Here is a 115343-nt window from a genome sequence, read left to right as displayed (position 1 = left end):
AAAAAATCATTTGCCTGATCGAATGTAAAGAAGTTTAAAGATTTGCCGGACAAAAAGAAAGCGGGCCGAAGCCCGCTCTGTGAGTTGATGACGTTACGAGACTTCAGCCGGTCCCGGCAGCGCATCGGCTGGCGGGGCGGCAAAGCCGCGCAGGCCAACCACATGCACATGCTCATGGTTCTGGAAGACTTTACGCACCAGCTTGTAGGTTGTGCCTTTTTCCGGGCTGATGTTCTCCGGTGCCGCGATGATGAGCTGCATCTGCAGGCGTTCGCACAGTTCAAACAGCGTGGCGATAGAACGAGCATCCAGACGCGCCGCTTCGTCGAGGAACAGCAGACGGCATGGCGAAATGTCTTTGCCGCGCAGGCGACTGGATTCATCTTCCCAGCTCTGCACGACCATCACCAGGATAGACATCCCCGTACCTATCGCCTCACCGGTAGAAAGCGCGCCGCTTTCTGCGCGCAGCCAGCCGTCGGAGCCACGGTTAACCTCAACTTCCATCTCAAGATAATTACGGTAGTCGAGCAGCTCTTCGCCGATGGTCTGCGCGGTACGCTGGCCCATGTCGATTTGCGGATTCAGGCGCTGCCAGAGTTTCGCCAGCGCTTCTGAGAACGTCAGGCGGTTGCTGTTAAACAGATCCTGATGCTGCTCGTGCTGCTCGGCAAGCACTTCCAGCAGTGTGGCATGGCTTTCACGCACGTTGACGTTCAGACGCACGCTGTTGACCTGGCCGAACGACACGCTCTGCAGGCCCTGGTTGAGCATACGAATGCGGTTCTGCTCGCGCTGGATCGTCTTGCGAATAATATTCGCCACGCTGCGGGAGCTGATGGCGAGCTTCTGTTCGCGTGAGGTAAGCTCTTCCGTCAGGCGGCCCAGCTCAATTTCCATCTGTTCAATCGCCTCGACCGGATCGTCGGTGCGGATAATATCCTGGCGGATACGCTCGCGCAGATGCTGATACACGGCCACGAAGAACTGGATTTTACGCTCAGGGCGTTTGGGGTCTTCAGACAAGCGCAGCACGTCGCGCAGGTGTTCGTTATCCGCCACCGCCAGGCGCAGCGCACCGAGGGCTTTATCCGACATCGAGCGAAGATCGTCACCGGAGTGGTACGCCAGCTCGCGGCGGTGCAGACGGCGTTCAACGCCATTGTCTTTCACCATACGCATCACCGCGCACCAGCCCGCTTTGGCACTGACCACCTGCTCACGCATCTCGTGGTAGTTACGCTCCAGACGCTTCAGGCTGCGGGTCAGGTTGTCCATCTCCGCTTCGCACAGCGTCAGCTGTTTCTCCAGTTGATTACGGCGCGAACGGTTGTTGCTAAGACGTGTATGCAGTTCGTCGCGACGCTGGCGTGCGCGCTCTTCGGCTCCGGCATCGGCGCGCACGCCGATATCCTGCAGTTCACGTTGCAGATCGCCCAGCAGCTCTTTTTTGGTATCGAAGGAGCTTTTCAGCGACGCCAGCACCTGATGATACTGGCTGAGCTTCGCGGCGTGGGTACGCAGCGCTTCGCGGGCGCGGGTACGCTCGGCTTCCGCCTGCTCCAGACGCTGGCGCAGTTTCTCGTTGAGATCGGTGTTGCCATTGAGCATTTGCGCCGAATCGCTGTAGCTAAAGTGCGCGCGACGCTGCACCACTTCGCTCAGCGCAAAGGCCTGCTGTCGAGCGTCGCGCTGCGTCTGGCGCGCCTGTTCATAATCCTGTTTGAGCTGGTCGAACTGCTCCGGGTCGCTCTGCAGTACCGACGCTACCGGCTCCAGTTTCGCCAGCGCATTGCCGTGCTGTGACAGGAAACGGGCGGCGTCCTGGGCTTCCGCCAGGCGCTCCTGAATTTCCTCCACGCGGTCGGCCAGGCTGTCGTCTGCCAGCAGGCTCAGGCGCGGCAGCAGGCGGTTAAGCTGGGCCACACCCTCCTTCGCCTGTTCAAACTGCACGCGCTGCTGCTGGTTGTCGTTTTCGTGCTGGCTGATGGCGCGCTCGATTTCGCTGCGGCGCGTGTTGAGCTTACGGATTTCCGCTTCCGGGTCCGCCTCAAACGCCACGGCGAGATGCTGGCCGACAAACCGGCTGAACGCCTGATGCAGGCGCTGCGTTTTCTGTACGTCGAAAGAGAGCGTCGCGTAGCGTTCAGACAGCGCCTCGCGCTCGGCATGCAGGCTCTCGATACGGCTTTCGCGCGCGGCGCGGCCAAACAGCGGCACCGACGGGAAGCGGGAGTAACGCCACTGGCGCTCGGCCACTTTCACCACTACCGCTTTTTCCAGCTCTTCAACGCTGAAGACGCTGTCATCGAAGGACTGCGGATCGCCTTCGATCAGGTAGAGATCTTCCGGGCAATCCTCAAGGCCGTCGAGCAGATCGCGCACGCGCGACAAATCCGGCACCACTATCGCATGGCGCGACGGGCCGTAGAGCGCGGAGAAGTACGGCGCGTCGTCAAACGATACGTCGTCGTAAATTTCAGAGAGCAGTACGCCGCCGAAGCGCTCCGCCAGCGCATTGAGGCGTGCGTCTTCGGCACCGCCCGGCTGGCTTAAGCGTTCAATCTCTTCGTCCACGGCCCGCTTACGCGCGCCCACTTCGTCACGTTCAACGATGGCTTCTCGCTCACGCTCCAGCAGTTGCTGAAGGTATTCGGTGACCTGCTGGCCGGACTCAAACGTCTCGCCGCTCTGTTCGCTAATCTGGTTGAGGCTGTTTTGCGCCGCAAGCCAGGCCGGCGCATGGCTGGTGAGCGTCTTAACGCGGCTCTGGATCTGCTCAAGCTCCTGGCGCAGCGTCATGCGCTGTTCACCGGCCTGCGAAACGCTGTCGGAGAGCGCCGCGATGCGGGCTTCCAGCTCATCGTTCAGCGCTTCGAGATCTTCCGGGTCATAGTCTTTGCCCTGGCGTTTGCAGAACTCGGCCAGCAGGCGCTCGGCATCCTGCTGTTCGCGCAGGCGCTGTTCCAGCTCGGAAAGGCGCATACGCAGCGGCTGCACCTGTTCGGCCAGATGGCGCTGCTGGCTGGCGTCGCGCAACAGTTCGCGCGCCACGTCCCAGGCTTCCGCGCGGCTCACCGGGCCATTAATGCTGGCGACCAGCTGATAAGCCTGTTCAAACTGGCTATGCGCGGTCTGCGCGACGCTCATTTTCTGCTCAAGCGACAGCAACCGTTCGGTGGCCTCCTGCTCTTTGGCCTGGAAGGTATCCAGCCATTCATCGGCGCTGTCGGCGCTCAGATCCGGCAGATGGCACAGCTCGCGGGCGCGCTCCAGCGCGGTGAGCGCCTGCTGGTACTGAATGGCGCGGGTCTGCTGCACGTCAAGCGCCTGCTGATAGTCGGCAAGCTGGCTTTTGAGTTCGTCGACTTCAAGCTCGGCGGCTTCCGCGCGGGCTTCGTTCTCTTCCTGCTGCTCGGCCGCTTCCGCCACCACTTCGCTCTGCTCTTCCAGGCGAATCTGCAGTTCTTCGAGGTCAGCCTCGTAGCGCTCGATTTTCTCCTGCTGGCGCAGCGCGGTTTGCACCAGATTCAGGTGATCGCTCGCCGCCTGATAATCGGTTTCGAGATCGCCTTCAGCCCCCGCGTGCTCGGAGAGCTCGCGCGCCATATCGACATGCTTATACTGCTCGGCGGCAAGCTGCTTGCGGCTGCTGAACAGCTCGCGGCGCAGCTCCAGCGCCTGATCAAGATGAATACGCCGCTCATTGGCGTGGCGCATGTAATCCGCCGCCACATAGTTAGTGGCTTCGGAAATCAGGTGTTTGAAGAGATCGCGGTCCGACTGGGTGACGCGGATAGCTTCCAGCGTCATGCGGTTTTCGCGCAGCGCCGCTTCCATATCCTGGAACGCTTTACGCACGCCGCCGTTTTCCGGCAGCAGGTAATCACGAAGCGAGCGGGTGATAGCGCTGGAGATCCCGCCGTAGAGCGAGGCCTCAATCAGACGGTAATATTTGCTGCGATCGGACGCTGAACGCAGACGGCGCGCCACTACGCCCAGATCGAACATTAATGAGTGATAATCGGTGATGGAGTTGAACTGCTTAAGCTGCACGCCTTCCATCGTGTCGATTTTATCTTTCAGCTCGTTGAGGCTCAGCACGCGCGCCTGACGATCGTTCAGCGTTTCCGTCAGCAGTTGTGTGGGCAGAATCGCGCTCGGCAGGCCCTGAATGGCGAACGGTTTGATATCCACTTTACGGTCGCGTCCGGCGACCTGTTGCAGACGCACGCCCACCAGCACGCGCTGATGACGGGAGTTGACAACATCCAGCACCGAATAACAGACGCCCGCTTTCAGTTTGCCGTGTAGCCCCTTATCGCGCGAGCCGCTGGTCGCGCCCGCCTCGGTGGTGTTACGGAAGTGCAGCAGTGTGAGATCCGGAATCAGCGCTGTGACGAACGCCGCCATCGTCGTTGATTTCCCGGCGCCGTTACCGCCGGAAAGCGTGGTGACCAGCTCGTCGAGATCAAACGTACGGGCAAAAAAGCCGTTCCAGTTGATAAGCGTTAGCGAGCGAAACTTACCGCGTTCAATCATTGTCCTCCTCCGCGTTATCCTGCTGGGTATCGTAGTTCTCATCATTGAGCTGCAGATGGCTTTCCACCGGCATCGCTTCGCCGTCGCGGATCATGCGCAGTTGCGCCTCGCGCGGATCGTCGCCGGCGCGCACGTCCGCACCGAAACGAAACACCGACTCGGTGATACGGAATTTGCTGCTGTCATGGCCCATAAACCAGACCATGCCCAGGCGGCGCAGGCGGCTTAACGATGAGCGCACTTTTTCCTGCAGTTTCTGGCGATCGAGGTCGGAGCCGGTTGAGCGGTTGTTCACAAGCTTCAGCAGCTTGGTTTCGTCGGCCAGCGCCATCAGCTCGTCATAGAGTTCCTGCTGGGTGAAGATACCTTCGTTCGCCAGACGCTCCGGGCTCAGGTAGAGATAACAGAGGATTTTGCCCACCATCATATCCAGCTCGGAGAGCACCGAGCGCGGGATAAGCGTCGTGGAGCGTGGACGCAGATAGAAAAAGCCTTCCGGCGCGCGGATAAGCTCGACGTTATAGCGGCTGTAGAACTCTTCCAGCTCACTCTGGTAATCCATCAGAAAAGCGTGATTATCCAGCTCGTCCAGGCCAATGTGACGCCCGGCGCGCAACTGACTGTCGAGCGCCGGAAACAGCGGATTCGCGAGCGCCAGCGCCAGCTTCACTGGCATCACGTGTTCAATATTTGTCGATGACATTCGCCTGTACCTTGGCTCCATAATCATTAATGGGCTGCCACTTAGCTGGCAGGCCGGTAAAGTCCGCTTCAGCGACGCCCAGGCGCACCGCCTGGTCTACCACGATGCGCGCCACGTCAAAGTGGCGGGCTCGCGGGAACTGAGTCAGGTAATCGCGCATCACGACGCTCAGGTCGAGCGGCTGCTGACGCTCCCGGTAGACGTTGAGCTGGGCCTCAATCATCGCCGCCAGTTGTTCGCGGATCTCGTTAAACTCTTCAAATTCCAGATCCGGCGGCAGTTCGCCGGTCACTTCTTCATCGCGCAGCGTCATCTCTTCATCGCGCATATCGAGCAGGCGATCGGCGCTGGCGTAAGTGAGCGCCCAGGGCGCATCAAAGTAGTTCTGCACCGACTGGCGCAGACGCTGGGCAAAGACGCGGTTTTTATCCATATCGATGGCGGTACGGATAAATTTATGGACGTGGCGGTCATAGCCAATCCACAGGTCAATCGCCTGCTGACCCCAGCTGATAATACGGTCGAGCTTGCTTTGCAGGTCATACGTCAGGCGGTCGACGAAATGAAGATCGTCGCGCCCAAGCGTCGCTTCCTGGATTTGCAGGAGGTTGGCCTGCAGCTTATCGCCCGCCGCCTCCAGCGTATCCTGTAACTCGCGCAGCGTGCCGGAGGTCTCTGAAAGCAGCAGTTCGCAGCTGGAGATCGCCGCGCGCCAGTCTTTATTCAGCAACTGGGCGATATCGTCTTTCACCAGCTGTTGCTGCTCATCCATGATGCGCTGGGTGAGATCGATACTGTCGAAAATTTCCGCAACGGAGTATTTCAGCGGCGCGTAAACGTTGCGGTGCCAGTGGAACTCGTCGCCGCCTTCCTGCGCGGCGTCCGCGGCGCGCTTGAGCTCGCTTGCCACGATGGAGAGCTGCATCGACAGACGCAGCGTGGAGAACTCGCGCTGGCGGATGTAATAATCGGTGATGCCGATGCCAAGGGGCGTCAGGCGGTAGATCGCGTTGCCCTCCGCCTGCTCGCTGGTAAAGCGGTTAAGCAGGCGCTGGCGCACCATATCGTTGATGGCGTTGTTGGCGCGCTGGGCGACGGTTTCTGTGGATTGCTCGAAGGCGTCGCTGACGTGGCGAAACGCGTCCACCAGCTCCCCTTCGCTCATTTCGCCATCCAGCCTTTCGCCGTTCAGCGTGGCGATAGCCAGCAAAAAAGCCAGCCTGTCTACCGGAAGCTGGATCGAAAAATCGTTTTTCCTGGCCCAGGCAACCAGTTCAGGGACTGTCTGGGAAAAAGTACTCATAATTTATCCTTGGATCTCCGGCTTAAACGCAGTGACATGGATGTATCGGCCCAGGCTCACCCAGGGCTCCTGTCGGCAGTAACGCGTTTCAAGCTCAAGCAGCGTCTCATACTCGTCGCGCTGCTGATGTTTTTCACGCAGATAGTCATGAAACACCCGCACGCCGGTTTTGCTGTGGATCTGCCAGCCCATCTCTTCAAGCCAGCGATAAACCTGCTGCGGCTCGCGCGGATAATCCGGCGAAAGAGTGCGTTTTTTCTTTTTGGGCATGCCCTGCTGCACATACGCGAAGTTGCCTGCCACCATGTTATGCATCAGAAGGCCGTTGGCGTTGTAGAACATCAGCGAGAGCGCGCCGCCCGGCGCCAGACATTCCCATAAATGACGCAGCGCCGCCTGCGGATCGGCCACCCATTCCAGCACAGCGTGAAACAATATCAGATCAACCGGGCTTTCCAAATGCTGACCCGCCTCCTGCGCGGCGCATTGTACAAAATGCATGTTGCCGCTCACACCTTTCTCCTGCGCCGCCTTTTGAGCACGAGCTATCATTTCCGCGGAGAGATCGCACAGCACCACCTGATGACCCCGCTGCGCAATGCGACACGCGGTTTGCCCTTCGCCACCGCCTGCATCCAGTACGCGCAGTGGACGGTCAGGCAACAGGCCTAACAACGCGTCGAGATCCTGCCAGAGGATAGCCTGACGCAACTGGCCTTTTGTTGTACCGTAAATGTTGCGCGCAAACTTTTCGGCGATGTCATCAAAATTGCGATCCCGCATGGGCACACTCTCCAGGTGATAAGCGCATCCGGCAAAACCGCTATTTTGTCACAGCCGGAGGGAGAATGAACCCATCTCGCGTAAGATAGGCCACGTTTACCTGCCGTATGGTTAAAAAAGGACCCATAACCGATGCTTTTTATTCTGAAAAAACTCACCGGCACGCTGCTGCTGCCGCTGCCGTTTCTGCTGCTGATGATGGGCATCGCGCTTGCGCTGCTATGGTTCACGCGATTTAAGCAAAGCGGCAAGATTTTGATGACGGCAAGCTGGGTTATTTTGCTGCTGTTAAGCCTGCAGCCGGTAGCGGATGGGCTGCTGAAACCCGTGGAAGATGACTACCCGACCTGGAACGGTCAGAAAGCGGATTACATCGTGGTGCTGGGCGGCGGTTATACCTGGAATGACAAATGGGCGCCGAGCTCTAATCTCGTCAATAACAGCCTGCCGCGCGTAACCGAAGGCGTGCGTCTGTGGCTTGCAAACCCCGGCGCGAAAATGGTCTTTACCGGCGCGCGCGCCACCACGAATCCGGTCAGCACCGCCGAAGCAGGTGCCCGCGTGGCAGAAAGCTTAGGCATACCGCGAAGCGATATCATTACGCTTGATTCCCCAAAAGATACCGAAGAAGAAGCCGCAGCGGTCGCCGGTGCGCTCGGCAAGCAGCCGTTTTTACTGGTGACGTCGGCGTCGCATCTGCCGCGGGCGATGATTTTCTTTAAACGCCAGGGACTGAACCCGATCCCGGCACCCGCCAACCAGATGGCAATCGACTCGCCGCTCAACCCGTGGGAGCGCGTCTATCCGTCTTCACTGTGGCTGATGCACAGCGAACGCGCCGGTTATGAAATTCTCGGGCGCGTCTGGCAATGGGTAAAAGGCGTGGGCTCAGGCGACCCAGGGCAGAAGTGATTCCGACGCCTTACTGAACGCGGCGCGGTTCATTTTTCCGGTTTGCAGTAACTGCGCCACTTCATCCCACAGGACATAAAGCCAGCGGCGCCAGAGGAACGATTCCGCCACCGGCGCGCGCTGGAGATAGCGCCAGAAAAGGCTTTCAGCCAGCGGCGTGTCGAACAGGCGAAAAAGCTCATATTCGCGGGGTGCCCAGAGCACCACGCCCGGATTCACCATTGCCAGAAGCTGATCGCTACGCGCATCTTTGAGCATACTGCGCAGGTTAAAGTTGCCGTGAATCAGCACGCAGTTGTCGTTGAACCCGGCGAACATCGCGTCCAGACATTCACGGGTGCGAAACAGCATCCGCTTATCCTGCATCGTCAGCCCGGTATTCTGATATTGATTGAGCGTACTCCAGAGCACTTCAACGCGCTGGCGATACCAGTGCGGCCAGAGATTCTCCTGGGTACTGTCGACGCTGCCCACGCAGCCGTGGCTGTCAACGCGGTGCCAGCTCAGCAGTGCCTCAATAATCTGATCCTGAAGCTGCTCCCAGCGCTGCGGCGTGCGCGCCGGTGCTTCCACCGGTACGCCGCGCAGGCGCTCCATCAGCAATACGTCCGGCCCCGGATGCTCCTCATGCGTCATTACGCCATAAACCACCGGCATGCGCACCGTGCCGTAACGCGCGAGAATCGACATTTTCCCGGCCTGCTGCTGCGCCAGCCCCGGCGAGGTAAAACTCCGCGCCAGCAACGGCAGCGGGTTGCCGTGGCTGTCGTAAAGCGACCAGAGTGCGGTGTCTGCTTTCTCGCTGATGCATTCAAGCCGGCTGAGTTTTTCACCTAACAGGTGACTGAGTTCTGCACGCAGTTGCTCCATTTGCCGTTACCCTTATAAACGCTACTGTTTTTATAATGAGCGTCCTTGCGGCAGATGTCATCTGTTGAGATCAATTCCAGGCCAGTTAGCTTAACGGTAAAGCGGCAGGTTGCCCGTCAATCGGGCTATCTGTTTTTTCGGGCCGACCAGCCCCAGCGCCGCCAGCTCGATCTCCGCGCTGCCAGCGCCCGCCAGCCGCCGTTCATACTCCTCCCAGGTTTTGCATGACTGCGCCAGCGCGCTGAAGGGCAGCACCAGGATCTGCGGATCGCTCTGCGCGGCGTTAAACAGGCTTAACAGCGTGTTGCCCTCGCCAAGCAGGACCGGCAGCGGCGCGCGGATCACGCCCGGATAAGTCACCCCATCCAGGCTTAACAGATCGGGGCCGACTAATCCCTCGACCTGTCTGCCAAGACACACGCCCAGAACGCTTGCGGCGTTCATGGCAAGCCCTGGCGTGAGCGCGCGGTCGACGACGATAGTGCATTTATGCAGGCGGGTATCGAATTGCATGTTTTTCTCCCTGTCAGTTGATGTAATAAGTCTGCCCGACAACCGCGGAAAAAAATGACCTTTATTGCACCGCAATGCGCTCTGAAAGGGTAAAATCACCCTTTAAAAAGAGAAACGGGAAAAATTATGTCTGACGATATCCTGACGTCCACCGATATCACCCTGCTGACACTCTTGCAGCAGGATGCACGCACCACCAATCAGACGCTGGCCGATGCCGTCAACCTTTCGCCCTCGCCCTGCTGGCGTAAGGTGAAAAAACTGGAAGAAGACAAGGTGATTCTCGGCTATCACGCCGCGCTGGATCGCCGCAAAATCGGGCTTGGCGTGATGGTATTCGTGCGTGTCAGCATCGACAGCCACAGCGAGGCGCAGGCGCGGCGTTTTGAACAGGAAGTCATGGAGCTGGAAAACGTGGTGGCCTGTTACAGCATTGGTGGAGATGCCGACTTCCTGTTGCAGGTGGTGTCGCGCGATCTCGACGCCTACGCGGAGTTCGCCATGTCGGTGCTGCGCCGTCTGCCGGGCATAAAAGAGATGCAGAGTATGTTCGTGCTAAAAGAGATCAAACCGTTCCAGACGCTGCCGGTCGGCGCGACTGTGTGACGCCGTAAAAAAACCGGCCGGGGCCGGTTTTCTGTTAACGCATTTCGGCGCGCACGCGCTCAAGATCTTCAGGCGTATCCACGCCGGTGCCGGGCACCACGGCGGCAACCGCCACGTGGATTTTCTCGCCGTGCCACAGGACGCGCAGTTGCTCCAGCATTTCAATCTGCTCAAGCGGGCTGGCAGGCCAGGTGACATAGCGGCGGATAAACCCGGCGCGATAGCCGTAAATACCGATATGACGCAGAAAGCTGTCGCCGATGGTATCGCGCGACTGCGCGAAACGGTCGCGATCCCACGGAATGGTGGCGCGTGAGAAATAGAGCGCGTAACCCTGCGCATCCATCACCACTTTGACCGCGTTGGGGTTGAACGCTTCCTGGGCATCATGGACCGGCACTGCGAGCGTCGCCATGCCTGCCTGCGCACTCGCCAGATTTTCCGCGACCTGGCGAATAATCGCTGGCGGGATCATCGGCTCGTCGCCCTGAACGTTGACAATAACCGTATCGTCAGCGAAACCGCATTTCTCCACGACTTCCGCCAGACGTTCCGTGCCGGACTGATGATCGGCGCGGGTCATACAGACTTCGCCGCCTGCCGCTTCAATCGCACGTGCCACATCCGGGTGATCGGTCGCCACAATAATGCGCGCCGCGCCTGACTCACGCGCGCGCTCAAGCACATGTACGATCATCGGCTTGCCGTTGATATCGACCAGCGGTTTGCCCGGCAGACGCGTCGACGCGTAGCGGGCAGGAATAATCACCACAAAACTCATGGGTTGGTCTCTTCGGCTGTAAGCGCGCGCGCTTCATTTTCCAGCAGGACCGGAATACCGTCGCGCAGCGGGAAAGCCAGACGGTCCGCCTTGCAGATAAGTTCCTGCTTTTCCTGATTGAAGTAGAGTTTGCCGTTGCAAACCGGACAGGCGATGATTTCGAGTAAACGATGATCCATGGTTCCTCCTGATGGACCGGTGGTATTAATCTTTTGAGGATATCACATGCGTTTCAGGCGCGGGGTCAATTTCCCAGCCCTCGCCCCACGCGTGCGCAAGCGGGCCGGGCAACTGGCGGAAAACGACCCTGGTTGCGCCCTGCCAGGCGGCGAAATCGCCAATAGCCTGCCGCAATCCGGCGATAACGCCTGCCGTGAACGATATGCCCTCTTCGCCATAAAGCGCGATGACTTCAAGCGAGCATTGCTGGCGGTGCATTTTGGCATCCATCCGCCCTACCAGCGCGCCTTTGTGCAGCAATGGTAAAACGAAATAGCCATATTTGCGCTTTGGCGCAGGCGTATAACATTCGAGGCGGTAAGAGAAGTTAAAGAATTCCTCCGCGCGGCGGCGGTCCCAGACAACCGGATCGAATGGTGAGAGCACCGCGCTGTGGGTGGCGGTGAGTTTGCCCGCCACAGCTCGCTCAAGCAGCGGCAGAAGCTCATGATGCAACCACATTGGTCCGAGCGTCTCGACGTCAACCGGCACCACAACTCCCTCATCCTGCCACGCCTGCAATAGCGGGCCGATGGCTACATGGCGCAAGCGGTAGTAATCAGCAAGCCAGGCGCTACGGAAAATGCCGAGGCTCCGGGCGCTGTTAGCGAGCATCTGCGCCTCGGCCTGCGCTTTATCAATCAGATGCAGGCTGTCGTCCCAGTCGGGCAAGACTCTGGTGGTGAGATCGTAGACGCGCTGAAAATTGCGCCGCTCTACCACCATCACCTGCCCTGCGGTAAACAGCCCTTCGAGATGCTTTTTATGCGGTTTCCACTCCCACCAGCCGCTGGCACCTTTACGCGGATGCTCAAAATCTGCCGAGCGTACCGGGCCGTTGCGCTCGATAAACGCCATCAGCTCGCCGATTTCCTGCGCGTGTTCTTCCATCCATGCGGCGCGGTATTTCCAGCCCATGTTTTCCGGCTTCAACATACGGTGACGAAATAACGGGAAATCGCTGCGCGGCAGAAAGCAGGCTTCGTGCGCCCAGTACTCCATCAGCTCGCCGCGCGCCAGCGCCTCATCCAGCCAGCGCCCCGGATAGCTGCCGAGACGGCTGAAAAGCACCAGATACGGGCTGCGGGCCACAATATTGATCGTGTCGATTTGCAGCAGAGACATGCGGGTGATGGTGGCGAGGATGTCAGCAGGGCGTGCGCGGCGAACCGGCTTTTTCAGCAGCCCCTGCGCGGCAAGATGCAGGTGCCGCGCCGCGCGCAAAGAAAGATGCACTCCAGACATATCTGCTCCCGTACGCTATGGCTGGCGCCCCTGCTTAACGCACCAGCGTGAGAATGTCCTTCAGTAATTGATCGGCTTGCGGCTGCGCAAGCGTCGCGTCGACTGGCAGATACCACCAGTTATCATGGGCGAAGGCGCGACATTTCACCGCGTCTTTTTCAGTCATCAGCAGGCTCTGGCCTTCGCTGAGCAACGCCAGCACGTCGGTTTCGCGCAGCGCCTGATGGTCAGCGAGGCTCACGGTTTTAACAGGTGTCAGACCGCATTTTTCAAGCGTGGCGAAAAAGCGCGGTGGATGACCGATGCCTGCCATCGCCACCACATTTTCCAGCGTATTGACCGGACGCCTTTCACCGCTGCGTAAATTAACCGCGAGCCCGGGTTCAAGCTGCATGGCGATTTCGCCGGGACGTGCTTCTCCACCATTGGTAATGACCGCATCCACCTGCTTAAGCCTGGATGCGCGCTCACGCATCGGGCCTGCCGGAAGCCACCAGCCATTGCCGAAACGGCGCACGCCATCAACCACCACGATTTCTTTATCGCGCGCCAGTGCATAGTGTTGAAGACCATCATCGGTAATGATGATTTGCGGCCCGGCGTTATCGATAAGCGCCTGCACCGCTTGCGCGCGATTGGCGGATACCGCCACGGGCGCGCCGGTGCGCTGGTAGATAAGCACCGGCTCGTCGCCTGCTTGCGCAGGCGTGGTAGCTGCGCTAAGCACTAACGGATAATGCGCAGCCTTCCCGCCGTAACCGCGCGACACTACGCCTGCGCGTATACCTCGCTGCTGCAGTTGCTCGACCAGCCAGACCACGACCGGCGTTTTACCGTTGCCGCCTGCGGTAAGATTCCCCACCACGACCACCGGCACCGGCGCGCGCCAGGCCTTACGTAAGCCCAGCTGATAGCTCAGGCGAATAGCGCCGCTAATGAGGCCATACAGCCAGGAGAGCGGCAGCAGGAGTACCCATAACAGCGAACGGCCAGACCAGATGCGTTCAATCATTGCCCGAACTGCATTTTATGAAGCTGCGCATAAACGCCATGCTGTTCCAGAAGCTCGGTATGATTGCCTCGCTCGACAATGCGTCCGTCTTCGATAACCACGATTTCATCCGCCTGCTCGATAGTTGAAAGACGATGCGCGATAACCAACGAGGTGCGGTTCTTTTGCAGTTCATCCAGCGCGGCCTGAATAGCACGTTCTGATTCGGTATCCAGCGCAGACGTCGCTTCATCGAGGATAAGGATCGGGCTGTCTCGCAGCAGCGCGCGGGCAATCGCGATACGCTGACGCTGACCACCGGAAAGCAGAACGCCGTTTTCGCCGATGACCGTATCCAGACCGTTATCCATCTTATTGATGAAATCCATCGCATAAGCCATACGGGCGGCATTCTCAATGGCTTCACGGCTGTAAACATCGGTGCGCGCGTAAGCAATGTTATTCGCGATGGTGTCATTAAAGAGATGTACGTTCTGCGATACCAGCGCAACCTGATTACGCAAAGACGATAGCGTGTAGTCGCGCAGGTCGTGGCCATCCATCAGGATTTCGCCGCTGTCGATGTCATAAAAACGCGTGATGAGGCTTGCGAGTGTCGATTTACCAGAGCCTGAACGCCCCACCAGCGCGACCGTCTTCCCGGCAGGGATAGACAGGTTGATATCACGCAGTGCCGGAATTTCACGTCCCGGGTAGGTAAAGGTGACATTGCGGAATTCGAGATTCCCCTGCGCACGTTCGATGACACGCGTGCCTTCGTCTTTTTCCTGTTCGCTGTCGAGAATAGCGAACAGCGTCTGACAGGCTGCCATCCCGCGCTGGAACTGAGCGTTCACGTTAGTCAGCGATTTCAGCGGGCGCATCAGGGCAATCATGGAGGAGAACACAACGGTGATGGTACCTGCCGTCAGGGTTTCCATGACGCTCGGGAAGCTTGCCGCATAGAGCACAAACGCCAGCGCCAGGGACGCTATCAGCTGAATAATCGGGTCAGAAATTGACGAGGCCGAGACCATTTTCATGCCCTGCAGACGCATCTTGTTGCTGACCTTAGCAAAACGCTCGCCTTCAACCTGCTGGCCACCGAAAATCAGTACTTCTTTATGGCCTTTAAGCATTTGCTCCGCGCTGGTCGTCACCTGCCCCATGGTGTTCTGCATGTTTTTACTGATGCTGCGAAAGCGTTTCGACACGACACGAATCGCCAGTGACACAATCGGTGCCAGTACGATAAGGATCAGCGAAAGCTGCCAGCTGTAGTAGAACATCATGATGAACAGACCAATGATTGACGCCCCTTCACGCACGACGGTAATCAGCGCGCTGGATGAAGAAGACGCCACCTGCTCAGAATCGTAGGTGATACGGGAGAGCAAGGTACCGGTAGATTGTTTATCAAAGAAAGAGACAGGCATGCCCATCATATGATTAAACAAACGGCGGCGCATCGTCATGACGACTTTCCCGGAAACCCAGGAGATGCAATAACTGGAAACATAGCTGGTGATACCGCGCAGGATCATCAGCCCAATGACCACCAGTGGCATCCATAGCAGCACTGAGCGATCGGTTTTACCGAAACCATCATCCAGTAATGGTTTAAGTAGCGATAGCATATAGGTATCGCTGGCTGCGTTGAGTATTAACGCTACCCCAGCCACAATCAGACCCGTTTTAAAGGGCGCTATCACCGGCCAGAGTCGGCGGAAGGTCTGCCACGTGGAGAGATCTTTATCGTTATGCATTCAAAAAACCAGCTTTCGTTGAAATAGCCGCATATTCTACCTGTATTCAGCAGGTGAGCCAAACCACTCATGATACCAGCGGGGTGAAATCTGTTCTCTTAACCCCTCGATTTTCCATTGCCCTGATGAAAAAGAGACTGAAAGCTGCCCGGCATGTGCCGTATCAAACCACTGATAACGGTGCTGCTGATAGCGTTTCACCACTTTTGCTGAAGGTAACCGCCAGGCGTTATATCGTGATGCCGACGCCAGCGCCGCTTTGCCATTAACTACCGATAACAGCGTAGGCGTCGATGAAGTACGGCTGCCGTGGTGAGGCACCTGAAGAATATCCGCCTGCAACGGTTGCCACTGGTTTTTGAGCATAGCCAACTCTGCGGAAGCTTCAATATCGCCTGTTAGCAGGATGCTGTGCTCGCCGTCATCCACTTTAACGACACAGGAGCGGTTATTGCCTCGCTCCTGATACCCTTCAGGAGGCCAGTGAACCGTAAACACCAGCCCCTGCCAGCGCCAGTGCGCGCCTTTGGCACAGGGGATATGACCAGCCCAGTGGAGCGAACTGCGTATCCACATCGTCGGCCACGTACTGGTAAGGCTCTCCAGTCCGCCACGGTGATCCAGATGCTCATGGCTGATGATGACGCCCTCAGGCTTGAGATGATGCCACCGTAGCCAGGGAATAATGATTTGCTGCGCGCTGTCGCCGCCCGGCCAGGCGTTGCCGCTGTCATAGAGTATCGCTCTGCCGTGGCGCTCAATGACGATGGCAAGCCCATGTCCGATATCCAGCATGTGCAGCCGCCAGACATCATCTGCCGTTTTTTGCCAGAAGGACCATGTCAACAGCCCCAGTGAGATACCACACGTGGCGGGCGAAATGCGGTGCCAGCCCACTCTCAACGCAATGATAATCAGCCACGGGGCGAGTGTTATCCACTGATAGCGCTGGTCAAGGCTTAGCCATCCGGGGGGAAGCTCTCGCAACAGCCAGAAAAGCAACGCGAGCGATCTATCGGCCAGCAAACCCGCGTAATGTTCCAGCCATGCCAGATGCGCCAGATCCAGCACCATGCTCAACAGCACCAGTGGAACAACGACGAAAGTAATGCCCGGCACCGCAATTAGATTTGCCAGTAGCGATGTCAGGCTGAGTCCGTGGAACAACAGCAACTGAAGTGGCAGCAGAAGGAGCGTCATACCACATTGCAGATGCAGCAAGCTTTTTAACGGTCGCCATTTCCCTTCCGCGCGCAGCGGCACCCACTGATACCAGAAAATCAGCGCTGCCACGGCAAAGGCCGAGAGCCAGAGGCTTTCCGATAATATCGACACAGGATCAAAAAACAGGATGGCCGCGACGCAGCACATCCATACCTGCCAGGGCGTCCATTGCCTGCCGCAAAGCCGCAGCGCGCACCACACGGACAGAGCGATAAGCGTTCTGATGGCAGGCGGATTACTCCCGCTAAGCCAGGTATAGAGCGCCGCCGCAATAAGCATCGCCAGCAAAGGAAACCGGTAGCCTAAACGACGCGCAGGCAGTAATAGTTGCAGTAAGCGCGCCAGCGCCCATCCAAGCGTCCCCGCAAAGCCGATGTGCAACCCTGAGATAGCCATCAAATGCGCGGTGCCGGTTTCATGAAGCAAGCGTTTGACATCATCCGTCAATGCCATGCGTTCGCCGAAACCGAGCGCCAGTATCACTGGCTGCCAGTTAAAAGCCGCCATATGGTGACTGAAAGAAGCCAGATAACGAGCCCGAAAGCTGCAGCTATCTTCAAGGAGTTGCGCAGATACAACACGCCCTGTCATCGGTAAATGTTGCGACAAGGCATAACGCTGGCTGTCAAAACCGCCCTCGTTGAGCTGCCCGTGAACTGGCCGCAGGCGCAACGTCATCAACCAGCGCTGACCGGCGCAGGCCTTTTTCGGTAAATAGCTGTCTCGCAGTACCACGCCAGGCGCAGGAAACCACCGCTTGCCGTCTGCCCGGTAAATTTTAATATGATGTTCCGTCGCGCCATCAGTCCCGGTAATAACGGCTTCAACCTGGTGCGTTTTTGTCGTTAACAAATCATATGGCAGCGTAACCTGTCGGGCAGCGAGCAGCCCCCAACAAAAGAAAAGCAGCGTCAGCGCCAGAAACCGCACAGCGGAATGTCGCAAAAACAGCATTAACGTCGATGCAATTGTGATGACGGCTATCTGCGCGACAGTCGGTAGCGAAGGTAAGAACAGCAGTGGCGACAGACCAGCCATAACGCACAGGCTCAACGCGGGCAGTGAGATCACAGACTCCTCCTTGTTGCCCCGGAGTGTGCGGCCTAAAAGGAGTGTTGTCAGGCTGTAACTGGCGGATTTACGAGATGTGCAGAGAAAAATTTATGGTATTGCAGATGTTGCAGGCAATGCGTCGAGAAAGCTCGCAAAGTCATGTGACGGGCACAAAAAACGGCACCCGTAAGTACCGTTTTCTGCTAGGTTAAGCGATAAACCTTAACCGTAAATATTGGCGCGGTCGCGTAGTTCTTTGCCCGGTTTAAAGTGCGGAACGTATTTACCTTCCAGCTCGACTTTATCACCTGTTTTGGGGTTACGCCCGGTGCGTGGTGCGCGATAGTGTAAGGAGAAACTGCCGAAACCCCGGATTTCAATACGCTCGCCCTGGGCAAGGGTAGAGGCCATATGTTCCAGCATCTCTTTAACCGCATCTTCCACCGCTTTCGCCGGGATATGGGAGTGCTGGCTTGCAAGTCTTTCGATTAATTCTGACTTGGTCATGTTTCCTCCGGTTTCCATTCAGGAAAATTGTCTTACAGCTATCATCGAACAAGGGCGGCCAAAGCCGCCCTTAGTGTCTGATTACAGGCCGGAACCTGTAATCTGTCAAGGCAATTACTCGCCTTTAGCTGCTTTGAATGCTTCAGCCATTGCGTTAGAGAAGTTGCCTTCTTCCTGTTTGTTGTTAACAGAAGCGATTGCATCTTTCTCGTCAGCTTCGTCTTTCGCACGAACAGACAGGCTCACAACGCGGTTCTTACGATCAACGCCAGTGAATTTAGCTTCAACGTCGTCACCAACGCTCAGAACCAGAGTCGCGTCTTCTACGCGGTCACGGGAAGCTTCAGAAGCGCGCAGGTAACCTTCAACGCCGTCTGCTAATTCAACTGTAGCACCTTTCGCGTCAACTGCGGTTACTTTACCAGTAACGATTGCACCTTTCTTGTTCAGTGCAACGTAGTTGTTGAACGGATCTTCTGCGAGCTGTTTAACGCCCAGAGAGATACGCTCACGCTCTGCGTCAACCTGCAGTACAACGGCAGCGATTTCGTCGCCTTTTTTGTACTCGCGAACGGCTTCTTCGCCAGCCACGTTCCAGGAGATGTCAGACAGGTGAACCAGACCGTCGATGCCGCCGTCCAGGCCGATGAAGATACCGAAGTCAGTGATAGACTTGATTTTACCTTCAACGCGATCGCCTTTGTTGTGGGTCTCAGCGAACTGCTGCCACGGGTTGGCTTTGCACTGTTTCAGGCCCAGGGAGATACGACGACGTTCTTCGTCGATATCCAGAACCATCACTTCTACCACGTCACCAACGTTAACGACTTTGGACGGGTGGATGTTTTTGTTGGTCCAGTCCATTTCGGAAACGTGTACCAGGCCTTCAACGCCTTCTTCGATTTCAACGAAGCAGCCGTAGTCGGTCAGGTTGGTTACGCGACCAGTCAGGCGGGTGCCTTCCGGGTAACGTTTAGCGATAGCAACCCACGGATCTTCGCCCAGCTGTTTCAGGCCCAGGGAGACACGGGTACGCTCGCGGTCGAACTTCAGCACTTTAACAGTGATTTCGTCGCCAACGTTCACGATTTCGCTCGGATGCTTAACGCGTTTCCAGGCCATATCAGTGATGTGCAGCAGGCCGTCTACGCCGCCCAGATCAACGAATGCACCGTAGTCAGTGAGGTTCTTAACGATACCTTTAACTTCCATGCCTTCCTGCAGGTTTTCCAGCAGCTGATCGCGCTCTGCGCTGTTTTCAGATTCGATAACGGCACGACGAGAAACAACAACGTTGTTGCGCTTCTGATCCAGCTTGATTACTTTGAATTCAAGCTCTTTGCCTTCGAGGTGCAGGGTGTCACGAACCGGACGCACGTCTACCAGGGAACCCGGCAGGAACGCACGAATACCGTTCAGCTCAACAGTGAAGCCGCCCTTGACTTTGCCATTGATAACACCAGTAACGGTTGCAGCTTCTTCGTAAGCTTTTTCCAGCATCAGCCACGCTTCGTGACGTTTAGCTTTCTCACGAGACAGCAGGGTTTCACCGAAACCGTCTTCTACTGCATCCAGAGCAACGTCAACTTCGTCACCAACCTGGATTTCAATTTCGCCCTGGGCGTTTTTGAACTGCTCTGCCGGAATGGCGGACTCAGATTTCAGACCGGCGTCAACCAGTACTACGTCTTTGTCGATAGCAACAACAACGCCACGAACGATAGAACCCGGGCGGGTTTCGATTTCTTTCAGGGATTCTTCAAAGAGTTGAGCAAAAGATTCAGTCATGTTTAATCTTCAGGTTTTAAATTAACGTCCACCTGGCATCATGCTGGGTGGGGTTGTTTCACATACCCGCTGTCACTCCATTGCAACGGGGGTACTGCAAATTCGGTCGCGTTACTTCGCGAGCGCCAGTTTTTCACGGGCGTATTCAAGCGCCTTTTCGATAACTTCTTCAATGCTAAGGCTGGTGGAATCCAGCACCAGAGCATCTTGCGCGGGCACTAACGGCGCTACTGGCCGGTTACGATCGCGGTCATCGCGCTCTTTTATCTCGGCCAAAAGGCGTTCAAAGTTAACACTAAAGCCCTTTTCCTGCAACTGTAGCATACGGCGATGAGCACGTTCCTCGGAGGAAGCGTCAAGGAAAATTTTCACAGGCGCATCAGGGAAAACCACCGTTCCCATGTCACGCCCGTCGGCAATCAGGCCAGGTGCTTCACGAAATGCGCGCTGACGGCGCAGCAGTGCTTCGCGCACACGCGGGAACGCGGCAATCTGCGAGGCGGCGTTGGCCACCTCCTGCGTGCGAATCTCGGCACTGACGTCTTCACCTTCCAGAATGACTTCCAGTTCGCCCTGCTGCGCGACGAAGCGCACATCCAGGTGCGCAGCCAGCGGAACGAGCGCTTCTTCGGAAGCGACATCAACATGATGATGCAGGGCGGCCAGCGCGAGAACCCGATAGATGGCGCCGGAATCCAGCAAATGCCATTGCAGGGTTTCAGCCATCGCTTTACAGAGCGTGCCTTTCCCTGCGCCGCTTGGGCCATCGATTGTGATTACCGGGACGGATGCCGTCATCTTTTTCTCCTTCAATAACAAATGGCAGGCCTGCAACGTGAACGCGGCGCATTATACGCTTCATCACCGCAGACTGTTATCTTTCCGGCAAAATATCGCCGCCATTGTGGCTGAGTGTAGAAGAAGTGGGCGCAGATGCCCGGAACGGCGCGCTGCCGTTCCGGAAAAACTACGTATTTAAGCAGAGTGGCTGATACGCGCGAGCTGCGCGAAATAATTCGGGAAGGTTTTCGCGGTGCATTTCGGGTCGAGAATCGTAACCGGCGTGTCGGAAAGCGCCACCAGCGAGAAACACATCGCCATGCGATGATCGTTATAGGTGCCGATATCCGCAAACTGTAACTGCGCAGGCGGCGTAACGGTAATGAAGTCATGCCCCTCTTCAACCGTAGCGCCGACTTTGCGCAGCTCGGTGGCCATCGCCGCCAGGCGGTCTGTTTCCTTCACACGCCAGTTATAGATATTACGAAGCGTGGTGGTGCCTTTAGCAAACAACGCGGTAGTGGCGATGGTCATCGCCGCGTCGGGAATATGGTTCATATCCATATCAATCGCGTTCAGCTCACCGCGGGTGCAGCTGATGAAATCGTCGCCCCAGGTGATGTGTGCGCCCATTTTTTCCAGCACGTCAGCAAAGCGAATATCGCCCTGCACACTATTGCGCCCAATACCGGTGACTTTGACAGTGCCGCCTTTAATGGCTGCCGCCGCGAGGAAATAAGACGCGGAAGACGCATCGCCTTCTACCAGATAATGTCCTGGCGACTGGTACTGCTGGCCGCCCTGAATGACAAAACGCTGGTAGTTTTGGTTTTCCACCTCAACCCCAAAGGTTTTCATCAGGTGCAGCGTGATATCAATGTAGGGCTTTGATACCAGCTCGCCTTTAATGTCGATAGCGGTGTTGCCCGGTGCCAGCGGAGCGGCCATTAACAGCGCGGTCAGGAACTGGCTTGAAACGCTGCCGTCAACGGTTACGTTGCCACCGGTGAATCCGCCTTTCAGATGCAGCGGCGGATAGTTTTCCTGCTCCAGATACGTGACATCTGCGCCGCCCTGACGCAGCGCGTCGACCAGATGTCCAATCGGGCGCTCTTTCATGCGCGGCTCGCCAGTCAGCACCACATTATTAGTGCCAAGGCACAGCGCCGCTGCCAGCGGACGCATTGCGGTTCCGGCGTTACCTAAAAACAGTTCCAGCTCCACGAGCGTATTGAACGGCCCGCCCTGCCCCTGAATTTCACAGCGGGTGCGATCGTCTGAAAGCGAATAATGAACGCCAAGCGCGTTGAGCGCGTTCAGCATATGGCGCACGTCGTCGCTATCCAGGAGGTTGGTGAGCGTCGTAGTGCCTTTTGCCAGTGCGGCGAGCAGCAGCGCCCGGTTGGAAACGCTCTTGGAGCCAGGAAGATTAATGGTGCCATCCACACGCGCGATGGGTTGTAAGGTCAGGGATTCCTGCATGGAAAAAGTCTCAATAAAACAGAATAAAAACCCCGCGGCCAGCCGCGGGGCGAATCATAACGGAAGGATTAACCGTGACGGCGTTCGAAATCCACCATGAAGTCGGTCAGGGCTTTTACCCCTTCGAGCGGCATCGCGTTATAAATAGAGGCACGCATGCCGCCGACCACGCGGTGGCCTTTCAGCGCGTGCAGGCCCGCAGCAAAGGACTCTTCAAGGAACAGCTTATCCAGACTGCTGTCGGCGAGCTGGAACGGTACGTTCATGCGTGAACGGTTAGCCGTTGCAACATCGTTGCGATAGAAATCACTGTTATCAATCACGCCGTAGAGCAGATCGGCTTTTTGCTGGTTGATCTTGTCCATCGCCGCCACGCCGCCGTTGGTTTTGAGCCATTTAAACACCAGGCCCGCGAGATACCAGGCAAACGTCGGCGGCGTGTTGAACATGGAGTCGTTTTCGCTCAGCACGCTGTAATCCAGCACCGACGGGCAAGAGACATGCGCCTTGCCAAGCAGATCCTCACGCACAATGACCAGCGTCAGGCCCGCCGGGCCAATGTTTTTCTGCGCGCCCGCGTAGATGACGCCGTAACGGCTGACATCAATCGGATGAGAAAGAATGGTGGAGGAGAAATCGGCGGTAACGATAGCGTCGCCAAAATCAGGCGTATCGTTAATCGCGATGCCGTCGATGGTTTCATTCGGGCAGTAGTGGACGTAAGCGGCATCCGCCGAGAGCTGCCATTCGCTCATCGGCTTAATGGCGCGTTTGCCATCAACGGTGATTTTCGCGTCAATCACATTCGGCGTCAGGTATTTTTTGGCTTCTTTAACCGCGCTTGCCGCCCAGTAGCCGCCATCAACATAATCGGCAGTCGTTTTGTTGCCGAGCAGATTCAGCGGAAGCGCGGAGAATTGCCCGCGTCCGCCGCCGTGGCAGAATAACACTTTGTAATTTGAGGGGATCTCCAGCAGATCGCGAAAATCCTGTTCCGCCTGTTCCGCCACCTGAATAAACTCTTTGCTGCGGTGGCTGATTTCCATCACAGAGGTGCCTAACCCCTGCCAGTCACGCAACTCTTCCTGAGCCACTCGTAACACATCCGCCGGCAGCATCGCCGGGCCAGAACTAAAATTGTAGACCTGAGCCATTTCCCCTCACCACGCTAAAAGCAATAAGTTTTTCCTGTGGCTATCGGTTTTATCATTCCGTTGACAGGGCTGCAACGGCTAATCCTGGCGCCAGGGGGAATGTGCGCCAAATCACACAACACAATCCGCCAGCACAGCGCCCGCTGACGGTGGAATTTGCTGTCAGGTTACGCGGGTCGCGGTGCTTGCCTTCACCCATATATGGTTTTTGCAGCGCGGACAGGACGGTTTCACACCGGCATCAAACGTCACCACTTCGCTACAGCGGATACAGGCGTAATCGCCGGTTTCAGGGATATGTTCAAAACGCTCGCTGCAATACTCCGGCAGAATCGACAGTCCCGGTCGTACCAGTTTGTCGGGATAGTAATAAACGCTGATTTGACCATTAGCCTCAAGGATAGCGAGTCGCACCTGCCCCAGATGCTCCACGCCTTTGGTACGCAGCTCCATAAAAAACTCAAATTCGGTCATGTTCTCCCGGTTGAGCTTTTCCCAGGCCAGCTCGCCGTCTTCAATAATGATGCGCGGTTTGCCCTCCAGTAGATCCTCAAGCTTTTCGCTACAGGACATCAGCCACATCACCAGACGATAGAGCACGCCGAGCGTAACAAACACTACCAGCACGGGCAGCAGCGGCACGTCGTCATAAAACGCCACGTCCCCCGCCGCTGATCCGAGCGTCAGAATGATTAGTACTTCAAAGAGCGACATCTGACGTACGCCACGTCGCCCGGTAATTTTGAGAAACAGAAACACCAGGATAAAGGTGTAAAGGCTGCGCAGCGCGACTTCACCCAGAAATTCTAATGGAAACTTGTCAAGCGCCATCCGTTGCAAATCGAAAGCTTTCATATTTTTCTTACGCCATAACAGGGAGTTATCTTGATTAAGGATAGTCGTAAGATTTATTTTTGCCGCATCGGGCGGGACGATGGCGCAGAAGGGCTAAAATCCGTATCATTGCGCGCTTTGCGTACGATAAAAGTGGATCCCATGACTCAAACCTTCATCCCCGGCAAAGATGCCGCTCTGGAAGACTCCATCGCTCGCTTCCAGCAGAAACTCACCGATCTGGGCTTTAACATCGAAGAAGCCTCCTGGCTAAACCCGGTGCCGAACGTCTGGTCTGTGCATATTCGCGACAAAGAGTGCGCGCTGTGCTTTACCAACGGTAAAGGTGCTACCAAAAAAGCTGCGCTGGCTTCCGCGCTGGGCGAATACTTTGAGCGTCTGTCCACCAACTATTTCTTCGCCGATTTCTGGCTGGGCGATACGATCGCAAACGGCCCGTTCGTGCACTATCCGAACGAAAAATGGTTTCCGATCCCGCAAAGCGATGAACTGCCGGAAGGCATTCTTGATGCCCGCCTGCGCGCGTTTTACGATCCGGAGAACGAACTGACCGCCAGTATGCTGGTTGACCTGCAGTCTGGTAATGAAGAGCGCGGCATCTGCGCCCTGCCGTTCACCCGCCAGTCAGATGAACAGACCGTTTACATTCCGATGAACATCGTCGGCAACCTGTATGTATCCAATGGCATGTCCGCGGGCAATACCCGCAACGAAGCCCGTGTTCAGGGGCTGTCTGAAGTGTTTGAGCGTCATATCAAGAATCGCATTATTGCCGAAAGCATCAGCCTGCCGGAGATCCCGCAGGAGGTGCTGGCGCGCTATCCTGGCGTGGTCGAAGCTATCAATACACTTGAAGCGGAAGGCTTTCCGATTTTCGCTTACGACGGCTCTCTCGGCGGAAAATATCCGGTTATCTGCGTTGTACTGTTTAACCCGGCCAACGGCACCTGCTTTGCCTCCTTCGGCGCGCATCCCGATTTCGGTGTGGCGCTGGAGCGTACCGTCACCGAGCTGCTGCAGGGCCGCGGCCTGAAAGATCTCGACGTGTTTACGCCACCGACGTTCGATGATGAAGAAGTGGCCGAACATGCGAACCTTGAGACGCACTTCATCGACTCCAGCGGTCTTATCTCCTGGGATATGTTCAAGCAGGACGCGGATTATCCGTTTGTAGACTGGAGCTTCGCCGGTACGACGGAAGAAGAGTTCGCTACCCTGATGGCGATTTTTAAGGCTGAAGATAAAGAAGTCTACATCGCCGATTACGAGCATCTGGGCGTTTACGCCTGCCGTATCATTGTGCCGGGCATGTCTGACATCTATCCGGCAGAAGATCTGCTGCTCGCGAATAACAATATGGGTAGCCATCTGCGCGAAACGCTGCTGGCGCTGCCGGGCAGCGAGTGGGAGAAAGAAGATTATCTGAACCTGATCGCTCAACTGGACGAAGAAGGCCATGACGACTTCACTCGCGTGCGCGAACTGCTGGGCCTGGCAACGGGTAAAGACAACGGCTGGTATACCCTGCGCATCGGCGAGCTGAAAGCGATGCTGGCGCTGGCTGGCGGCGATCTGGATCAGGCGCTGATCTGGACCGAGTGGACCATGGAATTTAACGCATCGGTATTCAGCGCCGGGCGCGCCAATTATTATCGTTGCCTGCAGACGCTTCTGCTGCTGGCGCAGGAAGAGGAACGCGAGCCGCTACAGTACCTGAATGCCTTCGTTCGTATGTATGGCGCAGATGCGGTGGAAGCCGCGAGCGCGGCTATCAGCGGCGAAGCGCCCTTCTATGGCCTGCAGCCCGTCGACGGCGATCTGAAAGCTTTCCCGGCGCATCAGTCGCTGCTGGCTGCCTATGAAAAACTTCAACGGGCTAAAGCCAGGTTTTGGCAAGGAAATTGATATAACGCATATCAATTGACCTGCTTCACACTTATGTTTAGCAAATATGACGGGGCACGTTTACGGCCCCGTTTTTATTTGTCTGGTTAAAAGTTTGAATGTAAATATCAAGTTAATTACTGGTGAATATTAAATATATCCGCCCGGCTTGATTGTTACCTTTTTTAGCCAATAATTCATAATGATTAACACTTTATGAGGAGAGGCAAACCGCTTTTTTTCAACACTTTTAATAATATTTAAAATTTATTTTTTATTGGATAATCATAAAGTTAAGCTGAAATTGCGTAAAAAACAGACGCCTTTCAGTCCTGCAAACCTGGCGAGATATGATCCATATCAACTTTTACTGCATCATGCTTTGTTAGTATCAACTCGCCGAATAAATAAAGAGAGAGTTAGTGTGAAAGCTGACAACCCTTTTGACTCCTTACTCCCTGCTGCGATGGCGAAAGTTGCCGAGGAAGCGGGCGTTTATAAAGCCACGAAACATCCGTTAAAGACGTTTTATCTGGCAATTACGGCTGGCGTATTTATTTCCATTGCGTTTGTTTTCTATATCACCGCCACCACCGGCGCTGCCGCGATGCCTTTTGGCATTACCAAACTGATTGGCGGTATCTGTTTCTCACTCGGTCTGATTCTTTGCGTCATTTGCGGCGCCGATCTTTTTACTTCAACGGTGCTGATTGTGGTCGCTAAAGCCAGCGGGCGTATCACCTGGGGTCAGCTGACGCGCAACTGGGTCAATGTTTATATCGGCAACCTGATTGGCGCCCTGCTCTTTGTCTTACTGATGTGGCTTTCTGGCGAGTATATGACCGCCAACGGCGGCTGGGGGCTTAATGTCCTGCAAACGGCGTCGCATAAAGTTGAACACACGTTTATTGAGGCAGTTTGCCTTGGCATCCTGGCTAACCTGATGGTCTGTCTGGCCGTCTGGATGAGTTATTCAGGACGCAGCCTGATTGATAAGGCCTTTATTATGATTCTGCCGGTCGGCATGTTTGTGGCCAGCGGATTCGAACATAGCATCGCCAACATGTTTATGATCCCGATGGGGATAGTGATTCGTCACTTTGGCAGCCCGGAGTTCTGGAGCGCGATCCACGCTTCGCCAGACCAATTTTCTCATCTGACCGTGATGAATTTCATCGTCGATAACCTGATACCGGTAACGATTGGTAATATTATCGGTGGAGGGTTGCTTGTCGGATTGACGTACTGGGTCATTTACCTGCGTGGCGATGACCATCGCTGATAGTTGTTCCAGGCAGTAAATAAAAAATCCACTTAAGAAGGTAGGTGTTACATGTCCGAGCTTAATGAAAAGTTAGCCACAGCCTGGGAAGGTTTTGCGAAAGGCGACTGGCAGAATGAAGTCAACGTCCGCGACTTTATCCAGAAAAACTACACGCCATACGAGGGTGACGAGTCCTTCCTGGCTGGCGCAACTGAAGCCACCACTACCCTGTGGGACAAAGTTATGGAAGGCGTCAAACTGGAAAACCGCACTCATGCGCCAGTAGACTTCGACACTTCCGTGGCGTCCACCATCACTTCGCATGACGCAGGCTATATTAACAAGTCTCTTGAGAAAATTGTTGGTCTGCAGACTGAAGCTCCGCTGAAACGCGCCATTATCCCATTTGGCGGCATCAAAATGGTTGAAGGTTCCTGCAAAGCGTATAACCGCGAGCTGGATCCGCAACTGAAAAAAATCTTCACCGAATACCGTAAAACCCACAACCAGGGCGTATTCGACGTTTACACCAAAGACATCCTGAACTGCCGTAAATCCGGCGTGCTGACCGGTCTGCCGGATGCTTACGGCCGTGGCCGTATCATTGGTGACTACCGCCGCGTTGCGCTGTACGGTATCGACTTCCTGATGAAAGACAAATATGCACAGTTTGTCTCTCTGCAGCAGGACCTCGAAAACGGCGTAAACCTGGAAGCGACTATCCGTCTGCGTGAAGAAATTGCTGAACAGCATCGCGCGCTGGGTCAGATCAAAGAGATGGCAGCGAAATATGGCTGTGATATCTCCGGTCCGGCGACCAACGCTCAGGAAGCCGTACAGTGGACTTACTTCGGCTACCTGGCTGCGGTGAAATCCCAGAACGGTGCCGCAATGTCCTTTGGCCGCGTCTCCACCTTCCTTGACGTGTACATCGAACGCGACCTGAAAGCAGGCAAACTCACCGAGCAGGAAGCCCAGGAACTGATCGACCACCTGGTGATGAAACTGCGTATGGTGCGCTTCCTGCGTACACCGGAATATGATGAGCTGTTCTCCGGCGACCCGATCTGGGCGACCGAATCCGTTGGTGGTATGGGCGTTGACGGCCGTACGCTGGTAACCAAAAACAGCTTCCGTTTCCTGAACACTCTCTACACCATGGGGCCGTCTCCGGAGCCTAACATCACGATTCTGTGGTCCGAAAAACTGCCGCTGAACTTCAAAAAATTCGCGGCGAAAGTTTCCATCGACACCTCTTCTCTGCAGTACGAGAACGATGACCTGATGCGTCCGGACTTCAACAACGACGACTACGCTATCGCATGCTGCGTAAGCCCGATGGTGGTTGGTAAGCAAATGCAGTTCTTCGGTGCTCGCGCTAACCTCGCGAAAACCATGCTGTACGCTATCAACGGCGGCGTTGATGAAAAACTGAAAATGCAGGTAGGCCCGAAATCTGAACCGATCAAAGGCGATCTGCTGAACTTCGACGAAGTCATGGAACGTATGGATCACTTCATGGACTGGCTGGCGAAACAGTACGTCACCGCCCTGAACATCATCCACTACATGCATGACAAATACAGCTACGAAGCTTCGCTGATGGCGCTGCACGATCGCGACGTTATCCGCACTATGGCGTGTGGTATCGCAGGTCTGTCTGTTGCGGCTGACTCCCTGTCTGCCATCAAATACGCGAAAGTTAAACCGATTCGCGATGAAGACGGTCTGGCTATCGACTTCGAAATCGAAGGCGAATACCCGCAGTTCGGTAACAACGACGCTCGCGTGGATGACCTGGCGGTTGACCTGGTTGAACGTTTCATGAAGAAAATTCAGAAACTGAAAACCTACCGCAACGCAATCCCGACCCAGTCCGTGCTGACCATTACCTCTAACGTGGTTTATGGTAAGAAAACCGGTAACACCCCGGATGGCCGCCGCGCTGGCGCACCGTTCGGCCCAGGTGCTAACCCGATGCACGGCCGTGACCAGAAAGGCGCTGTCGCTTCTCTGACCTCGGTTGCTAAACTGCCGTTCGCCTATGCGAAAGATGGTATCTCTTATACCTTCTCTATCGTGCCGAACGCGCTGGGTAAAGACGACGAAGTGCGCAAAACCAACCTGGCGGGCCTGATGGACGGTTACTTCCATCATGAAGCGTCTATCGAAGGCGGTCAGCACCTGAACGTGAACGTCATGAACCGCGAAATGCTGCTGGATGCGATGGAGCATCCTGAGAAATACCCGCAGCTGACCATTCGTGTGTCTGGTTACGCGGTGCGTTTCAACTCGCTGACGAAAGAACAGCAGCAGGACGTCATCACCCGTACTTTCACTCAGACAATGTAATACCCGCTCTGGCTGAAAATGCGTAAAATGAAGGCTCCACGTTTGTGGGGCCTTTCTTATAACCCACCCCGGTATGAGCCTTTTCTGCAAGGCGACTGACTATACTTCAGTTATCTCGCAAAAAAGACTCGACGCGGCACAGACCGCGCTCACCCGGCCCTGTTGCATCGGGCCTGAACTGGAGATAACACCGCAATGTCAGTTACTGGTCGCATTCACTCCTACGAATCCTGTGGCACCGTTGACGGACCAGGGATCCGCTTTATCACCTTCTTTCAGGGCTGCCTGATGCGTTGCCTCTATTGCCACAACCGCGACACCTGGGACACACACGGCGGCAAAGAGATAACGGTTGAAGAACTGATGAAAGAGGTGGTGACCTACCGGCATTTCATGAACGCGTCCGGTGGCGGCGTCACGGCATCCGGCGGCGAGGCGATACTGCAGGCGGAATTCGTCCGCGACTGGTTCCGCGCCTGTAAGAAAGAAGGCATTCATACCTGTCTTGATACCAACGGTTTCGTACGTCGCTACGATCCGGTTATCGATGAACTGCTGGAAGTGACCGATCTGGTGATGCTCGATCTCAAGCAGATGAACGATGAAATCCACCAGAATCTGGTCGGCGTCTCTAATCACCGCACGCTGGAGTTCGCCAAATATATTTCAGCCAAAGGCATCAAAACCTGGATCCGCTATGTCGTCGTTCCTGGCTGGTCTGATGATGATGATTCCGCACATCGCCTGGGCGAATTTACCCGCGATATGGGCAACGTCGAGAAAATCGAACTGCTGCCCTACCACGAGCTGGGTAAGCATAAATGGGTGGCGATGGGCGAAGAGTATAAGCTTGACGGCGTGAAACCACCGAAAAAGGAAACGATGGAGCGCGTCAAAGGGATTCTTGAGCAGTACGGCCACAAAGTGATGTACTAAAAACAACGCCCGCATCATGCGGGCGTTTTGTTATCAGGCGTGTGCCACCGGCGTAGGATGATGCCCGGCTTTGCGCATCAGCATCATCAGATAAACAAACGATACGCTGGCAATCATCACAAACAGTAAGCTGTCTGAATAGCTCTGCATCAGCATGGCGGTAAAAGTCGGCCCTAACAGACTGCCGATGGTATAGCTCAGCAGCAGCGCCTGATTCATCGCCACCAGTTGGTGATGCTCAACCTTTTCACACGCCCAGGCCATCGCAACCGGGTAAAGCGTAAAACCGGCGGCACCAAGAACAAACAGCGCTGGTGCCATCGCAGCCTGTGCCAGCATCGCCATGCAGCCCACAATCACGACAAATACCTGCACACGCAACACCAGCAGACGCCCGAAACGGTCAGCCAGTTTACCGATAGGCCACTGGCCTATAATCCCGGCGCTCACCATCACCGCCATCCAGAAGCCAATCCCGGAGTCGCTCACGCCCTGATGGTTAAGGTACAGCGGCATCAGACCATACAGCGAGCCCAGCACAATACCGGAGATAATGCAGCCGTTAACGCCGAGACGCGCCTGACGCAGCTTAAACATTGGCCAGACGTGCGTTTTTTCCTGATGTTCGCTGCTGCTGTTCACGATACGGGTAAAGAGCAGTGGCAGAATGGCCGCCATCACCATGCCAGTGACCCACGGCAGGACGCTCATCAGGTCGGTCGGCAGCTTGCTGACCATCAGTTGTCCGGCGACCGTGCCCAGATAATAAACCATCATATACGCCGCCAGCAGACGCCCGCGATTACGTGCCGTGCCGCTGCACATCAGCGCGCTTTCCACGACCACCCAAATCATCGCGCAGCCGACACCCGCGATAAAACGCCACGCAAGCCAGCTCCAGAAACCGAGCGTCATACCGAGCCCGGCACAGCCAGCAGCAAAAATCAGCGAGGCGAGATAGTAGCTGCGGTTAAATCCATAGCGCTTGATAAGCGCGCCGGTGATCAGCGTGCCCAGCAGGTTGCCGGTAAAATAAGACGAGCCGACCATACCAACCTGCCAGGTCGGCAAATTGTCATGGGCCAGCCACAGCGGTACGAGCGTATTTAACACCGCTATCGCAAGGGTCAACAGCAGCAGGCCACAGAGCAAAAGCAGCACTGGCCGGGTATAGATAGACATGGATAAAACCGTGAGGAAGGTAAGAATTCGTGCGCATCATGCCACCAGCAACGCCAAAGTCAATCTGCCAGAAATCGCCTTTAATGGTCGAAACAGGCTGTCGATGAACAGTGTTCATTTATCCGTTACGGTACTGATGATTTTCGTCTGGCATAATTCATTAAAAATAATAAGTTAGCTGAATAATGCCGGGGGGATATCGATGAAAAAATTTATCAATAATTCTTATAAAAGAGGCGGGTCTAAAAATGAAAAAAGCGCCCGCAGGCGCTTTTAAAAGAATGGGCGATTCACCTTAGCCGATGAATTCAAGACCTTTCATATACGGACGCAGCACTTCAGGAATTTCGATGCGGCCATCCGCCTGCTGATAGTTCTCCAGCACAGCGACCAGCGTACGTCCAACCGCCAGACCAGAACCGTTCAGGGTGTGAACCAGGCGGGTCTTTTTATCAGACTTGCTGCGGCAGCGTGCCTGCATGCGACGCGCCTGGAAATCCCACATATTGGAGCAGGAAGAGATTTCGCGGTACGTATCCTGCGCCGGAAGCCAGACTTCCAGGTCATAGGTTTTACGCGCGCCGAAGCCCATATCGCCAGAGCACAGCAGCACTTTACGGTACGGAAGACCGAGCAGTTGCAGCACTTTCTCCGCGTGGCCGGTCATTTCTTCCAGCGCCTGCATGGAATCTTCCGGACGTACAACCTGCACCATTTCCACTTTATCGAACTGGTGCATACGAATAAGACCACGGGTATCGCGGCCGTAAGAACCCGCTTCAGAGCGGAAGCACGGCGTATGCGCGGTCATTTTGATCGGCAGCGACTCTTCGTCGATGATCTCATCGCGCACGAGGTTCGTCAGCGGCACTTCTGCGGTCGGGATCAGCGCATAGTTGCTACTGTCGGCTTCTTCTTCCAGCGGACGCGTGTGGAACAGATCGCCTGCGAATTTCGGCAACTGACCCGTACCGTAGAGCGTGTCGTGGTTCACCAGATACGGCACATAGTTTTCGCTATAGCCATGCTCTTCGGTATGCAGATCCAGCATAAACTGCGACAGCGCGCGGTGCAGGCGGGCAATCTGCCCTTTCATAACCACAAAACGTGAGCCAGTCAGCTTCACGGCGCTCGCAAAATCCAGACCGCCCAGCGTTTCACCCAGCGTCACGTGATCGCGGATTTCGAAATCGAATTTACGCGGCGTGCCCCAACGGCTCACTTCTACGTTTTCGCTGTCATCTTTACCCAGCGGCACTTCATCATCCGGCAGGTTAGGCAGGGTCAGCGCGATATCGCGGATTTCCGCAAGCAGCGCATCCAGCTCATTTTTCGCCGCATCAAGCTCTTCGCCGAGTTTGTTCACTTCCAGACGAAGCGGCTCAATATCCTCCCCACGCGCTTTCGCCTGGCCGATGGATTTCGATCGCGAGTTACGTTCAGCCTGCAGATTTTCAGTTTTTACCTGCAGAACTTTACGACGCTCTTCAAGAGCGACCAGCTTATCTACATCCAGCTTAAAGCCCCGGCGTGCCAGTTTTTCTGCGACTGCGTCTGGCTCGGTACGCAGCAGATTGGGATCGAGCATGCTTATCCTGTGCTTATCGAAAAAAGAAAAGGGAAAGGCGACCGCAGCCTGCGGTCGCACTGATATTCAACGATTAACCTTACCGCAACGATCGCGTTAGCGGTAGCGTTTTGTGGGGCTTTTCTGATCCTGCTCAGCAAGCCAGGCTAGCTTTTCGCCAATCTTGCCTTCAAGACCTCTGTTGGTGGGATGATAGTAGCGCGTTTGTGCCATTTCGGCGGGGAAATAGTCTTCGCCAGCGGCATAGGCGTTGGGCTCATCATGCGCATAACGATACTCCTGCCCGTAGCCCATCTCTTTCATAAGCTTCGTCGGGGCGTTACGCAGATGTTCCGGCACATCGTAATCCGGGCGCTCACGGGCATCTTTCAGCGCCGCCTTGAAAGCGGTATAAACCGCGTTGCTCTTCGGCGCGCAGGCAAGATAGACAATCGCCTGCGCAATCGCCCTTTCGCCTTCTGCAGGACCGACGCGCGTAAAGCAGTCCCACGCGGAAATCGCCACCTGCATGGCGCGCGGATCGGCGTTACCGACATCTTCAGAGGCGATGGCCAGACAGCGCCGCGCGACATACAGCGGATCGCCGCCCGCGCTGATAATACGCGCATACCAGTAGAGTGCTGCATCGGGCGCTGAGCCGCGCACTGATTTATGCAGCGCGGAGATCAGATCGTAAAAACGGTCGCCTTTATTATCAAAGCGAGCGCTGCGCTCACCGGCGATTTCCGTCAGCAGTTCGGGCCTGAGCACCCGTTTGCCGTTGTCGTCGGTGGGTGCCATATCGGCCATCATTTCCAGCGTATTTAGCGCGCGGCGCGCGTCACCGTTGACCAGCTCGGCAATCGCGAGGCGGGTTTCATCCGGTAAGACGATATCCTGTCCGCCGTAGCCGCGCTCACGGTCGGTCATCGCCTGGGTCAATACCTGTTCGATGTCCTCCACCGTCAGCGATTTCAGGAGATAGACACGCGCGCGTGAAAGCAGCGCGGAATTCAACTCAAACGACGGGTTTTCCGTTGTCGCGCCAATAAACGTAATGGTGCCGTCTTCGATATGCGGCAGGAAAGCGTCCTGCTGGCTTTTGTTAAACCGATGCACCTCGTCAACGAACAAAATCGTGCGGCGGCCCGCGTTGCGGTTCTGGCGGGCGCGCTCGATAGCCTCACGGATCTCTTTCACGCCGGATGTCACCGCCGAAATACGCTCCACATCAGCGTTCGCGTAGCGACCAATCACTTCGGCCAGTGTCGTTTTACCGGTGCCAGGCGGCCCCCAAAGGATCATCGAGTGGAGATGCCCGGCTTCGATGGCGCGGGGGAGTGGCTTACCGGGCGCCAGCAGATGCTGCTGCCCGATGTACTGCGCCAGATTTTCTGGCCGCATACGCGCGGCCAGTGGCTGAAAGGTGTTATCGGAAAAATCGAGCGAAAGATTGCCCACCCGGACCTCGGCTTACTTATTACGCTGGTCATCCACCGTTACGCCCTGCGGCGGCGTAAAGGTAAATTTGCTCATATCCACAGCGCCATTCTGCTGAGATTTCAGCTGATAGCTGCTGCGCTGGTCGTCCTGTTCGACGGCGCTGAATTGATTGATGGTGCCGTCGCGGCTCACGTTAATGGTGAACTGCTTCAGGTTGCCGCTGGCTGATTTTGGCGTCAGCACAAAATCATCGCCGTTTTGCTTAATGTTGTACTGCTGCCAGTCACTGCTCTGGTTACGCGCAATCAGCATAAAAGGCGTATTGCTGGTCGCGTCTTTCAGCCAGGTCGCGCTCGCCTGTTCAACAAACGGGTTATAGAACCACAGCGTCTTGCCATCGGAGATCAGCACGCTTTCATCCGGCTGCGTCATATGCCAGTTGAAAAGATTCGGACGTTTGACCCACAGATCGCCCTGGCCTTCCTGAACGGCGGCACCGCTGCCATCGGTTACTTTCTGGGTGAAGCTGGCGTGGAAGCTGCTGACTTTATCAAGGCGGCTTTTCAAATCGCCTGCGGCATCCGCCCACACGGACGATACGGCAAACGCAGAAAGCAAAGCACAGGTAACGGCGATTTTTTTCATTATTATCCCTCAGAATACGACCGACCCCAGTACGGGATCGCTTACTGTCCCTAACTGTAGCCATAAGGCTGACATTTTCGACAGAAGAAAAAGCTGATTTTTTGGTAATTTACCCATCTTTTCAGAATCGTGATGAGCGTGAAGCCCTGCGCGCACGGCCGCATGCCGCACGCGCAGGGAAAAGAACGGTTACTCAAACGGCGGCGGTGCCAGCACTTCGCGGTTGCCGTTATGGCCCTGCTCGCTGACGATGCCCTGCATTTCCATCTGTTCGATAATGCGCGCCGCGCGGTTGTAGCCGATGCGGAACTGACGCTGTACGCCAGAAATCGACGCTTTACGTTTTTCCACCACAAACGACACGGCCTGATCGAACAGCGGATCCAGCTCTTCGCCGCCGTCGAAGCCGCCGCCACCGCCCTCGCTTTCGCTATCGGAAGTGATGCCGTCGACATACTGTGGACGCCCGCGCGCTTTCCAGTCCTGCACGACGGCATGAACTTCTTCATCACGCACGAAGGCACCGTGAACGCGAACCGGCATGGAGGAGTTCGGGCCGGAGTAGAGCATATCACCCATCCCCAACAGCGATTCCGCGCCGCCCTGATCAAGAATGGTGCGGGAGTCGATTTTGCTGGACACGGTAAATGCGATACGCGTCGGAATGTTGGCTTTAATCAGACCGGTGATGACATCCACGGAAGGACGCTGCGTCGCCAGCACCAGATGAATGCCCGCCGCACGCGCCTTCTGCGCGAGACGCGCGATCAGCTCTTCGACTTTTTTACCGACCGTCATCATCAGATCGGCAAATTCATCCACCAGCACCACGATATACGGCAGTTTTTCCAGCACCGGATGGGTGGCATCCATGCTGTCACCTGGTTTCCAGTACGGATCCGGGATCGGGCGGCCCATGCGTTTCGCTTCGGCGATCTTCTCGTTATAACCGGCAAGGTTACGCACGCCGAGCGCCGACATGAGCTTGTAACGGCGCTCCATTTCATTCACGCTCCAGCGCAGCGCGTTGGCGGCGTCTTTCATGTCGGTGACCACTTCGGTCAGAAGATGTGGAATGCCTTCATAGACAGAAAGTTCCAGCATTTTCGGGTCGATCATGATAAAGCGCACATCTTCCGGCGTCGCTTTGTAGAGCATGCTCAGGATCATGGCGTTAACGCCCACCGACTTACCGGAACCGGTGGTACCCGCCACCAGCAGGTGCGGCATTTTCGCAAGATCGGCCACGACCGGCTCACCAGCGATATCTTTCCCCAGCACCACGCTCAGCGGTGAAGGGTTCTCGCGGAATTTCGCGCAGTCCAGCACTTCGCGCAGATAGACGGTCTGACGTTTTTTGTTTGGCAGCTCAAGGCCGACATACGGCTTACCGGGGATCACTTCCACCACGCGCACCGCAACGGTGGAGAGCGAACGCGCCAGGTCGCGCGACAGGTTAGAAATACGCGCAGCCTTAACGCCCGGTGCCAGATTCAGCTCGAAGCGGGTAATAACCGGGCCTGGCGAGTAGTTAACCACATCCGCTTTAATGCGGAAATCGGCGAGACGCGCCTCCACCAGACGCGCCATTTGCTCCAGAGCAAAGGTATCCACCGGCTCCACTTCCGCTGGCGGCGACGTCAGCAGATCCAGCGACGGCAGCGGCGTAGACGGCTTATGCTTCGGCAGCTCTTCGCCATTACGCATCAGCAGCGGATGGATCAGGCTGTCACGCGGTGATGATGCCGGTGCCGCTGGCTGTTGAGGCTGCACAGGCGCAACCGGAGGCTGAGCCTGATAGCCCTGAGCGGGCGCGGAAGGCGCCTGATAACCCTGAGTCGGTACCACAGACTGCGGTTGCATCTGAGGCCGATGCGTGGCAGCAGGTTGGGCATAGCCCTGCGGTGCCTGAGGCTGCGGCACATAACCTTGCGGCTGCACGTAGCTTTGCGCGGGCGCTGCGGGCTGCGCAACGTGCGTATGCGGCTGTTGCGGCTGCTGATAATGTTGCTGCGGTTGATGTGCGGGGCGATACGGCTCAGGCTCGACAGGCTCTGGCATAAACAGCGGCTCGCTCGGGCCGTCATTAACCAGCGCTTTCATCGGCGAAAGCGCAATGTCATCAGGCATAAACGGTGTAGCGCCAGACGGTTGCGGCGCAGAATAGCGCTGCTGCTGAGACGCGGCAAACTGACGTGCCAGCTCAGCCTGTTCAGCGGCGTCTTCCTCTTCCGGGCTCATCTCTGCCTGATACGTTTCGCCGTAACGTTGCTGCTGGGACGCGGCAAACTGGCGCGCCAGCTCGTCCTGATACATCGCATCGGCTTCTTCTTCAGAAACGCCCTGCTGCTGTTGCGCCATACGACGCTCCGCTTCTTCACGGGCGCGCTCTTCGGCCATTCGCTGGGAAGGCAGTTTGATGCCATAAGAGGCAAGCTCACGACGCGTCGGCACACGAACGCGGTTCGGGCGCGGCAGCTGCGGGCCAATGCCCTCTTTCACCTGAGGACGCGGTGCTTCGCTGGCCGCCGGGGTAAAGGCGAGGCCGGCGGTTTGCGCTGCTGCAGAGGTTGCCTGCGATGCAGCCTGAGCAGCCGCCGCAGCGACAGTCGCCTGTGCGGCTACGTTCAGACCAGACGCGGCGGCACCAGTGGTATCAGAAACCGATGCTGAAGGCGCGGCAGGCGCGGGGTCTGGTGCGCGGACTGGCTCTGGTTTACGGGTAAGCTCTTCCGGCTCAGGAATCGGCTGATACCACGCGGCCAGTTGTTCGCGTTCACGAGCGCGCTGGGCTTCCACTTCTTCGAAATGATACAGCGGCGGACGCGCGGGTTTGACCTCTTCCGGCGGTGCAACGGGCTCTGGCTCGTGCACCGGCGCAGTTTCATGAGCCGGGGCATACGGGTCTGGCGCAGCGTAAGGCGTTTGCGATGCCGGCGCATAAGGCTCCTGCGCAGGTACATAAGGCTCTGGCGTGTACTGGCCACCCTGCGGCTGTGCATAAGGATCATGCGGTGGTTGCTGATATGCCTGCGTAGGAGAGGGCTGCGCCTGATACGGCTGCGGCTGATGAGGCTGTTGCGCAGGTTGATAAGCAGGCGTTACCGGCGCGCTGTGCTGCGCGGGCTGCCAGTACTCTTCTTCCTGTACTGATGGTTGTGCGACAGGTGGCTGTGACGGCGCATAGTAATCCGGCTCCGGGGCAATCCCCGGATGCGATTGCGGCGCAGAAGGCGCGGAATGCCATTCAATTTCAGGCGCGACGTCCGGTGCCTGAACGCTTACCGCTTCAGACGGCATTGCCGTTTGCGCAGATGCCCAGACCGGCGCAACCGGTGTGGCAGCCGCTGCAACGGCGGCCGGGTCGGCAATCGAATGGCCATTCAGCAGCGGGTCGTTTTCATCATAAAACGCGTCCGGCTCGGTCACTTTATGGCCGGAGAACAGCACATCGTCGGCATCAGCCGGCGTGCCGCGCACACTGTATTGTACCTCGTCGGCGTCATCCATCCGCTTGCCCGAAAAGAGCGCGGCGTCGGTTTTACGGGCGACAGGGTTGCTGAATTTGTCTGCCAGCCGCTGACGGCGGGCTAAAGCGCCACGAAGAATACGCGCGCGACGGGATTCTCCTTTCGCTGGCTTCAGCTCACGCTCATCCTCTTCATATTCGTCGTGCTCTTCATCGTCTTCGTAATCGTCTTCATCCTGCCAGGTGTCGTCACGGCGGGTACGGTTGCTGGCGAACGTCAGTACGGTAAGCACGGCGCTGCCGATTTTCTCTGCGATGCTGACCCAGGACCAGCCGGTAAAGAGCGTCAGCCCTGCTGCCCAGACGCAGAGCAGCGCGATGGTGCCGCCGCTGCTGTTGAGCATCGGCTGAAGCGCGGTGCTGAGCAGGCTGCCAATCACGCCGCCGGAGGCGAAATACCAGATATCGTCGGCGTTAATCGCCGCCAGTCCGCAGGAAGTCAGGATGAGCGCCAGTACGCCTATCAAGCGCAGCGCCACGGCGAAATAGTCGATGTAATCTTCGTTGCCGCGCTGACGCCAGGCAAACCAGCAGCCGCCCACCATGATCACAGGAATGGTGTAGGCCATCACGCCGAAAATAAAGAACAGCGTGTCCGCAAGCCACGCGCCAGGCGCGCCGCCCAGATTATGGATAGGCTCATGCCAGGCCGTTTGTGACCAGCTCGGATCGGAAGGATTAAAGCTTAACAGGGCGGCCATCAGCCAGACGGCAAACAGCACTACAAGGATCAGAAGCGCCTCGAGCAGTCGTCGCCCGCTGCTTAATTTAGTGAGTGTGACTTCTTTGTCTTCGGTGTATTCCTGGCTCAAGACAGGCTCTCCAGGTCCATGAGGTAAAACGGACAGCAGTGGCGAGAAACCCCGCCACTGCTGCTGTATGGATTAACAGGAGTGTAATCAAACTACGCCCGGTTTGCACCTGTTCTGTGTTAGCGGGTTTTAATGACCAGACGATTACTCTGCTTCACTTCTTCCATGACGACGTAAGTACGGGTGTCGTTCACGCCCGGCAGACGTAGCAGGGTCTCGCCCAACAGCTTACGGTACGCGGACATATCTGGCACACGGGTTTTCAACAGGTAGTCGAAATCGCCCGAAACCAGATGGCACTCCTGAATTTCTTCCAGCTTTTGTACAGCAGCATTGAACTGCTCAAACACATCCGGCGCGCCACGATTCAGAGTAATCTCAACAAATACCAGAAGTGAGGCATCCAGATAATGCGGGTTCAGCAGAGCCGTATAGCCCTGAATAAAACCCTGTCGTTCCAGGCGACGAACGCGCTCTAAGCACGGCGTCGGTGAAAGACCCACTCTTTTTGAAAGCTCGACGTTAGAAATGCGCCCATCCTTTTGCAGCTCATTAAGAATGTTACGATCGATACGGTCGAGATCTTTGCCAGGGCGCTTCTTGCTATCTACCATTATTATTGTCTCTCTGTATTCCTTCCCTACACCTGCCATTACCCGTTGCACTTCACTGTTCAGGGCGTCAGTTAGAAGACCGTTGCCCACTGGCAGCTATCGACATTACGTATGGCGTCTGTCCACGCCATGCGTGAATTTCAATAGCCCGGAAATTGGCACAAGCTTGCGCCAGAATGCGCTGCAACCAAAGCCAACCCTTTTTTCTTCCTCGAATGTTTTCGCAAAAGCGCAGGGGATTGTCAAAGCAAAACATCGATTTTTAGTAGAACGTGCCAGAGACTGGTTGCGAGCGGCGATTATTCCTCATTTTACTGCCTTATATGCCGCGCTTTTTAATCAGTAAAAATAATGACGCTATCGGCCGCAGCTATTGCATGAATCGTTAACAAAATTGCCACACTCTTTTTTTAGCCCCGTAAATTCCCTACAATCCAGCCCATTGTCTGCCAACAACAATGAGGATCTCATGGGCACGGCTAAACACAGTAAGCTGTTAATTCTTGGCTCCGGCCCGGCGGGATACACCGCTGCGGTCTACGCGGCGCGCGCCAACCTGAAGCCGGTTCTGATTACCGGGATGGAAAAAGGCGGTCAGTTGACCACCACCACTGAAGTGGAAAACTGGCCGGGCGACCCGCACGATCTGACCGGTCCGCTGTTGATGGAACGCATGCACGAGCATGCCGCGAAGTTTGAAACAGAAATTCTTTTCGACCATATCAACAAGGTCGATCTGCAAAACCGTCCGTTCCGTCTTATCGGCGACAGCGGCGAATACACCTGTGACGCGCTTATCATCGCCACCGGCGCCTCCGCGCGTTATCTGGGCCTGCCGTCTGAAGAAGCCTATAAAGGCCGCGGCGTCTCCGCCTGCGCCACCTGTGACGGGTTCTTCTACCGCAACCAGAAAGTCGCAGTTATCGGCGGCGGCAACACTGCGGTGGAAGAAGCGCTGTATCTGGCGAATATCGCCTCTGAAGTACACCTGATCCACCGCCGCGATACTTTCCGCGCCGAGAAAATCCTGGTGAAACGCCTGATGGATAAAGTGGAAAGCGGCAACATCGTGCTGCACACCCACCGCACGCTGGAAGAAGTGACCGGCGACCAGATGGGCGTCAGCGGTCTGCGTCTGCGCGACACCGTAAACCCGGAAAACGTCGAGACGCTGGATGTCGCAGGCCTGTTCGTCGCGATCGGCCACAGCCCGAACACCGCGATTTTTGAAGGCCAGCTGGAGCTTGAGAACGGCTACATCAAAGTGCAGTCCGGTATTCACGGTAACGCAACCCAGACCAGCATTCCGGGCGTCTTCGCCGCAGGCGACGTGATGGACCATATTTACCGTCAGGCTATTACCTCTGCCGGTACCGGCTGTATGGCCGCGCTGGATGCCGAACGCTATCTTGACGGTCTTGCTGAAAAGCAGAGCTAATTCCGCACGTTAAACAAGGCGACGAATCAGTCGCCTTTCTTTTATCCCCGTTGTAACATTGCCTGCTCTCTCGCCTTGCGGCGAGCACTCTGGATTTTACTGCTCAGTGCATGCAATGAATAAAACCCGTCAACAAGAACTGACCCGCTGGCTTAAACAGCAAAGTGTTATCTCCCGCCGCTGGCTCAGCCTGTCGCGCCTGCTTGGCGTGGTGAGCGGTTTGCTTATCGTCGCGCAGGCCTGGCTGCTGGCCGATCTCCTTAACGATCTGATAATCAAAGGCATCCCGCGCGAGGCGCTGCTGCTGCCGTTTGTGCTGTTGATTCTGGTCTTCGTATTACGGGCCTGGGTGGTGTGGCTGCGCGAAAAAGTTGGGTTTCACGCCGGGCAACATATCCGCGCCCGCATTCGCCAGCAGGTGATGAACCGCCTTCAGGAGGCAGGGCCTGCCTGGATCCAGGGGAAACCCGCCGGTAGCTGGGCGACGCTTATCCTTGAGCAGATTGACGATATGCACGATTTTTACGCCCGCTACCTGCCGCAAATGGCGCTGGCGGCGAGCGTGCCGCTGCTGATTGTGCTTGCTATTTTCCCTTACAACTGGGCGGCGGCGCTGATCCTGCTTGGCACCGCGCCGCTGATCCCGCTGTTTATGGCGATGGTCGGCATGGGTGCCGCCGATGCCAACCGGCGCAATTTCCAGGCGCTGGCGCGCCTGAGCGGCAACTTCCTTGACCGCCTGCGCGGTATGGAAACCCTGCGTCTTTTCAACCGCGGCGCAGCGGAAACGCACAACATTCAGGCCGCCTCGCAGGATTTTCGCAAGCGAACCATGGAAGTATTGCGCCTCGCGTTCCTCTCCTCCGGCGTGCTGGAGTTTTTCACCTCGCTTTCCATTGCACTGGTGGCGGTCTATTTCGGCTTCTCTTATCTGGGCGAGCTGAATTTCGGCCATTACGGCACCGGCGTGACGCTGTTCGCCGGTTTCCTGGCGCTGATTCTGGCACCGGAATTTTTCCAGCCGCTGCGCGATCTCGGCACCTTTTATCATGCCAAAGCGCAGGCTGTCGGCGCGGCGGATAGCCTGAAAACGTTCCTTGAAACCCCGATTCAGCATGCTGAGAAAGGCACACTGGAGCTTCCCGGCTGCGAGCCGATTTCGCTTGAGGCACAGGGCCTGACCATTCTTTCGCCGCAAGGGAAACGTCTCGCCGGGCCACTGAATTTCACGCTGCCCGCGGGCAAACGCGTGGCGCTGGTGGGGCAAAGCGGCGCGGGGAAAAGCTCGCTTTTAAACCTGCTGGCCGGGTTTCTGCCCTATGAAGGCTCGCTGCGCGTTAACGGTGTTGAACTGCGCGAGCTGGAGCCGGAAAGCTGGCGGCGTCAGTTGAGCTGGGTGGGACAAAACCCGCAGCTGCCTGCCGGAACGCTTAAAGAAAATGTTTTACTGGCCGATCCCGAGGCGAGCGACACGCAGCTCTATGCGGCGCTGGATAAAGCCTGGGTGAGCGAATTCTTACCGCTACTGGCGCAGGGCGTTGACACGCCGATTGGCGATCAGTCCTCCGGCCTCTCTGTGGGCCAGGCGCAGCGCGTGGCGGTTGCCCGTGCGCTGTTAACGCCGTGCCGTTTGCTGCTGCTGGATGAGCCTTCCGCAAGCCTTGATGCCGGTAGCGAGCGCCGCGTGATGCAGGCGCTGGAGAGCGCGTCGCTGGCGCAGACCACATTGATGGTCACACACCAGATTGATGATATCGCCGCCTGGGATGAAGTCTGGGTAATGCGCGACGGGCGCATCGTGGAGCGCGGCGACGTCGCCACGCTCAGCGAGGCCGATGGTTATTTCGCGGCGCTGCTGGCGCACCGTCAGGAGGAGATTTAAATGCGCGCGTTACTTCCCTATCTGGCGCTCTACAAACGCCATAAATGGCTGCTGTCGCTCGGCGTCGTACTGGCTATCGTGACGCTGCTCGCCAGCATCGGCCTGCTGACACTCTCCGGCTGGTTCCTCTCCGCCTCTGCGGTCGTAGGCATGGCTGGCCTGTACAGTTTTAACTATATGCTGCCTGCCGCTGGCGTGCGCGGAGCGGCGATTATCCGCACCGCCGGGCGTTATTTCGAGCGTCTGGTGAGCCACGAAGGCACGTTCCGCGTGCTGGAGCACTTACGCGTCTATACCTTCAGTCGCCTGCTGCCGCTTTCTCCGTCCGGGCTCGCGCGTTTTCGTCAGGGCGAACTGTTGAACCGCCTGGTGGCGGATGTCGATACGCTGGATCACCTCTATCTGCGCGTGATTTCACCGCTCATCGGCGCGCTTGCGGTTATCGCGGTCGTGACGCTTGGCTTAAGCCTGCTGGATGTGACGCTGGCGCTGACGCTCGGCGGGATCATGCTGGCGACGCTGCTGCTGCTCCCTCCCCTCTTCTATCGCGCCGGTCGACCGGTGGGCGAAGCGCTGACGATGCTTCGCGCCAGCTATCGCCAGCAGCTGACCGGCTGGTTGCAGGGTCAGGCGGAACTGTCGATTTTCGGCGCGGCCGGGCGTTATCGTGAACAACTGGATACAACCGAACAAGTCTGGCACGAGGCGCAGCGCCGCCAGGCCGGGCTGACAGCGCTTTCGCAGGCGATGATGACGCTGATTAGCGGCATGACGGTCGTACTGATCCTCTGGATGGCCGCAGGCGGCGTTGGTGGCAACAGCACGCCGGGTTCGCTTATCGCGCTGTTTGTCTTCTGCGCGCTGGCCGCCTTTGAAGCGCTCGCGCCGGTCGGCGGCGCGTTCCAGCATCTTGGTCAGGTTATCGCCTCCGCGCGTCGCGTGAGCGACGTCATTGATCAGCCGGCTGACATCACCTTTGCAGAGTCGGGCAAAGATGCGCCGCGCGAGGCCTCGTTGTCGCTGCGTAACGTGAGCTTCAGTTACCCCGGCCAGCCGCAGCCTGCGCTGCGCAATATTACGCTTGACGTCGCACCGGGCGAGCATATCGCGATTCTCGGGCGCACCGGCTGTGGTAAATCGACGCTGTTGCAGCTTATCACCCGCGCCTGGGACCCGACTTCCGGCGGCGTGATGCTTGATGGCGTCTCCATCACCGGTTACCGCGAAGCCGCGCTGCGCGCCACCATGAGCGTCGTACCGCAGCGCGTGCATCTCTTTAGCGCCACGCTTCGCGACAACCTCCTCCTCGCCGCGCCGCAGGCCGATGACGCCGCACTCGGCGCAGTACTCGCCCGCGTGGGGCTTGAAAAACTTCTGGATGATGAGGGGCTGAACGCCTGGCTTGGCGAAGGCGGACGCCAGCTCTCCGGCGGCGAGCTGCGCCGTCTCGGCATCGCACGCGCGCTGCTGCACGACGCGCCAATGCTCTTACTGGATGAACCGACAGAAGGGCTGGATGCCGAAACCGAGCGTCAGATACTCGCTCTGGTAAAAGAAGTCGCCGCACAAAAAACGCTGCTGATGGTGACCCACCGCCTGCAGGGGCTGACGGCGTTCGATCGCATCATTGTCATGGACAACGGGCAGATTACTGAGCAAGGTAGTCACAAGGAATTACTGGCGCAGCAGGGACGTTATTATCAGTTTCGTGCGCGTTCAGTACACTATCATTGATTGATATTTGACACTGTTGTCATGGAGCGCCGTTGTGATGCGTCTGGTGCAGCTTTCTCGTCATTCGATTGCTTTTCCCTCGCCTGAGGGGGCGTTACGTGAACCCAACGGCTTACTGGCATTAGGCGGGGATCTCAGCCCCGCTCGTCTGATGATGGCCTATCAGCAGGGCATTTTTCCGTGGTTCTCGCCGGGAGACCCGATCTTATGGTGGTCTCCGGATCCACGCGCGGTGATTTGGCCTGAGCGGTTGCACATCAGCCGCAGCATGAAGCGCTTCCACCGCCGTTCGCCCTATCGCGTGACGCTGAATCACGCGTTTAACGCTGTGATTCAGGGCTGCGCCAGCGACCGTGACGACGGCACCTGGATAACCAACGATGTGGTGATCGCCTGGCAGCGCCTGCATGAACTGGGCCATGCGCACTCTGTTGAAGTCTGGCAGGACGATACGCTCGTGGGCGGTATGTATGGCGTGGCGCAGGGCGCGCTGTTTTGCGGCGAATCGATGTTCAGCCGCCGTGAGAACGCCTCGAAAACCGCGTTGGTGGTGTTTTGCGACTACTTTGTCGCGCAGGGCGGCAGGCTGATTGATTGTCAGGTGCTCAACCCGCACACCGCGTCGCTGGGCGCGGTCGAAATCCCGCGCCGTGATTATTTACAACAACTGGCTGAGCTTCGCCCGTTGCCGCTCGAAAAACGTTGCTGGGTGCCGCAAACCCTTTTTACGCCCGCAGGATAGCAGAATGTTTTCGGCACATTTTTTGTCAGGGTGTTATACTTACGCACGCAGAAAATGACTGCCATTACCCTGCCGCCGTTTTGGGACCCTCCGTTAACGCAACGCTTTGGATCTCACGCTCCCCGTTACGCTTGCGCTGCCCGCGCGGTTTTGTCGTGGGAGCGGGAAGGCGCAGCGGTACAACGGGCATTTCGCCCGCAAAACTTTACTTAATGGGTGAACTTGGGCATTATCTTGCCGGTTCAAACTATGGTAGTGATACCCCAGAGGATTAGATGGCCAAAGAAGACAATATTGAAATGCAGGGTACCGTTCTTGAAACGTTACCTAACACTATGTTCCGCGTAGAACTGGAAAACGGTCACGTGGTAACTGCCCATATCTCCGGTAAAATGCGCAAAAACTACATCCGCATTCTGACGGGCGACAAAGTGACTGTTGAGCTGACCCCGTACGACCTGAGCAAAGGCCGCATTGTCTTCCGTAGTCGCTAAGTTTGTACAGGCTTCTTAAGCGAAGCCAGGCCGCGCCGCCGTTTGCCGCGCCAGCCTGAAAAAAAGCGCCTTTTTGCGGCGCTTTTTTTATGCGTGTCTTGCCTGAAAAAGCGATAAAAAAACGCCGGATATCGCTATCCGGCGTTGTGTCTTATATACGCATGGCGTTAGTGCGCGGCTTCAGGCTTATGCTTCTGCGCGCTCTGGAAGCTGTACGTCAGTTTATCGCCTTCTTTATCCAGCGCGACGGAGACCTGGCCGCCATCCACCAGCGAACCAAAGAGCAGCTCGTTGGCCAGCGGTTTTTTCAGGTTGTCCTGAATCACGCGGGTCATCGGGCGTGCGCCCATCGCACGGTCGTAGCCTTTCTCCGCCAGCCAGTCACGCGCTTCCTGGCTAACTTCCAGGGAGACGCCTTTCTGGTCAAGCTGCGCCTGCAGTTCAACGATGAACTTGTCGACAACCTGATGAATCACCTCGGTAGAGAGATGGTTGAACCAGATGATATTGTCGAGACGGTTACGGAACTCTGGCGTAAAGATCTTTTTGATCTCTTCCATCGCGTCGGTGCTGTTGTCCTGACGGATAAGCCCAATCGATTTACGCTCGGTTTCACGCACACCGGCGTTGGTGGTCATTACCAGAATCACGTTGCGGAAATCCGCTTTACGCCCGTTGTTATCGGTCAGCGTGCCGTTGTCCATCACCTGCAGCAGCAGGTTAAAGACATCCGGGTGCGCTTTTTCGATTTCATCAAGCAGCAGTACCGCATGCGGATGTTTGATGACCGCGTCAGTCAGCAGACCGCCCTGATCAAACCCAACGTAGCCCGGAGGCGCGCCAATCAGACGGCTGACGGTATGACGTTCCATATATTCGGACATATCAAAGCGCAGCAGTTCAATACCCAGCGCTTTGGACAGCTGCACCGTCACCTCGGTTTTCCCGACGCCGGTCGGGCCTGCGAAGAGGAAAGAACCTACCGGTTTACGGTCATGCCCCAGCCCCGCACGGCTCATTTTGATGGCTTCGGTTAAGGCCTCAATGGCTTTATCCTGACCAAACACCAGCATTTTCAGGCGATCGCCCAGGTTTTTGAGCGTATCGCGATCGCTTTGCGACACGCTCTTCTCCGGGATACGCGCGATGCGAGCCACCACGGTTTCGATATCCGCCACATTGACGGTTTTCTTACGCTTGCTGACTGGCATCAGACGCGCACGCGCGCCCGCTTCGTCGATAACGTCGATGGCCTTATCCGGCAGATGACGGTCATTGATATATTTAACCGCCAGCTCCACCGCCGCGCGTACCGCTTTCGCGGTGTAACGGACGTCGTGGTGCGCTTCATATTTCGGCTTCAGGCCGTTAATGATCTGTACGGTTTCCTCAACGCTCGGCTCGGTGATGTCGATTTTCTGGAAGCGACGCGCCAGCGCGCGGTCTTTTTCGAAAATGTTGCTGAACTCCTGATACGTCGTGGAGCCCATGACCCGGATTTTGCCGCTGGAGAGCAGCGGTTTAATCAGGTTTGCCGCATCGACCTGGCCGCCTGAGGCTGCGCCCGCGCCGATGATGGTATGGATTTCGTCGATAAACAGGATGCTGTTGTTATCCTGCTCAAGTTGTTTAAGCAGCGCCTTGAAGCGTTTTTCAAAATCGCCGCGGTATTTAGTGCCCGCCAGCAGCGAGCCGATATCCAGCGCGTAGATAGTGCAGTCGGCCATCACTTCCGGCACGTCGCCCTGCACGATACGCCAGGCGAGCCCTTCGGCGATGGCGGTTTTCCCGACGCCCGATTCACCCACCAGCAGCGGGTTGTTTTTCCGGCGACGGCAGAGCACCTGAATGGCGCGCTCCAGCTCTTTGTCGCGGCCAATCAGCGGATCGATGCCGCCAACGCGGGCAAGCTGATTGAGATTGGTGGTGAAGTTTTCCATACGCTCCTCCCCGCCTGCCTGCTCTTCGTTGACCGGATTGTCATTGCCCGGCGCCTGGCCCGGCTCGTCTTTACGGGTACCGTGGGAGATGAAATTCACCACATCAAGGCGACTGACTTCATGTTTACGCAACAGATAAGCCGCCTGAGACTCCTGTTCGCTGAAGATAGCCACTAAGACATTGGCGCCAGTCACTTCGCTACGGCCGGAGGACTGGACGTGGAACACGGCGCGCTGCAACACGCGCTGGAAGCTGAGCGTCGGCTGAGTGTCGCGCTCCTCTTCGCTCGCGGGCAGTACGGGTGTGGTTTGTTCAATGAAGGCTTCGAGTTCCTGACGCAGCGCCACCAGATCCACGGAACAGGCTTCAAGCGCCTCCCGTGCCGATGGGTTACTGAGCAGAGCCAGTAACAGATGCTCGACGGTCATAAACTCATGTCGGTGCTCGCGCGCTCTGGCGAAAGCCATGTTTAAACTGAGTTCCAGTTCCTGGTTGAGCATAGGGCACCCCCTCAATAGTTTGCCTTAATCAGGCTTTTTCCAGCGTACACAACAACGGATGGTCGTTCTCCCTCGCATATTTGTTCACCAGCGCCACTTTGGTTTCCGCCACTTCCGCGGTGAAAACGCCACAGATGGCTTTCCCCTGATAGTGAACCGTGAGCATCAGTTGCGTTGCACGTTCTACATCATAAGAAAAGAACTTTTGTAGCACGTCAATAACAAATTCCATTGGCGTGTAATCGTCGTTCATTAATATAACTTTATACATAGATGGCGGCTTTAGCGCTTCGCGCAGATCATCTTCCGCCAAATGGTCAAAATCCAGCCAACTTTTGTCTTTACTCATTGCCAGTCGTCATCATGGTTAAACAGTACAGCCAGCGTGTTTTCCGGCGCTCTGGTTGAGTGTAATACGCATCCTGAATCTACCCTAATGTTCAGCAAGCAACCAGCTATCACTGGTATTCGCGAGCTCTGTCACATTAATGAAAATAGCGTTAACTGCTTCAAAATTTTGACTCAATCCCACCTGCCAGACCCCGGTGAACGCTTGACGCACAGTGCGATTTCTCTAAATTGTACAAGCGTGAGTTGGCGAGGTTTTGAACAGCCCCCCTCACCCACCGGTTCAATCCATCTTACTCAATAAGACTTATGAAGGATGTCGAAGCATGGAGACGGGTACTGTTAAATGGTTCAATAACGCCAAAGGGTTTGGGTTCATCTGCCCTGAAGGCGGCGGCGAAGATATCTTTGCGCACTACTCTACAATCCAGATGGACGGCTACAGAACGCTGAAAGCCGGACAAGTCGTGAGGTTCGATGTGCATCAGGGTCCCAAAGGCAACCATGCCAGCGTCATTGTCCCTCTTGAAGCAGAAGCCGCATCCGCAGTTGCGTAACTCTTCTGTTTCATTGTGTACATCCTGCTCCTGAAATGCCAGTCCCGTGGACTGGCATTTTTATTTATTCACGGGCAAGTGCATCCACAGGATTGAGTCTGGCGGCGTTGCGGGCGGGCAGCCAGCCAAACAACACCCCCGTCGCGCTGGAGCACAAAAATGCGGTCAGCAGCGCCACGGGCGAAAAGCCAATCTCCCAGCCAGGTAAAATAAGCTGTAGCGCAAACGCGATCAGCAGTGAAAGGCCAATTCCAAGCGCGCCGCCCACCAGACAGACCAGCACCGCCTCAATCAAAAACTGCTGTAGCACGTCACTTTTGCGCGCGCCGACCGCCATACGAATGCCGATCTCCCTGGTGCGCTCGGTCACTGACACCAGCATGATATTCATCACCCCGATGCCGCCCACGACCAGCGAAATCACCGCTACCAGCGTCAGAAACAGTTGAAGAGTACGTGTGGTCTTTTCAGCAGTTTTCAATACACCGTCCATATTCCAGGTGAAAAAATCTTTTTTACCGTGACGCAGCGTTAGCAGGCGCGTCAGTTGCTGTTCCGCCTCGCCGCTGTCGTAGCCCTCTTTCACCCGCACGGTAATAGAGTTCAGCCACGACTGGCCCATAATCCGCCCGGACATCGTGCTGTAAGGCATCCATACCCGCAGAATTTTGCTGCTGCCAAACATCGACTGCTTCTCTTCCGCCACGCCAATGACGGTCGCGGGCATATTGCCGACCAGCACCACTTCGCCTACCACGTTTGCCTTATTCGGGAAAAGCTGGCGGCGCGCGTTGCTGTCGATCACCACCACCTGCGCGCGGCCGCGCAGTTGTTCGTCGTTAAAGGTGTTGCCCTCGCTGAAGGTCATGCCGTAGACGTTAAAATATTGCCCGCTCACGCCGTTAGCGCTGGCTGCGACATCCACATTGCCATAGCGCAGGCGCAGGTTTTGCGACACCGTCGGCGTGGCGGAACTCACCCACGGCTGACGCTGTATCGCCTGCAGGTCGTCATACTGCAACGCCTGCTGGTATTGCGGATCGTCATCGCCAAAATCCTTACCAGGGTAAACATCAATCGTGTTCGTCCCGATGGAACGGATATCCTCCAGCACCATCTGTTTGGCGGCGTCGCCCACTACCACAATAGAGACCACCGACGCGATGCCGATGATAATCCCGAGCATCGTCAGCAGCGTGCGCATCTTGTTGGCAGCCATCGCAAGCCAGGCCATTGTCAGCGCCTCACGGAAGCTGTTAATAAACTGCCCGAGCGCTGGCGCGTCCTGCGGTTGCGCAGGTAGCCGGGCTGCATCGCGTTTCCCGACCGGCGGCGGGTTGCTGATTATCTCCCCGTCGCGAATTTCAATAATGCGTTCCGCCTGCGCGGCGACGTCAGGATCGTGGGTCACGATAATCACCGTATGCCCGCGGTCGCGTAGCTGTTTCAGGGTGGCTATTACCTCTTCGCCGGAGTGGCTGTCGAGCGCGCCGGTCGGTTCGTCGGCAAGAATCACCTGTCCGCCGTTCATCAACGCGCGGGCGATACTCACGCGCTGCTGTTGACCGCCGGAAAGCTGCGAGGGCTGATACCCGACGCGCGCTTCAAGGCCCAGCCGCGCCAGTAATTCGCGCGCCCGCGCCTGACGCGCGGCGCGCCCGGTGCCGGCATAAATGGCGGGCACTTCGACATTCTGCGCGGCGGTCAGGTGTGAAAGCAGATGGTAGCGCTGAAAAATAAAACCGAAATGCTCGCGCCGCAGGCGAGCAAGCGCGTCGTCATTAAGCGTTGCCACATCCACACCTGCGACTTTATAGCTGCCGCTGCTGGGCTTATCGAGACAGCCGAGAATATTCATCAGCGTCGATTTACCAGAGCCGGACGCGCCAACAATCGCCACCATTTCACCGGCGTTAATCGTTAGCGTGACGCCTTTTAGCACTTCGACGTCCGTTTCGCCCGACGGATAGCTACGACGAATATTGCGCAGCTCAAGCAGTGCCGTCATTGATCGCTCCCGCTCGCGCGGCCAATTACCACTTCATCGCCCTCTTCGAGCCCCTTGACCACTTCTACCTGCGTGTCGTTACGCGCACCGATGGTCACTTCGCGCTCGCGCGTCTCACCGTTGCGCAGCAGCGTGACGTTATAGCGGTTATCGCCAACCGGCTCGCCCAGCGCCGCCAGCGGAATGGTCAGCACATCGTCGACGCCGCCGAGCTGAATATGCACCTGCGCGGTCATATCGAGGCGCAGCACGCCCTGCGGGTTCGGCACCTCAAAACGCGCATAGTAAAAAATGGCGTCGTTGATTTTCTCGGGTGTGGGAAGAATATCTTTCAGCCGGCCTTCGTAGCGGGTCAGCGGATCGCCAAGCACCGTAAACCAGGCTTTCAGCCCCGGCTTGAGATGAATCACGTCGGCTTCAGAGACCTGCGCTTTTACCAGCATCGTGCTGAGATCGGCAAGCGTGAGAATATTCGGTGCCTGCTGCGCGGCGATGACCGTCTGGCCCTGCAGCGTAGTTATCTGCGTCACCTCACCGGCAATCGGCGCGGTAATACGGGTGTAATCCAGGTTGGTTTTGGCCGTGCTGAGCGAGGCCTGATTACGCTTAATTTGCGCGTCGATCGTGCCAAGCTGCGCCTCTTTAACGGCAAGTTCGGTGGCGGCCGTATCGAGATCCTGACGCGACACAGCCTGCGTGCGGGCAAGCTGCTGCTGGCGGGAGAGCGTAACGCGGGCGAGCTTCATCTCCGCCTCGGCCTGGCGGCGCTGGGCGCGCAGCTCCATCAGCGTCGCTTCCACTTCTTTGATCTGGTTTTCAGCCTGCTCAGGATCGATAATACCAAGCAGCTGATCTTTTTTCACTTTATCGCCGATATTGACCGACAGCGTTTTCAACTGGCCACTCACCTGCGCGCCGACGTCGACTTTACGCAGCGCGTCAAGCTTACCGGTCGCAAGCACGCTCTGCTGCAGATCCCCTTTACGCACCAGCATGGTCTGATAACGGGGCAGCGGCGCGTTCAGTGTCTTCCACAGCCATACCGCGCCGATGATGATAACCAGAGCCAGCACCACGTAGCGCTTCTTAATCCTTCCCTTAAGCTTCATATCTTTCCTGACGTTTCGGACGAATAAACAGAGTGTGCTCTCCCATTCTAAACGCAATCTCAACCAAACCCTATGCAGCTCGTAAATAAACCACGGCGTTGATATTGCGTTGAGTGATGATTTGTTTCCATAACCTCAGACTTCATTACGAGACCAGGTTATGTCCGCACTTGCCGAAATTTCCATACAGCCGCCAGCCCATAGCGCCTGGCAACTCTTTCGCCTGCTTGCGACAGGCCAGAAAACGCCGGGGCTCGCATGGGAAAACCCCGCCTATCGGCGGAAATTCATGCTGCGCTCGCTGGCAACGCCCTTCGCCACCCGACGCTGGCTTTCAGTGCTCGCCCGTCAGCCGATGCTTGACGCCTTGCTGCATGCCCAGCCGGGCCTGCCGTGCCGTCTGCACAGGCCCTGGCTGTCGGTCAATGTGTCGCGAAAAGCGGCGCTGGCCGCGCTGGAATATCATTACCAGCATATCGAGCGTCTTTTGCCCGACACGCTGATGCAAGGGCACCTGACGCGACAGGGGAGCACGCTTGCCACGCTTAGCGGAAAAAACGACGCGCAGTATCGTCTCGACCTTGCCGCCATCGCCGACCTCGACAAAGAAGGCGAAACGACGGTGATTTTCCGTGACGCTAACGGCATCGTACTTGCCGAAATGACCTTTACGCTTTGCGAAGTCGACGGCCAATCTGCGCTGTTTATTGGCGGCTTACAGGGTGCCAAAGCCTGGGTTGAACACGATCAGATCCAGCTGGCGACCAAAGCCTGCCACGGCCTGTTTCCTAAACGCCTGCTGCTTGAGGCGGTCTGCCTGCTGGCGCAGCATTTTGGTGTAAGCCAGATACTCGCGGTCAGTAACGAGACACATATCTACCGCAGCTGGCGCTATGCGAAGAAGAAAAAGGATAAACTGCACGCCGATTATGACAGCTTCTGGGAATCGCTCGGCGGTGAAAAGGACGCCCGGGGGCTTTACCACATGCCGTTGCAGATAACCCGTAAATCGCTTGAGGAGATAGCCAGCAAAAAACGCGCGGAATACCGGCGTCGTTATGAGTTGCTGGAGAGTATGACGGCGCAAATCGCCGCGCGGTTTAACGAGCGGTAATCGGCGGGCGGGTGCGCGCGTTTACCTGCCTTACAATGTTATTCGTCACCTCACGCGGCGGGTGCGCTTCGCTTACCCGCACTACAACTTTTTTTATTGGCTAATCCAACTGGCGGGTACGCTTCGCTTACCCGCCCTACCAGATGTACTCATTGCCAAAAAGCTAATCCGCGCGACCGCGGGCGAGCCACAGCACGCGCGAGAACATTTTGCGCAGCAGCGGCGGCACCGCATCCATCCCGCGGCGGGCGGCCTCCATCGCCACTTCAATCGCCAGATCGGGTTTAGACGAGCGGTGAATCGCTTTAACAATCACCCGCCGCATATTCATATGCACCGTTTCCGGCACCTGCGCGACGCGGTAAAACACGGCGTCAAACCCTTCGCGATACATAAAATGTTCCATATCCGGCGCGGGAAGCTCGGTCAGATGCTGACGCACCTGTTCGCCGTCGTTATTCACGATGCTTTTTACCGTCGCAGAATATTTGCGCCCGGCATCGTCGCCATCCACCAGTACATGCCACTCAATGCCCATACGGCGGGCAAATTTGATAAGTGGTTTTAAGCCCGACTGGGCGAACTCAATAACTTTGATGCCTTCGGCCTCGAAGTGGTAACCGCACTGGCGCGCCAGCTCGTTCATCATCCAGACTTCCGTTTCCCCTTCCACCAGCAGCCAGCAGCGCGCGAACAGCGCTGATGGCCGGTTAAAGCGGATATGAAACGCGATGCGGCGGCTATCTTCGGCATTCATGCCGCCAGGCCCCAGCCGCCACGCCGCCACCTTGCCCGATGCACGCACCAGCCGACAGACATGTTCAACCGGTGTCATCGACAGCAGCTCGCCGGAGTTGGTGGTGGTGAGCTTTTGCAGCGGCAGCAGGTTCAGCAACTGCCAGGCCACGGAGAGCATAATGGGGTGTAGCCGTGTTTCAGGATCTTCCACCAGCAGCAGCGGCCGGGCGTATTTATCGAGCCGAACGTTGCCTTTGGCCTGCAACAACGTGGCGAACAGCCCCAGCAGGATAACCCGGTAAGCCCGCCCGCCAGGTTTATCAATCATGCGGTTGATGATGTCGAGATAACGCCAGCTGCGCTGTTCGTCGTGTGAATGACGACGCATCAGGCGGTAGCGCGGGCCTGCGGTGCCCTGCTCGGAAAAGTAGTGCTCCAGCAGTTGCACCATCGCCGACAGCCCCTGGCGAATCTGTTCATCTGTGAGGTTTTGCGGGCGGGAGACCAGCTCGCGTGTGAGAAATTCCAACTCGCGCGCCGTCACTTCCACCTGGGGCGTATGGGCAATGGTGCTGTCGTGCAGACGACGCATAAAACGGGCGTCACGCAACCGCAGTACCGGATTCAGACGGATAAGCTGCCGCGCCAGCGCATCGATATCGTCCAGCGCGAGCGGTTCACCCTCGGCGTTAAGAAAGCTACGCAGCGTGAGCACGCTGTTATCGTCGTTAAGCTCGCCTTCCAGCCGGTAGAAAATCCGCTCAAAGCCATCGCCGCCCGGCGTCATTAATGGGCGTAAACCGCGAAAACGGCGGCGCTGAAAATCCCCCGGCTCGGTTTCGCGAAAAATAAGAATGACATGCAGATGTCGCTCGCGTCCGTGAATATCTCCCGGTGGAAACCAGAAGTCATTGCGCGTAAAGGAGTAGAGCGTTTCACCCGGATTCAGCAGCAGCGTCAGCGCATCCAGCAGGCTTGATTTCCCCCACGCGTTTTCGCCAATCAGCACATTATTATGTTCAAGCGTTAACGATAAGCGGTTAATTCCGCGAAACCCGGCGATTTCCACGCGTTCAAGAAACATCTCTCCTCCGGCTGCATCTGCATGGCTGCGTGTCGGCAGTATAGCTATTCAATCAGTGCCTTAACAGAGAAAGACGGGGCGTAAACGCCGCATTGCGAGGCGTCTCGAAATAATAAAAGCGTGATAATCAAGCCGGTAATAAATAGCTTTCATCATGCGCTAACGCAATGAAATAGGGCTAATAACCGCCGCTTTACTCGCCTGGATGAATTCTGTAGGGTGTGGCGGCACGCTTATTCCCGCACTTACGTTATCTCAGGGACCGCTCACCTCATGTTGTCAGGACTGTTAATTATCTTAGTGCCGCTGATTCTCGGCTACCTTATTCCCCTGCGTAAAGCAGGCGCGCTGCGGCTTATCAATCAGCTGTTAAGCTGGCTTGTGTACATTATTCTGTTCTTTATGGGCATCAGCCTGGCCTTTCTCGATAATCTGTCGGCGAATCTGCTGGCGATCCTGCATTATTCTGCCGTCAGCATTACCGTCATCATGCTGTGTAATATCGCAGCCCTCCTGTGGCTGGAGCGGGCCATTCCGTGGCGTCATCAACACCGCCAGGAAAAGCTGCCGTCGCGCCTCGCGATGGCGCTGGAATCTCTGAAACTGTGCGGCGTGGTTGTGCTTGGTTTCCTGCTGGGGCTGACCGGCCTTGCGTTTCTTAAACACGCCACTGAAGCCAGCGAATACACCTTAATTTTTCTGCTGTTCCTGATTGGTATTCAGCTTCGCAACAACGGCATGACGCTAAAACAGATTGTGCTGAACCGCCGCGGCATGATGGTCGCCATTGTGGTGCTGGGCAGCTCGCTTATTGCAGGTGCCGTGAATGCGCTGCTGCTCGATTTACCGCTGCGCGCGGGATTTGCAATGGCGTCCGGTTTTGGCTGGTATTCGCTCTCCGGCATTCTGATGACGGAATCCTTCGGCCCGGTGATTGGCAGCGCCGCCTTCTTTAACGATCTGGGCCGTGAGCTCATCGCGATTATGCTGATCCCGGCGCTGGTGCGCCGCAGCCGCTCTGCCGCGCTTGGCATCTGCGGGGCGACGTCGATGGATTTCACGCTGCCGGTGCTGCAACGCAGCGGTGGCCTGGAGCTGGTGCCTGCCGCTATCGTCCACGGGTTTATTCTGAGCCTGTTAGTGCCGTTACTGATGGCGTTTTTCGCTGCCTGATACTCCTTTGGCGGTAGTCCTCTGCCGCCAAAATTGCGTTAAATCAATCTCTCTTCAGGTTCCTCAAAAATCCCTTTTCACCCTGCGCGCCGAAGCCTAACCTTAAACATGCATATTAAATATAACTTTAAGGTGTCATCATGTTTTGCGTGCAATGTGAACAAACGATTCGTACTCCGTCAGGTAACGGCTGCGCGTATGCGCAAGGGATGTGCGGGAAAACCGCTGAAACCTCCGACCTTCAGGATCTGCTGATTGCGGCTTTGCAGGGGCTTTCCGCCTGGGCGGTGAAAGCACGCGAGCTTGGCATCATCGATCATCAGGTAGATAGCTTCGCGCCCCGCGCGTTTTTTTCTACCCTCACTAACGTCAATTTCGACTCACCGCGTATTGTGGGTTACGCCCGTGAGGCTATCGCCCTGCGCGAGGCGCTGAAAACCCAATGCCAGGCCGTTGATAAAAGCGCGCAGGTGGATAACCCGATGGCCTCGCTGACGCTTTCAAGCGACGATCTGGGCGATTTACAGCGTCAGGCCGCCGCGTTCGCGCCGAATATGGATAAGGCCGTGATTGGCGAGAATATTCTCGGTCTTCGCCTGCTTTGCCTCTACGGCCTGAAAGGCGCGGCGGCCTATATGGAGCACGCGCATGTGCTCGGGCAGTATGACAACGCCATTTATGGTCAATATCACAAGATGATGGCGTGGCTCGGCACCTGGCCTGCGGACATGAACGCGCTGCTGGAGTGCGCGATGGAAATCGGCCAGATGAACTTTAACGTCATGCGTATTCTGGACGCGGGCGAAACCAGCAAATATGGCCACCCGACGCCGACGCAGGTTAACGTCAAAGCGGTGGCGGGCAAATGCATTCTGATTTCCGGCCACGATCTGAACGATCTTTATAACCTGCTGGAACAGACGGAAGGCACCGGCGTGAATGTTTACACCCACGGCGAAATGCTGCCTGCGCACGGCTACCCGGAACTGCGTAAATTTAAGCATCTGGTCGGCAACTACGGCAGCGGCTGGCAGAACCAGCAGGTTGAATTCGCCCGCTTCCCCGGCCCGATTGTGATGACCTCCAACTGCATTATCGACCCGACCGTCGGCAGTTACGACGATCGCATCTGGACCCGCAGCATCGTCGGCTGGCCGGGCGTCAGCCACCTTGAAGGCGACGACTTCGGGCCGGTGATCGCCCAGGCGCAGCAGATGTCGGGCTTCCCGTATAGCGAAATCGAACACCTCATCACCGTCGGCTTCGGGCGTCAGACGCTGCTTGGCGCTGCCGACACACTGATCGATCTGGTGAGCCGCGAAAAACTGCGCCACATCTTCCTGGTCGGCGGCTGCGATGGCGCGCGCGGTGAGCGCAGTTATTTCACCGATTTCGCCACCCAGGTGCCGAGCGATTGCCTGATCCTGACGCTCGCCTGCGGCAAGTACCGCTTTAACAAGCTCGATTTCGGCGCGATCGAAGGCCTGCCGCGTCTGGTGGACGCAGGCCAGTGTAACGACGCTTACTCCGCCATTATTCTCGCCGTGACGCTGGCTGAAAAACTGGGCTGCGGCGTCAATGACCTGCCGCTGTCGCTGGTGCTGTCGTGGTTTGAACAAAAAGCGATTGTGATCCTGCTGACGCTGCTGTCGCTCGGCGTGACCAATATCGTCACCGGACCGACCGCGCCGGGGTTCCTGACGCCGGATCTGCTGGCGGTGCTGAATGAGAAATTTGGTCTGCGCCAGGTGACTACCGTTGAGCAGGATATGCGCGCGCTGTTAGGCGCGTAAGGAGGAAAGAATGACAATGCCGACCCCACAATGTCCGTGGCGAATGCAGGTCCACCATATCCGGCAGGAGACGCCGGATGTCTGGACGCTCTCGCTGCTGTGCCACGATTTCTACCCGTATCAGGCCGGGCAGTATGCGCTGGTGAGCATTCGCAACAGCGCCGATACCCTGCGCGCGTATACGATTTCTTCAACGCCCGGCGTAAGCCCGTTGATTACGCTGACGGTGCGCCGCATCGCCAATGGCGAGGGCTCCGGCTGGCTGACGCGCGAGGTTAAACGCGGCGATTATCTGTGGCTGTCTGACGCGCAGGGCGATTTTACCTGCGCCGACAAAACCGAAGATCGCTTCCTGCTGCTGGCGGGCGGCTGCGGCGTAACGCCGATCATGTCGATGCGCCGCTGGCTTGCGGCATATCGCCCGCAGGCGGATGTTCAGGTGATTTATAACGTGCGCACGCCGCAGGATGTGATTTTCGCCGACGAGTGGCGCGATTACCCGGTGACGCTGATGGCGGAAAACGGCGATGCGCCGGGTTTTGTTCACGGGCGTCTCACTCGCGAGATGCTGATGGCGGTGCCGGATCTTACCCGCCGTACCGTAATGGTGTGCGGCCCCGCGCCGTATATGGATTTCGTGGAGCAGGAAGTGAAAGCGCTCGGCGTGGCGCGTTTTTATAAAGAGCAGTTTTTCACGCCGGTGTCCGAGGCCGCGACCAGCGGGATTAAGTTCACCACGCTTACGCCCGCCCGTGAGTTTTATGGGGCGGTCGGCACCACGCTGTTGGCGGCGCTTGAGAGCAATCACGTGCCGGTGAATGCCGCATGCCGTGCGGGCGTATGCGGCTGCTGTAAAACGCGGGTGCTGTCTGGCGAGTACAGCGTGACGAGCACCATGACGCTGACGGAGCAGGAGATCGTCGACGGCTACGTGCTGGCGTGTTCGTGTCATCCGGCAGGCGATCTGGTTCTGGCGTGATGTGATTTTTGCGTAGCGGGTTTGTGATGTGTAATGGCGGGTGCGCGTTGCTTACCCGCCCTACGTGAAATCAACGCGATAAATTCTGTAGGGTGGGTAAGCGAAGCGCACCCACCATAACCATAAAACCAATCCAACGCCCCCTGTAGGGTGGTTAAGCGTAGCGCACCCACCATGCCCATAACACCAATCCACCATGCCCGTAAAACCCACCCAACTCACGGCTACGTCCCTTCCTGCCTGCAATTTTGAACTACGCTTGTAACCGTTATCACTACTTTTCACTAAGGAGGGAGCATGAAACAGACCGTCGCGTCATATATCGCCAAAACTCTGGAACAGGCGGGCGTGAAACGCATCTGGGGCGTAACGGGTGATTCGCTCAATGGCCTCAGCGACAGCTTAAACCGCATGGGCACTATCGAGTGGATGTCCACCCGCCATGAAGAGGTCGCGGCGTTCGCGGCGGGTGCCGAAGCGCAACTGACCGGCGAGCTGGCGGTCTGCGCGGGCTCCTGCGGGCCTGGCAACCTGCACCTTATTAACGGCCTGTTTGACTGCCACCGCAACAACGTGCCGGTACTGGCCATCGCCGCGCATATTCCCTCCAGTGAAATCGGCAGCGGCTATTTCCAGGAGACGCACCCGCAGGAACTGTTTCGCGAATGCAGCCACTATTGCGAGCTGGTCTCAAGCCCGGAGCAGATCCCGCAGGTGTTGGCTATCGCGCTGCGTAAAGCGGTGCTGGAGCGCGGCGTCTCGGTGATTGTTCTGCCTGGCGACGTGGCGCTGAAACCTGCGCCGGAAGAGACCAGCCCCGGCTGGTATCACGCGCCGCAGCCGGTCATCGTGCCGCCGCATGACGAACTCAAAAAACTCGCCCAGCTGCTGCGCTACTCCGATAACATCGCGCTGATGTGCGGCAGCGGCTGCGCGGGCGCGCATCAGGAGCTGCTGGAATTCGCCCGCACGCTGAAAGCGCCCATCGTCCACGCCCTGCGCGGCAAAGAGCATGTCGAGTATGACAACCCGTATGACGTGGGTATGACCGGGCTTATCGGCTTCTCGTCCGGCTATCACACTATGATGAACGCCGACACGCTGATCCTCCTCGGCACCCGCTTCCCCTACCGCGCGTTCTACCCCACCCACGCCAAAATCATTCAGATTGATATCAACCCCGGCAGCATCGGCGCGCACAGCAAAGTGGACATGGCGCTGGTGGGCGATGTGAAAGCGACGCTCGCCGCCCTTCTGCCGCTGCTGGAAGAGAAAACCGACCGGCACTTCCTGGATAAAGCGCTGGAAGATTACCGCGACGCGCGCAAGGGGCTGGATGACCTGGCGCAGCCGAGCGAGAAAGCGCTGCATCCGCAATATCTGGCCCGCCAGATAAGCCATTTCGCCGCGCCGGACGCCATTTTCACCTGCGATGTCGGCACGCCGACGGTATGGGCCGCGCGTTATCTGGAGATGAACGGCCAACGCCGCCTGCTCGGTTCGTTTAACCACGGTTCGATGGCGAACGCGATGCCGCAGGCGATAGGCGCTCAGGCGAGCGCACCGGGGCGTCAGGTGGTGGCGATGTGCGGCGACGGCGGTTTCAGTATGCTCATGGGCGATCTGCTCTCGCTGGTGCAGCTAAATCTGCCGGTGAAAGTCATCGTCTTTAATAACAGCGTGCTGGGCTTTGTGGCGATGGAGATGAAAGCGGGCGGCTATCTGACCGACGGCACCGATCTGCACGCCACCAACTATGCGCGCATCGCCGAAGCCTGCGGCATTCCGGGCATTCGCGTCGAGAAAGCGAGCGAACTGGACGACGCCCTTTCGCGCGCCTTCAGCACCGACGGCCCGGTGGTGGTGGATGTTAGCGTCGCCAAAGAAGAGCTGGCGATGCCGCCGCAAATCAAAATGGAGCAGGCCAAAGGCTTCAGTCTCTATATGCTGCGCGCCATCATTAACGGCCGCGGGGATGAGGTTATCGATCTGGCGAAAACCAACTGGTTCCGGTAAAAGAGTCTTTTCTGTTCACTGAAAAGGATATGCCGTGATCGATTTACGCAGCGATACCGTCACGCGCACCGGCAAAGCGATGCTGGAGCGCATGATGGCAGCCCCCACCGGGGATGATGTTTATGGCGACGACCCAACCGTCAACGCGCTTCAGGACTATGCCGCGCGTTTAAGCGGTAAAGAGGCGGCGCTGTTTCTGCCAACAGGCACCCAGGCCAACCTGGTGGCGCTGCTGAGCCACTGCGAGCGCGGCGAGGAGTATATCGTCGGCCAGCTCGCGCATAATTATCTGTATGAAGCCGGCGGCGCGGCGGTGCTCGGCAGCATTCAGCCGCAGCCGATTGAGGCCGACGTTGACGGTACGCTGCCGGTGGACAAAGTGGCGGCCAAAATCAAACCCGACGACATTCATTTCGCCCGCACCCGTCTGCTGAGCCTGGAGAATACCCATAACGGCAAAGTGCTGCCGCGTGACTATCTCCAGCAGGCGTGGGACTTCACCCGCGAGCGCGGTCTCGCGCTGCACGTGGATGGCGCGCGCATCTTTAACGCGGTGGTGGCGTATGGCTGCGAGCTGAAAGAGATCGCGCAGTATTGCGACACCTTCACGATCTGCCTCTCAAAAGGGCTTGGCGCGCCGGTGGGCTCGCTGCTGGTCGGCAGCCATGACTATATTAAGCGCGCGACACGCTGGCGGAAAATGACCGGCGGCGGTATGCGTCAGGCAGGTATTCTCGCCGCAGCCGGCCTGTATGCGCTGGAGCATAACGTCGCGCGTCTGAAAGAGGACCACGACAACGCGGCCTGGCTTGCGGCGGCGCTGCGCGACGCGGGTGCAGAAGTGCGCCGTCACGACACTAATATGCTGTTTGTCAGCGTGCCACAGGCGCAGGTCGCCGCGCTGGGCGCGTTTATGAAATCGCGCAATGTGCTGATTAGCGCCGCGCCGGTGACGCGTCTGGTGACGCACCTGGATGTCAACCGCGAACAGCTTGAAACCGTTGTGGCGTACTGGCGGGAATTTTTACAGCAGGCGGCATAACGCGTTTACAGCGCTGCGGCGAGGGGAATATTCAGCTGCGCTAAAGCGCATTGTTACGTTGTTCCCATTGCATCAGCGCTGATTTCACGGAAGAATGCGCGGCTAAACGTTACAGCACAGTGGATCGATATGAAGGTACTGGTCACGGGCGCCACCAGCGGTTTAGGCCGAAACGCGGTCGAATATTTACGTCATCAGGGCGTCCAGGTCAGAGCCACCGGGCGCAACGAGGCGATGGGCAGACTGCTTGAGAAAATGGGCGCGGAGTTTATTCACGCCGATTTAACCGAGCTGGTTTCGTCGCAGGCGAAAGCGATGCTGGCCGGTATCGATACGCTCTGGCACTGTTCCAGCTTTACCTCTCCCTGGGGCCCGCAGGAGGCGTTCGATCTCGCGAACGTGCGCGCCACCCGCCGCCTCGGCGAATGGGCCGTCGCCTGGGGCGTACGCAATTTCGTGCATATCTCCTCGCCCGCGCTCTATTTCGATTACCACCACCATCGCGATATCCGCGAAGATTTTCGCCCGCACCGGCTGGCTAACGCCTTTGCACGCAGCAAAGCCGCCAGCGAAGAGGTCATTCAACTGCTGGCGCAGGCGAACCCGCAGACGCGCTTTACCATTCTGCGTCCGCAAAGCCTGTTCGGGCCGCACGATAAAGTCTTTTTCCCGCGCCTGGTGCAGATGATGCGCCACTATGGCAGCGTGTTGCTGCCGCGCGGCGGCGAGGCGATGGTCGATATGACCTATCACGAAAACGCGGTTCATGCGATGTGGCTTGCGAGCAGCAGCGCCTGCGACGCCCTGCCGTCAGGCCGCGCTTATAACATCACCAACGGCGAAGCGCGCCCGCTGAAAAGCATTGTGCAGAAGCTGATTGATGAACTGGGGATGTCGTGCCGCATTCGCTCGGTGCCCTACCCGATGCTGGATATGATGGCGAGAAGTCTGGAGCGGCTCGGCAAGCATTCCCATAAAGAGCCAGCGCTGACGCATTACGGCGTCTCCAAGCTGAACTTCGATTTCACGCTGGATATCAGCCGCGCTGAAAATGAACTCGGCTATAAGCCGGTGGTGTCGCTGGATGAAGGCATCGAGCGCACCGCGTACTGGCTACGCGACCACGGCACGCTGCACCGCGGATAACGCGCATCACCGATAAAAAACGCCGCATTGCGCGGCGTTTTTCATTTCGGGCGCTGAAATCTCACCCCTGGCCATATTTCTCCAGCAGCGCCTCGGCGATGGCTTCGCTTTGCGCGTCCGGCAGGCCGTCGTAGCGCGCGGGACGAAAGTGCATCTGGAACGCCTGAATCACGCGTTTGCGCTGCGCCTCGCTCATCTGCGGCGTCACTTCATAGCCGTAGCGTGCGAGCAGATCCAGCAGCGTTGCTTCATCCACCGGCGTATACGGGTTACGCCCGGCGAGATAAAACGCCACGCGCGATTCATCCGGCCATGCCCCGATCCCTTGTGCCGCCAGCGCCTGCCACGGAAAGAGCGGCCCCGGATCGTCTTTACGCTGCGGCGCGATATCCGCATGCGCCACGACGTTTTGCGGGGCAATCTGGTAGCGCTGAATGATGTCGCGCGCAAGCTTGCTCAGCACGGCTATCTGCGGCGGGCTGAACGGGAAGTACTGCTTCTGACCGTCGATTTTCCGGTAGCCGTAGTTTTCCAGCTCAATGCCCACGGAGGTGTCGTTCAGGCGCGTGGCCCCGCGCCAGAAACTGATGCCCGCATGCCACGCCAGCTCGCGCTCCGGCACCAGCTGCCAGATAACCGGTTTGCCGCCTTTTTGCGGCGGGTTCGCCGGGATCAGATAGTGCGAGCTGACGTGCCGGTCGGTCAGCGTGGCAAGCGAGGTGTCAAAATCATCGGCGGTGTAGTGAATAACTAGCACTTTGATGCGCGGATACGCCGCCTGCGCCGCGCGGCGCGTATCCACTTTATAGTCGCCGCGATCGACAATCCCTTTTTCGCCCGCGCAGCCCGCGAGCAATGCCGCCAGTAACAGCGGCCAGCCACGCAGCTTCATCGACGGGTTTTCACCGCCGTACCGGAAACGCTCACCATCAGCATGCTGCCGTCTTTGCCGACGGTTTCATAATCGATATCGATCCCGACAACCGCATCGGCCCCCAGCGACGCCGCCTGGTCGCCCAGCTCGCGAAACGCGATTTCACGCGCCTTGCGCAGCTCTTTTTCATACGCGCCGGAGCGGCCGCCGACGATGTCGCGGATGCCCGCGAAGAAGTCGCGAAAGATATTCGCGCCGAGGATCGCCTCGCCGGTCACGACGCCGCAATACTCAACAATGACTTGTCCTTCCAGGGTTGGGGTGGTGGAAAACTGCATGGTTCTCTCCTTTTGGCTATCAATGCGTTAGCTGACGATACCAGACGCAATTCGGTCGCGATACGCTATGCTAAAAAAGTCCTGTGACAAGAAACGTAGTCCTGCTTACCGGAATAAGGAAATAAAAAATGCGCCATTCAGTTCTGACTCTGGCTCTTCCGTGCGCCCTGCTGCTGAGCGCCTGTACGACCGTGACGCCCGCCTTTAAGGATATCGGCTCGCGAAGCGGTCCGTGTGTGGAAGGCGGCCCTGATACCGTGGCGGAACAGTTCTACCAGCATCGCATCGAACAGCGCAGCCAGGGGCTGACGAACCTGACGTCTCTGCGTCCCTATTTAAGCGATTCGCTCTATCAGCTGCTGGATAAATCGAACCGCGAGAACCACGCCGGTAACGGCTTCTTGCGCACCGACCCGTTCTCCAGCCGCACCGAAACGCCTGAGCGCGTGCGCGTCGCCAGCGCCTCGCGTATCCCGAACACCGACGCGCGCAATATTCCGCTGCGTGTCGAGCAGCAGCGCGGCGAGACAAAATGGCTTGATGAAGTGCTGATGGTGCGCGAAGGCCAGTGCTGGACGGTGGACGATGTGCGCTATCTGGGCGGCACCGTACACGCGCCAGCGGGCACGCTGCGCCAGTCGCTGGAGCGTCGCTAAGCGCGCTGGGGGTGGCGTGCGATAAACCGTCTGGCTTAGCGCCATCTGGCCGACATTTATTCTTGCCCCACCCCCACCCCGCTATTTCGTGCTGGTTTTGTACCGTAAATGTGGAGAATATTAAGTTTTAACGCACTAATATTGCATAACTATTCTGCCAACGGTACTATTCGCGGTCTCAATTGCTATTCAACTGCTACGCATGAGTATTCAACTAAACGGCATAAACTGCTTCTACGGCGCGCATCAGGCGCTGTTTGACATCACGCTCAGCTGCCCCGAGGGCGAAACGCTGGTGTTGCTTGGCCCAAGCGGCGCGGGTAAAAGCTCGCTGCTGCGGGTACTCAATTTGCTGGAGATGCCGCGTTCCGGGCAGCTCAGCATTGCGGGCAACCAGTTTGATTTCGCGAAGGCGCCGGGCGACAAAGCGATTCGCGAACTGCGCCGTAACGTCGGCATGGTGTTCCAGCAGTACAATCTGTGGCCGCACCTGACGGTGCTGGATAATCTTATCGAGGCCCCGTGCCGGGTGCTCGGGCTCAGCAAAGAGGCCGCGCGTAAGCGTGCCGATAAACTGCTGGAACGCCTGCGCCTGACGCCGTATGTCGATCGTTATCCGCTGCACCTTTCCGGTGGTCAGCAGCAGCGCGTGGCGATTGCGCGCGCGCTGATGATGGAGCCGCAGGTGCTGCTGTTCGACGAACCGACGGCCGCGCTGGACCCGGAAATCACCGCGCAGATAGTCAGCATCATCCGCGAGCTCTCCCAGACCGGGATCACGCAGGTGATTGTGACGCATGAAGTGGAAGTGGCGCGTAAAACCGCCAGCCGGGTAGTCTATATGGAAAATGGACACATTATCGAGCAGGGCGACGCGAGCTGCTTTAGCGCCCCTGCGACCGAGGCGTTTAAAAACTATCTTTCCCACTGAAGATGACCGGAATAATGACAATGAAAAACGTATTGATTGCCGCGCTTCTTGCAAGCGTTAGCCTTTCCGCCGCCGCAGCACAAACTATTCGTTTCGCAACCGAAGCCTCTTACCCTCCGTTTGAGTCCATGGATGCGGGCAACAAAATCGTCGGTTTCGACGTCGATCTGGCCAATGCGCTGTGTAAAGAGATCGATGCGACTTGCACCTTCACCAACCAGGCGTTCGACAGCCTGATCCCGGCGCTGAAATTCAAGCGTGTGGACGCGGTCATGGCCGGCATGGATATCACGCCTGAGCGCGAAAAACAGGTGCTGTTTACTACGCCGTACTACGACAACTCCGCACTGTTCGTAGGTTTACAGGGTAAAAACAGCAGCATCGAACAGCTGAAAGGCAAGCGCGTGGGCGTGCAGAACGGCACCACTCACCAGAAATACATCACCGACAAACACCCGGAAATCACTACGGTACCGTATGACAGCTACCAGACCGCGCGCCTGGATCTGCAGAACGGTCGTATCGACGCCGTGTTCGGCGACACTGCCGTTGTGACCGAGTGGCTGAAAACCAACCCGAAACTGGCCGCCGTTGGCGATAAAGTGACGGACAAAGACTACTTCGGCACCGGCCTTGGCATCGCGGTTCGTCAGGGCAACACTGAACTTCAGCAGAAATTCAACACTGCGCTGGAGAAAGTGAAGAAAGACGGCACTTACAAGGCCATCTACGACAAATGGTTCCAGAAGTAATCGCCTGAATGAACGATATGTTACCTTTAGCAAGCGCCGCCGGGATGACCGTCGGCCTTGCCGTTTGCGCGCTTGGCCTGGGGCTGGTGCTGGCGATGCTCTTCGCCGTACTGGAATCGGCGAAGTGGCGGCCGGTCGGCTGGCTTGCCACGGCGCTGGTTACCCTTCTGCGCGGCCTGCCGGAAATCCTGGTGGTGCTGTTTATCTATTTCGGCTCCTCGCAACTGCTGCTCACCCTCTCGGACGGCTTTACGATCCCGCTTGGTTTCACGTCCATTCCGGTGCAAATGCAGATCGATAATTTCGACGTCAGCCCGTTCCTGTGCGGCGTGATTGCGCTCGCCCTGCTCTATTCCGCCTATGCCTCGCAGACGCTGCGCGGCGCGCTGAAAGCGGTGCCGCACGGCCAGTGGGAATCGGGCCAGGCGCTGGGCCTGTCGAAATCGGCGATTTTCTTTCGTCTCGTGATGCCGCAGATGTGGCGCCACGCGCTGCCGGGGCTGGGCAACCAGTGGCTGGTGCTGCTGAAAGACACCGCGCTGGTGTCGCTGATTAGCGTGAACGATTTGATGCTGCAAACCAAAAGCATCGCCACCCGCACCCAGGAGCCGTTTACCTGGTACATTATCGCGGCGGCGATTTATCTGGTGATCACCCTGATAAGCCAGTACATCCTTAAGCGTATCGACCTGCGCGCCACGCGCTTTGAGCGGAGGCCTGGCTGATGCTGGATTACTTGCCGGAGCTGTTAAAAGGGCTGCATACCAGCCTGACGCTCACCGCGGCGTCAATCGCCGTAGCGCTGGTGCTGTCGGTGATCTTCACGATTATCCTGACGCTGAAAACGCCGGTGCTGGTCTGGATTGTGCGCGGCTACATTACGCTGTTTACCGGTACGCCGCTGCTGGTGCAGATCTTCCTGATTTACTACGGGCCGGGGCAGTTCCCGTCATTGCAGAATTATCCGTGGCTGTGGCATGTGCTCTCCGAGCCGTGGCTGTGCGCGCTGGTGGCGCTGTCGCTGAACTCAGCGGCGTATACCACGCAGCTTTTTTACGGTGCTATCCGGGCGATCCCGGAGGGTCAGTGGCAGTCCTGCGGGGCGCTGGGCATGAGCCGCAAAGATACGCTGGCGATTCTGCTGCCATATGCGTTTAAGCGCGCGCTGTCGTCTTATTCCAACGAAGTGGTGCTGGTGTTCAAGAGTACGTCGCTTGCGTACACCATTACGCTGATGGAAGTGATGGGCTACGGACAACTGCTGTATGGCCGCACCTATGATGTGATGGTGTTTGGCGCGGCGGGCGTGATTTATCTTATCGTCAACGGCCTGCTGACGCTTCTGATGCGTTTGATCGAGCGCCGCGCACTGGCGTTTGAGCGCCGCAGTTAGTTCTCTCTGCCCTCTCCCTTTGTGGGAGAGGGTTTTCTGTTTTATGGCGGGTGCGCTTCGCTTACCCGCCCTACCTGAATCGCACTAATCTTCTTTTGTAGGGCGGGTAAGCGAAGCGCACCCGCCAGCCTGAATCGAACTAATCTTCTTTTGTAGGGCGGGTAAGCGCAGCGCACCCGCCATCTCCCCCACCTACACAAACCAAATAAAATACTTATACGTTTTTATTGCATATAAATTCACATAATGGCATGGTGTTAACACGCCGGGTAAACGGTGACATAAAACAAGATTGACAGACGGGAGCTTCACGCATGAAAAAAATCATTCTGGCCGCCATGCTCGCTGGCGTCGCATTCCACGCCGCGGCAGCGGATAAAATCAGCTTCGGTTCTTCGGCAACCTACCCACCTTTTGAGTCGCTCGACGCCAGCAATCAGATCGTCGGTTTCGACATCGATCTCGCCAAAGCGTTATGCAAACAAATGCAGGCGGAATGCACCTTCACCAACCATGCGTTCGACAGCCTGATCCCGGCGCTGAAATTTAAAAAATATGACGCCGTTATCTCTGGCATGGATATCACGCCGGAGCGTCAAAAACAGGTCGCCTTTACCGCGCCGTATTACGCCAACTCTGCCATCGTTATCGCCAAAAAAGGCGCGTATAAATCTTTCGATGATCTGAAAGGCAAACGTATCGGCATGGAAAACGGCACCACGCACCAGAAATATCTCCAGGATAAACACCCGGAAGTGAAAACCGTGGCGTATGACAGCTACCAGAACGCGATTATCGATCTGAAAAATGGCCGTATCGACGGCGTCTTCGGCGATACCGCCGTGGTGAACGAATGGCTGAAGAACAATCCGCAGCTTGGCACCGCGACGGAAAAAGTCACCGATCCGCAATATTTCGGCACCGGCCTTGGCATTGCGGTACGCCCGGATAACGTTGCGCTGCTGAAAAAACTTAACGACGCGCTGGCGGCCATTAAGGCCGATGGCACTTATCAGAAAATCAGCGACCAGTGGTTCCCGCAATAAACATCGTTTTGCCCTTTCAAGGCCCGCCACGCGGGCCTTAATTTTTTATATGGCGCGTAAATAATGTGAAGATAAGTGGCGGGTGTTATGCAGGCCCAGGCGGCGGGTGCGCTTTGCTTACCCGCCCTACAACCCCAATGAGCCTTATCATCTTGCGTAGGGTGGGTAAGCGTCAGCGCACCCACCTTTGCGTTCTGGCGGGTGCGCTTCGCTTACCCGCCCTACAACCCCGAATAAGCCTTACCATCTTGCGTAGGGTGGGTAAGCGTTAGCGCACCCACCACTCAAAAAAACGGTGTTTACTCCCGCACCAGCAGCGTCAACACCTCGTAATGCGCCGTATGCGGAAACATATCAAACAGCTGCACGCGCGCGATGCGATAACCCGGCAACTCGCCGATGTCTTTCGCCATCGTCTGCGCGTTACAGCTGGAATAGATAATATAGCGCGGGGCCATATGGCTCAGATATTCACATAACGCCTTGCCGATACCGCGCCGCGGCGGGTTCACGAGAACGAGGTCAGGCACCGCCTGCTGGCCGGTCGCGAAATCGGTCGAATCCAGCGCCTGAAAATGCACGTTGCGCAGCCCCAGTGCCTGCGCCGACGCGCGAGCGCTCGCAATCGCTTCCGGCGCGATTTCGATGCCGGTCAGCGTCATCTCCGGCGTGGCGCAGTGCAGCCCGAAGCCCCCGACGCCGCAAAACAGATCCCACATATGATTCACCGGCAGCGCGCGCACCCAGTCGCGCGCCGTGGCGTACAGGGCGCTCGCGACCGTCGGGTTGGTCTGGAAAAAGCTCTGCGGACGGATCCACAGCGGCACGCCGTTGAAGTTTTCCGCGAGCGCCTGCTGTTGCGTCAGCCAAATCTCCTCGTCGCCTTCCATAATCGCCATATGCACCGGCTGAATATTGGCGGTCACGACCTTAAGCTGCGGCAATTCCGCCAGCAGCCCAGGCAGCGTGGCGCGCAGTTGCTCAAGTTTCTCCTTCGAGCGCAGCACAAAACGCAGCATCAGCCCGCTGTCGAGCGTACTTTGCGTCAGCAACAGATATTTCAGCTCGCCGCGTTTGCGGGCGACGTTGTACGGCGTCAGCCCCGCGCGGGCGATAAAGGGCTTCAGCGCCGCAAACACGGCATAAAACGACGCCGGATAGAGCGGGCATGCGGTCAAATCCACCGGCGTGCCGTCGCGATGCAGCATGCCGAGCAGCGGTTTTTCCACGCTCCCGCTCACCACCATTTTCGCTTTATTGCGAAACGCCCGCTCCGGCCCGCTTACCGGCGCGCCCCACTCGCCCACGGGCAGCCCTGCCAGCAGCGTTCGCAGGTCGGTCATTTTGGCGGCAAGTTGGGTGTCGAGGGGCTGTTCAATCCACTGACAGGAGCGGCAGCGCCCGGCGTCATAGAGTGCGCAGTGCATAGCTAAAAACCTTAAGAAAAACGCGGACCGGCGATTCTATCACGCCGCAGGGTTACTGTAGCCGGAAAAAACGTCGGCTGCGGGCGGGAATAAACAGCAGCGCCAGCACCAGCAGATCCGGCAGCTTTTGCATCACCAGCGAATGGAAAATTTCGCGCCGCGAGCCGCCTGCGATACTGAACAGCTCTGGGTATCCCCAGCCGAGCGAGGCCGCCCACAGATAGCCGGTCGCGATAATCTGGGTAAGCAGAAAGACCCAGCGGCCCCAGGCGCGGCCCTTGAGGATCACAAACGCGCAGCGGAATTCGATACAGAGTAAAACGAGGCTTGCGAAGAAAATCAGCGTCAGGCTCCAGGTCTGTACGCTGCGGTGGATAAAATCCATCACGCCGCGCACGCCCAGCAGATTGAAAATCATCAGCAGATCCAGACAGCGCGTAGAAATAATGCCTATCGCCGCCACCTGTACCAGCGTAGGAGCGTTCATTCGGGCGTGTGATTGTCGCGCTTTGCTGAAAATGTCCAAATCTCGCCTTCCCTGTGAAACAGCGCCGCGTCGTGCGCGGCGCCGGGTGCACATGATTGCAGATTTTAGGCGGTTCAGCTACGCCTTGCACGCTGGACATCGCGCAGTCGCTGCTTTTCTGCCCGCGCCATAAAAAACCAGGCGATCAGACCGATAATGCCGACCACGCCAAGGATAATCGACGCCAGCGCGTTGATCTCCGGGTTGACGCCCATACGAACGCTGGAGAAGACCAGCATCGGCAGCGTCGTGGCCCCCGGGCCCGACACAAAGCTTGCGATAACAAGGTCATCGAGCGAGAGCGTAAAGGCGAGCAGCCAGCCGGAAACCACGGCAGGCATGATCATCGGCAGTGTTATGACAAAAAACACTTTCAGCGGCGTTGCCCCGAGATCCATCGCCGCCTCTTCTATCGAGCGGTCCAGTTCACGCAGCCGCGAGCTTATCACCACCGACACGTACGCAGTACAGAACGTGACGTGCGCCAGCCAGATGGTGAGCATCCCACGATCGGACGGCCAGCCGATCGCATGGCCGAGCGCCACAAAAAGCAGCAGCAGCGACAGCCCGGTTATCACATCCGGCATCACCAGCGGCGCGGTCAGCATAAACGCGAAACCGTTCGAGCCGCGAAAGCGCCCGAAACGCACCATCACCACCGCCGCGATGGTGCCCAGCACCACTGCCATCGTCGCCGCGCAGGCGGCAATCGTCAGGCTCAGCCCCACGGCGTTGATCATCGCCGAATCGTGAAACAGCTCGCCGTACCAGCGGGTCGACCAGCCCGCCCACACCGTCACCAGTTTCGAACTGTTAAACGAATAGACCACCAGCATCAGCATCGGCGCGTAGAGAAACGTAAAACCGAGAATCAAAATCAGAATGCGCCACGGGGAGCGCACCACAGGCAGATTATTCATGCATGGTCTCCCATCGTTTTGTTCTGGTATTTGTGGAACCACATGATGGGCACAATCAGCACCACCAGCATGGTGATCGCCACCGCCGAGGCCACCGGCCAGTCGCGGTTATTAAAGAACTCCTGCCAGAGCACGCGGCCTATCATGATGCTGTCCGGCCCGCCGAGCAGTTCCGGGATAACGAACTCCCCTACCGCCGGGATAAACACCAGCATCGAGCCCGCGATAATCCCGCCTTTGGTCAGCGGCACGATGATGCTGAAGAAGGTTTTCAGCGGACGCGCGCCCAGATCGAGCGACGCCTCGACCAGCGAGTAGTCGATGCGGGTCAGCGCGGTGTAGATTGGCAGCACCATAAACGGCAGATACGCGTACACAATCCCGATGTAAACCGCGAGATTGGTGTGCAGGATGGTGAGCGGCTGATCGATAACCCCGAGCCACAACAGCACGTTATTCAGCACGCCGTTCTCTTTAAGGATGCCCATCCAGGCGTAAACGCGGATAAGAAACGACGTCCACGATGGCAGGATCACCAGCAGCAGCAGGATGTTGCGCGTCGACGGCTTGCTGTGCGCCACCGCCCAGGCGAGCGGATAGCCGAGCAGCAGACAGAACAGCGTGGAGACAGCCGCCACCTGTAACGACTGCAAATACGCCTCGAAATAGAGCGGATCGTCGGTCAGTTGCAGGAAGTTGCCGATATTCAGCGTCACCGATAATTGATCGTCCGCCCAGCTCACCAGATCGGTATACGGCGGGATCGCGCGCGCCATCTCTGCAAGGCTAATCTTGAAGACGATCAAAAACGGCAGCATAAACAGCAGGATCAGCCACAGATATGGCAGCGCGACCACAAGCTTACGGCCATGCGCCATTTGCAGGCGCGCGAGCCAGAGCCGGAAACCGCCGGGCGCGGCGGACGGCGGCTCGCTTTGACGTTCAATAGTGCTCATCTGTCGCTCCTTACACCGTCAGCACAACGCAGCTGTCCGCGTCCCAGCACAGGCGGACTTCGTCACCCCAGGTGGGCGCGCCTTTGCGGTAGCGGTGCGCGTTCTGCAACTGCGCGCTGATCATCTGCCCGCTGTGCAGCCGCACGTGGTAGATAGAGAGATCGCCAAGATAGGCGATATGCACCACTTCACCCACGCCAAAGTTAAAGCCATCGGCGGGCGGCTCGTCGCAGAGCATTACTTTCTCCGGGCGCAGCGCGACGTGAACCGGTACGCCGTCCACCACTGAGGCGTCCGGATCCACTTTCAGCGGATGCACCAGCCCCGGCGCGTCGATGATTAATCCGTCGTCGCGACGCTCGCGCAGCAGCCCGTCGAAGACGTTCACCGAGCCGATAAACTCCGCGCTGTAGCGGGTGGTTGGATGCTCGTAAATCTCTTCCGGCTCACCGATTTGCACAAACTTGCCGCGATTCATGATGGCGATGCGGCCTGCCATGGTCATCGCCTCTTCCTGATCGTGCGTCACCATCACGCAGGTCACGCCGACGCGCTCAAGAATATCGACGACTTCAAGCTGCATGCGGTCGCGCAGCTTTTTATCGAGCGCGCCCATCGGCTCGTCGAGCAGCAGCAGTTTCGGGCGTTTGGCGAGGCTTCGGGCCAGCGCCACGCGCTGCCGCTGGCCGCCGGAAAGCTGGTGCGGCTTACGCTTCGCGAACTCCTGCATATGCACCAGGCCGAGCATCTCTTCGACGCGGCCTGCTATCTCCGCCTTCGGCAGTTTGTCCTGTTTCAGGCCGAAAGCGATATTCTGCTCAACCGTCATATGCGGAAAGAGCGCGTAAGACTGGAACATCATATTGATGGGGCGCTGGTACGGCGGCACGTGAGAGAGATCCACGCCGTCCAGCACAATCTGCCCGGCGGTGGGAATTTCAAAGCCCGCGAGCATACGCAGAAGCGTTGATTTTCCGCACCCGGAGGCACCGAGCAGCGCGAAAATTTCGCCTTTATAGATGGTCAGGCTGACGTCATCGACGGCGTGCTGGCCGTCGAACGATTTGGTCAGGTTACGGATTTCCAGCAGCGGGGTCAGCGCCTTGCGGGGTTTCGCCTGTGGGCGGGGAATAGCGTCGTTCACTACATTGCTCTCCGGCAAAAAGCAAAAGTACCTGTGCGGCCCGGTTGCCGCACAAATGGCAGAACAGAGGCGCGTGTCCTCTGTTCTGTTATGGGGCAGTTGCACCGCCCCGATGCACACCATTTACGGCAAAACGGCCTTATTTACCGCTTTTCACTTTGGTCCAGGCGCGGGTTCTGACGCGATCCAGCTTCGGCTCCTGCACTTTGAGCGTGAAGAGTTTGGCCATCACGTCCGGCGGCGGATAGATACCCGGATTGTCGCGCACCTCTTTGCTCACCAGCGGCGTGGAAGCTTTGTTGCCGCTCGCGTAGTAGACGTGATCGCTGATGTGCGCCATGACGTCCGGGCGCATCAGGTAGTTGAGGAACTGATACGCCTCGTCTTTGTTTTTGGCGTCTGCCGGCATCGCGAACACATCAAAGAACGCCAGCGCGCCCTCTTTCGGGATAGTGTAAGAGATGTTGACGCCGTTCTTCGCCTCTTTCGCGCGGTTCGCCGCCTGCCACACATCGCCCGCCCAGCCGATGGCCACACAGATGTCGCCGTTCGCCAGATCGTTGATGTACTGGGAGGAGTGGAAGTAACGAATATTCGGACGCAGCTTCAGCAGCAGATCGGTCGCCGCACCGCTGTAGTCATCCGCTTTGCTGCTGTTCGGATCTTTGCCGAGGTAATTCAGCACGGTCGCGAAAATTTCTTCCGGGGCATCCAGGAAGGAGACGCCGCAGCTTTTCAGTTTTTCGAGATTTTCCGGTTTCAGCACCAGATCCCAGCTGTTCAGCGGGGCATCGGTGCCGAGCGCGGCTTTCACTTTGTCCACGTTATAGCCGATGCCGGTGGTCGCCCACAGGTAAGGCATCGCGTATTTGTTATCAGGGTCGTGCTTCGCCACCAGCTTGAGGATTTCCGGATCGAGATTTTTCCAGTTCGGTAGTTTGCTCTTATCAAGCGGCTGGAACACGCCGGCGGTGAGCTGGCGCTCAAGGAAGCTTGCGGACGGTACGACGAGATCAAAACCGGTGCTGCCCGCCATCAGTTTGCCTTCCAGCACTTCGTTGGAATCGAACACGTCATAGACGACTTTAATGCCGGTCTCTTTAGTGAAATTCGCGATCGTGTCCGGGGCAATATAGTCTGACCAGTTATACACATGCAGCGTTTTCTGTTCAGCCGCCAGGGTCGTCGCAGAAACGGCCATCAACGCACCGGCAACCACACCCGATAACCATTTTTTACTCTGGGTGGACATATCTGTTTTCCTTCTGAATAAAGGGTAAAAGTTCGCGTCGGCGCGAACTAAATTTACGCAATTAAACATATGCAAGATTCATGCATAGATGGTCATTCTGCACAGAAAAAAGAGCGCGGCTCTCCGGCAGACATTGCACGCTGTATGCAGCTTCGCAAGGATAACTGTAGCCTGACCCCGAGGCTATAGCCCGGAATAAAAAACGCCATTTAACAATTTTTTAGCCAGATTTGGTCTATGTGATAAGCCAAAATAGCGATGTGAGCGGTGATTTATGCTATCGCAACAGTTTATTTACAGGATAAAAACGGGAAATACGCAGCCGCCCTGGTGGCGACTGCGCTAAAAGCAGGCGGGATCAGTGAAGAAAATGGTTATTCACTTCGGGTTCCCCTTTTTCATCCTCTTCGGGGGTATAAATCAGGTGATGCGCGCGCGCTTCCATAAGCACCATCGAGGTCTGCTGTTCGCTCTGGCGGTAAAACGCTTCGAACTGTGCCACCGTCACGCCCATTTCCACGAGCAGCGTCTGACAGACGACCAGCTTCGGCAGGTTATCATCCTGAATATCGAGAAAAGCCTTTAAGGTCAACGAACCGGCATTAATGGCTGAGAGATCGGCGGCGACCGTCAGCAGCGCCGAGGGCTTGATTTCCGCCATCGCGGAAAACATCACCACGTTGTCCACCAGATCTATCTTGGCGTCGAATACGCCTTCGAAATTCTGCATATGGGGAAGATGGAGCGCCTGGCAGGTATCACACTCGAAAAAGCTTACGCCGAGGTTATCGAGCCAGCGGCGCAGGGTGTCCAGCGTCGGGACGACGAGTGAATCCATAAAACCTGTAGCCTCTTAGTCAACAAACATGTCAATCGGATAGCTTACGCAAAAAACGGGCGTTATACCATGATGCCGGGTTAACCACCGGTTTTGAGGCAGTAGTCTGGGCGCGCGTGGCGTTCGATCCAGCTGATCATCTGCCCGGCGATATCCATACCGGTGGTTTTCTCAATGCCTTCCAGGCCCGGCGAGGCGTTGACTTCCATCACCAGCGGGCCGCGGTCGGCGCGCAGAATATCGACGCCTGCGACATCGAGCCCGAGCGTGGCGGCGGCTTTAATCGCGATGTCGCGCTCGCGCTCGCTAATCTCCGCAATACGTGCCACACCGCCGCGGTGCAGATTCGAGCGGAAATCGCCCTCTTTCGCCTGGCGCTCAATAGCGGCAACCACGCGGTCACCCACCACCAGACAGCGGATATCGCGCCCTCTGGCTTCTTTAATATATTCCTGCACGAGGATATGGGCGTTGAGCCCGCGAAAGGCGTCAATCACGCTTTCGGCCGCCTGGCGGGTTTCGGCCAGCACCACGCCGATGCCCTGCGTGCCTTCCACCAGTTTCACCACCAGCGGCGCGCCGCCCACCATATCGATAAGATCGCTGGTGTCGTCCGGCGAATGGGCGATGCCGGTGATGGGCAAATCGATGCCCTGACGCGCCAGCAGCTGCAGCGAGCGCAGCTTATCGCGCGCGCGGGTAATGGCGACCGATTCATTCAGCGGATAACTGCCAAGCATTTCGAACTGGCGCAGCGCGGCGGTGCCGTAAAAGGTGATGGCGGAGCCAATGCGCGGGATCACCGCATCGAAATGCGGCAGCTGACGGCCTTTATAATGCACGCAGGACGCCGCAGGGTTGATGGTCATATAACAGGAAAGCGGATCGAGAATTTCCACCTGATGGCCGCGCCGCGTGGCGGCTTCGCGCAGGCGTTTACAAGAATAGAGCGTACCGTCCCGGGACAAAATGGCGATTTTCACCCTGCACCTCTCTGAACACGTCGTGAAAACCGGCCTATCATACACGCCCCCGCGCGGGCGGGGGAGTGTAAAAAGGCTTAGCGTGTCGCCCAGCCCTGCTTATGCAGATAGTCGAGAATAAACGGGCGGTTCTCTTTAATGATGGTGCGGCGGATCTGATCGCTCCAGGTGTCGCGGCGGGCGTTGCTGTCGCGATGCAGATAGTAGTCGGCTATCTCTTCGTCATATTCAGCAAGCAGTTCACGGTCGACCGGCTGGTAGCGGTTTTCGTGCACCATCAGGCCCGCAGGCATACGCGGTTTCACCTGCGGATTGTCCGCCGGCCAGCCGAGGCACAGACCAAACAGCGGCAGCACATGTTTCGGCAGGCCCAGCAGTTCTGTGACCGCTTCAATGCTGTTACGAATACCGCCGATGTAAACCCCGCCGAGACCAAGCGATTCCGCCGCGACCAGCGCGTTTTGTCCGAGCATCGCGGTATCTACTACGCCGAGCAGCAGCTGTTCAGCCAGCCCCAGTTGCGCATCCGGGCAGATTTGCAGATGGCGGTTGAAATCGGCGCAGAAAACCCAGAACTCGGCCGCTTTCGCGACGTGCGGCTGGCCGCCGGTCAGCGTCACCAGTTGCTCACGCATCGCGCGGTCGGTTACACGAATAATGGAGCTGCATTGCAGGAAACTGGAGCTGGAGGCGGACTGCGCCGCGTGGATAATCGCTTCACGCTGGGCGTCGCTGATGGGCTCATCGGTATAATGGCGAATGGAACGGTGCGAGCAAAGCAGCTCAATCGTTGGCGTCATCACGTTTTCCTTATTCCTGGTGTGTTGAAAAGCAAGCGAAAGCTTGCCCAAAACACATCAGTATAATCGTAATGCGCCGGATGGCGGTTAACGGAACGTTGCGTTAAGAAACGAAAATGAAACCGGCCGTTACAGCCGGCGTCTGCTATCCCCGCGATGGCGCAGCGTAAGCAGGAACAGCCAACAGAGCGAGCCGATAGAGCACCAGAACAGCGCGCTGAAAATCCACGCCAGTTCCTGCCAGAAGGAGCGCGCTTCCCCGCCCCACAGATGCAAAAGCACCAGGCAGAGCGGCGCGGCGATAAGCGCGCCTGCCAGCGGCTTAAGTTCACGGCCCCGTCTGGCGCAAACACCCGCCACCGCGCCGGGCAGCATAAAAGATAAAATCCCCAGATCCATCGATCCGGCACCTGGCGCGAACGTACCCGGTACCATTTTTTGTGCCATGAATACCGCCAGAAACAGAATAAAACAGCAGGCGGTCGCAGCCCGGCTATGACGTCGCATCAACAAATATCCCCCTGATAGTGCCTGTATCAACCTGATCTCCTCTCCGCCGGTGCGGATGTTTAGTCAGATAAAGCATGGCGGCAGTCCGTGCCTCATAATTAACTGCGGGTAATAGAATATTCTTGCTGGCCGATACTATTCATAACGATTAAACTAGCGGCGGCTAAAAGCTTATGCAGACGAAATAATGGCTCCGGAAAAAGCGCACTTCCGGTAAAACATAAGCAAAATCCTAGCCCAGAAGCCTCTCCTTTTCAACAACTTACTGGTAAACAAGAAGTTAGCCTCCGTGAATATAAACGTCGCAGATTTGTTAAACGGGAATTACATCCTGTTATTATTTGTGGTGCTGGCGCTCGGCCTGTGTCTTGGTAAATTACGCCTGGGTTCTGTGCAACTGGGTAATTCCATTGGCGTTTTAGTCGTTTCATTATTATTAGGCCAGCAGCATTTTTCGATTAACACCGACGCGCTTAACCTCGGCTTTATGCTGTTTATTTTTTGCGTCGGTGTCGAAGCCGGCCCTAACTTTTTTTCTATTTTCTTTCGCGACGGTAAGAATTATCTGATGCTGGCGCTGGTCATGGTCGGCAGCGCTCTGCTCATTGCGCTCGGGCTTGGCCGCGCGTTCGGCTGGGATATCGGCCTGACCGCCGGGATGCTGGCGGGTTCAATGACCTCCACCCCCGTGCTGGTGGGCGCGGGCGACACATTACGCCACGCTGGTATGGAAGGCGCACAGCTTGCCCAGGCGCTGGATCACCTGAGCCTCGGCTATGCGCTGACGTACCTTATCGGGCTGGTAAGCCTGATTTTCGGGGCGCGCTACCTGCCGAAACTCCAGCATCAGGATCTGCAAACCAGCGCCCAGCAGATTGCGCGCGAGCGCGGTCTCGACACCGACGCCAACCGCAAAGTCTATCTGCCGGTTATCCGCGCCTATCGCGTGGGGCCGGAGCTGGTCGCCTGGGCCGATGGCAAAAATTTGCGTGAACTCGGCATCTACCGCCAGACCGGCTGTTACATCGAGCGTATTCGCCGCAACGGCATTCTCGCGAGCCCGGACGGCGACGCGGTCTTGCAGATGGGCGATGAGATTGCGCTGGTAGGTTACCCGGATGCCCACGCGCGCCTCGACCCGAGCTTTCGCAACGGTAAAGAGGTGTTCGACCGCGATCTGCTCGACATGCGCATCGTCACTGAAGAAATCGTGGTCAAAAACCACAACGTGGTGGGCCGCCGTCTCGGCCAGCTCAAGCTCACCGACCACGGCTGCTTCTTAAACCGCGTCATCCGTAGCCAGATTGAGATGCCGATTGACGACAACATCGTCCTTAACAAAGGCGACGTCTTACAGGTGAGCGGCGACGCCCGGCGCGTGAAAACCATCGCCGACCGCATCGGGTTTATCTCCATTCACAGCCAGGTGACTGATCTTCTCGCCTTCTGCGCCTTCTTTATTGTCGGCCTGATGATCGGGATGATCACTTTCCAGTTCAGCTCGTTCAGCTTCGGTATCGGTAACGCCGCCGGTCTGCTGTTCGCCGGGATCATGCTCGGCTTCCTGCGCGCCAACCACCCGACGTTCGGCTATATCCCGCAGGGCGCGCTGATGATGGTGAAAGAGTTTGGCCTGATGGTGTTTATGGCAGGCGTGGGCCTGAGCGCGGGCAGCGGCATCGGCCACGGCCTCGGCGCTGTGGGCGGCCAGATGCTGTTTGCGGGTTTGATAGTGAGCCTGCTGCCGGTGGTGATTTGCTTCCTGTTCGGCGCGTATGTGCTGCGCATGAACCGCGCGTTGCTGTTCGGTGCGATGATGGGCGCGCGCACCTGCGCACCGGCGATGGAGATCATCAGCGATACCGCGCGCAGCAATATCCCGGCGCTCGGCTACGCGGGCACCTATGCGATAGCCAACGTGCTGCTGACGCTTGCCGGTACGCTTATCGTCATCATCTGGCCCGGCACATAAAAAAACGAGAAATTTTGCAGATGGCGCGAACTTTTCGAAAAAGCATCAGTCTCAATTAGTGCCACTGCTTTTCTTTGATGTCCCCATTTTGTGGAGCCCATCAACCCCGCCATCTTGGTTCAAGGTTGATGGGTTTTTTGTTGGGTGAAATTCCTGACAGCGCGGTATTTGAGTTTTACGAAGCCCCATCCCAGACTCCAGCCACACTTTGGTTCTATCAACGGGCTAACTGGATGTAAGGCAGCACACATGCCGACAACCTTGTCATGCATCCCATTCTCCCTATCCTGAGACCAAAGGTTACCAAAGCGGTTGCTGACCAGCTGCAGCTTGCCCCGACATCAACTCTTTTAGCGATATTAATTCATTCCTACTTTTTAAGTGGGCAGGCACATAATTAGCAGATTTTATTTTCTCCTCTTTCACTCTTATTAATTCGATGACGAAGAAAAGACATCGCTTCATCATTATGCCACAAAGGCATGCACTCGTTTTCTGGTATAATTTCACATATATCATAATCTCATCAAGTTATAGCCCAACATACAAATAATAACGCCAATGTATTCTTCACAACTATTGCAAATCATGTCATACCTGTTAAAAATAAGATAATAAAAAACAGCAAGCACGCACAGGATTCAGAAAAATGCATTCGATTACAGAGATGATAAGCACAGAGTTTACCAATGCGCCGGTTGCGACAATTATCACGCTGGTAACAGCCATCGGGACAGTATTTAAACTCCTAATTAATATAAAAAGCAAGCTTGTAAAACCGCGTGAAGGAGAAGCTAAAACTCTCGAAAATGCAGGTATACCTTCTTCCTTATTACGTTTTTTTATGATCCCACTTTCGACAAAAAAGATACCTGAAATCAAAAGACTTGATAAGTTCCTACCTTGTGTCTTTGCTTTATTCTTTATCGGTTCCTTTTGCTTTTCTGCTCCGGTAGTTATCCGCACTGCTAAGACTCCCGGTGAGCACACCCTCCTTATCTGGAAGCCTACCGGAGAATATTTTTATATTTCTCGCGATTCAGCCTGGCAGGCAAACATTATTGCCAGAAGCAAGTGGAGTATGCGTAAAGCCGAATGTACCTCGAACATTACCCGAGTTGCCACTCAAAGTATCTTACCATCACCAGAAGTAAAGAAAGGGATTTGCGATCTCTTTCTTACGCAAGAAGGCCAGCGTTACCTGACTAATTCGATAAAAGTTTATCCGAAGGAAAAAACATTTGTATATGTCATGCTGCCTTTCACTGAGCTTATTTTGCTATGGATAACCTTAGGCACCATACTACATGTCCACTTCACAAAAAAGTTAAGAAAATATATTGTCGGCGAGCATGATAAAGCGCTGAGCTATGTATAGTGACAAGCCGATCAATAACGTCCCATTTCTATTTTCGCCTGTTTGTTACCCAAAATGTTATTATGTAAAGGCACATAAGACTTTCCCTTTTGACTCACTTAATTTTTGAAGCGGATTTAATCGACTCCGGCGAGTCTCAACACTATTACCCGGATCTCCGCCTCCTTCAGCGGCTCACGGTCAACGACGTAGTGCAGCGTCATCCCTTCGACAAACGCATCAAGCGCGCGGGCGGTCGCCGGGTCGAACCAGGTTTCGAGCGTCTGCTGGCTGCGGCGCATCCAGTCCTGCATGATGATTTTGAGTTGCGGCTGGCGGCTCGCGTAGGCGTAGAGCTGGTACATCAGCTCCATATTTTCAGGCGTTGTCACCTGCGCGCCACAAATCAGCGCCGTTAATGCCTCGCAGGCTTCCTCGCGGCTCTGCGCCTGTGCCATCAGTGCCTGGTACTGGCGCGACATGCTCTCGGCGAAACGCGTAAACGCCTCGGCCAGCAATGCCTCCAGCGAAGTGAAATAGTAGGTGACGGAGCCCAGCGGCACGCCTGCCTCAAGGGCGATTTTGCGGTGCGTAATATGATGAAAGCCGTGCGTGGCGATGCAGGCGAGCGTCGCTTCCAGAATGCGCTCGCGGCGCTGCGGGTCGTTTTGTCGTGTCGCCATGGGTGTCGAATTCTCAACCGGAAAAGCATTTTCTGTATGTGTACAAATGTACACAACCTTGCTACGTTTTAAAGGTTTCTTTTTCACTCCAGGCGAATGGGCTATGTCATCCGACGTGAATCACTCTTCCGCGCTGCGTCACCGGACGTGGGCGCTCTTTCTGTTTTTCTTTCTGCCAGGATTGCTGATGGCCTCCTGGGCGACCCGCACGCCGTCCATTCGTGACGTGCTGGCGGTCTCCACCGCCGGCATGGGCATCGTGCTGTTCGGGCTTTCGGTTGGTTCCATGAGCGGCATTCTCTGCTCCGGCTGGCTGGTGAAGCGCCTCGGCACACATACGGTTATCCGCAACGGCATGGCGCTTGGGGTTATCGGCATGTTGCTGATGGCGCTCGCGCTGTGGCTCGCCTCGCCGCTGCTGTTTGCCTGCGGGCTGGCGGTGCTGGGCGCGGGGATGGGCTCCGCCGAAGTGGCGCTCAATGTGGAAGGCGCGACGGTCGAGCAGCTACAGAACAAAACCGTGCTGCCGATGATGCACGGCTTTTACAGCCTCGGCACGCTGATTGGCGCAGGCATCGGCCTGAGCCTGACGGCGTTCCATTTTCGCGCCGATCTGCATTTGACCATCGCCACGCTGGTCACCATTATCCCGATTATTATCGGGCTGCGGGCTATTCCCTACGGCGTCGGTAAAGAGGCGAAAGAGGCGCGCCAGCAGCGCCCTGCCGGTCATATCCCGTTCTGGAAAGATACCCAGTTGCTGCTGATTGGCCTGATTGTCCTGGCGATGGCGTTTGCCGAAGGCTCCGCCAACGACTGGCTGCCGTTATTGATGGTGGATGGTCACGGTTTTAGCCCCACTTCCGGCTCGCTGATCTACGCCGGTTTCACGCTCGGCATGACGCTTGGGCGCTTCTTTGGCGGCTGGTTTATCGACCGCTACAGTCGCGTGAATGTGGTGCGCGCCAGCGCCATGATGGGCGCACTCGGCATCGGGCTGATTATCTTTGTTGATAACCCGATTATCGCGAGCGTGTCGGTGCTGCTGTGGGGTCTGGGCGCGTCGCTCGGCTTCCCGCTGACCATTTCGGCGGCGAGCGATACCGGGCCGGATGCGCCGGTGCGCGTGAGCGTGGTGGCAACGGCAGGCTATGTCGCCTTCCTGGTGGGCCCGCCGTTACTCGGCTTCCTGGGGGAACATTACGGATTACGCAGCGCGATGCTGGTGGTATTAACGCTGGTGGCGCTGGCGGCGGTGGTGGCGCGTGCGGTGGCGAAACCTGCGACACCGGATGAGTCAGCCTCCGGGCAGGCGCGTGACGTTATTTAAGAAGCGAGAGCACGTTCTGCGCCTGCTGGTTCGCCTGCGCCAGCACGGCGTCCCCGGCCTGTTGCAGGATCTGCGTCCGGCTGAGGTTGCTCGCCTCCTGCGCGAAATCCGCGTCTTCGATGCGGCTGCGCGCGGCGGTCGTGGCGGCGGTATCCTGCGCCAGCCCGGCCTTCGCCGAATCGAACGTATTCACCAGACTCCCGTAAGTGCCGCGATACGCGCTTACGGTATCGATCGCATGATCGATGGCGTCTATCGCCTGCGACGCGCTCTGCTGATTATCAAGCCGCGCGGTATCAAGGCCGAGCGTTTTGGTGTCCGAAGGCGTGCCGGGAATGGTTTTATACTGCACCGCCTCGCCGTAGTCGGCGCTCATCACGATATCCGTATCGGTGCTGACCGGCCCGTTATCCGGCGGATCGGTTGGTTTCGGCAGTTTGGTCCAGGTCATCTGGCCGTAAAACGAGCCGTTGCCCACCACCATGATGATCACATCTTCCGTCACCTTATCAATGGACAAACGCTCCAGATAATCACCCGGCGACACCGTGCCGTTGTTGGCCCATCCTGTCGCGGGCGTCTCGTAGCGGTCGCCGTCACCACTGTAGGTGATGGTCATGCCATTGTACTGCTTCACCGCGCCGCCGTTCACGTTGTAAGTGGGCGGCCCCTGTGTCAGGTTCGCGTCGCTGTAGCTGGCACCCGGCAAAAAACCGTTATCGGTGGAGATGATTTTGGTATTCGCCGTCGCGGTGCTGTTCACGCCGTTATTCGTCCAGGTGAAGTCGCGCGTGGGGCCATTCACCGGCGTACCGACGAGATGGCTGCCATCACGGCTGAACAGCTGGATATCGTCATCCATCCAGCCCGAGTTAATCGTCAGCGTAATGCCGGTCGCGCCAGCCGGAATATAGGCCAGCGGCACCAGCCCGGAAGTAAAGGTGTATTGCTGGCCCGGCACCGGGAAGCGCTGGTTAATAGACGGAATATTGCCGAGCTGCGACGCGGGCGGTGGCGAGGATGCCGCGGGCGCCAGCGGATATTTGCCGAAAATCGTCGTCCCTGTGGAAATGGCGTCTATCTGCGCTTTGATCTCGCTGAATTCAGCGGAGATCGCCGCGCGATCGCTTGCGTCCAGCGTGCCGGTTGCGGACTGCACCGCCAGCGATTTTGCGCGCGTCAGCAGATCGGTGACTTCAGAAAGCGCGCCCTCGGCCCTCTGAGAGAGGCTTATCCCGTCGTTCATGCTGCGCGAGGCCACGTCATTCGCCCTGAGCGTGGCAGACATACGGTTGGCAATAGCCTGCCCGGCAGCGTCGTCCTTCGCGCTGTTAATGCGCATGCCGGATGAGAGCCGCTCGATGGACTGGCTTAAGCTAGCGGCCGTTTTTTTCTGCTGCGTCAGGACATTGCCGGACATCAGGTTGTTGAAGATAGTCGCCATAGGGTTGCCGTTTCGCACATCGGAGAGTCGTTAACAAGGCTACTATCGGCCCCCAGGCAGTTTAGCTTTAGGTGTAAATTTGAATTAAGTGAAAATCCTTTTAATAACCACAGCTTATGTTAACAGGCCATTATCCGCACTTTTACCGCGTCCGGCCTGGTAAATCCTTAAGGAGCGTTTATGACAGTTAAGTTAATCGCCGTGGATATGGACGGCACGTTTTTACGCGACGACAAAACCTATCACCGCGAGCGTTTTCTTAAGCAGTACGCCGAAATGAAAGCCCGCGGCATCCGTTTTGTGGTGGCGAGTGGCAACCAATACTACCAACTGACGTCGTTTTTTCCGGACATCGCCGACGACATCGCCTTCGTGGCGGAAAACGGCGCGTGGGTGGTATGCGAAGGCGAAGATGTCTTTAACGGCGAGTTGAGCGATGACGAGTATCGTTACGTCATTGACCACCTGATGACGCTCGACGATTTAGAGATTATCGCCTGCGGAAAAAACAGCGGCTACACGCTTAAGCGCTACGATGAGCGCTTCAAAAACATGGCGGCGCGCTACTATCACCGCCTGGATTTTGTCGACGACCTGCACGACGCGCGGGACATTTTCTTTAAATTCGCGCTCAACCTGCCGGATATCCAGCTGCTAAAAAGAATGGACGAACTGACCGAGGCGTTTGAAGGCATTGTGGTGCCGGTCTCCAGCGGCCACGGCTCTATCGATCTCATCATTCCGGGGCTTCACAAAGCCAACGGCATTCAGATGCTGCAACAGCGCTGGGGCATTGCAGACAGCGAGGTCGTGGCGTTTGGCGACGGCGGCAATGATGTCGAGATGCTGCGCCACGCGGGGTTTGGGTTCGCGATGGACAACGCGCCGGAGGCGATTCACAAGGTCGCGCGCTATCGTGCGCCAGCCAATAATCAGGATGGTGTACTGGATGTTATCGACAAGGTGCTGAACGGCGACGCGCCGTTCGCCTGAGACGACGGCCCGGGCGGGCCGTCGCGTTTTGCGTTACGCTTCCGGGCGGGTGCCGACGGTTTTGTCCTTCAGGAAAATCACCATCAGGCCCAGCCACAGGAGGCCGCTTGCGAAGTTAAACAGGTTAAACAGCGCGTTGCCGCCGCCAAGCCAGGCGTGTTTACTGATTTCGATACCCACCGTGAAAATGGTCATCTGCAACATGCCCATCGCCGCCGAGACGGTGCCTTTGCTGATGTCGCTGGCAAAGAGCGTCAGGCGCACCAGGCCCGCGTTAGCAATGCCGATGCCGAAAGCGTAGATGCTGAGCCCCGCCGTCATCCAGAGGTACGCGTGCGATGAAATCACCGTGGCGAGCGCCGCCAGCGCCAGCCCGAACATCATCGGCCAGCCGCCCATCACAATCAGCGAGCGCACGGAGCGCCGGGCGGTGAGCTTCGCCAGCACCAGGTTGCCGATGATCAGCGCGCCGAAAATCGGCACCTGCAACAGGCCATATTCATAGGTGCTCATCTGCTCGCCGCTGATGATAATGACCGGCGACTGCGCAATCCACGCCAGCAGCGGCAGGCTGACAAAACCTATCGCCAGCGCCCCGGACACAAAGCGCAGGTTTTTCAGCACGGCTTTATAGTCACGGCCCAGTTCACGCAGCGACAGCTTCTCGCCAAGCCGCGTGGCCGTCTCCGGCATAGCGCGCCACAGGCCAAAGAACGAGATGGCCGCCAGCACGGCGAAAAGCACAAACATCATCTCCCAGGGCGCGGCGTGTACCCAGGCAGCCCCGACGAGCGGCCCCAGCAGCGGCGCGATAAGCGCGACGTTCGCCATTAACGCGGTGATTTTGATACACACCGCCTCTTCAAACGACTCCTGAATCGCGGCATAACCCACCGCGCCGATAAAGCACAGGCTGATGCCCTGCAAAAAGCGCAGCACGGTGAACTGTTCAATGTCCCGGGCGAGCAACGTGGCAAGACAGGTGACGATAAACCACGCCACGCCCGCCAGCATCACCGGGCGTCTGCCGATACGGTCAGAGAGCGGGCCGAGCAGCCACTGTAAAAACATGCCGCCCGCGAGATAGGCGGTCATAGAGGTGGGCACCCATTCGACGCCCGCCTGATACTGTTCGACGACCGCGAGCATGCCCGGCTGGATCATGTCGTTGCCGATATAAGTCGAGAATTCGTAGAGCACCAGGCAGAGCGGGAACAGCAGCGCCTGGCGTCCGAGACGTCCGGTTCGGTTTGCGTGAGTTTGCATGAGTCATCCATCAATAAAATCGCGCAAAGTGTAATGAATTGCCGCGCCGCGCGATAGTGAATTATGTGCGACAAACCGGCGTGGCGCGCCTTTCGCCCGATTGTTTAAGGTTTTCTTAAGTTAGCCGCTTTATGCTGGCCCTTTTCAGCTTCCGGATGACGCCGCGATGCGTACTTTATCTCCGCTTTTCTGGCCCGCCAGGCCCCGGATAAATAAGACAATCTCCCTTTATTCCCTGCCCGTGCGCTTTTATGTTGGTCAGCTTGCGCTGTTAACGGCGCTGGGCGTGCTGTTCACCTGGCTTTCACGCACCGAAACGCTGGACCGCTGGCTGACGCAGATGTGGTTTGACGCCGCGGCAGGGAATTTTCCCTGGCAGGACAACCACTGGCTTGATCTGCTCAATCACCGGCTCGCCAAATATTGCGCCATCGCGGTCGCCGTCGGGAGCCTGCTGTATGGCGTGATTCGTCGCCATCCGCGCTGGATGATGGTCGCAGTGCTGATGGGTCTTGGCGCTGCCGTCGTCGGCATCCTGAAGGCCACCAGCCATCACAGCTGTCCGTGGGATCTTGTTGAGTATGGCGGAAAGGCGCTCTCCTATCCGCTTTTTGGCGCGGTACCGGACGGCAGCGGCCCTGGTCGGTGTTTTCCTGGCGGCCACGCCTCCAGCGGCTTTATGGTGATGGGCCTCTGGTTCGGCCTTAAGCGCGAGCATCCGGGATACGCCCGGCTGGCGCTGGCGGCGGGCATTGCGCTCGGGCTCGCGATGGGCTTCGGCCAGGTGATGCGCGGCGCGCATTTCTTCACCCATAACCTGTGGGCAGGCTGGTGGGTGTGGCTCACGCAGGTGGTGACGTGGGGCGTGACCACCACATTGATGAATAAGGAACCCGCAACCCTATGATGGAAGCGTTGAATCAATTTCTGTTTTTGCAAATTAACGCGACGCCCGCGTCGCCGGGCTGGCTTATCGCGCTGGCGACGTTTATCGCGCGCGATCTTATCTCGATTGTGCCGCTGCTGCCGGTGGTACTGTGGCTCTGGCGTCCGACCGAGCGCAGGCTGGTGGTGAAGTTCGCGCTGGCGCTGCTCATCAGCCTCGCCGTCTCCTGGCTTGCGGGTCATTTGTTTCCGCATCCGCGCCCGTTTGTGGTCGGACTCGGTCATCAGTTCCTGCCGCACGCGCCTGACGACTCCTATCCCAGCGATCACGGCACCGTGATTTTCACCTTCGCGCTGGCGTTTCTCTTCTGGCACCGCGTCTGGTCTGGCGCGCTGTTAATGGCCGTCGCCTGCGCGATTGCATGGTCGCGCGTCTATCTGGGCGTCCACTGGCCGCTCGATATGGCGGGCGGTCTGCTGGTGGCGATGCTCGCTTGTCTGAGCGCGCAGATCCTCTGGGCACCGCTTGGCGAACCGCTGTACCGCACGCTGCGCCAGCTCTATCGTCTCTGCTTCGCGCTGCCCATCCGTAAAGGCTGGGTGCGTGACTAACCGCAGGTCCACAGGTAAGATTGCACGACTTTTCAGGCACCGCGCGACGGGCGTGGTGCCGGGTTGAGCAAGAGGAACTATGGAAACGCGGCGTGATGAGCGACTGGCGCAACTGCTACAGGCACTAAAGCGACAGGATAAAATGCATCTCAAAGAGGCGGCGGCGCTACTTGGCGTCTCGGAGATGACCATTCGCCGCGACCTGCAGGGTAATGACGCGCCGGTCACGCTGCTTGGCGGCTACATTGTGCTGGAGCCGCGCGGCGTGGCGGTAAGCCGCTACCTGTTAAGCGATGAACAGACCCGGCTGGTGGAGGAGAAACGCCACGCGGCCGCGCTCGCGGCGTCGCTTGCCCGCCCGCACCAGACGCTTTTTTTCGACTGTGGCACCACCACGCCGTGGGTCATCGACGCACTCGACGACGCCCTGCCCTTCACCGGCATCTGCTATTCGCTCAACACCTTTCTGGCGCTTCAGGAGAAACCGCACTGCCGCGTTATCCTTTGCGGCGGCGAATTCCACGCGAGCAACGCGATTTTCAAGCCGCTCAATTTCCAGGAAACGCTGCGCAATCTCTGCCCCGATATCGCCTTTTTTTCGGCAGCGGGCGTGCATCCCCAGTATGGCGCGACCTGTTTTAATCTCGACGAACTGCCGGTGAAACACTGGGCGCTGGAGATGGCCCAGCGTCACGTGATCGTGGCGGACCACAGCAAATTTGGGCAAGTGCGGCCCGCCTGTATGGGGCCGCTTGAGGCGTTTGATACCATCACGACCGACCGGATGCCCGACGACGCGTTTATCGCCTGGGCGCAGGCGGCGAACGTCAGCGTGATGTGGTAAACGCTCCCGTAAGTCGGGAGCGTGAGGTTACGAGAACCAGCTCCCGAACCACTGATGGAATTTCATCAGCACGAAATCCCACATCCGGCTGAAGAAGCCGCCTTCATTTACCGCTTCCATGACCACCAGCGGGCGCTGCTCGATGCTCTTGCCGTTAAGCTGAAAATCGATAGTGCCCACCACCTGACCCTGTTTCAGCGGCGCGGTAAGCTGCGGCGAATTGAGCGTATAGGTGGCTTTGAGGTTTTTCAGCTGGCCTTTGGGGATCGTCACAGAACCCGCCTCGCCCGCGCCGAGTTTCACTTCGCTGCTGTCGCCAAACCAGACGCGCTGGTTAACGAACGCGGCATCCGGCTTAATCGGCGTGACGGTTTCAAAGAAGCGGAAGCCCCAGGTCAGCAGTTTTTCCGATTCGCGAAAGCGAATGCCGTCGGTTTTCGCGCCCAGCACAACCGAGATCAGGCGCATATCGCCCTGCGTCGCCGAGGCGACCAGGTTATAGCCCGCGCCCGCCGTAGTGCCGGTTTTCATTCCGTCGACGTTCATGCTGCTGCTCCACAACAGGCGGTTGCGGTTCGGCTGGCGGATTTTATTGAACGTAAACTCTTTCTCTTTATGAATGGCGTATTCATCCGGCACGTCGTGGATCAGCGCCTTGCCGAGCAGCGCCATATCGCGCGCGGTGCTGAACTGCCCCGGCGCATCGAGGCCGTGGACCGTTTTAAAGGTCGTGTTAGTCAGCCCCAGGCGTTTGGCGTAGCCGTTCATCAGGCTGACAAACGCGTCCTGGCTGCCCGCCACATAATCGGCGATAGCAATACTGGCGTCATTGCCGGACTGAATAATCACGCCTTTGTTGAGATCGGCCACCGACACCTGATCGCCGGGTTTTAAGAACATCAGCGACGAGCCGCGCAGCGCCGGGTTGCCGGTCGCCCAGGCGTCTTTGCCGACGGTCACTTTATCATCGAGATGAATTTTCCCCGCCTTGAGCGCCTGGCCGACCACATAGCTGGTCATCAGTTTGGTGAGGCTTGCCGGATCGAGTTTTTCATCCGCGTTGCCTTCTGCCAGCACTTTGCCGCTGTGATAGTCCATCAGGATCCAGGCGCGGGCGTCGACCTCTGGCGCGGCGGGCGCAATCGGGTCGGCCGCGTGGGCGGTGGAGAGAGAAATCAACAGAAACGCGCCTGAGAGAGCCAGCACGCGACGAGCGCCGGAGCGTGAGAATGAGGTCATAAGAGCCACCTGAATATCCATTCCAGAAACTACTACAAATCAACCGTATCGGTGAAAAGATGAGTAATAACGCACAAACGCCATCAATGAAACAGCACGGGGGTAAAGTTTTTAAAGTTTCACTTTCCGGTCACAAAGTGACACGGCATTTTCAGGCAGTTGCGAAAGCGCGGGGATTATTCCACCATGGAATATCTTCGTGGCGCGCCGTCGCCGCGGCATCGTTCATCTGCAAAGGAGCAAGATATGATTACCGTATGGGGTCGAGAAAATTCCACTAACGTGAAGAAGGTGCTGTGGTGTCTGGAAGAGCTGGAGCTGCCGTACAACCGCATTCCGGCGGGCGGCAAATATGGCATTAACCACGACGCGGATTATCTGGAGATGAACCCGAACGGGCTGGTGCCGTGCCTGCGCGACGATGAAACCGGCCTGGTGCTGTGGGAATCCAACACCATTGTGCGTTATCTGGCAGCGCAGTATGGCCAGGGCCGTCTGTGGCTGGAAAGCCCCGTTGAGCGCGCCCGCGGCGAAAAGTGGATGGACTGGGCCATCAGCACGCTGCCTGCGCCGCATCGCGGCGTCGTCTTCAGCCTGGTGCGCACGCCGCCCGAGCAGCGCGACCCGGCGCTGATTGAAGAGAGCAAAAAGCAGTGCGATGCGCTGTTCGCCATTCTTGACGCCGAACTGGCGAAAACCCCGTGGCTCTCCGGCGACGCGTTCGGCATCGCCGATATGGCCCCTGCCCCGCACATCTATAATCTCTTTAACGTTGGCATCGAGTGGACGCCGCGCCCGCACCTGGAGCGCTGGTATCAGCAGCTCACCGAACGCCCGGCGTTTCGCAATATCGTGATGATCCCGGTGAGCTGATCACGACGCCGGGCTGACTTTCAGCAGCTGACCGTCGGTTTCGTCGGTCAGCACATACAGAAAGCCGTCCGGCCCGACGCGCACGTCGCGAATGCGTTTATTCTCTTTCTCCAGCAGTCGGCCATCTTCCGTCACTTGATTGCCGTTCACCGACAGCTGGATCAGGTTCTGCTCCTTGAGCGCGCCGATAAACAGCTTATTTTTCCACTGCGGAAATTTATCGGCGTTATAAAACGCCATGCCGCTCACCGCGGGCGAGACTTTCCAGTAGAACAGCGGCTGCTCGGTGCCCGGCGCTTCGCCGCCTTTGGCCTCCGGAATAGGCTCGCCGCTGTAATTGATGCCCCAGGTGGCGAGCGGCCAGCCGTAGTTTTTGCCCGCTTCGGGAATATTAATTTCATCGCCGCCTTTCGGGCCGTGCTCGTTAAGCCATATCGTCTGGCTCCAGGGGTTGAGCGCCAGCCCCTGCGGGTTGCGAATGCCGTAAGACCAGATCTCCGGGCGCACGCCCTGTTTGCCGACAAACGGGTTATCCTTCGGCACGTCGCCGTTTTCCGTAAGACGCACCACTTTGCCCTGAAGCTTATCGAGATCCTGCGCCGTCGGGCGCTGGTTGTTTTCGCCAAGCGCAATGAACAGATGGCCTTTACCGTCAAACGCCATACGCCCGCCAAAATGGTTGCCGACCGAGAGCTTCGGCTGCTGGCGGAACACGACCTTAAAATTTTCCAGCCGCTGCATATCATCGCTAAGCCGCCCGTAGCCGACCGCAGTGCCCGCTTTACCGTCGCTGCCGCCTTCAGCGTAACTCAACCAGACGCGGCGGCTCTCGTTAAAATCGGGCGCCAGCACCACATCCAGCAGGCCGCCCTGCCCCTGATGCCAGACCGTCGGCACGCCGGAGATGGCGGCGGAAAGCCCTTTGCCCGACTGCCAGCGTTTCAGCTCGCCGCCGCGAAGCGTTATCAGCATGCCCTGGTTATCCGGCAGAAACGCCAGCGACCACGGGTTTTCGAGATTATCGGCAAGCACATCCACCTTTGCAGGCAGCGCGGCGGCGGAGGCGCTCACAACGAGCAACAGAGCGAGTAAATGTGGCGAGCGTAGCGGCATGGCGTTCTCCTTATGGCAGTCCCGATTAAGGGTAGCCAGCCGCAGAACGGCCCGGCGGACTTTTACATAATCTTTAACATCGCGCGAAGGGCAAGATACCAGTACAAATTTCCCACCAACCTCTGTAAAATCCCCGCCCTGATAACTCCATAAATGATGAATTTTTGACCTATGAGCAATGTAATGCAGCAGCCAAAGATCGGCTTCGTTTCGCTGGGCTGCCCAAAAAACCTGGTGGACTCTGAACGCATCCTGACTGAGCTTCGCACCGAAGGTTATGACGTGGTGCCACGCTATGACGACGCCGATATGGTTATCGTCAACACCTGCGGGTTTATCGACAGCGCGGTGCAGGAGTCGCTGGAGGCGATCGGCGAGGCGCTGAATGAAAACGGCAAGGTGATTGTCACCGGCTGTCTCGGCGCGAAAGAAGATCAGATCCGCGAAGTGCACCCGAAAGTGCTGGAGATCACCGGGCCGCACAGCTACGAGCAGGTGCTGCAACATGTTCATCACTATGTGCCGAAGCCGAAGCACAACCCGTTTCTGAGCCTCGTGCCGGAACAGGGTGTGAAGCTGACGCCGCGCCACTACGCCTACCTGAAAATTTCCGAAGGCTGCAACCATCGCTGCACCTTCTGCATTATCCCGTCGATGCGCGGCGATCTCGATAGCCGCCCGATTGGCGACGTGCTGGCCGAGGCGAAACGTCTGGTGGAAGCGGGCGTTAAAGAGCTGCTGGTGATTTCGCAGGACACCTCCGCTTACGGCGTGGACGTGAAACACCGCACCGGCTTCTGGAACGGCTCCCCGGTCAAAACCAGCATGGTGAGCCTGTGCGAACAGCTCGCGAAGCTCGGCGTCTGGGTGCGTCTGCATTACGTCTACCCGTACCCGCACGTGGACGATGTGATCCCACTGATGGCAGAAGGCAAAATCCTGCCGTATCTGGATATCCCGTTGCAACACGCCAGCCCGCGGATTCTGAAGCTGATGAAGCGTCCAGGCTCGGTAGACCGCCAGCTGGCGCGCATCAAGCAGTGGCGCGAGATCTGCCCGGAGCTGACCCTGCGCTCGACGTTTATCGTCGGCTTCCCTGGCGAAACCGAAGACGATTTCCAGATGCTGCTCGATTTCCTGAAAGAGGCGCGTCTGGATCGCGTGGGCTGCTTTAAATACAGCCCGGTTGAAGGCGCCACCGCCAACGATCTGCCGGATCAGGTGCCGGAAGAGGTGAAAGAAGAGCGCTGGAATCGCTTTATGGCGTTGCAGCAGCAGATTTCCGCCGAGCGTCTGCAGGAGAAGGTGGGCCGCGAGATCCTGGTCATTATAGATGAAGTGGACGAGGAAGGCGCGATTGGCCGCAGCATGGCGGACGCCCCGGAAATCGACGGCGCGGTGTACCTGAACGGTGAAACCAAACTGAAGCCGGGCGATGTGGTGCGCGTGAAGGTGGAGAACGCCGACGAGTATGATCTGTGGGGAAGCCTGATATAAGGTTTCTGCGCGCCGTTAACGTGAAAAGGCTGCCGGTGGCAGCCTTTTTTATGGCGGGTGCATGGTGATAACGGCGGGTGCGCTTCGCTTACCCGCCCTACATACAATCAACCTGTCCCGTAGGGCGGGCAAGCGTGCGCACCCGCCATTCACAACCAACCTGGCCGTAGGGCGGGTAAGCGTGCGCACCCGCCATTCACAACCAACCTGTCCCGAAGAGCGGGTAAGCGTGCGCACCCGCCATTCACAACCCACCTGTCCCGTAGGGCGGGTAAGCGCAAGCACACCCGCCATCCCGACACACACCCATCATTTTCCCGCACTACCCCTTAATCTTCGGATCCAGCGCGTCGCGCAGCCCGTCGCCCAACAGATTAAACGCCAGCACCGTCAGGAAAATCGCAAGGCTCGGGAAAATCGCCACGTGCGGGGCCATCACCATGTCCGCGCGGGCCTCGTTCAACATCGCTCCCCACTCCGGCGTCGGCGGCTGCGCGCCAAGCCCCAGAAACGACAAACTGGCGGCGGAGATAATCGACGTGCCGATACGCATGGTGAAATAGACCACAATCGACGACACCGTGCCCGGCAGGATATGCCGGAACAGAATGGTGGCATCAGACGCACCGATACTGCGCGCCGATTCAATAAACGTCTGGTGCTTCAGCACCAGCGTATTGCCGCGCACCAGGCGAGCAAAGGCCGGGATACTGAATATCGCCACGGCGATAATGACGTTCGCCATCCCGCTGCCCATTACCGCCACTACGGCGATGGCGAGCAAAATGCCCGGGAAGGCGAACAGCACGTCACAGATGCGCATAATCACGCGGTCCCACCAGCCTTCGTAAAAGCCCGCCAGCAGCCCCAGCACAGTACCGATAATCGCGCCCGTCAGCACCGCAAACACCCCGGCGGCGAGCGAAATCCGCGCGCCGACAATCACGCGGCTGAAAATATCGCGCCCCAGCGAATCGACACCGAACCAGTGCACCATCGACGGTCCTTCATTCAGGCGGTCATAATCGAAATAGTTTTCGGCGTCGAACGGCGCAATCCACGGCGCGAACAGCGCCAGCGCGATAAGCAGTAGCACAAAACCGCCCGCCACCAGCGCCACCGGCTGGCGCTTCAGACGATGCCAGAACTCATGCCACGGCGTGCGCGTCTGGTGCGGGCGAACAGTAGGCAGGCCGTTTAAAATCGCCTGTCGGCGCCAGTTGAAAAGTCGCATCCTTACTTGTACCTGATAGCCGGGTTAATGGCGGCGTAGAGCACATCCACCACTAAGTTGATAAGAATAAATTCGAGCGAGAACAGCAGCACTTCGGCCTGAATGACCGGATAGTCGCGCATCTCTACGGAATCGACCAGCAGACGCCCAAGCCCCGGCCAGTTAAAGACTTTCTCCACCACAATTGAACCGCCCAGCAGAAAGCCGAACTGTAAGCCCATCATAGTGACAACCGGGATCATGGCGTTGCGCAGGCCATGTTTCAGGATAACCCACTTCTCGCTCACCCCTTTGGCGCGGGCGGTGCGCATATAGTCTTCGCCCAGCACATCCACAAAAGAGGCGCGGGTAAAGCGCGCCATAACCGCCGCCACGGCCGCGCCAAGCGTCAGCGACGGCAGAATATAGTGCCGCCAGCTGTCGGCGCCCACGGTGGGCAGCCACCCGAGCTGCACCGAAAAGATATGCATCAGCAGCATACCGAGGGCAAACGCAGGGAACGAAATGCCGGAGACCGCAAGCGTCATGCTCAGACGGTCTGGCCAGCGGTTGCGCCAGACCGCCGCGATAATCCCGGCGGCGAGCCCGAAGACCATCGCCCAGCTCATGCTGGCAAGCGTCAGCCAGAAAGTCGGCATAAAGCGGCTGGCAATCTCTTCTGAGACCGGACGGCGCGAGACCAGCGAGATGCCGAAATCGCCGCGCACCACGTTGCTGATGTAGTGCCAGAACTGCTGCCAGAGCGGCTGATCAAGGCCGAGCTGGTGGCGCACCATACCAATGACCTGAGCGTCGGCCTCCGGCCCGGCGACGAGGCGCGCCGGATCGCCCGGCAGCAGATGAACGAACAAAAACACCAGCACCGCCACGATGAGCAGCGTCGGGATGAGCCCCAGCAGGCGTTTTATGATGTAGCTAAACATGCGAAACCCTGTTTTCCTTCATGAACGCGTCTTCTTGTATGGGATTGGTATTGTGCCACTGGCGGGTGCGCTTCGCTTACCCGCCCTACGATTTACATCGCAAACCCTGGGCTGGCGGGTGCGCTTCGCTTACCCGCCCTACGGTTTACATCGCTAACCCTGGCTGGCGGGTGCGCTTCGCTTACCCGCCCTACGGTTTACATCGCTAACCCTGGCTGGCGGGTGCGCTTCGCTTACCTGCCCTACGGTTTACATCGCTAACCCTGGCTGGCGGGTGCGCTTCGCTTACCCGCCCTACCACGGTTGGGCGCATAAAAGGTAGGGTGGGTAAGCGTAGCGCACCCACCTTCCGGCCATTTACGCTCGCACCCACCTTCCGGCGACGGTTATTTCAGATCCGCGTCCTCAAAACTAAAGCCCGTATCCGGCATCATGTAAAACCCGGTCAGCGATTTGCTGTGCGCCGAGACCAGTTTTTCCACCACCAGCGGCACCCAGGGCGACTCCTTCCACAGCGTATCCTGCGCGGCTTTATACAGCGCAGCCTTGCGGGTTTTATCGGTGGTTTTCAACGCGTCGGCGAGATCTTTATCCACCGCCGGGTTGCTGTAAAACGCCGTGTTAAACAGCGTCGGCGGCCAGTTCTGCGAGGCGAAAAGCGGTGACAGCGCCCAGTCGGCTTCGCCGGTCGATGCCGACCAGCCGGTGTAGAACATCCGCACGCCGCTCTCTTTCTGCCCTTTGCCTTCCACTTCCGAGGCGCGCTGGCCTGCGTCCATCGCCGTCACTTTTGCCTTAATGCCCACCTGCGCCAGCTGTTGCTGCGTAAACTGCAACACCTTCTGGGCGGTGCTATGGTTATGCGACGACCAGAGCGTGGTGCTAAAGCCGTTCGGGTAGCCCGCTTCTTTCAGCAACTCACGCGCTTTGGCCGGGTTGTACGGCCACGGCTGATACTGTTGCGCGAACTCAATCGTCGGCGGCACCACGCCGGTGGCGGGCGTCGCGTAACCCGCAAATGCCACTTTCACCAGCGCCTGACGGTTGATGGCGTAATTGATCGCCTCACGCACTTTCGGGTTATCGAACGGCTTCTGGGTCACGTTCATGCTGATATAGCGCTGCATGATTGACGGCGTCGCCACCAGATCCAGCTTGCTGTTTTTCTCAAGCAGGGCGGCCTGTTCGTAAGGGATCGGGAACGCGAACTGCGCTTCGCCGGTTTGCAGCATCGAGGCGCGCGTATTGTTATCCACCACCGGGCGCCAGGTGATGGCGTCAAGCTTCGGCAGCCCCGGCTGCCAGTAGTGGGCGTTTTTCTTCACCTTCACAAAATCGGTCGGGTTCCAGGTCACCAGTTCATATGGCCCGGTGCCGACCGGATGAAAACCGATCTCTTTGCCATATTTCTCCAGCGCCGCCGGGGAGATCATCGCGGTCGCCGGGTGCGCCAGAATATTGATAAACGCCGAGAACGGCTGTTTCAGGGTGATTTTGACGGTGGTCGGGTCTACCGCCTCGGTGCTGGCGATGTTTTTATACAGGTTATAACGCTTCAGGTGGTTATCCGGATTGCTGGCGCGATCGAGGTTCACCTTTACCGCCGCGGCGTTGAAATCGGTGCCGTCCTGGAACTTCACGCCGCTGCGCAGCTTGATGGTATAGACCAGCCCGTCATCCGACACGCTGTAGTTTTCCGCCAGCACATTCTGCACTTTCATCGATTTATCGAGGCCAAACAGCCCCTGATAGAACGATTTGGCGACCTGCTGGGAGAGCGTGTCGTTGGCGTCATACGGATCGAGCGTGGTGAAACTTGAACCCACGGCCACGACAATCTCTTTCTGCGCAAAGGCGGGCGCGGCGGCCAGCGCAGAAGCCAGCCCTGCCGCGGCAAGCCAGCGGCGTGCGATTCGTTGTGTCATCGTCTTCTCCTGAAAGCCGTACCTGAAAATTAAAAGTGGTGGTCCGTCGCCCCGACGGGGTGACGCGCCACATAATGCCCCTGCCCCACCTGCACCAGCGGCGCGACAAACGGCGCGTCGCCTTTCGGGCGCGTGGCGCTTGGAATTTCATCGGAAAGCAGCACAGGCTGACGGCGCGGATGACCAGGGTCAGCCACCGGTACTGCCGCCATCAGCTTGCGGGTGTAAGGATGTTGCGGGTTTTCAAACACCGCGCGGCGCGGGCCTATCTCGACAATCTGTCCGAGATACATCACCGCCACGCGATGGCTGATGCGCTCCACCACCGCCATATCATGCGAAATAAACAGAAACGAAATGCCGAAATCGCGCTGCAAATCGAGCAATAAATTAATGATTTGCGCACGAATTGAGACATCGAGCGCGGAGACAGACTCATCGGCGATCACCACTTTCGGGTTGAGCGCCAGCGCGCGCGCGATGCAGATACGCTGACGCTGCCCGCCAGAGAACTCATGCGGGTAACGCCAGGCGTGCTCGGGCTTCAGCCCCACGCGCTCCAGCAGCCACGCCACGCGCTTGCGCGCCGCCTCGCCGTCGAGCAGCCGGTGCACCAGCAGCGGCTCCATAATCGAATAACCCACTGTCAGGCGCGGATCGAGCGAGGCGTAAGGGTCCTGAAAGATAAACTGCATATCGCGGCGCACCGCTTGCATCGCGCTGTCGGAGAGCGTATCGATGCGCCTGCCGCCAAAGGTAATCGAGCCGCCCTGCGTCTCCACGAGCCGCAGCAGCGAGCGCCCGGTGGTCGATTTACCGCAGCCCGATTCGCCCACCAGCGACAGCGTTTCGCCGGGCCAGAGGTCAAAACTCACTTTCTCTACGGCATGCACTTCGCGCTTCACGCGGTTAAAGATGCCGCTGCGCACCGGAAAGCGCGTCACGAGATCGCGCACCTGAAGAATCGGCTCGCTGTCCGGCACCACGGTATCCTGCTCGGCGTCGGGCGGGTCCATGTCACACCGCGGCGCGTGATTAAACGGGAATTTACGCGGCAAATCGGTGCCGTTCATCGCCCCCAGGCGCGGCACGGCGGCCAGCAGAGAGCGGGTATACGGGTGCGCCGGGCGGCGAAAAATCTCCTCGACGCTGCCGGATTCCACCGCCTCGCCCTGATACATCACCAGTACCCGGTCGGCCATATTGGCGACCACGCCCATATCATGGGTGATAAAAATCACGCCCATCGACATCTCCTGCTGCAAGACGCGGATAAGCTGCAGGATTTGCGCCTGAATGGTGACGTCCAGCGCCGTGGTCGGTTCGTCGGCAATAAGCACCGCCGGGCGGCACGAGAGCGCCATCGCGATCATCACGCGCTGGCGCATCCCGCCGGAAAGCTGGTGTGGAAAGCGCGCCAGCATCGCTTCGGACTCCGGGATACGCACTAAATCGAGCATCCGTTTGGCTTCGCGCATCGCTCTTTCGCGCCCGAACCCCTGATGCAGGCGAATGGATTCGGCAATTTGCTCACCCACCGGAAAGACCGGATTCAGGGAGGTCATCGGCTCCTGAAAAATCATCGCCATATCAGCCCCGCGCACGTCGCGCATCTGTTTCTGGCTGAAGGTGCGCAGATCAATCACCTGTTCGCTGCGCCGGCGCAGCAGCAGCGGGCCGCTCTCCATTTCGCCGCCCGCCTGTTCAATCAGGCGCATCAGCGAGAGCGCCGTGACCGATTTCCCCGAGCCGGACTCCCCGACAATCGCCAGCGTTTCGCCGCGTTTCAGGCTAAACGAGAGCTGACGCACCGCGTCGGTAGTGCCGCTTTCATCTTTAAAACGCACGCTCAGGCCGGAAACCGATAACACCTGTTCTTCAGGCAAAACGTCACTTTTAGGCACTGCGGTTCCTCGCTGGTGATGGTTCGGCGCGTAAGTATTCAGCAAAATTATTCTCAGGCGGCTGCGTTTTTTCTATAAATATCATTATCGTCGCCGCGCTTTCAGACGAATTTTGAATATAGAAAGAGGCAAATGTGATGTAAAGCCCGGCGGGCGGCGTAAAGGGCGAAACATACATCCCTACCGCCCTTTCTGTCATAATAGGCGCTTTGTGATTGTCGCGCTGGAGTGAAACATGGAACCGACCGCCGGACTGATGTCCCTGGAAACCGCCCTTGAGGAGATGCTCTCCCGCATCATTCCCCTGAATGAGACGCAGACGCTGCCGCTGCTTAAAAGCATGGGCCGGGTGACAGCGCGTGCCGTGACCTCGCCGCTGGACGTACCGGGCTTTGATAACGCCGCGATGGATGGCTACGCCGTGCGTCTCGCGGATGTCGCGTCCGGCGCGTGGCTGCCGGTGGCGGGCAAAGCGTTCGCGGGCCAGCCGTTTAGCGGCGAATGGCCTGCGGGCACGGCTATCCGCATCATGACCGGCGCGCCAGTGCCGCCGGGCTGTGAAGCCGTCATCATGCAGGAAGAGGCGCAGACCAGCGACGCGGGCGTGCGCTTTACCGCTGACGTGCGCGCGGGCCAGCATATCCGCCGTCGCGGCGAAGATATTCGCCAGGGCGCGGTGGTAATGGAAGCAGGCCAGAAACTGAGCGCCGCCGAACTGCCGCTCCTTGCCTCGCTGGGCATCGCGGAAGTGGACGTGGTGCGCAAGCCGCGCGTCGCCATTTTCTCCACCGGCGATGAGCTCCAGCTTCCCGGCCAGCCGCTCGCGGAAGGCCAGATTTACGACACCAACCGTCTCGCGGTACACCTGATGCTCGACGCGCTCGGTTGTGACGTGGTGAACCTCGGCATTATCCGCGACGACCCGAACGCCCTGCGCGCCGCATTTCAGGAAGCCGACCGCGAGGCCGATCTGGTGTTAAGCTCCGGCGGCGTTTCCGTCGGCGAAGCGGACTACACCAAAACGCTGCTTGAAGAGCTTGGCGAAATCGGCTTCTGGAAACTCGCCATCAAGCCTGGCAAACCGTTCGCCTTTGGTCGCCTTGCCAGTAGCTGGTTCTGCGGGCTGCCGGGCAACCCGGTTTCCGCCGCCGTCACGTTCTATCAACTGGTGCGCCCGCTGATTGCGAAACTGAGCGGCCAGAAGGAGGTGTTCACGCCGCGCCTGCGCGTGCGGGCGGCGACGCGGCTGAAAAAATCCCCCGGACGGCTCGATTTCCAGCGCGGCGTGCTGCGCACCGGCGCGGACGGCCTGCCGGAAGTGGTGAGCACCGGCCATCAGGGCTCGCATATTTTCAGCTCCTTCACCCAGGGCAACTGCTTTATCGTGCTGGAGCGCGAGCGCGGCAACGTCGAGCCGGGCGAATGGGTTGAGGTTGAGCTCTTTAACCACCTGTTCGGAGGCTGAGATGACCGAGGCGTTAAGCGATGCCGAGATGCTGCGCTATAACCGGCAAATCATCCTGCGGGATTTCGATTTTGACGGGCAGGAACGGCTGAAGGCTGCCAGCGTGCTGGTGGTGGGCCTCGGCGGTCTTGGCTGCGCGGCCGCGCCTTATCTGGCCGCGGCGGGCACCGGCAGGCTGACGCTGCTTGATTTCGATACCGTCGCGCTCTCCAATCTCCAGCGCCAGGTGCTGCACCGCGACGCCACCATTGGTCAGCCGAAGGTGGAATCGGCGCGTGAGGCGCTTGCCGCCATTAACCCGCACTGCGTTATCGAAACGGTCAACGCACAGCTCGATGACGCCGCGCTCTCGGCACTTATCGCCCGCCATGACCTGGTGCTCGACTGCACCGATAACGTGGCGACGCGCAATCAGCTAAACGCCGCCTGTTTCCATCATAAGGTGCCGCTGGTCTCCGGCGCAGCTATCCGCATGGAGGGCCAGATCACCGTCTTTACGTGGCAGCCCGACGCACCGTGCTACCGCTGCCTGAGCCGTCTTTTTGGCGAGAACGCGCTGACCTGCGTGGAAGCGGGCGTGATGGCTCCGCTGGTGGGCGTGATTGGCTCCCTGCAGGCGATGGAAGCCATCAAAGTGCTGGCGCGCTACGGCGAGCCGTGCGCCGGAAAGCTGGTTATCTATGACGCGCTGCGCACGCAGTTTCGCGAGATGAAACTGGCGCGCAACCCGCACTGCGAGGTCTGCGGCGACGGGCGTTAATCATATAAGCCGTCGCGCTGCACGCTGGCGCTCCCCCGCCCTGGCCTGACGCGGCGCACCGATTCACGCACGTCCAGCGTGCCGTTCAGAAGCAGCGTGCCGACCGCCGCCTGCGGGCGGATAAGCCGCTGTTGCAGCATCAACACCGCCTCTTCGCCGAGCGCGTCGCGCGGCACATGCACTGCCGTCAGCGGCACATCTTCAATCGCCGCCAGGTTAAAGGCGTCGATGCTCATTACGGAAATGTCCTGCGGCACCCGTAGCCCGGCGTTTTGTAACGCTTTCACGGCACCTGCCGCCATAAAATCCCCGCCCACCAGCAGCGCGCCGGGAAGCGTTGCCGCGGGGGTTTCCGCCAGAAACTGCGCGATCAGCGCCTCGCTGCCCCTGGCGCTGAAATCGGGTGCGGTCAGCAAATGGCGCGTCTCGTCAAACGCCAGATTCTGCGCCTCCCACGCGTCGCGGATGCCCGCCAGACGCAGCTCCATCGTATAGCGCCGCAGGCACAGCACGTTCAGCACCTCGCGATGGCCCATCTCGAAGAGATAGCGCGCCGCGTTTTCGCCAATCGCCCGGTGATCCGGCGCGACCGCCGGCAGGCGCATTTTGCGATCGCGGCAGTTGATCAGCACACACGGTTTACCCACGTCACACGCCAGATCGTGAATGTGCGGATCGTCGATGCCGAGCAGCAGCGCCGCCTCGGTCTGCGGATCGTTCATCCGCGCGAGAAACAGATTGGCGTCGGCGTCGTTTTCCTCCAGCGCACAGTAGCGCAGCCGCACTTCGTGAGGCTCCAGCGCTTTGTTGATGCTCTGGATCACGCGGTAATAAAAGATGTCGGACCGCTCATCAAACGCGCGGCGCGGCGCGAACACGACCAGACTGTTCAGCAGCAGCCTGCCAGCCGCCATATCCTCCAGCACGCCCAGCGCTTTGGCGCACTCCCGCACCCGGCGGCGCGCTTTTTCGCTGGTATTGGCTTTGCCCGCCAGCACGCGGGAAACGGTGCTGAGCGACAGGCCGGTTTGTTCGGCGATCCGGGCCACCTGGAGCTTTTTACTCATTTTGTGATCCATCTCCGGTTGTGAAATGAAAAATTTTTCACGGCTGGTTTTAACGATATATCCGTGCCAGCAGGGCTTCTTTTAACACATCACTGTGAATGATGAAAATTTTTGCATAAAAGAGGCTACTACCATTCCAGATGCTGCTCTACTCTCAGGTTGTCGTACAACTTTTATCGAAAACGTGTATGACAAACCCTACAAAAAGCATGTTAATTCAAATAAATAGCGGTCTCTGCTGTGGTTTCCGGCGCGCCCGGAATGCGAGTTGTTATACCCGTCAGGCTAACCGTGGAGAAGAATAAATGAGTCAGAGCATTAATCAGGATGTCGGCGCGGTGAAAACCCGAACCCGCCGCGCCATCCGCCATCTGCGCTGGTGGGTGCTGGTGCTGTTTTTGATGGGCGTAACCGTCAACTACATCACCCGCAACTCCCTCGGCATTCTTGCGCCGGAGCTGAAAGAGAGCCTGGGCATCACCACCGAGCAATACTCTTATATCGTCGGCGCGTTCCAGCTCGCCTATACCCTGTTTCAGCCGCTGTGCGGCTGGCTGATTGACGTGATTGGCTTAAAGCTTGGCTTTCTGATTTGCGCCTCCATCTGGGCGCTGATGTGTATTTTCCACGCCGGTGCCGGCAGCTGGCTGCATCTGGCCATTTTGCGTTTCTTTATGGGCGCGGCGGAAGCGGCGGCGACACCAGCCAACGCCAAGACGCTCGGCGAATGGTTCCCGAAAAAAGAGCGTCCGGTCGCCGCAGGCTGGGCGGGCGTCGGGTTTTCCATCGGCGCGATGCTCGCGCCGCCAATTATTTACTTCGCGCATATCTCCTTCGGCTGGCAGGGCGCGTTTCTCTTTACCGGCGTGCTGGCGCTGGTCTGGGTCGCGCTGTGGTGGCTCTTTTACCACAACCCGGAAAAACATCCGCGCCTGAGCCAGGAAGAGCTGGCGTTCATCCGCCAGGATAACGAGCCGCCGCCGGTGCGCCTGCCCTTCTTCACCGCGCTGAAAACCGTCGCCAAAAACAAACGCTTTTACGGCATCGCGATCCCGGCGTTTATGGCCGAACCCGCCTGGGCGGTGATGAGCTTCTGGGTGCCGCTGTATCTGGCCAAAGAGCACGGCATGGATCTCAAGCAGATTGCCATGTTCGCCTGGCTGCCGTTTCTCGCCGCCGATTTAGGCTCTGTCGCGAGCGGCTATCTCACGAAACTGTATGTGCGCGTCTTCGGTTGCACGCAGATTAATTCCGTAGTCGCAAGCTCAGTGACCGGCGCGTTTCTCATGGTGTCGCTCGCGATTGTCACACTCACCAAAGACCCGTACATCACCATCATTCTTATCTCCATCGGCGGCTTCGGGCATCAGATTATCTCCTGCATGCTGAGCGCGCTGGTGGTGGAATCGTTCGATCGCGGCCAGATGGCCACGGTGAACGGGATGCGCGGTTCCTGCGCCTGGATCGCGAGTTTCCTGTTCTCACTGATTATCGGGGTGACCGCCGACAAAATCGGCTTCAACCCGCTGTTTGTCGCCATGGGATTCTTTGACCTGATTGGCGCTGTGTTCCTGGTTGCCTTTATTGCCGAGCGCCGCAACAAGCGCGCTTTATAGGGAGATGTTGATGAAAACCCTCAAACACTGGAGATTCACCCATTCTGACGACCACCACGTCGAATTGACCGTCGATGATGCCCGTACGCTCTGCCTGTGGGTGCTGGAGCCGGGCCTGTTCCGCGTGGCGGTGAAAAGCCGCGGTGAGTATGCGCTTAACCGCACGTGGAGCATTGCACCTTCCGATGACACGCCGTGGGAAGGCCGCCCGCGCGACAGTCTCGACGGCTTCAGCCTGCCCGGTTTTACGCTTGACGAAACGCCGGAGCACCTCGTTATTAGCAGCGATAAACTGCGTGTAACGGTGCATCAGCCGCTGTGGCTGGAGTGGCACTACCGTGACGACAGCGGCCAGTGGCAGTTTCTCACCAGCGACCGCCCCACCAGCGCTTATCTTATCAACGCGCATGGCGACGGCGTGGCGCACTATCAGCGCCGCCAGAAAGATGACCACTACTACGGGCTGGGCGAAAAAGCGGGCGACCTAGAGCGCACCGGCCGCCGCTTTGAAATGCGTAATCTGGACGCGATGGGCTATAACGCCGCCAGCACCGATCCGCTGTATAAACATATTCCGTTTACCATTACCCGCCGCGCGCAGGTGAGTTTTGGCCTGTTTTACGACAACCTGAGCAGTTGCTGGCTCGATCTCGGTAATGAGATAGACAACTATCACCTCCCCTACCGCCGCTGGCAGGCCGAGGCGGGCGATATCGATTACTACCTGTTCGTCGGCCCGCGTGTGCTGGATGTCACCAAAGCCTTTGTGCGCCTGACCGGTAAAACGCTGTTCGGCCCGAAATGGAGCCTCGGCTACAGCGGCTCAACGATGCATTACACCGACGCGCCGGATGCGCAGAACCAGTTGATGAATTTTATTCGCCTGTGTGAAGAACACGCGATCCCGTGCGACTCCTTCCAGCTCTCGTCGGGTTACACCTCCATCAATAACAAGCGCTATGTCTTTAACTGGAACTACGACAAAGTGCCGCAGCCAAAAGCGATGAGCGCCGCGTTCCATGACGCCGGGCTGAAGCTTGCCGCCAACATCAAGCCCTGTCTGTTGCAGGATCACCCGCGCTATCAGGAGGTCACACAGCAGGGGCTGTTTATCCGCGATTCCGAAACCGACGCGCCGGAGCGCTCCAGCTTCTGGGATGACGAAGGCTCACATCTCGATTTCACTAACCCGGCGACCATCGCCTGGTGGCAGAACGGCGTCACTACCCAGCTGCTGGAGATGGGCATCGACTCCACCTGGAATGACAATAACGAATATGAAGTCTGGGATGGCGAAGCGCGCTGCCACGGCTTCGGCGAGCCGGTAGCCATTAAACATATCCGTCCGGTGATGCCGCTCCTGATGATGCGCGCCTCGATGGAAGCCCAGCAGGCTTTCGCACCAGAGAAACGCCCGTACCTGATTTCACGCTCCGGCTGCGCCGGGATGCAGCGCTACGTACAGACCTGGAGCGGCGATAACCGCACCAGCTGGCAGACGCTGCGCTACAACATTCGCATGGGGCTTGGCATGAGCCTGTCAGGGCTCTACAACGTCGGCCACGATGTCGGCGGTTTCGCCGGCGATAAACCGGACGCGGAACTCTTCGTGCGCTGGGTACAGAACGGCGTGATGCATCCGCGCTTTACGATTCACTCGTGGAATGACGATCATACCGTTAACGAGCCGTGGATGTACCCGGCGGTAACGCCCGCTATTCGCAGCGCCATTGAACTGCGCTACCGTCTGCTGCCTTATTTTTACACGCTGCTGTGGCAGGCGCATGCCGATGACGAGCCGATGCTGCGCCCGACGTTCCTCGACCACGAACACGACCCGCAGACCTTCCGCGAATGCGACGAGTTTATGCTGGGGCGCGACGTGCTGGTAGCGAGCGTGGTGGAGCCAGACGCGCGCAACCGCACGCTCTGGCTGCCTGCGAATGACCACGGCTGGTACGATTTCCACACCGGCCAGTGGTATGCCGGCGGTCAGTGGGTGACGCTGGACGCGCCGCTGGAACGTCTGCCGTTGCTGGTGCGCGCAGGCAGCGGCCTGCCGCTTAGCGCGCGCCTGCGTCATGTGGATGCGCAGCGCGACGACGCGCGCGAGCTGAAGCTCTACCCGTTGCCGGGCAGCGGCCAAAGTGCGGGCCTGTTGTTTGAGGATGACGGCGAAAGCTGGGGCTATCGCGAGGGGAACGCGCTGTGGGTGAACTGGCAGATGCAATGCAGCGCCGACGCTATTCACCTGACGTTCTCGACAACCGGCGATTACCAGCCTGCGTGGCAGGCCATTGACGTGACGCTGCCTGAAAATGAACGCCGTACACTCTATATAAACGGTCAACCCGGGCAGCGCTGGACGCGCTAATACGTCCATACACCGCTGTTATCCTTACGCCGCCGCTATGTTGCTGCGGCGTTTTTTTTGTTTTTTTGAATAACGCGCGCCGTCATGTTAATTCCATTATTAATGACTGCATAATAAATTAATTCATTCGGCATAAATATCCAAAAACATAATGACGACGAAAAAGTGTGTCGGTGCGTCACATTTTATTTTTGTTATTAATCCCGGTGATTATTCACGACGATACATCATCCGGAACCAGACTTTTCTTCGCGCTTCACTGAACGAGCTAAAACTTCATTATATTTATAAAAATCAATAAAATATTATTGATATCCTTTTCAAAAATTATTCATTTATCTGATAACTTTCAATGAGTCATTGATTGATAAGTAAAAACATTTAACTGCCCCCTACCCATCGGTATTAACCATCTGACTTGATAAAATCTCTTTGTTACCGTCACCGCCAGTGCTTTTCTGGTACTTTTTTTGGAACTTGCAGCGGCCTTTTACTTTTTACCCATGACGCCATGATTAAAAAAATAAAGCGAAAGGCTGCATTTACATTATCGTTATTACGCAAGCGCGTTTTAATCACCCACATGGAGCGTGGAGGAATATCCCCGGCTAAATTCATTACTGCTTATTTTTGCGCGGAATAACCAGCGCGCCATAGTGTTTTTTCCTGTTTCTCAGTGAGAGAAAAACCGGTCTGCCTGCAATTAAGGCGGCAGGCTATTTTATTTTCTGTTAAATGAAGGATTATTTATGAAAATGTCTGTATCGTCGCCACAATATCGCATCAGCGCACTTTGCCTGGGCACCTGGATGGCGCTCGGAATGGTGACTTACGCGAATGCCGCCATTGTGGTCGATCAACAAAAATCGTCTGATACCACGGTCAATGTTGCGGGTAATGGTGCGACGATCGTTGATGTGAGCGCCCCTTCCAGTGGCGGCGTTTCCCATAACTACTACAAACAGTTCGACGTTAACAGCGCGGGTGTGGTGCTCAATAACGGTGCCGGCAGCAGTAACACGACGCTTGCGGGTAACGTCAACGGCAACGCGAATATGTCACACGGTAGCGCCAGCGTCATTTTAAACGAAGTGGCGTCATCCAGCCCCAGCCAGTTAAACGGCATGGTGGAAGTCGCAGGAAAAAAAGCGGCGGTCATTATCGCCAACCCGTCGGGTATTACCTGTGACGGCTGCGGTTTCATTAATACCAGTCGCTCAACGCTGGTCACCGGCACCGTTGACATGACCGCCGGCAAAGTCAGCAACTTTAAGGTCACTGATGGCAAAATCGTGATTACCGGCAAAGGGATGGACGATCGTGGAACGGACTACACCGATCTCATCTCCCGCTCCGCGGTTATTAACGCACAGTTGACGGCGCGCGAACTGCGTATCGTCACCGGCACCAATAAAGTTAATTATAAAACGCTGAATACGAAGAAAATCCTGCCGGATCTCTTTAGCGACGAGCCATCCCTGGCACTGGATGTGTCCAGTCTTGGGGGGATGTATGCCAATAAGATTCAGCTTATTGGTACGGAAAACGGCGTGGGGGTACGCAACAACGGCATTATCTCTACTGCGGCGCAGGACATTTCTATTTCAGTAGACGGTAAGCTCGAAAACAACAATATTATTTCTGCGAATACCGATTTGCTGATCGATACCAACCAGCATGATGTCGATAACGATAATGGCCGCCTTCAGGCCGAACGTAATCTCGCCATCGCCAGCAGCAAGCTTGATAACAACAACAACGGCCTGATTACTGCTAAAGACATTAATATTAACACGCACGGCAATACGCTGGATAATAACGGCAGGGGTATTATTGCGAGCGGCAGTATCAACATCGCTGCGGGTGATATTACCAACGGCAGCTGTATCACAGGCAATGATGACCTCACGATAAGCGCCGGAACGCTGAATAACCGCGGCGAAATAAGCGCCAATACGGTGTCTATTTCCGCAGGAAAACTCAATAACCAGGATCTGATTCAGGCGCAGCAGGCGCTGACGATTGTGAGCGATACGCTGGAAAACGAAAAAGACGGGCTTATCAGCAGTGGAACCGACACACGGCTTCAGACTCATGACATTCACAACCGCGGCAAAATCTATGCGCAAGGCGCGCTGGATGCCTATGCGTCCCATTCGCTGGATAACGAACAGGGCACTCTTGCGGCCATCGGGAATATGACGCTGGATACCAAAACATTATCCAATACCGCCGGTAGCATTTTTAGCGCCAGACAGCTGGATATTGTTGCCGACAAGATTGATAACAGCGCAGGTTTATTTACCGAGGGAGGGACTATCGCCGGTAACACTGTCACGGTCAGCAGCGGATATTTCAATAATGACAAAGGGACAGTGAAAGGTAATAAGATCTATCTGCAAGGCGATACGTTTGATGTCGGTAACGGTCATATTGCGGCAACCGGCGATATTACGGTTAACGCGGATGACGATTTCTATGTCAATAACCACGGCTCTGTGGAATCGAAAGCAGGAAATATTAACATCAATGCTGCCGACAATTTCTCAAACGACGGCACCATCAAAGCGACCGGGGCGATTAACCTTAATAGCAGCACATTCTCCAACAAAGGCAGCATCTCTACCGGCGATAAAATCGCAATTTATGCGGCAAAATCGTTTGAGAATGAAAACCACGGTTATATCAACGGTCGCAACGGACTGTCGATTGAGGCGGTGAATACGCTGGATAACGAAGGTTCGCTCTATTCCTACGACACGATCACGCTGCGCTCACATAAAGTCACGAACCATAGCGGTGCTAAAATCTCCAGCGACGATAATGAGATCTTTACCGATCGCTTTGTGAATCATGGCCGCATCGAAGGGTATTACGATCTGCACGATTATTAATCGACTATTGCAATTCTGAAACCTGACGAAAAAAACGGGTAGTCATCTGACTACCCGTTATTGTTTTAATGCGGCGAATCGTTATTCGATGCCTTTGCTGCGCAGATAATCTTCGTAACCGCCGGAGAAATCCACCACGCGTTCCGGGGTAATTTCAATCACGCGGGTCGCAAGAGAGCTGACGAATTCACGGTCGTGGGAGACGAAAATCAGCGTGCCCTGATACATTTCCAGCGCGGCGTTCAGCGATTCGATCGATTCCATATCCAGGTGGTTGGTCGGTTCATCCATCACCAGAATATTCGGCTTTTGCATCATCAGCTTGCCGAACAGCATACGGCCCTTTTCACCACCGGAGAGCACTTTGGCGGGCTTTTTGATTTCGTCCTGGCTGAACAGCAGACGTCCAAGAATGCTGCGTACCGCCTGTTCGTCATCACCTTCCTGCTTCCACTGGCTCATCCAGTCGAAAACGGTGAGATCATTGTCGAACTCATATTCGTGATCCTGCGCGTAGTAGCCAATCTGCGCGTTCTCGGACCATTTCACGGTGCCGTTATCCGGTTGCAGTTCGCCCACCAGCGTTTTCAGCATGGTGGATTTACCCACACCGTTGGCGCCGAGGATAGCCAGCTTCTCGCCCACTTCCAGCAACAGGCCGACGTTTTTAAACAGCGGGCCGTTATCGAAGCCTTTGGTCATGGCTTCCACTTCCAGCGCGTTGCGGAACAGTTTCTTGTCCTGCTCGAAGCGGATAAACGGGTTCTGACGGCTGGAGGCTTTCACCTCTTCCAGTTTGATTTTATCAATCTGGCGGGCACGGGACGTCGCCTGACGGGATTTCGAGGCGTTGGCGCTAAAGCGGCTCACAAACGACTGCAGGTCCGCAATCTGGGCTTTTTTCTTGGCGTTGTCCGCCAGCAGACGCTCGCGCGCCTGGGTCGCCGCGGTCATGTATTCGTCGTAGTTGCCCGGATAAACGCGCAGCTCGCCGTAATCGAGATCCGCCATGTGGGTGCAGACCATGTTCAGGAAGTGACGGTCGTGCGAAATGATAATCATGGTGCTGTCGCGATCGTTCAGCGTCTGCTCCAGCCAGCGAATGGTGTCGATGTCCAGGTTGTTCGTCGGTTCGTCGAGCAGCAGGATATCCGGGTTAGAGAACAGCGCCTGCGCCAGCAGCACACGCAGCTTCCAGCCAGGAGCGACTTCGCTCATCAGGCCGTAGTGCTGCTCCAGCGGAATACCGACGCCCAGCAACAGCTCACCGGCGCGGGATTCCGCGCTGTAGCCGTCCATTTCGCCATATTTCACTTCGAGATCGGCCACTTTATAGCCGTCCTCTTCGCTCATCTCCGGCAGACTGTAGATGCGATCGCGCTCCTGCTTCACTTCCCACAGTTCGCTGTGCCCCATGATTACGGTGTCCAGCACGGTATATTGTTCAAACGCGAACTGATCCTGACGCAGCTTACCGATGCGTTCGTTAGGGTCGAGCGAAACGTTGCCCGCGCTCGGCTGTAAATCGCCGCCGAGGATTTTCATGAAAGTGGACTTGCCGCTCCCGTTGGCGCCAATCAGACCGTAACGGTTGCCGCCGCCAAACTTGACGGAAATGTTTTCAAACAGCGGCTTACTGCCGAACTGCATGGTGACGTTGCTGGTAACTAACACGCGTAATTCCTGGGTAAGATGTGTGATAAACAACGCATTATGCCATAACTCCGAATTTATTTCCCCCGTCAATGGACTGACTACACTGACTCAGGAATGGGAAAAAAATGTGAATAAGCACACAACTCAATTCCCTGCTACGGAGAATGCACATATAATGCGCTCCCTGTATTGTTTCGTTCACTCTAACGGCCGGTCTGGCAACGATATTTGCATAACATGAAGATGAAATTACGCACGCTTTTAGTGGCAGCCTTCGCAGTCGTCGGGTTTTGTAAATCCGCCTCTGCGGTGACTTATCCTCTGCCGACCGACGGTAGCCGTCTGGTGGGTGAAAACCAGGTAGTGACGATCCCGGATGGCAATACGCTGCCGCTGGAGGATTTCGCCGCTCAGTATCAGATGGGGCTTTCCAACATGCTGGAAGCCAACCCGGGCGTTGACCCGTATCTGCCGAAAGGCGGCACCATTCTGAACATTCCTCAGCAGCTGATCCTGCCGGATACGCCGCATGAAGGGATTGTGATTAACAGCGCCGAAATGCGTCTGTATTACTACCCGAAAGGCACCAACACCGTTATCGTGCTGCCGATTGGTATCGGTCAGCTCGGTAAAGACACCCCGATCAACTGGGTGACCAAAGTGGAGCGCAAGCGCGCGAACCCGACCTGGACGCCAACCGCCAAGATGCATGCGGAATACGCGGCCGCGGGCGAACCGCTGCCGCCGGTGGTACCGGCTGGCCCGGATAACCCGATGGGCCTCTACGCGCTCTACATCGGTCGCCTGTACGCTATCCACGGTACCAATGCCAACTTCGGTATCGGCCTTCGCGTGAGCCACGGCTGCGTACGTCTGCGTAACGAAGACATTAAATTCCTGTTTGAGAACGTGCCGGTCGGCACCCGCGTACAGTTTGTCAACGAGCCGGTGAAAGCGACCACCGAGCCGGATGGCAGCCGTTACATCGAGGTGCATAACCCGCTTTCCACCAGCGAAGATCAGATCAACAACAACGAACTGGTGCCGATTACGCTGACCAAAGCGGTGACCACCGTCACCAGCCAGAGCGATGTCGATCAGAACGTCGTTGAACAGGCGGTACAGAACCGTTCCGGTATGCCGGTCCGTCTGAACTAATCTGCCGCAAGGCGATAAAAAAACCCCGCGCGCATCGCTGCCCGCGGGGTTTTTTATTGATGGTGAAAGCCCTTAGCCGCGCGGCGCGGGGCCAAACACGTCGTAGTCCGGCAGACGCACGTTCTGATAAGGCTCCCAGCCGCCGCCGAGCGCTTTGTAGAGCGCGACCAGATCGAGACTGCTTTGCACCCGCGCCTGCGCGCGCTGCTGCTCGGCCTGTGCCAGCTGGCGCTGGGCGTCGAGCACGTCGATAAACGTGGCGATGCCTTTACGGTAGCTGTCGCTCGCCAGATCGAACGAGGTTTGCAACGCCTCCAGGGTTTTCTCAAGCCCGGCCTCGCGCTGTTGATCGGTGCGGTAGCTCACCAGCGCGTTTTCCACATCGCTTAACGCCGTCAGCACCGTCTGGCGATACTGCAACGCCGCCGCGCCCTGCTCCGCGCGGGCAAGTTTCACGCTGGAGACCAGTCGCCCGCCCTGGAAGATGGGAATCGAAACCTGCGGGCCGAAGCTGTAAAAGTGGCTGCTCCAGTCGGTGAGGTAACTGGTTTCGCTGTTACGCATCCCGAACTGGCCCGAGAGCGACAGGCTCGGGAAGAGCTGCGCCACAGACACCCCGATTTGCGCGGTCGCGGCGTGGAGCCGTGCTTCGGCTTCACGCACGTCCGGGCGACGGCGCGCGAGCGTTGAGGGAATGCCCACCGGCACGATTTCCGGCAGCGGTGGTAACGGCTGCGCGGCCTGCAATTCTGCATCAAGCGCGCCCGGCG

The 115343-nt window shown here is 57.5% G+C and carries 93 protein-coding genes (1 of these 93 cut by a window edge); 40 read left to right on the top strand and 53 right to left on the bottom strand.

Going from position 1 to position 115343, the window contains the following annotated elements:
- Nucleotides 1-93 precede the first annotated feature (93 nt).
- Genes mukB through cmoM form a run of 4 tightly spaced genes read right to left on the bottom strand, consistent with a single transcriptional unit; the run spans nucleotide 94 to nucleotide 7331 of the window.
- The gene (gene mukB / locus ACUW6V_RS06300; protein WP_069681815.1) at nucleotides 94-4542 is read right to left on the bottom strand and encodes a chromosome partition protein MukB; all 4449 of its coding nucleotides are present in this window, start codon (nucleotides 4540-4542) and stop codon (nucleotides 94-96) included.
- Complete coding sequence (gene mukE / locus ACUW6V_RS06295) at nucleotides 4535-5245, bottom strand: chromosome partition protein MukE (RefSeq protein ID WP_454038135.1); 711 nt, start codon at nucleotides 5243-5245, stop codon at nucleotides 4535-4537. The genes mukB and mukE overlap by 8 nt, the downstream gene beginning before the upstream one ends.
- Nucleotides 5226-6548, bottom strand: a complete 1323-nt coding sequence (gene mukF / locus ACUW6V_RS06290; protein WP_004385488.1) for a chromosome partition protein MukF — start codon at nucleotides 6546-6548, stop codon at nucleotides 5226-5228. The genes mukE and mukF overlap by 20 nt, the downstream gene beginning before the upstream one ends.
- Before the next feature lie 3 nt (nucleotides 6549-6551).
- Nucleotides 6552-7331: a tRNA uridine 5-oxyacetic acid(34) methyltransferase CmoM gene (cmoM, locus tag ACUW6V_RS06285; protein WP_007898129.1), complete on the bottom strand. Its 780-nt coding sequence runs from the start codon at nucleotides 7329-7331 to the stop codon at nucleotides 6552-6554.
- Between the two features lie 132 nt (nucleotides 7332-7463).
- Here cmoM and elyC point away from each other — a divergent pair, with 132 nt between their 5' ends.
- Nucleotides 7464-8243 carry an envelope biogenesis factor ElyC gene (elyC, locus tag ACUW6V_RS06280; RefSeq protein WP_004385490.1) on the top strand — a complete coding sequence of 260 codons (780 nt, stop codon included), beginning with the start codon at nucleotides 7464-7466 and terminating at the stop codon, nucleotides 8241-8243.
- Here elyC and ACUW6V_RS06275 read toward each other — a convergent pair.
- On the bottom strand, nucleotides 8220-9113 hold the full coding sequence (locus ACUW6V_RS06275) for a YcbJ family phosphotransferase (protein ID WP_004385492.1): 894 nt from the start codon (nucleotides 9111-9113) through the stop codon (nucleotides 8220-8222). The genes elyC and ACUW6V_RS06275 overlap by 24 nt on opposite strands.
- 90 nt (nucleotides 9114-9203) lie before the next feature.
- Entirely contained in the window at nucleotides 9204-9626 is a 423-nt protein-coding gene (locus tag ACUW6V_RS06270; RefSeq protein WP_097581954.1) for a DUF2000 domain-containing protein, read from the bottom strand.
- Nucleotides 9627-9752: 126 nt separating this feature from the next.
- On the opposite strand from ACUW6V_RS06270, the gene ACUW6V_RS06265 reads away from it, so the two are divergent.
- Complete coding sequence (locus ACUW6V_RS06265; protein WP_454038134.1) at nucleotides 9753-10232, top strand: Lrp/AsnC family transcriptional regulator; 480 nt, start codon at nucleotides 9753-9755, stop codon at nucleotides 10230-10232.
- A gap of 34 nt (nucleotides 10233-10266) precedes the next feature.
- Here ACUW6V_RS06265 and kdsB read toward each other — a convergent pair whose 3' ends face one another.
- The 12 genes from kdsB to ACUW6V_RS06205 form a co-directional block, all read right to left on the bottom strand.
- Nucleotides 10267-11013, bottom strand: coding sequence for a 3-deoxy-manno-octulosonate cytidylyltransferase (gene kdsB, locus ACUW6V_RS06260; RefSeq protein WP_004385497.1), 747 nt, complete (start codon nucleotides 11011-11013; stop codon nucleotides 10267-10269).
- On the bottom strand, nucleotides 11010-11192 hold the full coding sequence (gene ycaR / locus ACUW6V_RS06255; protein ID WP_004385498.1) for a protein YcaR: 183 nt from the start codon (nucleotides 11190-11192) through the stop codon (nucleotides 11010-11012). The genes kdsB and ycaR overlap by 4 nt, the downstream gene beginning before the upstream one ends.
- A gap of 25 nt (nucleotides 11193-11217) precedes the next feature.
- Entirely contained in the window at nucleotides 11218-12477 is a 1260-nt protein-coding gene (locus ACUW6V_RS06250; RefSeq protein ID WP_454038133.1) for a winged helix-turn-helix domain-containing protein, read from the bottom strand.
- A gap of 34 nt (nucleotides 12478-12511) precedes the next feature.
- On the bottom strand, nucleotides 12512-13489 hold the full coding sequence (lpxK, locus tag ACUW6V_RS06245) for a tetraacyldisaccharide 4'-kinase (protein WP_063264829.1): 978 nt from the start codon (nucleotides 13487-13489) through the stop codon (nucleotides 12512-12514).
- On the bottom strand, nucleotides 13486-15234 hold the full coding sequence (gene msbA, locus ACUW6V_RS06240) for a lipid A ABC transporter ATP-binding protein/permease MsbA (protein WP_004387352.1): 1749 nt from the start codon (nucleotides 15232-15234) through the stop codon (nucleotides 13486-13488). The genes lpxK and msbA overlap by 4 nt, the downstream gene beginning before the upstream one ends.
- A 36-nt stretch (nucleotides 15235-15270) precedes the next feature.
- Complete coding sequence (locus ACUW6V_RS06235) at nucleotides 15271-17529, bottom strand: ComEC family protein (RefSeq protein ID WP_454038132.1); 2259 nt, start codon at nucleotides 17527-17529, stop codon at nucleotides 15271-15273.
- 204 nt (nucleotides 17530-17733) lie between these two features.
- Nucleotides 17734-18018, bottom strand: coding sequence for an integration host factor subunit beta (ihfB, locus tag ACUW6V_RS06230; RefSeq protein WP_004387353.1), 285 nt, complete (start codon nucleotides 18016-18018; stop codon nucleotides 17734-17736).
- A 114-nt stretch (nucleotides 18019-18132) separates the two neighbouring features.
- Nucleotides 18133-19806 carry a 30S ribosomal protein S1 gene (gene rpsA / locus ACUW6V_RS06225; protein ID WP_004387354.1) on the bottom strand — a complete coding sequence of 558 codons (1674 nt, stop codon included), beginning with the start codon at nucleotides 19804-19806 and terminating at the stop codon, nucleotides 18133-18135.
- 111 nt (nucleotides 19807-19917) lie between these two features.
- Nucleotides 19918-20604 (bottom strand): (d)CMP kinase, encoded by a 687-nt coding sequence (cmk, locus tag ACUW6V_RS06220; protein ID WP_014729209.1) that lies wholly within the window; start codon nucleotides 20602-20604, stop codon nucleotides 19918-19920.
- A 177-nt stretch (nucleotides 20605-20781) separates the two neighbouring features.
- The gene (gene aroA, locus ACUW6V_RS06215; RefSeq protein WP_012125215.1) at nucleotides 20782-22068 is read right to left on the bottom strand and encodes a 3-phosphoshikimate 1-carboxyvinyltransferase; all 1287 of its coding nucleotides are present in this window, start codon (nucleotides 22066-22068) and stop codon (nucleotides 20782-20784) included.
- 68 nt (nucleotides 22069-22136) lie between these two features.
- Nucleotides 22137-23222, bottom strand: a complete 1086-nt coding sequence (gene serC / locus ACUW6V_RS06210) for a 3-phosphoserine/phosphohydroxythreonine transaminase (protein ID WP_007866472.1) — start codon at nucleotides 23220-23222, stop codon at nucleotides 22137-22139.
- Nucleotides 23223-23384: 162 nt separating this feature from the next.
- On the bottom strand, nucleotides 23385-24077 hold the full coding sequence (locus ACUW6V_RS06205; RefSeq protein WP_004387357.1) for a DUF421 domain-containing protein: 693 nt from the start codon (nucleotides 24075-24077) through the stop codon (nucleotides 23385-23387).
- A 141-nt stretch (nucleotides 24078-24218) separates the two neighbouring features.
- On the opposite strand from ACUW6V_RS06205, the gene ycaO reads away from it, so the two are divergent.
- The 4 genes from ycaO (at nucleotide 24219) to pflA (ending at nucleotide 30513) form a co-directional block, all read left to right on the top strand.
- Nucleotides 24219-25982 (top strand): 30S ribosomal protein S12 methylthiotransferase accessory factor YcaO, encoded by a 1764-nt coding sequence (gene ycaO, locus ACUW6V_RS06200; protein ID WP_012125216.1) that lies wholly within the window; start codon nucleotides 24219-24221, stop codon nucleotides 25980-25982.
- A gap of 403 nt (nucleotides 25983-26385) precedes the next feature.
- Nucleotides 26386-27243 carry a formate transporter FocA gene (gene focA / locus ACUW6V_RS06195; protein WP_004387359.1) on the top strand — a complete coding sequence of 286 codons (858 nt, stop codon included), beginning with the start codon at nucleotides 26386-26388 and terminating at the stop codon, nucleotides 27241-27243.
- 51 nt (nucleotides 27244-27294) lie between these two features.
- Nucleotides 27295-29577, top strand: coding sequence for a formate C-acetyltransferase (pflB, locus tag ACUW6V_RS06190; RefSeq protein WP_004387360.1), 2283 nt, complete (start codon nucleotides 27295-27297; stop codon nucleotides 29575-29577).
- A gap of 195 nt (nucleotides 29578-29772) precedes the next feature.
- Nucleotides 29773-30513 carry a pyruvate formate lyase 1-activating protein gene (pflA, locus tag ACUW6V_RS06185; RefSeq protein ID WP_007782507.1) on the top strand — a complete coding sequence of 247 codons (741 nt, stop codon included), beginning with the start codon at nucleotides 29773-29775 and terminating at the stop codon, nucleotides 30511-30513.
- A 33-nt stretch (nucleotides 30514-30546) separates the two neighbouring features.
- On the opposite strand, the gene ACUW6V_RS06180 is transcribed toward pflA, so the two are convergent.
- From ACUW6V_RS06180 to lrp, 6 genes are all read right to left on the bottom strand, one after another.
- A complete protein-coding gene (locus ACUW6V_RS06180) occupies nucleotides 30547-31695 on the bottom strand; it encodes an MFS transporter (protein ID WP_004387362.1) in 1149 nt (382 codons plus the stop codon).
- A gap of 295 nt (nucleotides 31696-31990) precedes the next feature.
- On the bottom strand, nucleotides 31991-33283 hold the full coding sequence (gene serS, locus ACUW6V_RS06175; RefSeq protein ID WP_007866459.1) for a serine--tRNA ligase: 1293 nt from the start codon (nucleotides 33281-33283) through the stop codon (nucleotides 31991-31993).
- A gap of 96 nt (nucleotides 33284-33379) precedes the next feature.
- Entirely contained in the window at nucleotides 33380-34723 is a 1344-nt protein-coding gene (gene rarA, locus ACUW6V_RS06170; RefSeq protein ID WP_014729217.1) for a replication-associated recombination protein RarA, read from the bottom strand.
- A gap of 12 nt (nucleotides 34724-34735) precedes the next feature.
- Nucleotides 34736-35350 carry an outer membrane lipoprotein chaperone LolA gene (gene lolA, locus ACUW6V_RS06165; protein ID WP_004387365.1) on the bottom strand — a complete coding sequence of 205 codons (615 nt, stop codon included), beginning with the start codon at nucleotides 35348-35350 and terminating at the stop codon, nucleotides 34736-34738.
- Nucleotides 35351-35539: 189 nt separating this feature from the next.
- Nucleotides 35540-39691 carry a DNA translocase FtsK gene (gene ftsK / locus ACUW6V_RS06160; protein ID WP_454038131.1) on the bottom strand — a complete coding sequence of 1384 codons (4152 nt, stop codon included), beginning with the start codon at nucleotides 39689-39691 and terminating at the stop codon, nucleotides 35540-35542.
- Between the two features lie 119 nt (nucleotides 39692-39810).
- Complete coding sequence (lrp, locus tag ACUW6V_RS06155) at nucleotides 39811-40305, bottom strand: leucine-responsive transcriptional regulator Lrp (protein ID WP_000228469.1); 495 nt, start codon at nucleotides 40303-40305, stop codon at nucleotides 39811-39813.
- 469 nt (nucleotides 40306-40774) lie between these two features.
- Between lrp and trxB the strand changes: the two genes are divergently transcribed.
- The 5 genes from trxB to infA all read left to right on the top strand — a co-directional run bounded on the left by trxB (nucleotide 40775) and on the right by infA (nucleotide 46595).
- Nucleotides 40775-41743: a thioredoxin-disulfide reductase gene (trxB, locus tag ACUW6V_RS06150; protein WP_004386312.1), complete on the top strand. Its 969-nt coding sequence runs from the start codon at nucleotides 40775-40777 to the stop codon at nucleotides 41741-41743.
- A gap of 115 nt (nucleotides 41744-41858) precedes the next feature.
- On the top strand, nucleotides 41859-43625 hold the full coding sequence (gene cydD, locus ACUW6V_RS06145; protein ID WP_454038130.1) for a heme ABC transporter permease/ATP-binding protein CydD: 1767 nt from the start codon (nucleotides 41859-41861) through the stop codon (nucleotides 43623-43625).
- On the top strand, nucleotides 43626-45359 hold the full coding sequence (gene cydC, locus ACUW6V_RS06140; RefSeq protein WP_104671547.1) for a heme ABC transporter ATP-binding protein/permease CydC: 1734 nt from the start codon (nucleotides 43626-43628) through the stop codon (nucleotides 45357-45359).
- Between the two features lie 37 nt (nucleotides 45360-45396).
- Nucleotides 45397-46101, top strand: coding sequence for a leucyl/phenylalanyl-tRNA--protein transferase (gene aat / locus ACUW6V_RS06135; RefSeq protein WP_004387934.1), 705 nt, complete (start codon nucleotides 45397-45399; stop codon nucleotides 46099-46101).
- 275 nt (nucleotides 46102-46376) lie between these two features.
- On the top strand, nucleotides 46377-46595 hold the full coding sequence (infA, locus tag ACUW6V_RS06130) for a translation initiation factor IF-1 (protein WP_001040187.1): 219 nt from the start codon (nucleotides 46377-46379) through the stop codon (nucleotides 46593-46595).
- A 167-nt stretch (nucleotides 46596-46762) separates the two neighbouring features.
- Here infA and clpA read toward each other — a convergent pair whose 3' ends face one another.
- Nucleotides 46763-49036, bottom strand: a complete 2274-nt coding sequence (gene clpA / locus ACUW6V_RS06125) for an ATP-dependent Clp protease ATP-binding subunit ClpA (protein WP_004387935.1) — start codon at nucleotides 49034-49036, stop codon at nucleotides 46763-46765.
- Between the two features lie 28 nt (nucleotides 49037-49064).
- Complete coding sequence (gene clpS / locus ACUW6V_RS06120) at nucleotides 49065-49385, bottom strand: ATP-dependent Clp protease adapter ClpS (protein WP_004387936.1); 321 nt, start codon at nucleotides 49383-49385, stop codon at nucleotides 49065-49067.
- 325 nt (nucleotides 49386-49710) lie between these two features.
- On the opposite strand from clpS, the gene cspD reads away from it, so the two are divergent.
- The gene (gene cspD, locus ACUW6V_RS06115; protein ID WP_004387937.1) at nucleotides 49711-49941 is read left to right on the top strand and encodes a cold shock-like protein CspD; all 231 of its coding nucleotides are present in this window, start codon (nucleotides 49711-49713) and stop codon (nucleotides 49939-49941) included.
- A 64-nt stretch (nucleotides 49942-50005) separates the two neighbouring features.
- On the opposite strand, the gene macB is transcribed toward cspD, so the two are convergent.
- Together macB and macA are read right to left on the bottom strand one after the other, a co-directional pair.
- A complete protein-coding gene (macB, locus tag ACUW6V_RS06110; protein WP_014729221.1) occupies nucleotides 50006-51949 on the bottom strand; it encodes a macrolide ABC transporter ATP-binding protein/permease MacB in 1944 nt (647 codons plus the stop codon).
- A complete protein-coding gene (macA, locus tag ACUW6V_RS06105) occupies nucleotides 51946-53058 on the bottom strand; it encodes a macrolide transporter subunit MacA (RefSeq protein ID WP_014729222.1) in 1113 nt (370 codons plus the stop codon). The genes macB and macA overlap by 4 nt, the downstream gene beginning before the upstream one ends.
- 160 nt (nucleotides 53059-53218) lie before the next feature.
- On the opposite strand from macA, the gene ACUW6V_RS06100 reads away from it, so the two are divergent.
- The gene (locus ACUW6V_RS06100; protein ID WP_032990022.1) at nucleotides 53219-54172 is read left to right on the top strand and encodes a VirK/YbjX family protein; all 954 of its coding nucleotides are present in this window, start codon (nucleotides 53219-53221) and stop codon (nucleotides 54170-54172) included.
- A gap of 163 nt (nucleotides 54173-54335) precedes the next feature.
- Here ACUW6V_RS06100 and ACUW6V_RS06095 read toward each other — a convergent pair whose 3' ends face one another.
- Nucleotides 54336-55994, bottom strand: coding sequence for an ATP-dependent endonuclease (locus ACUW6V_RS06095; protein WP_014729224.1), 1659 nt, complete (start codon nucleotides 55992-55994; stop codon nucleotides 54336-54338).
- A gap of 273 nt (nucleotides 55995-56267) precedes the next feature.
- Here ACUW6V_RS06095 and ACUW6V_RS06090 point away from each other — a divergent pair, with 273 nt between their 5' ends.
- The 6 genes from ACUW6V_RS06090 to ACUW6V_RS06065 all read left to right on the top strand — a co-directional run bounded on the left by ACUW6V_RS06090 (nucleotide 56268) and on the right by ACUW6V_RS06065 (nucleotide 64143).
- Complete coding sequence (locus tag ACUW6V_RS06090; protein ID WP_032990023.1) at nucleotides 56268-57167, top strand: lysine exporter LysO family protein; 900 nt, start codon at nucleotides 56268-56270, stop codon at nucleotides 57165-57167.
- 140 nt (nucleotides 57168-57307) lie between these two features.
- On the top strand, nucleotides 57308-58960 hold the full coding sequence (gene hcp / locus ACUW6V_RS06085; protein WP_142969639.1) for a hydroxylamine reductase: 1653 nt from the start codon (nucleotides 57308-57310) through the stop codon (nucleotides 58958-58960).
- Between the two features lie 10 nt (nucleotides 58961-58970).
- The gene (gene hcr, locus ACUW6V_RS06080; protein ID WP_454038129.1) at nucleotides 58971-59939 is read left to right on the top strand and encodes an NADH oxidoreductase; all 969 of its coding nucleotides are present in this window, start codon (nucleotides 58971-58973) and stop codon (nucleotides 59937-59939) included.
- 297 nt (nucleotides 59940-60236) lie between these two features.
- The gene (gene poxB / locus ACUW6V_RS06075; protein WP_454038128.1) at nucleotides 60237-61955 is read left to right on the top strand and encodes a ubiquinone-dependent pyruvate dehydrogenase; all 1719 of its coding nucleotides are present in this window, start codon (nucleotides 60237-60239) and stop codon (nucleotides 61953-61955) included.
- A 34-nt stretch (nucleotides 61956-61989) separates the two neighbouring features.
- Nucleotides 61990-62997 carry a low-specificity L-threonine aldolase gene (gene ltaE, locus ACUW6V_RS06070; protein ID WP_454038127.1) on the top strand — a complete coding sequence of 336 codons (1008 nt, stop codon included), beginning with the start codon at nucleotides 61990-61992 and terminating at the stop codon, nucleotides 62995-62997.
- Between the two features lie 129 nt (nucleotides 62998-63126).
- The gene (locus tag ACUW6V_RS06065) at nucleotides 63127-64143 is read left to right on the top strand and encodes an NAD-dependent epimerase/dehydratase family protein (RefSeq protein WP_004386729.1); all 1017 of its coding nucleotides are present in this window, start codon (nucleotides 63127-63129) and stop codon (nucleotides 64141-64143) included.
- Between the two features lie 61 nt (nucleotides 64144-64204).
- On the opposite strand, the gene ACUW6V_RS06060 is transcribed toward ACUW6V_RS06065, so the two are convergent.
- Together ACUW6V_RS06060 and ACUW6V_RS06055 are read right to left on the bottom strand one after the other, a co-directional pair.
- A complete protein-coding gene (locus ACUW6V_RS06060; protein ID WP_014729229.1) occupies nucleotides 64205-65035 on the bottom strand; it encodes an N-acetylmuramoyl-L-alanine amidase in 831 nt (276 codons plus the stop codon).
- Nucleotides 65032-65355 (bottom strand): heavy metal-binding domain-containing protein, encoded by a 324-nt coding sequence (locus ACUW6V_RS06055; protein WP_004386731.1) that lies wholly within the window; start codon nucleotides 65353-65355, stop codon nucleotides 65032-65034. Before ACUW6V_RS06055 ends, ACUW6V_RS06060 begins: the two co-directional genes overlap by 4 nt.
- Nucleotides 65356-65483: 128 nt before the next feature.
- On the opposite strand from ACUW6V_RS06055, the gene ACUW6V_RS06050 reads away from it, so the two are divergent.
- The 6 genes from ACUW6V_RS06050 to artJ all read left to right on the top strand — a co-directional run bounded on the left by ACUW6V_RS06050 (nucleotide 65484) and on the right by artJ (nucleotide 70133).
- Nucleotides 65484-66011, top strand: coding sequence for a lipoprotein (locus ACUW6V_RS06050; RefSeq protein ID WP_007866400.1), 528 nt, complete (start codon nucleotides 65484-65486; stop codon nucleotides 66009-66011).
- Between the two features lie 202 nt (nucleotides 66012-66213).
- Nucleotides 66214-66942, top strand: a complete 729-nt coding sequence (gene artP / locus ACUW6V_RS06045) for an arginine ABC transporter ATP-binding protein ArtP (RefSeq protein WP_004388042.1) — start codon at nucleotides 66214-66216, stop codon at nucleotides 66940-66942.
- 20 nt (nucleotides 66943-66962) lie between these two features.
- The gene (artI, locus tag ACUW6V_RS06040) at nucleotides 66963-67694 is read left to right on the top strand and encodes an arginine ABC transporter substrate-binding protein ArtI (RefSeq protein WP_004388043.1); all 732 of its coding nucleotides are present in this window, start codon (nucleotides 66963-66965) and stop codon (nucleotides 67692-67694) included.
- An 8-nt stretch (nucleotides 67695-67702) separates the two neighbouring features.
- Complete coding sequence (artQ, locus tag ACUW6V_RS06035; RefSeq protein WP_007866396.1) at nucleotides 67703-68419, top strand: arginine ABC transporter permease ArtQ; 717 nt, start codon at nucleotides 67703-67705, stop codon at nucleotides 68417-68419.
- Nucleotides 68419-69087 carry an arginine ABC transporter permease ArtM gene (artM, locus tag ACUW6V_RS06030; protein ID WP_007792228.1) on the top strand — a complete coding sequence of 223 codons (669 nt, stop codon included), beginning with the start codon at nucleotides 68419-68421 and terminating at the stop codon, nucleotides 69085-69087. The genes artQ and artM overlap by 1 nt, the downstream gene beginning before the upstream one ends.
- Nucleotides 69088-69401: 314 nt before the next feature.
- Nucleotides 69402-70133: an arginine ABC transporter substrate-binding protein ArtJ gene (gene artJ / locus ACUW6V_RS06025; protein ID WP_007768693.1), complete on the top strand. Its 732-nt coding sequence runs from the start codon at nucleotides 69402-69404 to the stop codon at nucleotides 70131-70133.
- A 299-nt stretch (nucleotides 70134-70432) separates the two neighbouring features.
- Here the strand turns inward: artJ and rlmC are convergent, their stop codons facing one another.
- The 10 genes from rlmC to ybjM form a co-directional block, all read right to left on the bottom strand.
- On the bottom strand, nucleotides 70433-71560 hold the full coding sequence (rlmC, locus tag ACUW6V_RS06020; RefSeq protein ID WP_454038126.1) for a 23S rRNA (uracil(747)-C(5))-methyltransferase RlmC: 1128 nt from the start codon (nucleotides 71558-71560) through the stop codon (nucleotides 70433-70435).
- Between the two features lie 52 nt (nucleotides 71561-71612).
- A complete protein-coding gene (locus tag ACUW6V_RS06015) occupies nucleotides 71613-72047 on the bottom strand; it encodes a YbjO family protein (protein WP_023899071.1) in 435 nt (144 codons plus the stop codon).
- 113 nt (nucleotides 72048-72160) lie between these two features.
- A complete protein-coding gene (gene potI / locus ACUW6V_RS06010; protein ID WP_063264847.1) occupies nucleotides 72161-73006 on the bottom strand; it encodes a putrescine ABC transporter permease PotI in 846 nt (281 codons plus the stop codon).
- Nucleotides 73003-73962 (bottom strand): putrescine ABC transporter permease PotH, encoded by a 960-nt coding sequence (gene potH / locus ACUW6V_RS06005; RefSeq protein ID WP_012125240.1) that lies wholly within the window; start codon nucleotides 73960-73962, stop codon nucleotides 73003-73005. The genes potI and potH overlap by 4 nt, the downstream gene beginning before the upstream one ends.
- A gap of 10 nt (nucleotides 73963-73972) precedes the next feature.
- On the bottom strand, nucleotides 73973-75106 hold the full coding sequence (gene potG, locus ACUW6V_RS06000; RefSeq protein WP_004385776.1) for a putrescine ABC transporter ATP-binding subunit PotG: 1134 nt from the start codon (nucleotides 75104-75106) through the stop codon (nucleotides 73973-73975).
- Between the two features lie 139 nt (nucleotides 75107-75245).
- On the bottom strand, nucleotides 75246-76358 hold the full coding sequence (gene potF / locus ACUW6V_RS05995) for a spermidine/putrescine ABC transporter substrate-binding protein PotF (protein ID WP_007707336.1): 1113 nt from the start codon (nucleotides 76356-76358) through the stop codon (nucleotides 75246-75248).
- Nucleotides 76359-76716: 358 nt separating this feature from the next.
- Complete coding sequence (locus ACUW6V_RS05990; protein ID WP_004385778.1) at nucleotides 76717-77196, bottom strand: type III secretion system chaperone family protein; 480 nt, start codon at nucleotides 77194-77196, stop codon at nucleotides 76717-76719.
- An 80-nt stretch (nucleotides 77197-77276) separates the two neighbouring features.
- Nucleotides 77277-78179, bottom strand: coding sequence for a 30S ribosomal protein S6--L-glutamate ligase (gene rimK / locus ACUW6V_RS05985; RefSeq protein WP_004385779.1), 903 nt, complete (start codon nucleotides 78177-78179; stop codon nucleotides 77277-77279).
- A gap of 77 nt (nucleotides 78180-78256) precedes the next feature.
- Nucleotides 78257-78979, bottom strand: a complete 723-nt coding sequence (nfsA, locus tag ACUW6V_RS05980) for an oxygen-insensitive NADPH nitroreductase (RefSeq protein ID WP_007848889.1) — start codon at nucleotides 78977-78979, stop codon at nucleotides 78257-78259.
- Nucleotides 78980-79108: 129 nt separating this feature from the next.
- Nucleotides 79109-79486, bottom strand: coding sequence for an inner membrane protein YbjM (ybjM, locus tag ACUW6V_RS05975; RefSeq protein ID WP_032990036.1), 378 nt, complete (start codon nucleotides 79484-79486; stop codon nucleotides 79109-79111).
- Between the two features lie 292 nt (nucleotides 79487-79778).
- On the opposite strand from ybjM, the gene ACUW6V_RS05970 reads away from it, so the two are divergent.
- Both ACUW6V_RS05970 and ACUW6V_RS05965 read left to right on the top strand, forming a co-directional pair.
- On the top strand, nucleotides 79779-81461 hold the full coding sequence (locus tag ACUW6V_RS05970; RefSeq protein ID WP_004385782.1) for an aspartate:alanine antiporter: 1683 nt from the start codon (nucleotides 79779-79781) through the stop codon (nucleotides 81459-81461).
- A gap of 649 nt (nucleotides 81462-82110) precedes the next feature.
- Nucleotides 82111-82839 carry a DUF6216 family protein gene (locus tag ACUW6V_RS05965; RefSeq protein WP_054624851.1) on the top strand — a complete coding sequence of 243 codons (729 nt, stop codon included), beginning with the start codon at nucleotides 82111-82113 and terminating at the stop codon, nucleotides 82837-82839.
- A gap of 116 nt (nucleotides 82840-82955) precedes the next feature.
- Here the strand turns inward: ACUW6V_RS05965 and ACUW6V_RS05960 are convergent, their stop codons facing one another.
- Complete coding sequence (locus ACUW6V_RS05960; protein WP_004385784.1) at nucleotides 82956-83501, bottom strand: TetR/AcrR family transcriptional regulator; 546 nt, start codon at nucleotides 83499-83501, stop codon at nucleotides 82956-82958.
- Between the two features lie 103 nt (nucleotides 83502-83604).
- On the opposite strand from ACUW6V_RS05960, the gene ACUW6V_RS05955 reads away from it, so the two are divergent.
- Entirely contained in the window at nucleotides 83605-84831 is a 1227-nt protein-coding gene (locus ACUW6V_RS05955; protein WP_007848770.1) for an MFS transporter, read from the top strand.
- Here the strand turns inward: ACUW6V_RS05955 and ACUW6V_RS05950 are convergent.
- The gene (locus ACUW6V_RS05950) at nucleotides 84824-86275 is read right to left on the bottom strand and encodes a flagellin N-terminal helical domain-containing protein (protein WP_454038125.1); all 1452 of its coding nucleotides are present in this window, start codon (nucleotides 86273-86275) and stop codon (nucleotides 84824-84826) included. The two genes, ACUW6V_RS05955 and ACUW6V_RS05950, sit on opposite strands and share 8 nt — an antisense overlap.
- A gap of 180 nt (nucleotides 86276-86455) precedes the next feature.
- On the opposite strand from ACUW6V_RS05950, the gene ACUW6V_RS05945 reads away from it, so the two are divergent.
- Nucleotides 86456-87268 (top strand): Cof-type HAD-IIB family hydrolase, encoded by an 813-nt coding sequence (locus tag ACUW6V_RS05945; RefSeq protein WP_054625813.1) that lies wholly within the window; start codon nucleotides 86456-86458, stop codon nucleotides 87266-87268.
- A 33-nt stretch (nucleotides 87269-87301) separates the two neighbouring features.
- Here the strand turns inward: ACUW6V_RS05945 and ACUW6V_RS05940 are convergent, their stop codons facing one another.
- On the bottom strand, nucleotides 87302-88534 hold the full coding sequence (locus ACUW6V_RS05940; protein WP_007848758.1) for an MFS transporter: 1233 nt from the start codon (nucleotides 88532-88534) through the stop codon (nucleotides 87302-87304).
- Nucleotides 88535-88700: 166 nt separating this feature from the next.
- Here ACUW6V_RS05940 and ACUW6V_RS05935 point away from each other — a divergent pair, with 166 nt between their 5' ends.
- The 3 genes from ACUW6V_RS05935 to deoR all read left to right on the top strand — a co-directional run bounded on the left by ACUW6V_RS05935 (nucleotide 88701) and on the right by deoR (nucleotide 90875).
- A complete protein-coding gene (locus ACUW6V_RS05935; protein WP_032976349.1) occupies nucleotides 88701-89441 on the top strand; it encodes a phosphatase PAP2 family protein in 741 nt (246 codons plus the stop codon).
- Nucleotides 89438-90031, top strand: a complete 594-nt coding sequence (ybjG, locus tag ACUW6V_RS05930) for an undecaprenyl-diphosphate phosphatase (protein WP_007901377.1) — start codon at nucleotides 89438-89440, stop codon at nucleotides 90029-90031. Before ACUW6V_RS05935 ends, ybjG begins: the two co-directional genes overlap by 4 nt.
- 79 nt (nucleotides 90032-90110) lie before the next feature.
- A complete protein-coding gene (deoR, locus tag ACUW6V_RS05925) occupies nucleotides 90111-90875 on the top strand; it encodes a DNA-binding transcriptional repressor DeoR (RefSeq protein WP_038881122.1) in 765 nt (254 codons plus the stop codon).
- 27 nt (nucleotides 90876-90902) lie between these two features.
- Here the strand turns inward: deoR and dacC are convergent, their stop codons facing one another.
- Entirely contained in the window at nucleotides 90903-92114 is a 1212-nt protein-coding gene (gene dacC / locus ACUW6V_RS05920) for a serine-type D-Ala-D-Ala carboxypeptidase (RefSeq protein ID WP_004388116.1), read from the bottom strand.
- A 246-nt stretch (nucleotides 92115-92360) separates the two neighbouring features.
- Here dacC and ACUW6V_RS05915 point away from each other — a divergent pair, with 246 nt between their 5' ends.
- Nucleotides 92361-92987, top strand: a complete 627-nt coding sequence (locus ACUW6V_RS05915) for a glutathione S-transferase family protein (RefSeq protein WP_004388117.1) — start codon at nucleotides 92361-92363, stop codon at nucleotides 92985-92987.
- Here ACUW6V_RS05915 and ACUW6V_RS05910 read toward each other — a convergent pair whose 3' ends face one another.
- Nucleotides 92988-94100: a PQQ-dependent sugar dehydrogenase gene (locus ACUW6V_RS05910; protein WP_426383283.1), complete on the bottom strand. Its 1113-nt coding sequence runs from the start codon at nucleotides 94098-94100 to the stop codon at nucleotides 92988-92990.
- A gap of 171 nt (nucleotides 94101-94271) precedes the next feature.
- On the opposite strand from ACUW6V_RS05910, the gene rimO reads away from it, so the two are divergent.
- Nucleotides 94272-95597, top strand: coding sequence for a 30S ribosomal protein S12 methylthiotransferase RimO (gene rimO / locus ACUW6V_RS05905; protein WP_032990082.1), 1326 nt, complete (start codon nucleotides 94272-94274; stop codon nucleotides 95595-95597).
- 322 nt (nucleotides 95598-95919) lie between these two features.
- Here rimO and gsiD read toward each other — a convergent pair whose 3' ends face one another.
- From gsiD to gsiA, 4 genes are all read right to left on the bottom strand, one after another.
- Nucleotides 95920-96831, bottom strand: a complete 912-nt coding sequence (gene gsiD / locus ACUW6V_RS05900; RefSeq protein WP_012125259.1) for a glutathione ABC transporter permease GsiD — start codon at nucleotides 96829-96831, stop codon at nucleotides 95920-95922.
- 2 nt (nucleotides 96832-96833) lie between these two features.
- Nucleotides 96834-97754 (bottom strand): glutathione ABC transporter permease GsiC, encoded by a 921-nt coding sequence (gsiC, locus tag ACUW6V_RS05895; RefSeq protein WP_012125260.1) that lies wholly within the window; start codon nucleotides 97752-97754, stop codon nucleotides 96834-96836.
- Between the two features lie 386 nt (nucleotides 97755-98140).
- Nucleotides 98141-99679: a glutathione ABC transporter substrate-binding protein GsiB gene (gene gsiB / locus ACUW6V_RS05890; RefSeq protein WP_004388439.1), complete on the bottom strand. Its 1539-nt coding sequence runs from the start codon at nucleotides 99677-99679 to the stop codon at nucleotides 98141-98143.
- A gap of 29 nt (nucleotides 99680-99708) precedes the next feature.
- A complete protein-coding gene (gene gsiA / locus ACUW6V_RS05885; RefSeq protein WP_454038124.1) occupies nucleotides 99709-101583 on the bottom strand; it encodes a glutathione ABC transporter ATP-binding protein GsiA in 1875 nt (624 codons plus the stop codon).
- A 235-nt stretch (nucleotides 101584-101818) separates the two neighbouring features.
- Between gsiA and moeA the strand changes: the two genes are divergently transcribed.
- Both moeA and moeB read left to right on the top strand, forming a co-directional pair.
- Complete coding sequence (gene moeA, locus ACUW6V_RS05880) at nucleotides 101819-103048, top strand: molybdopterin molybdotransferase MoeA (RefSeq protein ID WP_054624842.1); 1230 nt, start codon at nucleotides 101819-101821, stop codon at nucleotides 103046-103048.
- A 1-nt stretch (nucleotide 103049) separates the two neighbouring features.
- A complete protein-coding gene (gene moeB / locus ACUW6V_RS05875) occupies nucleotides 103050-103808 on the top strand; it encodes a molybdopterin-synthase adenylyltransferase MoeB (RefSeq protein ID WP_454038123.1) in 759 nt (252 codons plus the stop codon).
- Here moeB and ACUW6V_RS05870 read toward each other — a convergent pair.
- Nucleotides 103805-104875 carry a LacI family DNA-binding transcriptional regulator gene (locus tag ACUW6V_RS05870; RefSeq protein WP_104658717.1) on the bottom strand — a complete coding sequence of 357 codons (1071 nt, stop codon included), beginning with the start codon at nucleotides 104873-104875 and terminating at the stop codon, nucleotides 103805-103807. The two genes, moeB and ACUW6V_RS05870, sit on opposite strands and share 4 nt — an antisense overlap.
- Before the next feature lie 305 nt (nucleotides 104876-105180).
- Here ACUW6V_RS05870 and ACUW6V_RS05865 point away from each other — a divergent pair, with 305 nt between their 5' ends.
- The 3 genes from ACUW6V_RS05865 (at nucleotide 105181) to ACUW6V_RS05855 (ending at nucleotide 111759) form a co-directional block, all read left to right on the top strand.
- Nucleotides 105181-106491: an MFS transporter gene (locus tag ACUW6V_RS05865; RefSeq protein ID WP_454038122.1), complete on the top strand. Its 1311-nt coding sequence runs from the start codon at nucleotides 105181-105183 to the stop codon at nucleotides 106489-106491.
- Between the two features lie 10 nt (nucleotides 106492-106501).
- Nucleotides 106502-108865 (top strand): TIM-barrel domain-containing protein, encoded by a 2364-nt coding sequence (locus tag ACUW6V_RS05860; protein WP_454038121.1) that lies wholly within the window; start codon nucleotides 106502-106504, stop codon nucleotides 108863-108865.
- Between the two features lie 749 nt (nucleotides 108866-109614).
- Nucleotides 109615-111759 (top strand): two-partner secretion domain-containing protein, encoded by a 2145-nt coding sequence (locus ACUW6V_RS05855; RefSeq protein ID WP_454038120.1) that lies wholly within the window; start codon nucleotides 109615-109617, stop codon nucleotides 111757-111759.
- 81 nt (nucleotides 111760-111840) lie between these two features.
- Here ACUW6V_RS05855 and ACUW6V_RS05850 read toward each other — a convergent pair whose 3' ends face one another.
- The gene (locus ACUW6V_RS05850; RefSeq protein WP_454038119.1) at nucleotides 111841-113433 is read right to left on the bottom strand and encodes an ABC-F family ATPase; all 1593 of its coding nucleotides are present in this window, start codon (nucleotides 113431-113433) and stop codon (nucleotides 111841-111843) included.
- Nucleotides 113434-113652: 219 nt separating this feature from the next.
- Here ACUW6V_RS05850 and ldtB point away from each other — a divergent pair, with 219 nt between their 5' ends.
- Nucleotides 113653-114573 carry a L,D-transpeptidase gene (gene ldtB / locus ACUW6V_RS05845; protein WP_004388448.1) on the top strand — a complete coding sequence of 307 codons (921 nt, stop codon included), beginning with the start codon at nucleotides 113653-113655 and terminating at the stop codon, nucleotides 114571-114573.
- A gap of 72 nt (nucleotides 114574-114645) precedes the next feature.
- Here the strand turns inward: ldtB and ACUW6V_RS05840 are convergent, their stop codons facing one another.
- Nucleotides 114646-115343, bottom strand: partial view of an efflux transporter outer membrane subunit gene (locus ACUW6V_RS05840; RefSeq protein ID WP_063264866.1) — the end only. It continues 844 nt past the right edge of the window; only the last 698 of its 1542 coding nucleotides appear in the window; its start codon lies off the right edge, out of view; the stop codon is at nucleotides 114646-114648.

Source organism: Cronobacter sp. 153480017-3, from assembly GCF_053627815.1.
Note: the sequence above shows the minus strand (reverse complement) of the source record. Positions and strands in the feature narration are given on the sequence as shown.

What these genes read in the sequence shown, in the direction of transcription:
- mukB (WP_069681815.1), bottom strand. Translation starts at nt 4,542, where the DNA reads ATGATTGAACGCGGTAAGTTTCGCTCGCTAACGCTTATCAACTGGAAC.
- mukE (WP_454038135.1), bottom strand. Translation starts at nt 5,245, where the DNA reads ATGTCATCGACAAATATTGAACACGTGATGCCAGTGAAGCTGGCGCTG.
- mukF (WP_004385488.1), bottom strand. Translation starts at nt 6,548, where the DNA reads ATGAGTACTTTTTCCCAGACAGTCCCTGAACTGGTTGCCTGGGCCAGG.
- cmoM (WP_007898129.1), bottom strand. Translation starts at nt 7,331, where the DNA reads ATGCGGGATCGCAATTTTGATGACATCGCCGAAAAGTTTGCGCGCAAC.
- elyC (WP_004385490.1), top strand. Translation starts at nt 7,464, where the DNA reads ATGCTTTTTATTCTGAAAAAACTCACCGGCACGCTGCTGCTGCCGCTG.
- ACUW6V_RS06275 (WP_004385492.1), bottom strand. Translation starts at nt 9,113, where the DNA reads ATGGAGCAACTGCGTGCAGAACTCAGTCACCTGTTAGGTGAAAAACTC.
- ACUW6V_RS06270 (WP_097581954.1), bottom strand. Translation starts at nt 9,626, where the DNA reads ATGCAATTCGATACCCGCCTGCATAAATGCACTATCGTCGTCGACCGC.
- ACUW6V_RS06265 (WP_454038134.1), top strand. Translation starts at nt 9,753, where the DNA reads ATGTCTGACGATATCCTGACGTCCACCGATATCACCCTGCTGACACTC.
- kdsB (WP_004385497.1), bottom strand. Translation starts at nt 11,013, where the DNA reads ATGAGTTTTGTGGTGATTATTCCTGCCCGCTACGCGTCGACGCGTCTG.
- ycaR (WP_004385498.1), bottom strand. Translation starts at nt 11,192, where the DNA reads ATGGATCATCGTTTACTCGAAATCATCGCCTGTCCGGTTTGCAACGGC.
- ACUW6V_RS06250 (WP_454038133.1), bottom strand. Translation starts at nt 12,477, where the DNA reads ATGTCTGGAGTGCATCTTTCTTTGCGCGCGGCGCGGCACCTGCATCTT.
- lpxK (WP_063264829.1), bottom strand. Translation starts at nt 13,489, where the DNA reads ATGATTGAACGCATCTGGTCTGGCCGTTCGCTGTTATGGGTACTCCTG.
- msbA (WP_004387352.1), bottom strand. Translation starts at nt 15,234, where the DNA reads ATGCATAACGATAAAGATCTCTCCACGTGGCAGACCTTCCGCCGACTC.
- ihfB (WP_004387353.1), bottom strand. Translation starts at nt 18,018, where the DNA reads ATGACCAAGTCAGAATTAATCGAAAGACTTGCAAGCCAGCACTCCCAT.
- rpsA (WP_004387354.1), bottom strand. Translation starts at nt 19,806, where the DNA reads ATGACTGAATCTTTTGCTCAACTCTTTGAAGAATCCCTGAAAGAAATC.
- cmk (WP_014729209.1), bottom strand. Translation starts at nt 20,604, where the DNA reads ATGACGGCATCCGTCCCGGTAATCACAATCGATGGCCCAAGCGGCGCA.
- aroA (WP_012125215.1), bottom strand. Translation starts at nt 22,068, where the DNA reads ATGCAGGAATCCCTGACCTTACAACCCATCGCGCGTGTGGATGGCACC.
- serC (WP_007866472.1), bottom strand. Translation starts at nt 23,222, where the DNA reads ATGGCTCAGGTCTACAATTTTAGTTCTGGCCCGGCGATGCTGCCGGCG.
- ACUW6V_RS06205 (WP_004387357.1), bottom strand. Translation starts at nt 24,077, where the DNA reads ATGAAAGCTTTCGATTTGCAACGGATGGCGCTTGACAAGTTTCCATTA.
- ycaO (WP_012125216.1), top strand. Translation starts at nt 24,219, where the DNA reads ATGACTCAAACCTTCATCCCCGGCAAAGATGCCGCTCTGGAAGACTCC.
- pflB (WP_004387360.1), top strand. Translation starts at nt 27,295, where the DNA reads ATGTCCGAGCTTAATGAAAAGTTAGCCACAGCCTGGGAAGGTTTTGCG.
- pflA (WP_007782507.1), top strand. Translation starts at nt 29,773, where the DNA reads ATGTCAGTTACTGGTCGCATTCACTCCTACGAATCCTGTGGCACCGTT.
- ACUW6V_RS06180 (WP_004387362.1), bottom strand. Translation starts at nt 31,695, where the DNA reads ATGTCTATCTATACCCGGCCAGTGCTGCTTTTGCTCTGTGGCCTGCTG.
- serS (WP_007866459.1), bottom strand. Translation starts at nt 33,283, where the DNA reads ATGCTCGATCCCAATCTGCTGCGTACCGAGCCAGACGCAGTCGCAGAA.
- lolA (WP_004387365.1), bottom strand. Translation starts at nt 35,350, where the DNA reads ATGAAAAAAATCGCCGTTACCTGTGCTTTGCTTTCTGCGTTTGCCGTA.
- lrp (WP_000228469.1), bottom strand. Translation starts at nt 40,305, where the DNA reads ATGGTAGATAGCAAGAAGCGCCCTGGCAAAGATCTCGACCGTATCGAT.
- trxB (WP_004386312.1), top strand. Translation starts at nt 40,775, where the DNA reads ATGGGCACGGCTAAACACAGTAAGCTGTTAATTCTTGGCTCCGGCCCG.
- cydD (WP_454038130.1), top strand. Translation starts at nt 41,859, where the DNA reads ATGAATAAAACCCGTCAACAAGAACTGACCCGCTGGCTTAAACAGCAA.
- cydC (WP_104671547.1), top strand. Translation starts at nt 43,626, where the DNA reads ATGCGCGCGTTACTTCCCTATCTGGCGCTCTACAAACGCCATAAATGG.
- aat (WP_004387934.1), top strand. Translation starts at nt 45,397, where the DNA reads ATGCGTCTGGTGCAGCTTTCTCGTCATTCGATTGCTTTTCCCTCGCCT.
- infA (WP_001040187.1), top strand. Translation starts at nt 46,377, where the DNA reads ATGGCCAAAGAAGACAATATTGAAATGCAGGGTACCGTTCTTGAAACG.
- clpA (WP_004387935.1), bottom strand. Translation starts at nt 49,036, where the DNA reads ATGCTCAACCAGGAACTGGAACTCAGTTTAAACATGGCTTTCGCCAGA.
- clpS (WP_004387936.1), bottom strand. Translation starts at nt 49,385, where the DNA reads ATGAGTAAAGACAAAAGTTGGCTGGATTTTGACCATTTGGCGGAAGAT.
- cspD (WP_004387937.1), top strand. Translation starts at nt 49,711, where the DNA reads ATGGAGACGGGTACTGTTAAATGGTTCAATAACGCCAAAGGGTTTGGG.
- macB (WP_014729221.1), bottom strand. Translation starts at nt 51,949, where the DNA reads ATGACGGCACTGCTTGAGCTGCGCAATATTCGTCGTAGCTATCCGTCG.
- macA (WP_014729222.1), bottom strand. Translation starts at nt 53,058, where the DNA reads ATGAAGCTTAAGGGAAGGATTAAGAAGCGCTACGTGGTGCTGGCTCTG.
- ACUW6V_RS06100 (WP_032990022.1), top strand. Translation starts at nt 53,219, where the DNA reads ATGTCCGCACTTGCCGAAATTTCCATACAGCCGCCAGCCCATAGCGCC.
- ACUW6V_RS06095 (WP_014729224.1), bottom strand. Translation starts at nt 55,994, where the DNA reads ATGTTTCTTGAACGCGTGGAAATCGCCGGGTTTCGCGGAATTAACCGC.
- ACUW6V_RS06090 (WP_032990023.1), top strand. Translation starts at nt 56,268, where the DNA reads ATGTTGTCAGGACTGTTAATTATCTTAGTGCCGCTGATTCTCGGCTAC.
- hcp (WP_142969639.1), top strand. Translation starts at nt 57,308, where the DNA reads ATGTTTTGCGTGCAATGTGAACAAACGATTCGTACTCCGTCAGGTAAC.
- hcr (WP_454038129.1), top strand. Translation starts at nt 58,971, where the DNA reads ATGACAATGCCGACCCCACAATGTCCGTGGCGAATGCAGGTCCACCAT.
- poxB (WP_454038128.1), top strand. Translation starts at nt 60,237, where the DNA reads ATGAAACAGACCGTCGCGTCATATATCGCCAAAACTCTGGAACAGGCG.
- ACUW6V_RS06065 (WP_004386729.1), top strand. Translation starts at nt 63,127, where the DNA reads ATGAAGGTACTGGTCACGGGCGCCACCAGCGGTTTAGGCCGAAACGCG.
- ACUW6V_RS06060 (WP_014729229.1), bottom strand. Translation starts at nt 65,035, where the DNA reads ATGAAGCTGCGTGGCTGGCCGCTGTTACTGGCGGCATTGCTCGCGGGC.
- ACUW6V_RS06055 (WP_004386731.1), bottom strand. Translation starts at nt 65,355, where the DNA reads ATGCAGTTTTCCACCACCCCAACCCTGGAAGGACAAGTCATTGTTGAG.
- ACUW6V_RS06050 (WP_007866400.1), top strand. Translation starts at nt 65,484, where the DNA reads ATGCGCCATTCAGTTCTGACTCTGGCTCTTCCGTGCGCCCTGCTGCTG.
- artP (WP_004388042.1), top strand. Translation starts at nt 66,214, where the DNA reads ATGAGTATTCAACTAAACGGCATAAACTGCTTCTACGGCGCGCATCAG.
- artI (WP_004388043.1), top strand. Translation starts at nt 66,963, where the DNA reads ATGAAAAACGTATTGATTGCCGCGCTTCTTGCAAGCGTTAGCCTTTCC.
- artQ (WP_007866396.1), top strand. Translation starts at nt 67,703, where the DNA reads ATGAACGATATGTTACCTTTAGCAAGCGCCGCCGGGATGACCGTCGGC.
- artM (WP_007792228.1), top strand. Translation starts at nt 68,419, where the DNA reads ATGCTGGATTACTTGCCGGAGCTGTTAAAAGGGCTGCATACCAGCCTG.
- artJ (WP_007768693.1), top strand. Translation starts at nt 69,402, where the DNA reads ATGAAAAAAATCATTCTGGCCGCCATGCTCGCTGGCGTCGCATTCCAC.
- rlmC (WP_454038126.1), bottom strand. Translation starts at nt 71,560, where the DNA reads ATGCACTGCGCACTCTATGACGCCGGGCGCTGCCGCTCCTGTCAGTGG.
- ACUW6V_RS06015 (WP_023899071.1), bottom strand. Translation starts at nt 72,047, where the DNA reads ATGAACGCTCCTACGCTGGTACAGGTGGCGGCGATAGGCATTATTTCT.
- potI (WP_063264847.1), bottom strand. Translation starts at nt 73,006, where the DNA reads ATGAATAATCTGCCTGTGGTGCGCTCCCCGTGGCGCATTCTGATTTTG.
- potH (WP_012125240.1), bottom strand. Translation starts at nt 73,962, where the DNA reads ATGAGCACTATTGAACGTCAAAGCGAGCCGCCGTCCGCCGCGCCCGGC.
- potF (WP_007707336.1), bottom strand. Translation starts at nt 76,358, where the DNA reads ATGTCCACCCAGAGTAAAAAATGGTTATCGGGTGTGGTTGCCGGTGCG.
- ACUW6V_RS05990 (WP_004385778.1), bottom strand. Translation starts at nt 77,196, where the DNA reads ATGGATTCACTCGTCGTCCCGACGCTGGACACCCTGCGCCGCTGGCTC.
- nfsA (WP_007848889.1), bottom strand. Translation starts at nt 78,979, where the DNA reads ATGACGCCAACGATTGAGCTGCTTTGCTCGCACCGTTCCATTCGCCAT.
- ybjM (WP_032990036.1), bottom strand. Translation starts at nt 79,486, where the DNA reads ATGCGACGTCATAGCCGGGCTGCGACCGCCTGCTGTTTTATTCTGTTT.
- ACUW6V_RS05965 (WP_054624851.1), top strand. Translation starts at nt 82,111, where the DNA reads ATGCATTCGATTACAGAGATGATAAGCACAGAGTTTACCAATGCGCCG.
- ACUW6V_RS05960 (WP_004385784.1), bottom strand. Translation starts at nt 83,501, where the DNA reads ATGGCGACACGACAAAACGACCCGCAGCGCCGCGAGCGCATTCTGGAA.
- ACUW6V_RS05955 (WP_007848770.1), top strand. Translation starts at nt 83,605, where the DNA reads ATGTCATCCGACGTGAATCACTCTTCCGCGCTGCGTCACCGGACGTGG.
- ACUW6V_RS05950 (WP_454038125.1), bottom strand. Translation starts at nt 86,275, where the DNA reads ATGGCGACTATCTTCAACAACCTGATGTCCGGCAATGTCCTGACGCAG.
- ACUW6V_RS05945 (WP_054625813.1), top strand. Translation starts at nt 86,456, where the DNA reads ATGACAGTTAAGTTAATCGCCGTGGATATGGACGGCACGTTTTTACGC.
- ACUW6V_RS05940 (WP_007848758.1), bottom strand. Translation starts at nt 88,534, where the DNA reads ATGCAAACTCACGCAAACCGAACCGGACGTCTCGGACGCCAGGCGCTG.
- ACUW6V_RS05935 (WP_032976349.1), top strand. Translation starts at nt 88,701, where the DNA reads ATGCGTACTTTATCTCCGCTTTTCTGGCCCGCCAGGCCCCGGATAAAT.
- ybjG (WP_007901377.1), top strand. Translation starts at nt 89,438, where the DNA reads ATGATGGAAGCGTTGAATCAATTTCTGTTTTTGCAAATTAACGCGACG.
- deoR (WP_038881122.1), top strand. Translation starts at nt 90,111, where the DNA reads ATGGAAACGCGGCGTGATGAGCGACTGGCGCAACTGCTACAGGCACTA.
- dacC (WP_004388116.1), bottom strand. Translation starts at nt 92,114, where the DNA reads ATGACCTCATTCTCACGCTCCGGCGCTCGTCGCGTGCTGGCTCTCTCA.
- ACUW6V_RS05915 (WP_004388117.1), top strand. Translation starts at nt 92,361, where the DNA reads ATGATTACCGTATGGGGTCGAGAAAATTCCACTAACGTGAAGAAGGTG.
- ACUW6V_RS05910 (WP_426383283.1), bottom strand. Translation starts at nt 94,100, where the DNA reads ATGCCGCTACGCTCGCCACATTTACTCGCTCTGTTGCTCGTTGTGAGC.
- rimO (WP_032990082.1), top strand. Translation starts at nt 94,272, where the DNA reads ATGAGCAATGTAATGCAGCAGCCAAAGATCGGCTTCGTTTCGCTGGGC.
- gsiD (WP_012125259.1), bottom strand. Translation starts at nt 96,831, where the DNA reads ATGCGACTTTTCAACTGGCGCCGACAGGCGATTTTAAACGGCCTGCCT.
- gsiC (WP_012125260.1), bottom strand. Translation starts at nt 97,754, where the DNA reads ATGTTTAGCTACATCATAAAACGCCTGCTGGGGCTCATCCCGACGCTG.
- gsiB (WP_004388439.1), bottom strand. Translation starts at nt 99,679, where the DNA reads ATGACACAACGAATCGCACGCCGCTGGCTTGCCGCGGCAGGGCTGGCT.
- moeA (WP_054624842.1), top strand. Translation starts at nt 101,819, where the DNA reads ATGGAACCGACCGCCGGACTGATGTCCCTGGAAACCGCCCTTGAGGAG.
- moeB (WP_454038123.1), top strand. Translation starts at nt 103,050, where the DNA reads ATGACCGAGGCGTTAAGCGATGCCGAGATGCTGCGCTATAACCGGCAA.
- ACUW6V_RS05870 (WP_104658717.1), bottom strand. Translation starts at nt 104,875, where the DNA reads ATGAGTAAAAAGCTCCAGGTGGCCCGGATCGCCGAACAAACCGGCCTG.
- ACUW6V_RS05865 (WP_454038122.1), top strand. Translation starts at nt 105,181, where the DNA reads ATGAGTCAGAGCATTAATCAGGATGTCGGCGCGGTGAAAACCCGAACC.
- ACUW6V_RS05860 (WP_454038121.1), top strand. Translation starts at nt 106,502, where the DNA reads ATGAAAACCCTCAAACACTGGAGATTCACCCATTCTGACGACCACCAC.
- ACUW6V_RS05855 (WP_454038120.1), top strand. Translation starts at nt 109,615, where the DNA reads ATGAAAATGTCTGTATCGTCGCCACAATATCGCATCAGCGCACTTTGC.
- ldtB (WP_004388448.1), top strand. Translation starts at nt 113,653, where the DNA reads ATGAAGATGAAATTACGCACGCTTTTAGTGGCAGCCTTCGCAGTCGTC.